The organism is Pseudomonas sp. LBUM1647 (assembly GCF_059716175.1).
The window spans coordinates 973265-1086176 of the sequence record NZ_CP166809.1; the positions used below are offsets into that span (position 1 = coordinate 973265).

Consider the following 112912-nt stretch of genomic DNA (forward strand, 5'->3'; position numbering starts at 1 on the left):
TAGCGATCCCTTTGAAGGACGATTTCAGGGTTGTTGGGGTACTATGTATAGAACGATCCAGTGATGGGATTTTTCAAGGGAGCAGATTTGATACGGCTAGCTCATTGTTATCGCCTCTATTGATTCCGTTAGGAGGGCTGTTGAGTCGTTATATGAAAAATTCAAGTATTAATGATTAGTCTGGTGGAATTAGTTGACGGCCAGAGTGTATTCCTCTAGGGTCAAAATGAAAGGCAAGGAGGCTAAATATGGCTATTAAAGACGCAGCACAATTAACGTCGGAAAATAAAGGCAGGAATACTCCCATGGATAAAGATCTTAGAGAGAGTCTCCAAGAAGCCGCTGACCTTTTGTCGGGGGAGTATGAGTTCTCCTGTGAGTCAAGGGTTCACAAACTTTACGGGTTTGATGCTATACCGGCTTTTAACCCATCCGAACACCTTGAGAAAGTAAATTGCCCCATTATTCTAAAATCAAACCCATATTCTAAAAAAGACCCAGCCCCTTAATAAGTTGGTTTGTTTGCGAGTCTACAGGGCATTTAGAGTGCGTACCAAATAACGCGCTGTAACATCATAGGGTGATGTCCTGCCCAAAGAATGATTTGTCTCGTAAACCGATCACTGCGCGAGAAATGACGCCTGATTTCATCCGGTGTCATGAGGTCATATAGCTCGATGGCTTCGGACCGGCCTGATAGACCTTTGTGCTGCTGATCCTGCGCGACCTCGCCCGTACGTGCGACTTCCACCTGCGTTTTACCAAGCAGCTTGGAAATATATTCGGTCGTCGCCAGATCGTTATTGCCAAAGAACTGCATGATCCCGGCATTGCCTGCAAAGGTTTCCCAGCGCTCGCCGTACAGCGCCTTACCCTGGCTCCAGTCCTGTAAAATCACCCAAAGCTTCACGCCGAACGACGCGATCAGGCCGGAAGCGGTTTCGAGTTGCTTCATGTAGCCAAGGACCGGGAACTCATCGAGGCAGGCCAGCACGGGGGCAGGCGGGATCGTTTTTTCCCGCTCCATCGTATCGAGAAGTTGATTGATAAAAATCCGCATCCATCGCTTGGCGATCTCAATACGCGTCGCGGGGAAGCATAAATAAATGCTGACACCTGACGGTTTGCTTTTCAGCTCCGACAGATCGAAATCATGCTCTTTCAAAACCTTGCGAAAGGCCGAGTAGTCGAGAAACTTTGTATGCCGGTTCACCGTTGAGTGAACACCGGAAAGCTCCGCTCCTTTCTTGCCGTAGAAATCGAGCGCCGCCGCCATGACGGCGCTGCCAATGTCTTCTGTTTCCGCGCGGTCTTGCAGCCGGTAGCCGTTGTCCATCATCTCCTCATAGAGGAGAGGCTTCGCCTTCTCTTCATCATCTCCAGGCTCAACCCATAGTGCCCGCTTGATCAGCTCCCTCACCATGATGAGGTGCCGTTCCTTGTCGTATCGAGAGTAGGTTGCGACGTGAATAATCACGCCCTCGATGAAGTTCTTGGCGGACTCATCCCAGTGCGGGTCTTTCTGATCTGCCGACTGCACGACAATCGACTCGGCAATCAGCGCGGCATCCTCAAGGAATGTTTCACTGCCTGTTTTCAGGAGACTCATGGGATTGTACGAGGCGCGGTATTTCGCGGCTGCTTTGCTGGAAACCCCGAAGGGGTCAACGACATAAATTTTCTGCCCCAGGGCTGCGCGTCTGTCTGCCGTTATATCAGCCAGTTCGCCTTTGGGATCGGTTGCCAGGATGCTGCCGGAATAGAACAGTAGATTGCTGATCAGGCCAACCGATTTACCAGTCCGGGAGCCCGCTACGGTAAGAATGTGACGGTCATCCTCGATGCCAATGAGCTGATCTCCCAGCGCACCGATCAGGACTTTTTTCCCCGGCTGGAGTGGGTCATACGATAGTGTGCGGCTCGCTGCGATGTCTTCGAGCTTCATCCACCGCGCCTGAGGAACTTTCTGCTCCCGTAAAGGGCGGGTAGAGTCGCCACGCGGTACGTCCCGCATAAACTCCTTGAAGAAATCACTCATGATTTTGGCCTCACCGTCGGTGTTGCCACGAGCATTGCATGTGCTTGTATGCAGCCTTCCCCCCAACATCCTCTCGCTCAATCAGCATGCGTATGCGGTATTCAGATACTCCATTTTCCGGGGCTGTCTTTATCCCAGCTATTAGCCTTTACCCTTTAGCCATCGTTCGCCGATGCCCTGGCGGCGTATCAATGGGCGGCCCGCGCCAAGCCTGCACCTGTTCGGGCTATCGCCCTGGTGCAGGCCCGTGTTGCCCATGACACGTCGTCGCTCGCTGGCTGCTGGGGGCTCGTCGCTGGAATAACCCAGCCTCAAGCGAAAAAGGAGACTAAACATGAACACCCAAACAACCGCCTCTGAATCCAGGAAACCCGGCTTCGTCGCGAAGGTGCGCAAAGGCTCAGGCGAAAATGCCGTGTACGAACGCATCGGCGTCGCCTGGAAAAATACTGATGGATCGTTCTACATAAAATTAGCCGGGACGCAGATCGTCTCTGACTTCATGCTTTACGAAATTGAAAGCACCGACCAGTCAGGCGAATAGCCATCGCTGATTGAAGAAAAGGCGGGCCGCAAGGTCCGCCTTTTTTTTCAATCCATATGAGTCCGTCATGATCCGCATAAATCTCCTGCATGCATTTTCGAGTGCCGCAATGCAGTCATGCGGGCTCCTCTGATTTTTATATTCACATCCACAAAAACAAATGCTATCAGGCAATGAAGAGCGCAAAAGAAATTTGGAAACTGCATCAGCAGTCGTCGTTTCTTTTAGAAAATCTTCATACCCCCAGCCTTAAACTGGACTCAAGGGCCAGTTGCGAACGAAGTGAGCACAAGGTGTGCGTGGTAGTACCACGCCCACCTTGCGAGGGGACTTCCAGTCCCCCGCGATCCCCCCTTGGAATCCCTAAGCGCAAATGTTCTAGGGAACATTTTTGCTAAGGGATTAGACGCAACGTTTCGCCGTTGCACACGATCAGGGAGACTTCGGCTCTCCCTGAACCCATCGAGCAAAGGGCTACTTCATCGCCCCTTGCAACCCACGACCAGGGACTTTCGCATCCCTGGACCCACGACCGGGTTTCGGCCCGGTGCCGACCAAAGAGAGATGTCAGCTCTCCCTTTGGAATTCCATCGACCACTGCGCGGTGCTAAAGACGAGAGGAAACCAGGAGGCGACGGCTTGTTAGGAGCAGCTATGTTGGCGGCATGACCAGATCAAAGAAAAAACGCGATGCGCCGATCTCTTACCGCCCACCCGAAAGGTTGCGCGATGAGTTTCACGCGCGGGTGCAGAACTCAGGTCAGTCCATTAACGGCTACATCACCGACGCCATTTTCGGCAGGACCGCTCCCCGGTCTAAACGCGTTTCGCCGCTGGATCAGAAGATGATTGCCATGCTGCTGTCGCAAGCAGCCCGCATTAACGACCGGCTGGAGCAAGCTGGCCGCTCGTCCACCGATAGCGGTCCCAGCCTAATTCTCCAGGAATGCCGAGATGAGCTCGCTGAAATCAGGAGCTACCTGATGCTGGCCTTGGGGAGGGACCCATGATCCCTTTCGCGTCGCAGCGGGGAAGCGGCCAAGACCTCGCCACTCACCTTCTGAATGCCTACGATAACGAGCTGGCCGAGGTGGCTGATCTGCGAGGAGCCATTGCCGGGGATCTGCACGGTGCATTCAAAGAGTGGCAGGTACAGGCCGATACGTTGACCCGGTGCGAGAAGTATCTCTACAGCCTGTCGATTAACCCTGATCCCGAGCAGGGACCGCTGACGCGCGATCAGTACCTGGACTATATCCGGCGCACCGAGGACGTCCTGGGGTTAGGCGATCAACCCCGCGCCGTGGTGTTCCATATCAAGGATGGTCGTGAGCATTGTCATGTGGTCTGGTCACGGATTGATGCTGATAATCAGAAAGCTGTCCATCTGGCTTTTGACCGGGACAAGCTGATGCGGGTGACGCGGGGCTTCGCCCGTGATCACGGTCTGACGCTTCCCGAAGGGTATGAAAAGTCCAGAAAGGTCGGGCAGATCTCCCTCTACGAGCAGGCGCAGCTACGGCAGACCGGGCTCTCCAAAGAAGACCATAAGCAGCAGGTTACGGAGGCCTGGCAACAGAGTGACGACGCCCGCTCGTTCGTGCATGCGCTCGCCGAGCGGGGCTACATGCTGGCCACCGGAAACCGTCCCTATGTTCTGGTCGATCTTTACGGCAACGTGAACGCGCTGCCAAAGCTCATCGATGATAAGTCCATCCGTACAAAGGACATCCGTGAGTTTCTTGAGAAAGAGTTCCCGTGTGAGTCACTGCCGACCGTCCAGGAGGCTGAGAAGCTTGTTGCGGCGCACCGCAAGCTGATCGAGCGAGCCGTTAAGGAAGATAACTACGCCGACCGGCTCGCCGAGCTGAAGCACGGCCAGATGGAGCGGCGTAGCGCGATAGAGCAGGAGCGAGAAGCACTCCAGCACCGACAGCATTGCCTGCGTCTTGCGCAGCAGGAAAAGCACCGGGCAGAGCGGGACAATGTGCGTACAGGCCACCTTGCCATGATGAAAGCCGTTCGCCGGGAGCGGTATCAAAACCGTCCCACGGGCTTGTCTGAGTTTTTGGGCCGGGTCAGCGGTGTCAATTTCTTACGCCAGAAATTGCACCACTATCAGGATGCCAAACGCGTTCGCGCTCATCTCGAACAGCAGGCTCAGCTAAAAGCACGTCAAACACAGGATGCCAAGATTCTGGATTTTCGCCTCAAGCTTCAGGCACTCGGCATTGATCGTAAGGCAGCATCCCTTGAAAAAGTGGATAGACGAGAGCTGGCCGCATTCATGCGGGATAACAAACGAGATCAATGTGTCAGGGCTCGCGGCGAGGATGGTGTTATGCCGTCACTGGTCGAGATCGTTGATTACGAGCATTCGCCGCCAGAGAGGGCTGCCCCCGATGTGCTGGCAGCTTTTGAGAGGGCAAAGCGTCAGCCGCCCAGAGAAACCCCCGATCTTATGGCTGCGTTTGAACGAGCAGCAGCGGCGTCTCGTAAAGGCAATAACGAGCAGAGAGGAGGCGAGGGATTAGGGCAAGCCCAACCGTCTATCTCGCCGTCTCAACGTGAAAACAAGGAAAATGATCGGGAGAGATGACTTCCGATCCTTTTTAAGCGGGCGAGGTGAACGGTTTTAGCTTGGTGTTAGGCATGCACTACCCATTGGTATTGCGTACTGTGAAGCAGGCGTTTAGTGGGTTTGTTTATTAGGCTGTTGCGCCAGCGCAGAATGAGATACTCCTCAATTTCTGCGCGACCTAATTCAACTTTGATGTGTGATAGGCAGTAGCGTTTCGATATTGTTTTTGCTAAATCAGCATAGGCTGTCTCATCAATACCGGACGACAGCGCTATTTTTCTGGTGAACGAGTGATTTATTGGTCTGGCAAGATCGGCCATGCGAAGGCGCAAGCTTGATGTTTCGCCAACATATACCGGAGTCTCAGACTCCCAGATCACATAGACACCTGCTTCTTTGGGGATCTGACCAGCCCAGCCAATGGAGGACAGTGGTGTGATTCTAGGCGCATTTTTTATAGCTTCTTCGTACTTCTCCAGTACTTCCTTTGCACTCACGACTTTCTCCGGTATTACCTAAAATGTGACTTCAGGAGAGACAAGCGTCTCTGCTTTAATTTGTCCATAAAATTGTCAGGTTCTTTTGTTGATCAGCCATTCAACCAAGCCAGCGTTCACGACAAGGCCTGAAATACGCTTTAGATCCCAAAGATGAATGTTTGGGTGGCGTACTTCCACATCAGATAGGTTTTCGCGGCATGTATGGTAGACGAAGTACATTTCGTCAAACTGATCATATTCATTGAAGGTGCCAACGTAGTGTTCAAATTCGGCTCTGGTGGTAGCCGATTTAATTTGTACGAACGCTCTTTTTTGTGTTGCAGGGGCGTAAACGTCAAGATCAATGTCTTTTTCAGTTTTTCCCAAAACAGAAAATCTTTGCCATCCTGACTTTGAAAAAATCAGGTCGATCAATAACTCGAAATCGTGCCACCACAAACCTTTGATCAGTTCTTCGGTGTCGGCTTTTAATCTGTTAAGGGAGGATCTTGCGCTTTCAACCTCTTCAATGGCATGTCCATTTATTTTCTTTACAAGGTAGTCCTGTTGTTCGATGGAACAGATTGTTCCACGAAAACCCTGAACTTTTGTTACGCGACCGTCTATGTTTTCAACCCTTAGAGGATTGCCATTAATATCCGTTGACGACCAGCTTCCGATGACATTCCTAATGCGGCTCTTGTCTTCAAGTTCTATGACTTCGCTGGCGGCATGACACCAATATAATTTTTTCTTGTAAAAAGTAATCCAGACGTCACTTTCTTCAAGCTCATAAAAATCTCGTATTTGGTTGATGTCTCGTGTTGCAGAGCCCTCTTTGCCTTTACGACGATTTAGCCAATATCGCCTAACGTTGTCCCATTTTCCGGCCAAGGAATCTTCGTGATGGGGGCTATGATAGCCGAGCCGAATTGCGTCTTGTTGAATGCAAGATTGCTCCCACTCACCGCCTTCACCGAGTTTGATAAAGCGGACTTTGCTTGGAGAAATAGGTGTCAATTTTTGAGTCCCGATTAAAGATATATCGATGAAGCTGAGGGCAAAGGTGCGATTTTTATTTTTAAGCTGGCGAGGTTGACGCCTTCGTATCCATCAGAAATCGGTAAGAAGATTAATTATTACATGCTTCTGAGTATAACCTTCGGTGCCGATTTTCAGCGTTGGAATGCCATCGTCGCCACGGCGCTTTTCCCCTTCAAGAACACTGATGCTTTCAATATCCATGAGTCGAAACAAATGCTGCGTAGGCAGAAGTCCTTCATCCTCCGTGTAGCAGAGCACTTCAAGCTCAGGGTCTTGCTTGCTAAGTTTGGCAATGAGTTCTTTAACCTTCATTTTCGCTCCTTGTGTTGAGGTCTGCTGTTAATGCCGGTGGCATAACTTACGGTCGTATAATGTTCCCTGTCGCCCTGCAAACCCTAAACGTCCGGCGAACTGGCTAATAATTTTTGCCAGTTGTTGGGTTGTAACTACGCTGACCGTATATGGGCTGCCAGTGATGATGCCAGTTCAATGTAGGATTTAGCATCGCTTTCGCTTAGGTTGAGTTCTTCTGCGTGTGCGGCTTTGTTGCGAAGATGCTTAAGTTTGTTAAACGTATCTAGCTGTTTTTTGTCAATTACTTTGCATTGAAGTAAATACTCACCAAGTCTGGGGAAGTATTTGAAGCTATCGCTTGGGGGTTCACTCCAGAAGGAGCTGGCTGTTGTAGTTGCTGCTGACTCAACCTCAATCCATGCTTCCATAATTGCAGCGCGAGTTGAGATTGGAACAAGACTTAATAAACGAGATTCGGTGATTTCTTGTGTGATTTTCTCTTGTGCTTTGGGTGGCTCCAATGCGGAAGTGTCAGCTTTTAACTCGGCTACTTCTTTAGAGAACTCTACCTCAAGCTCTTTGTACTTCAGCTTGCGTAGAAAGGGAATGAGTTCAACGACAGGCTTCCTAAGCATGAGTGCCAAAAAGACGATAGATATTGGCCAAGCTAAGGATTTTACAATATCTGATATGAAAGTAAGGATATCCATATTTTATTGGTACTCCGTTTACTACCTAGCCACTATTGGGTGATAGTCATCTCATATAACGATCCTTGTCGCTCGACAAGCCCTTGTCTGGCTTGGGGGCGCAGTAAGCGCGCCTAAGCGCTGAGGGAAGTGACGTGAGTGACGGGAATCTTATCTGCGACACAGACTCAACGCAGCATGCCGAAGCTACCGATTTGCCACCAACCTGTCCACCGGCTGCTTAGGTCGCATTCCATGGAGTTGGAGTTGGGGGAGGGCCTCTGGAGAACGGCTTGCTTTGGGGGGAGGCCTAATGATTCTGCGCTCATCGGTATGGAGGCCATCGTACCGGGCACTCCTGGCCGCCATTTGTTACAATGCGCGGTTCTCTGTGTTGGCCTTTGCAATCGGCCAAAGGTACTTTTTTAACTGTGTACATATCAGCGTACACAATCGAGATTTTAAGCGATGTCCGATAGTAAAATTGTCAATGAAGTCAACGCCAGACGCACGTTTGCCATCATTTCCCACCCCGATGCCGGTAAAACCACCATCACCGAGAAGCTCTTGCTGATGGGCAAGGCGATTGCGATTGCTGGCACGGTGAAATCTCGCAAATCCGACCGCCATGCCACCTCCGACTGGATGGAAATGGAAAAACAACGGGGTATTTCCATTACCACGTCGGTCATGCAGTTCCCGTATCGCGATCACATGATCAACCTGCTCGACACCCCGGGCCACGAAGACTTCTCCGAAGATACCTACCGCACCCTGACGGCGGTGGACTCGGCATTGATGGTTCTCGACGGCGGTAAGGGTGTAGAGCCTCGGACCATCGCGCTGATGGACGTCTGCCGTCTGCGTGACACGCCGATCGTCAGCTTCATCAACAAACTCGACCGTGACATCCGCGACCCGATCGAACTGCTCGACGAAATCGAAGCGGTCCTGAAGATCAAGGCAGCGCCGATCACCTGGCCGATCGGTTGCTACCGCGACTTCAAGGGCGTTTATCACCTCGCCGACGACTACATCATCGTGTACACCGCTGGCCACGGCCACGAGCGCACCGATGTGAAAATCATCGAGAAACTCGACTCCGATGAAGCTCGCGCGCATCTGGGCGACGAGTACGATCGCTTCGTCGATCAGCTGGAACTGGTGCAGGGCGCCTGTCACGAATTCAATCAACAGGAATTCCTCGACGGCCAACTGACCCCGGTGTTCTTCGGTACTGCACTGGGCAACTTCGGTGTCGATCACGTGCTCGACGCCGTGGTCAACTGGGCGCCGAAACCGCTGGCCCGTGTCGCCAACGAGCGCACCGTGGAGCCGGTTGAAGAGAAATTCGCCGGCTTCGTGTTCAAGATCCAGGCGAACATGGACCCGAAACACCGCGACCGTATCGCCTTCATGCGTATCTGCTCCGGCAAGTACGAAAAAGGCATGAAGATGCGCCACGTGCGCACCGGCAAGGACGTGCGGATCGGCGATGCGCTGACCTTCTTCTCCTCCGAGCGTGAGCAACTGGAAGAAGCGTTTGCCGGCGACATCATCGGTTTGCACAACCACGGCACCATCCAGATCGGCGACACCTTCACCGAAGGCGAAGTCCTGGGCTTCACCGGTATCCCGCACTTCGCCCCGGAACTGTTCCGTCGCGTGCGCCTGCGCGATCCGCTGAAATCCAAGCAACTGCGTCAGGGTCTGCAGCAACTGGCGGAAGAGGGCGCGACCCAGGTGTTCTTCCCTACGCGCAGCAACGACATCATCCTCGGCGCCGTCGGTGTGCTGCAGTTCGATGTGGTCGCCAGCCGTTTGAAAGAGGAATACAAGGTTGAGTGCTCTTATGAGCCGATTACCGTTTATTCCGCGCGCTGGATCGATTGCGACGATAAGAAAAAGCTTGAAGAGTTCAGCGTCAAGGCTGTGGAAAACCTCGCGATCGACGGCGGCGGTCACCTGACCTACCTGGCCCCGACGCGGGTCAACTTGGCACTGATGGAAGAGCGTTGGCCGGACGTGAAATTCCGCGCGACGCGTGAGCACCATTAAGCGTTGAGCTGAGAAACCGGAAACCCCGATGTGTGAGCCTCGGGGTTTTTTATTGGCTGGTGAATTGTCGCCCTCACCCTAGCCCTCTCCCGGGGGGAGAGGGGACTGACCGAGTTGTTCTTCAGAACTATATCGACCTGAAAGTCCGAGTCGAACTCAAGTTCCGAAAACACTGAAGATCGGCTCCCTTTCCCCCTCTCCCCCGTGGGGAGAGGGCTGGGGTGAGGGGTGGCTTTTGAGCTCTCCGAAAATTTCAGAAATAACCATTCGTCCTAACCCCTATTCAAAACCAATCTCCCCACAAACGGCATTCCGTCCATTCGTTAGCGTCCTATCTGGAGAACCTGGCTGATCGGAACTAAATTTCACTTGGCGCCAGTCAGGCACTGAAGTTTCACCTGCGAAAGGATGGAATCGGCTATGAACAGGTTGCTACGCGTTTTATTGATGTTGAAAGTATTGGTAATGCTGGCCCTTGGCAGTTCGGCGGTCTGGGCCGAGTGCGAGGATCACGATACTCAGGCTTCGAGCGGACAGGTCGGGCATGGTGAGTTAATGCTCGCCAAATCCGAATCGGAGCCGGGCGATCAGGGGCAGGGTGGCAGCGCGGACGATGATGATTCGACCACTGACGATCCGGACACCGACGAGGATGAAGGGGCTTAAGTGACAGACAAAAGAAAACCCCTCCTGCCCGACTGATGCACAGCCGAATAAGAAGGGGTTAGTGAAAAGGTCGTATATCCCTGTGGGAGCGACGGTGCGGCGATCCGACTTGCTCGCGAAGGCGTCATGCCAGTCAACATTACCGTCGACTGACACACCGCTTTCGCGAGCAAGCTCACTCCCACATTTTTATGCCGCGCCGTCGAGGAATTGCTCGGCGTAGTGGCAAGCCACCTGGCGGCTGTCGAGCAGGCGCAGGGCCGGCTCTTCGGTGCTGCAGCGCTCGGTCGCGTACGGGCAGCGCTTGTGGAACGCGCAGCCGGACGGCGGGTTCAGCGGGTTGGGCAATTCGCCGACGATCTTGATTTTCGGCTTGTTCGGGTCCGGGTGAATGGTCGGGGTGGCCGACAGCAGCGCCTGGGTGTATGGGTGCAGAGGACGCTCGTAGATGTCGTTTTTCGGACCCATTTCCACCGGGCGACCGAGGTACATCACCATCACGTCATCGGCGACGTGTTGCACCACCGCCAGGTTGTGGGATATGAACACGTAAGCGGTGTTGAACTCTTGCTGCAAGTCCATGAACAGGTTCAGCACTTGCGCCTGGATGGACACGTCCAGCGCCGAGGTCGGTTCATCCGCTACCAGCACTTTAGGCTGCAACATCATCGCGCGAGCCAGGGCGATCCGCTGGCGCTGACCGCCGGAGAACATGTGCGGATAACGCTGGTAATGCTCAGGACGCAAGCCCACCTGCTTCATCATCGCCTGAACTTTTTCACGACGTTCGGCCGCGCTCAGCTTGGTGTTGATCAGCAGCGGCTCGGCCAGTTGATCACCGACTTTCTGCCGGGGGTTCAACGACGCGTAAGGGCTCTGGAACACCATCTGCACGTCTTTGCGCAGTTGCTTGCGTTCAGCTTTGTTCGCCCCGGTGACTTCCTGCCCGGCGATTTTCAAGGAACCGGAGGACGGCTCCTCGATCAGCGTCAGGGCACGGGCCAGGGTGGATTTGCCGCAGCCCGATTCGCCGACGACAGCGAGGGTCTTGCCGGCTTCCAGTTCGAACGACACACCGTTCAGCGCGCGTACGGTCGCATGGCCCTTGAACAGGCCACGGGACACTTCGTAGTGACGGGTCAGGTCGCGGGCGGTAAGTACGACGGCCATTACGCCACCTCCTGGTTCAGCGGGTAGAAGCAGCGGGCGAGGCTGTTGCTTTTCGGGTCAAGGGTCGGGCGCTGCACGCGGCAGTTGTCTTGCACATACGGGCAACGTGGCGACAGCAGGCAACCCTGCGGACGGTCATAACGACCGGGAACAATGCCCGGCAGCGTGGCCAGGCGCGTGGCGCCCAGGCTGTGTTCCGGAATCGCCTTGAGCAGCGCTTCGCTGTATGGGTGCGCCGGAATGTCGAACAACTGTGGCACCTGACCCACTTCCACCGCTTGGCCGGCGTACATCACGCACACGCGCTGTGCGGTTTCGGCCACGACCGCGAGGTCGTGAGTGATCAGCACCAGGCCCATGTTCTGCTCTTTCTGCAGCGCCAACAGCAGGTCCATGATTTGCGCCTGAATCGTGACGTCCAGTGCGGTGGTCGGTTCGTCGGCGATCAGCAGTTTCGGTTCGCCGGCAATCGCCATGGCGATCGCAACACGCTGGCTCATGCCACCGGACAGTTGATGCGGGTAGGCGTCCATACGGCTGGCGGCGCCCGGGATTTCAACTTTTTCCAGCAGTTCGATGGCGCGTGCGCGGGCTTGCTTGCCGGACATCTTCAGGTGCAGGCGCAACACTTCTTCGATCTGGAAACCGACGGTGTAGCTCGGGTTCAGCGCGGTCATCGGGTCCTGGAAGACCATGGCCAGGTCTTTGCCGACGATTTTGCGGCGCTGACGGTTGCTGAGCTTGAGCATGTCCTTGCCGTCGAAATTCAGCGCGTCGGCAGTGACGATCCCCGGATGTTCGATCAGGCCCATCAGCGCCATCATGGTCACGGACTTGCCGGAACCCGATTCGCCAACGATGGCCAGTACTTCGCCCTTGTCCACGGTAATGTCGAGACCGTCGACCACCGGAACGGCGTTCTTGTCGCCGAAGCGAACGTTGAGATTCTTGATTTCTAACAGTGACATTTGAATCTCCTCAGGCGGCGTTCTTGAGTTTCGGGTCCAGCGCATCGCGCAGACCGTCGCCCATCAAGTTGATTGCCAGCACGCTGAGCAAAATGGTCAAACCAGGCAGACTGACGACCCACCAGGCGCGTTCGATGTAGTCGCGAGCCGAAGCCAGCATGGTGCCCCACTCAGGAGTTGGCGGTTGAACGCCAAGGCCGAGGAAGCCCAGTGCGGCGGCATCGAGAATCGCCGAGGAGAAGCTCAAGGTCGCCTGAACGATCAGCGGCGCCATGCAGTTAGGCAGCACGGTGATGAACATCAGGCGTGGCAGTGTGGCGCCGGCCAGGCGCGCAGCGGTTACGTAGTCGCGGTTCAGCTCGCCCATCACCGCAGCGCGGGTCAGACGAACATAGGACGGCAGGGACACCACGGCGATGGCAATAATGGTGTTGATCAGGCCAGGGCCGAGGATGGCGACAATCGCCACCGCCAGCAGCAGGGACGGCAGGGCCAGCATGATGTCCATCAGACGCATGATGGTCGGGCCCAGCAGGCGCGGGTAGAACCCGGCGAACAGACCCAACAGGATGCCCGGAATCAGCGACATCACCACCGACGACAAGCCGATCAGCAGGGACAGGCGCGAACCGTGGATCAGACGCGACAGCAGGTCGCGACCCAGTTCATCGGTGCCGAGCAGGAACTGGAGTTGCCCACCTTCCAGCCAGGACGGCGGGGTCAGCAGGAAGTCGCGGTACTGCTCGCTCGGGTTATGCGGTGCCACCCAAGGGGCGAACAGGGCGCAGAAAATCACCAGCAGCATGAACATCAGGCCGGCGACGGCGCCTTTGTTCCGGGAAAATGCATGCCAGAATTCTTTGTACGGGGACGGATACAGCAGGCTTTGATCGACTGCTACCGCTGGAATTGAAGTGGTCATGGTCATAATGATCTCAGCGCTGGTGACGAATGCGTGGGTTGGCAAAGCCGTAGAGGATGTCCACCACGAAGTTGACCAGAATCACCAGGCAGGCGATTAACAGGATGCCGTTTTGCACCACGGGATAGTCCCGTGCGCCAATGGCTTCGATCAGCCATTTGCCGATGCCGGGCCAGGAGAAGATGGTTTCGGTCAGGACCGCACCGGCCAGCAATGTGCCGACTTGCAGGCCGACCACGGTCAGTACCGGAATCAGCGCGTTACGCAGGCCGTGAACGAACACCACGCGCGATGGCGACAGGCCTTTGGCGCGGGCGGTACGGATGTAGTCTTCACGCAACACTTCGAGCATCGAAGAGCGGGTCATCCGCGCGATCACCGCCAGCGGAATGGTGCCGAGCACAATGGCCGGCAGGATCAGGTGATGCAGCGCATCGAAGAACGCACCGACGTCATCGGCCAGCAGCGTGTCGATAAGCATGAAGCCGGTACGCGGCTCGATGTCATAGAGCAGGTCTATCCGCCCGGACACCGGGGTCCAGCCCAGGGACACCGAGAAGAACATGATCAGGATCAGGCCCCACCAGAAGATCGGCATCGAGTATCCCGCCAGGGAGATGCCCATCACCCCATGGTCGAACAGGGATCCTCGCTTGAGTGCCGCGATCACCCCGGCCAACAGGCCCAGGATGCCGGCGAACAACAGGGCGGCCATGGACAGTTCCAGGGTCGCGGGGAATAGAGAAGTGAATTCGGTCCAGACGCTTTCACGGGTACGCAGGGATTCGCCGAGATCGCCGTGGGCCAGTTTGCCAACGTAATCCAGGTATTGGGCATACAGGGGTTTGTTCAAACCTAGGCGTTCCATTGCCTGAGCATGCATTTCGGGGTCGACGCGACGTTCGCCCATCATTACTTCCACGGGGTCGCCTGGAATCATGCGAATCAACGCGAAAGTCAGCAAGGTGATGCCGAAGAACGTGGGGATCAATAACCCCAATCGGCGGGCAATAAAACTAAACATCTTGTGGTGTACCTCATCAGCCGGTTAGGCGTGCCCGGCATTCCTGGGTCAGGAATGCCGGTAGTTTCTTATCTACTTCACCTGGGTGGTGGCGAAGTTATTAGTGGTGAGGGGGCTAATGTGATAGCCCTCTACGTTGTTGCGCATTGCGGTAAACATACGGGTGTGCGCCATGCTGATCCATGGCTGGTCCTGATTGAAAACCTCCTGGGCTTGCTCATAGAGCGCTGCGCGTTCCGCCGGGTCAACTTTAGCCCGTGCTTCATCGATTAGCGCCTGGAACTTCTCATTGCACCAACGTGCGTAGTTTTCGCCGTTTTTGGCGGCCTCGCAACTGAGCATAGGCGTCAGGAAGTTATCCGGGTCGCCGTTATCGCCCGCCCATCCGGCAGACACCATGTCGTGCTCGCCGTTTTTCGCGCGCTTGAGCATTTCGCCCCATTCCATGACGCGAATATCGATCTTGATCCCGACCTTGGCCAGGTCGGCCTGCATCATCTGTGCGCCGAGCATCGGGTTCGGGTTGGTTGGACCGCCGCCGTTACGGGTGAACAGAGTGAATGTGGTGCCTTCCGGTACGCCGGCTTCCTTGAGCAAGGCGCGAGCCTTGTCCAGATCACGTGGCGGATTCTTCAGGGCGTGGTTGTAGCCCAGCAAGGTGTCCGGGTACGGATTGACCGCCACGGTCGCATTGCCTTTGCCGAACAGCGCGTTGACGTACGCGGCCTTGTCGAAGGCGATGTCGATGGCTTTACGTACGCGCACATCACTCATGTACTTGTGCGAGGTGTTCATGGCGATGTACGAGACGGTCATCGCGTTCAGTTCATCGACACTCAGCTTGGCGTCTTTCTTGATGCTCGGAATGTCATCGGGCTTGGGATACAGCGCAATCTGGCACTCGTTGGCTTTCAGTTTTTGCAAGCGCACGTTGTTGTCGGTGGCGATGGCCAGGATCAGCGAATCAGCCGGTGGCTTGCCACGGAAGTAATCCGGGTTGGCCTTGAAGCGGACTTGAGCGTCCTTGTTGTAACGCTGGAAAACAAACGGGCCGGTGCCGACAGGCTTGTTGTTCAGGTCGCCGGTCTTGTTGGCCTTGAGCAACTGGTCGGCGTACTCGGCGGAGTAGATCGAGGAGAAGGCCATGGCGATGTCGGCCAGGAACGGCGCTTCGCGGCGGGTCAGGGTGAAGGTGACCGTGTTGTCGTCGATCTTCTCGACACTTTTGAGCAGTTCCTTGAAGCCCATGCTTTCAAAGTACGGGAAGCCCACGCTCGACAGTTTGTGCCACGGGTGGTTCGGGTCCAGCTGACGCTGGAAGCTCCAGACCACATCGTCGGCGTTCATGTCGCGGGTCGGCTTGAAGTATTCGGTGGTGTGGAACTTGACGCCTTTGCGCAGGTGGAACGTGTAGGTCAGACCGTCCTCGCTGATGTCCCAGGAATCGGCCAGTGCCGGAATCACTTCAGTGGTGCCGGGCTTGAAGTCCGCCAGACGATTGAAGATGGTTTCGGCCACCGCATCGGCGGTGACTGCAGTCGTGTACTGGACCATGTCGAAGCCTTCCGGGCTGGCTTCGGTGCAGACCACCAGGGGTTTGGCCGAGACGCCAACAGCGACACTCAGTAACGCGGCCGCGATGGCCGCACGTAGGGGAAGCATTTTCATCAAAGAACCCTCTGCAATCGGTTAGAAGGACAAAAGCCGAACGGCCGATTCGTCACTGAATCAGCCGTTCGACAGGTGCATTACAGGATGTTGAACGGGATGGTGGTCACGAGACGGAACTCGTTGATGTTGCCGTCAGCCTGGTTTTCGCTGGCACGGTGAGTGGTGTAGGTCGCGCGAATAGCGGTGGCCTTGAGTGGACCGCTCTGCACGGCGTACGAAGTACCGATGCCGTATTCATAGTGGTGTTCACCATCCTGCGAGGTCACGCTGTCGTAGGCGCCACCTTTGTAGTGAGTACCGTCGATACCCCAACCGCGAGCCTGGTAGATGTTGAATTTCAGGCCTGGTACGCCGTACTCCGCCATGTTGAGGCCGTAGGCGATCTGGAAGGATTTCTCGTTCGGGCCGTTGAAGTCCGACAGCAGGGAGTTGGCCAGGTAGATGCCGTTGGTTTCGTGCAGGTAGTCGAAGTACTCGTTACCGTTCACTTCCTGGTACGAGAACGTCAGGCTGTGGGCCTGGTGAGTCAGACCGAGCGACAGCGAGTAGGTGTCGTTGTCGATATCACCCATTACCGCTTTGCCTTCGTCGACGGTTTTGTAGTAATTCAGGCCGGTGGTCAGGCTGAGTATCGAGCTGTCACCCAGCACGTGGCTGGCGCCGAAGTAGTACTGGTTCCACATGTCTTCGGCCTGAGTGCCCCACACGCTGGTAGTCAGGCTGGCGAATGGCTGGTAAGTGATACCAGCGGTGTTCACGTGATCGATTTCAATGATTTCGTCAGCGTATTCGGAGCGAAATTTACGCTGGCTTTCTTCAGTCCGTGGAGAGTTGCGATCGAATGTGGCCAAGTCAAAAGTTAGGTTTTCCAGCTCTTCGCTGTGCAGGGACACACCCTGGAAGCTCGAAGGCAGAGGACGGTTACCGATGACGTCAACCTGCGGGCTGCTGAAGTTTTGACGACCGGCGGTCAGGGTGGTGTTGGAGAAACGGGCCTTGACGTTGGCCAGACCCAGTTTGCTCCACTGGCCTTGAGCGTCGCCGCCTTCTTTGGTCAGTGTACGGTTGTAGCCAGGCTTTGCACGATCACCCGGTGCACCACCGAAGCGAGAGGCCAGGTCTTCGCGATCACGATCCAGGGCAATGGCGTTGTAGGCCGCGACTTCAGTGCTGAAACCGACAGTACCTTGGGTAAAGCCTGAGTTGTATTTGACGATGGTGCCTTGAACCCAGTTGATACGACGATCAGTCGGGGTCAACACACCATTCTTGTTGTAAGAAAACTTGTCGCCACGTTTCAGTTGCTCGTTGGCATACCAGTTACGCGTGCTCCCGGTGATCGATTGGCCTTCGACAAAGCCAGTGGCTTCACTCTGAGCACTTTTCTCTTTCACGGTAACCGGGGTGTACGCCTGGCTTTGGGTTTCTGCGTACGCCGAGGCGGTTACGCTGCTGATGGCCAAGGCCAATAACGCGGTGCTACTCAGTTTCATGGGGTGAAGCTCCTTTCTTTCTTTCTTTTTTTTAATGCCGGTCTTTTTTGGTGATCCGGCTATTTGGTTTGGAACTCATTCAAGGCATCGCAAACGTTTGCTGTAAGCCGGATTGACGAATTACGGCAATACGCTTGCGTGAGGGCGGAATCCGCCCCCAGCGTTTCTGGCTAATCGGTTATTTTTCTATGCTGACGCCCGAGAACACGTTACGACCGAAAGGACTCACCTTGAATCCTTCGATTTTGGCGCTCAACGGCTGGTTAACCGTCGAGTGGGCGACTGGCGTAATCGGCACCTGCTGTTTGAGGTACTGTTGCGCCTGTTTGTAAAGCACGGTGCGCTGGTCGCGGTCGGTGACGACCTTGGCCTGCTTGATCAGCTTGTCGTAAGCCGGATCACACCACATGGAGTAGTTGTTGCCGCCAATGGCGTCGCAGCTGTAAAGCGTGCCGAGCCAGTTGTCCGGGTCCCCGTTGTCACCGGTCCAGCCAATCAGGCTGACGTCGTGCTCGCCATTCTTGGTGCGCTTGATGTACTCGCCCCATTCGTAGCTGACGATCTTCACTTTGAGGCCGATTTTTGCCCAGTCAGCCTGGAGCATTTCGGCCATCAAATTGGCGTTCGGGTTGTAAGGGCGCTGAACCGGCATCGCCCACAGCGTAATTTCAGTGCCTTCCTTCACGCCGGCAGCCTTGAGCAATTCCTTGGCTTTTTCCGGGTTGTAGGCGGCGTCTTTAATGGTCTCGTCGTAGGACCATTGGGTCGGTGGCATGGCGTTGACCGCCAGTTGACCGGCACCTTGATAGACGGCGTTGAGAATGCCTTGCTTGTTCACCGCCATGTCCAGCGCCTGGCGCACTTCGAGCTGGTCGAAAGGCTTGTGGCGCACGTTGTAGGCGATGTAACCGAGGTTGAAACCGGGCTTCTCGATGAGCTTGAGTGTCGGGTCGTTCTTCAGTGCGGTCACGTCGGCAGGGCGTGGGTGCAGGGTGATCTGGCACTCGTTGGCCTTGAGCTTCTGCACACGCACCGAGGCATCGGTGTTGATGGCGAAAATCAGGTTCTCTAGCTTGACCCGGCTCGGGTCCCAGTACTGCTTGTTGCCGGTGTAACGGATGTTCGAATCTTTCTGGTAGCTCTTGAACACGAACGGCCCGGTGCCGATCGGCTTCTGGTTGATGTCGCTCGGCTTGCCTTCGGCCAGCAGTTTGTCGGCGTATTCGGCGGACAGGATGGCGGCGAAGCTCATGGCGATGTTCTGGATGAACGCGGCGTCCACGCTGTTGAGCGTCATGACCACGGTCAGCGGCCCGGTCTTCTCGACCTTGGCGATGTTCTTGTTCAGGCTCATCCCGTTGAAGTACGGGAACTCGGTCGGATAAGCCTTACGGAAAGGTTGCTGTGGATCGAGCATGCGATTGAACGTGAACAGCACGTCATCGGCGTTGAAATCACGGGTCGGCGTGAAGTATTTGGTTGTATGAAATTTCACCCCTTCGCGTAGGTGAAAAGTGTACTTGAGGCCGTCCTCGGAAATATCCCAGCGAGTGGCCAGGCCTGGTACGACGTTGGTGGCGCCTTTTTCGAACTCTGCCAGTCGGTTGTACAACGGCTCGGCGGCGTCATTGTCGGTCGCGGTCGTGTACTGCGCGGTGTCGAAGCCAGCGGGGCTGCCTTCGGAGCAGAACACCAGGCTGTTATTGGCGGCCTGGCTGATGGAAGTGGCGGCCAACAGACCGGTGCCCAGCAATGCGGATAAAACCAAGGTATGGCGCATGACGCTCCCTTTTCTCGTTCTCTAAGTGTTTTTCAATGACTCGCCGCCTCGTCCGAGGACGTGGAGGCATCACTGATCTCAAGCCATGACAGGCAGCAATAACCGAGAGCCCACGCACGAACTGGTCAGATCCCGACGGTATGAGCCGTGGGTCTGGCAGTAAATGCGTAGAGTCCTAAAGACTCGTAGGAAATGGCAACGCGTCCGACGCCGCTGCTGTAGTGCTCAGCGGAATTGGATGTAGGTGGTTTCCTACTTTCTCGGCAGATAAAGCAACGGCGACGTCAAAAACGTCGCCGTTGCAAAACCTTATTTGCTGACGCTGACGCCGTAGAAGGAGTTCAAGCCAAACGGGCTGATCTTGAAGTCCTGCACGTTGTCGCGCATGGGTTGGAACACCGTCGAGTGAGCGATAGGTGTCATTGGAACGGCATCTTTGAGGACGTGTTGCGCCTGCTTGTACAGTTCGGTGCGCTTGGACTGATCGGTCGTGCGCTTGGCTTCTTTCACGATGCCGTCAAACTTCTTGTCGCACCACTTGGAGAAGTTGTTGCCTTGCAGAGAATCGCAGCCGAACAGCACGTTCAGCCAGTTGTCCGGGTCACCGTTGTCGCCGCTCCAGCCAATCAGCATCGCGCCGTTTTCACCGCCTTTGGAGCGCTTGATGTACTCGCCCCACTCGTAGGTCACGATCTTGGCTTTGATACCGATCTTGGCCCAGTCGGACTGCAGCATTTCAGCCATCAGCTTGGCGTTCGGGTTGTACGGACGCTGCACCGGCATCGCCCACAGGTTGATCTCGGTGCCTTCCTTGACGCCGGCTTCCTTGAGCAGCTCTTTGGCTTTCTCAGGGTTGTACGGCGCATCCTTGATGGTGGTGTCGTAAGACCACTGGGTTGGCGGCATGGCGTTGACGGCCAGTTGACCTGCACCCTGGTAAACGGAATCAATGATCTGCTGTTTGTTGACGGCCATGTCCAGTGCCTGACGCACTTTCAGTTGGGCCATCGGGTTCGGCTGATCGCTGCCTTTGATCTTGTCCATCACGTTGTAGGCGATGTAACCCAGGTTGAAGCCAGCCTGGTTAGGCACCTTCAAAGTCTTGTCTTCTTGCAGCGCCTTCAGGTCGGCCGGACGTGGGAACAGAGTGATCTGGCACTCGTTCTTCTTCAGCTTCTGGATACGTACCGACGGGTCGGTGGTGATGGCGAAGATCAGGTTGTCGATCTTGACGTCGTCAGGCTTCCAGTAGTCCTTGTTCCCGGTGTAGCGGATGTTGGAGTCTTTCTGGTAGCTCTTGAACACGAACGGACCAGTGCCGACCGGCTTCTGGTTGATGTCGGCGGCTTTGCCTTCTTTCAGCAGCTGGGCGGCGTACTCGGCGGACTGGACAGAAGCGAAACTCATGGCCATGTTCTGGATGAACGCGGCGTCGACTTCTTTCAGGGTGAACTTGACAGTCTTGTCGTCGACTTTATCGATCTTGGTGATGTTGGTGTCCATCCCCATGTCGGTGAAGTACGGGAATTCGGTTGGGTACGCCTTACGGAACGGATCATCCTTGTTAATCATGCGATTAAAGGTGAACAGCACGTCGTCGGCGTTGAACTCACGAGTCGGCTTGAAGTACGGGGTGGTATGGAACTTGACACCTTCACGCAGGTGGAAGGTGTAAGTCAGGCCATCATCGGAGATGTCCCATTTGGTCGCCAAACCAGGAATAACGGCGGTGCCGCCGCGCTCGAACTGAGTCAGACGGTTGAACATGGTTTCTGCAGAGGCGTCGAAGTCGGTTCCGGTGGTGTACTGACCAGGATCAAAACCGGCCGGGCTCCCTTCGGAGCAAAACACCAGGTTAGTCGCCGCTTGGGCGAAAGGTGCGCTAGCTAACAAGCCTGCGCCGACTAAAAACGGAATGACCGCGTGTTTAAGCATGGTGGCCTCATGATTTGTTGTCATTTTTGGAATTAGAGGACGACCTCGTGAGTCGTGCCTGCAGATACTTATGCAGGGGCCATACCCAATGCAAGATCCGGAGCGACCACAGGCGTTAAACAGTGGCACGAACGTACCTTAATGTCGCATTTGTATAAATTCAGGCGCATTTGACCGTTTGCGCAGGTTTTTTTCAGTGCAAATCGCGCACCTGCGCGGGGCGATCTGGACGTCTTGCGCACTCGATTGGAGCGCGGTGTTACTTATTCATACCCATCATTGAGGGGTGTGAATGGGGAGGGCGGGCGTGAATGAGATTGAGTTCTGGATTGATGGCTAGGTGTTTGTTGTTTAAAGGGTTGTTGTGTCTGTGGGGGCAGATTGTTCCGTTACTGTTTGTCAGTGGACATCTGTGGGTGATGCTTGGCTTGGGATTTGGTGGGGGCAGCGTGGGCGTGTTGGTAGTACCGGGGGTGCAACCTTTGCTGCTTGCGGTAGCGCTTGGCTTTTTCGCAAGTGTCGAGCGTCTGATAACGGAGGATTTTCTGACCCAATTGATCGTTCCCACCACTCTGCGTGGGAATGCGGCCTGGGACGCTCCGCGTTCCGCTTTTGGGTTTTGGTGTGGCAACAAAAAACGGCGATTACTTCGGTGATCGCCGTTTCTGTGTGCCGGTTACCGAATCAAGGCATCAACACTTCAATCGACCCATCCGCCGCCATGCTGACCTGACTCGTACCAGCCTCGACTTCCGGCGTAACCGGCGCACCGTCCATGCTCGCCGCTTTCATCATCATCGGCCCACGCATGTACGGTTGTGGATAACCGTTGCTGTTCAAATTCAGGTTAACGATTTTGTAACCCTTGCCACCCAACGCGTCGGTCGCCAATTGAGCACGGGCCTTGAAGGCTGTCACGGCTTCTTTAAGCAGCGCATCTTCGCTGGCCTTGCGGGTTGGTGTGGCGATGGCGAAGTCCATGCCACCCATTTTCAAGTCGGTGAGCAGTTCGCCGGTCAGTTTCGACAGTGCCGCAAAGTCGGAGCTTTCCAGGCGCAGTTCGGCACGTTCGCGCCAGCCGGTGATTTTCTGGCCCTTGGTATCGTAGATCGGGTAACTGTTGCGGCTGCCCTGGCGTAGGGTGACTTCCTTGACCTGTTTGGCCTGGGCCAGCGCTTTGTTCATGGTGGTGCTGACGTCGGCGGCAAGTTTGGCCGGGTCGGTGTTTTGTTCTTCTGTATAGAGGGTCACGATCATCAGGTCGCGGGCCACTTCCTGACTGACTTCGGCGCGCAGGGCGATCTGGTTGTAATGAAGTTCGTCGGCGGCCAGGGCCGGGAGGCTGGCGACGGTGCCAACGCTAAGGGCAAGAAGGGCGGCGCTGCGGCTGAAACTGTGCATGAAAACTCCTTGGACGTTGCGCAGGGGTTAAGGTCCGAGCCTGCGTGAAACCATCAGACTCTAGCTTTAATGATCCGGTTCGCACAGTTACAACTTCTATACAGATCGATTGCAGGTGGCCCTGTGGCGAGGGGATTTAGCGGAACGCCGCACCGCCCCGTTCGGCTGCGAAGCAGTCGTAAACCGCTCTCTGCAATAATCTGACAAATTTGTTTGCTGATTTGGGGCGGCTTCGCCACCCAACGGGGGATAAATCCCCTCGCCACAAAGACCTTCATGCCACTCACAAGTGTGGCCGTTTGCCGCACTTTTGCCTGCCAGCCCCCGTGCTTGGTTATACTCCGTGCGATCCGCCTGGAGCGCTCATCAGGAGAGCTCATGCTCGCCCCCGTTCAAATCACTTCCGCTACTCGTCAGAATCTCTGGCGGCTGACGTTCATCCGCACATTGGTGTTGGCCGCTCAGGCCGGTTCCGTGGGCCTGGCTTACTGGCTCGACTTACTGCCGCTGCCTTGGTTCCAACTGGCTGCGACCCTCGGTTGCTCGATGTTGCTGTGCGCGTTCACGGCCATTCGCCTGCGCACCTCATGGCCGGTTACCGAACTCGAATACGCCGTGCAACTGGCCTGCGACCTGTTTATCCACAGTGCCTTGCTGTATTTCTCCGGCGGCTCGACCAACCCCTTCGTCTCTTATTACCTGGTGCCGCTGACCATCGCCGCCGTGACGTTACCATGGCGGTATTCGGTGATTCTGTCCGGTATCGCGTTGACGATGTACACCCTGCTGCTGGCGCGCTTCTACCCGCTGCAAACCTTCCCGATCGCTCGGGAAAACCTGCAGGTTTACGGGATGTGGCTGAGCTTCGCCCTGGCCGCGGCGGTCATCACCTTCTTCGCCGCACGCATGGCCGAAGAACTGCGCCGTCAGGAAGAACTGCGCGCCATCCGTCGCGAAGAGGGCCTGCGTGATCAGCAACTGCTGGCCGTCGCTACCCAGGCCGCCGGTGCTGCCCATGAACTGGGCACGCCGCTGGCGACCATGAGCGTGTTGCTCAAGGAAATGCGTCAGGACCACCACGACCCGATGTTGCAGGACGACCTGAGCGTGCTGCAGGATCAGGTCAAACTCTGCAAAGAAACCTTGCAGCAACTGGTGCGCGCCGCCGAGGCCAATCGTCGATTGGCCGTGGAGATGCAGGACGTCACCGATTGGCTCGACGAAGCCCTGAACCGCTGGCACCTGATGCGCCCGGAAGCCAGTTACCGCTTCCAGCGCTTGGGCCAAGGCACCGTGCCGCGCATGGCGCCGCCGCCGGACCTGACCCAGGCGCTGCTGAATTTGCTCAACAATGCCGCCGACGCTTGCCCCGAAGGGTTGCAAGTGACGCTGGACTGGAATGCCGAGGACTTGACCATCAGCATCCGCGATCACGGCGCCGGTGTGCCGTTGGCCATCGCCGAGCAGATCGGCAAACCGTTTTTTACCACCAAGGGCAAAGGTTTCGGCCTGGGCCTGTTTTTGAGCAAGGCCAGCGTGACACGCGCCGGCGGCTCAGTGAAACTCTACAGTCATGAGGAAGGCGGCACGCTCACCGAGCTGCGCCTGCCCCGTGTCGCCCGAGGAGACGAACATGAGTGACGAGATCCAAGTCGAAGGCGAAGGCGAAGAACTGCCGCATTTGCTGCTGGTAGACGACGACGCAACTTTTACCCGGGTGATGGCCCGTGCCATGGCCCGCCGCGGCTTTCGCGTCAGCACCGCCGGTTCCGCCGAAGAAGGCCTGACCATCGCTCAGGCCGACCTGCCGGACTACGCCGCGCTGGACCTGAAAATGGACGGCGATTCCGGCCTGGTGCTGTTGCCCAAGCTACTTGAGCTGGACCCGGAAATGCGCGTGGTGATCCTCACCGGTTACTCGAGCATCGCCACCGCCGTCGAGGCGATCAAGCGCGGCGCCTGCAATTACCTGTGCAAACCGGCGGACGCCGATGACGTGTTGGCCGCGCTGCTCTCCGAGCATGCCGACCTCGACACGTTGGTGCCGGAAAACCCGATGTCGGTGGATCGCCTGCAGTGGGAACACATCCAGCGCGTGCTGACCGAGCACGAAGGCAACATCTCCGCCACTGCCCGCGCCCTGGGCATGCACCGCCGCACGCTACAGCGCAAACTGCAGAAGCGTCCCGTTCGTCGCTGAACCTGCGCTGAACGAATGCCGGCCGCTCCTCGCGAGGAACCGAACCGATCATCTATGATCGGTTTGTGTGTGTTCTTTTCTTTATCGAGCCTTATCCATGAATCAGAACGCTGAATATTCCGCGGTCAATGATGCTGTGCGCGGGCAGTTTTTTCGCAAAGTCTGGGCGATGACCACGCCTTACTGGCGCAGTGAAGAGAAGGGCAAGGCCTGGACGTTGCTGATCGCCGTGATCGCGCTGTCGCTGTTCAGCGTGGCGATTTCGGTATGGGTCAACAGTTGGTACAAGGATTTTTACAACGCCCTGCAAAAGAAGGACGAGGCAGCGTTCTGGCAGTTGATCCTGTATTTCTGCGGCATTGCGGCGGTGGCCATTCTCGGCGCGGTGTATCGGCTCTACCTGACCCAGATGCTGACGATTCGCTGGCGGGCCTGGCTCACCGAAAAGCACTTTGCCCGCTGGCTCGGCAACAAGAATTACTACCAGCTGGAGCAGGGCGGTTACACCGATAACCCGGACCAGCGGATTTCCGAAGACCTCAATAAATTCACCACCAACACGTTGGGCCTGGGGCTCGGGTTGATTCGCAACATCGTCAGCCTCGTCTCGTTCTCGATCATTCTGTGGGGCGTGTCGGGCAGTATCGAAGTGTTCGGCTTCACGATTCCCGGTTACATGTTCTGGTGCGCGCTGGTTTACGCCGCCGTCGCCAGTTGGCTGACGCATTTGATTGGCCGCCGCCTGATCGGCCTTAACAACAACCAACAACGCTTCGAAGCCGACCTGCGTTTCTCCATGGTGCGGGTTCGCGAGAATGCTGAAAGCATTGCGCTGTACAACGGCGAGCCGAATGAGAACCGCCGCTTGAGCAGCCGCTTCGGGATGGTCTGGCACAACTACTGGGACATCATGAAAGTGTCCAAGCGCCTGACCTTCTTTACGTCCGGTTATGAACAGATTGCAGTCATCTTTCCGTTCATGGTCGCCGCGCCGCGTTACTTCACCGGCAAGATCGAGCTGGGAGAGCTGATGCAAATCAACTCGGCGTTCGCTAACGTCCAGGACAACTTCAGTTGGTTCATCACGGCGTACCAGGACCTTGCCGAATGGCGCGCCACCTGTGATCGTCTGCTGAGTTTCCGCCAGGCCATGACTGACAACGAAGAGCGCACACCGGCCATCGATGTACAGAATTCGGGGGCGGTGTTGAAGGTGCATAACCTTGGCCTCGACCTCGCTGACGGTCGTCACCTGCTGACCAACGCCGACATGACCGTGGAGGAGGGTGAGCGCGTCATGCTCAGCGGTCGCTCCGGCAGCGGTAAATCCACTTTGTTTCGAGCGATGGGGCACCTTTGGCCGGCTGGCCACGGCAGTATTCGTCTGCCGACGGGGCGTTATCTGTTCCTGCCGCAAAAACCGTATCTGCCGATTGGCAGCCTGCGTGAAGCGCTGAGTTATCCACAGTCTGGCGATACGTATCCGCACGAGCGCTACGTTCACGTGCTGGAAGCCTGTCGTTTGCCGCACCTCGTTGCCCGTCTGGACGAAGCCAATCACTGGCAGCGCATGTTGTCGCCGGGTGAGCAGCAACGACTGGCCTTCGCTCGTGCGCTGCTTTACGCACCGCAATGGCTGTACATGGACGAAGCGACCTCGGCGATGGACGAAGAGGACGAAGCGTCGCTGTATCAGACCTTGATCGATGAGATTCCGGGATTGAGTATTGTCAGCGTCGGGCATCGCAGCAGCCTGAAGCGGTTCCATCCACGGCATGTTCGTATCGAGAATGGGCATCTGGTGGACCAGACCGTGACAGCCTGAACACCACAAACCCGTGGGAGCGGGCTTGCTCCGGGCGGCGTTCCGACGAACGCGGTCTGACATCTAGCATTGATGGTGTCTGACACTCCGCCTTCGCGAGCAAGCTCGCTCCCACAGGGGCCGGCGTTCGCCGACGGTGATCGTACAACCGCGTTGAGCTATGATGCGGTTTCAGCCGCAACTTTCGAGAAAGACGTTCACCATGGAAAACCCGATCGACGCACCACGCCTCCCTCGCAAGCGCCGCAGCCTCGCTCAGGAACTGGTGACGGTGCTGTCCGAGCAGATCCGCGACGGTCACCTCAAGCGTGGCGACAAGTTGCCCACCGAGTCGGCGATCATGGATACCCATGGCGTCAGCCGCACCGTGGTGCGCGAAGCGATTTCCCGTTTGCAGGCGGCAGGCCAGGTTGAAACCCGCCACGGCATCGGCACCTTCGTGCTCGACACCCCGAGCCCGAGCGGTTTCCGTATCGACCCGGCGACCGTGGTCACGTTGCGTGACGTGCTGGCGATTCTGGAACTGCGCATCAGCCTGGAAGTGGAGTCCGCCGGCCTCGCCGCGCAGCGCCGCAGCCCCGAGCAGCTAGCGTTGATGCGTGCTGCGCTGGATGCGTTGAATGAAAGTGTTTCCCATGCCAGCGATGCCGTGGCGTCCGACTTCCAGTTCCACCTGCAAATCGCCCTGGCGACGGGCAACCGCTATTTCACCGACATCATGACCCACCTGGGCACCAGCATCATTCCGCGTACACGCCTCAACTCCGCGCGCCTGGCCCATGACGACCAACAGCACTACATGAATCGTCTGAGCCGAGAGCACGAAGAAATTTACGATGCGATTGCCCGTCAGGATTCGGATGCGGCGCGGGCGGCGATGCGGTTGCATCTGACGAACAGCCGGGAGCGGCTGCGTCATGCGCATGAAGAGGCAGAAGCTCAGCGCGGGTAAGAAGTTATAGATCGTTCCCACGCAGAGCGTGGGAACGATCAGGTGCGGGGAATCAGCCGGTCCTGAGAATCGAACGATCCACCCTCACGGCCCACTCAGAAGCCTCAGCCTTGGCATCGAATGCCACATGCCCATGCTCATCAACCACCGCCCGAGCAATCGGCACGCCCTTGGCCAACAACTCCAACGGCGCACCCTTCAGCGATTGCCCCGAAGCCAATTCCAGTTTCAATTTGATAGTCATCATCGATCTCCTTATCAGGCAACGTTGCCAGTGGGTTTGTAATCCTTGAGCAGCAAATAAGTACTCCAGCCCCACCAGTCATCGACGGTGGCAGTGTCGTTCAGATTGTTGACGTCCTTGCGCCGCAGCACCTTGTTGCCCTCGACCTTGAACAACGGCGAGAAATTACCCGTCGGGTTCAGCACCGCTTGAAGATCAGGCAGTTTTTTCAACGCAGCAAAGCTGCCGGCCGACGGTGCGATTCCACTGAGATAAGCCGCAAACACTTCATCCGCCGACATCTGCACCGCCTGGTTCACCTGGGCGCGATTGGCGCTGTCGATGGCGTCGAAGTAGCGCTTGTCCCCATACGCATGCCATTGATCGCCGTTGCCATTGCGCACATTGAGGCCGAACTTGCTGTCTTCGTCGTGCATGAAACGCGTGATCAACGAACCCAGATCGCTGGGTGTAACCACCGCAGCCAATTGTTTGCGAGGCACTCGCAGGTGGCCGGCGGAAAACAGGTCGGTCAGGTAGTGATCGGCAAAAGCGTTCATCGCATAGGCCAGCTCCAACTGCTTCTCATCGCCGCTGGCGTGGGCCAGCACTGCTTGTTGCACAGCCGCGGTGTGCCCGGCGATATAGGCCAGCAGCGCCCATTCGGCGAAGTGATCGGCATTGTTGGCGGCCAGTTTCAGGTAACGGCCCAATGGAAACAGCGCCGAGACGACACTGCCGCCGCCGGTGATCTTGTTCCACTCTTCCGACAACGTATCACCGAGGGCGTCATAGGCTTCGTGAGGTTGTTTACCGTCCTTGATCGCTTGCTTGATCGCGGCGATTTCCTTTTGCATGACACCGAGGATCAGCTTGGCCTCAGCATTAGAAGCAGGCAGCACGGCCAGCGAGTTGAAGGCATTGGTAAAACGCTGGATTCGGTCGGCGCCTGTCGCACCTTCGCTGATCGGTTGATCGGGAATTCCATAGAAATCACCTCCCAGCGCAATGACTTGGCCGTAGGTCAGCGCCAGCCCATTGGGCAAATGCAGCTCCACCTGTGAAGCCGGGATAGCGGGCGCATCCTTGACGAAACGCAGCAGGGTGCTGTCGCCAATGGCGGTGTGTTCGCCACCCTCGAACCTCAGCTGTGGCTTGCCTTTCAGGGCTTTACCGGAGGCTGTGGGTAGCGACGCGGGAAGGGCAGATGCAGAGTTGTGATGATCAGCAATCTGCAAGACCACGTGTTGGTTTTCCCCGATCAGAGGGATGCCATGTTCGGTAAAAAGATCATCCAATTCGGCAATGACCTGTTTCGGTTTTTCCTTCGGTTGTGCGTATAGACCTGACATTTCTATCTCCTTGATATGTCGTCGGTACGATTCAAAAATAACTGTATGCATATACAGTCATCTGGATCATAGAGGAGAAATTTCCTACGTCAAGAAAATACTTTTCCGACTCAAATTCTGCGGTTGGCGATGAAATGCAGTTGACGGTTATTATTTAAGTTGTACGATGACCTACAACTTCGGCGCAGGCTGAACGGTTTTCTCACACACATACGTCGCTACCCAGGGTGTTCGAATAATGAATCCACAAGAACTGAAGTCCATCCTCTCTTCCGGTCTGCTGTCTTTCCCGGTTACCGATTTCAATGCTCAGGGCGATTTCCACCGCGCTGGCTACATCAAACGTCTCGAATGGCTGGCCCCATACGGCGCCTCGGCATTGTTCGCCGCGGGCGGCACCGGTGAGTTCTTCTCTCTGGCGGCCAGCGAATATTCGGAAATCATCAAGACTGCCGTCGACACCTGCGAAACCAGCGTGCCGATTCTGGCCGGCGTTGGCGGTTCGACTCGTCAAGCCATCGAATACGCACAGGAAGCCGAGCGTCTGGGCGCCAAAGGCTTGTTGCTGCTGCCGCACTACCTGACCGAAGCCAGCCAGGACGGCGTTGCCGCCCACGTTGAAGCCGTGTGCAAATCGGTGAAAATTGGCGTGGTGGTTTACAACCGCAACGTCTGCCGCCTGACCGCGCCGCTGCTGGAACGCCTGGCCGAGCGCTGCCCGAACCTGATCGGCTACAAGGATGGCCTGGGCGATATCGAGTTGATGGTGTCGATCCGTCGCCGCCTCGGTGATCGCTTCAGCTACCTGGGCGGTTTGCCGACCGCCGAAGTCTACGCCGCGGCCTACAAGGCATTGGGCGTGCCGGTTTACTCGTCGGCGGTGTTCAACTTCATCCCGAAAACCGCGATGGATTTCTACCACGCCATTGCCCGCGAAGATCACGCCACCGTCGGCAAGATCATCGACGACTTCTTCCTGCCGTACCTGGACATCCGTAACCGCAAAGCGGGCTACGCGGTGAGCATCGTCAAGGCCGGGGCAAAAATTGTCGGCTATGACGCAGGTCCTGTGCGTGCGCCGCTGACCGATCTGACCGGCGAAGAGTACGAAATGCTCGCCGCGCTGATCGACAAGCAAGGTGCGCAGTAACACACCCGATTAAACAAGGCCGCTGAGTGATCAGCGGCTTTTTGCGTGAGGAGATTCTCTGTGGCTGATTCAAAGCGTTTCGATAACTACATCAACGGTGAATGGGTTGCGGGTAGTGATTACTCCACCAACATCAACCCGTCCGAATTGACCGACACCATCGGCGAATACGCCAAGGCTGATCTGGCTCAGGTTCACGCCGCCATCGACGCTGCTCGTGCCGCGTTCCCGGCCTGGTCCACGTCGGGCATTCAGGCACGTCACGATTCCCTGGATAAAGTCGGCAGCGAAATCCTCGCCCGCCGCGAAGAACTCGGCACCTTGCTGGCTCGGGAAGAGGGCAAGACCCTGCCCGAAGCCATCGGCGAAGTGACTCGCGCCGGTAACATCTTCAAATTCTTCGCCGGTGAATGCCTGCGTCTGTCCGGCGACTACTTGCCGTCGGTGCGTCCGGGTGTGAACGTCGAAGTGACCCGCGAAGCGCTGGGCGTGGTCGGTCTGATCACACCATGGAACTTCCCGATCGCGATCCCCGCGTGGAAAATCGCCCCCGCCCTGGCCTACGGCAACTGCGTCGTGCTGAAACCGGCCGATCTGGTGCCGGGTTGCGCCTGGGCGCTGGCTGAAATCATCTCCCGCGCAGGCTTCCCGGCCGGCGTGTTCAATCTGGTGATGGGCAGCGGTCGTGTGGTGGGCGATGCGCTGGTACAGAGCCCGAAAGTCGACGGCATCAGCTTCACCGGTTCCGTGGGCGTCGGTCGTCAGATCGCGGTCAACTGCGTGTCGCGTCAGGCCAAGGTTCAGCTGGAAATGGGCGGTAAGAACCCGCAGATCATTCTCGACGACGCCGACCTCAAGCAAGCGGTCGAGCTGTCAGTACAGAGCGCGTTCTACTCCACCGGCCAGCGTTGCACCGCCTCGAGCCGTTTCATCGTCACCGCCGGGATTCACGACAAGTTCGTTGAAGCCGTGGCTGAGCGCATGAAGTCGATCAAGGTCGGTCACGCGCTGAAAGCCGGCACCGACATCGGTCCGGTCGTCTCGCAAGCGCAGCTTGAACAGGACATGAAGTACATCGACATCGGCCAGTCCGAAGGTGCACGTCTGGTCAGCGGCGGCGGTCTGGTGACCTGCGACACCGAAGGCTATTACCTCGCGCCAACCCTGTTTGCCGACAGCGAAGCCGCGATGCGCATTAGCCGCGAAGAGATCTTCGGCCCGGTCGCCAACGTGGTTCGCGTCGCGGATTACGAGGCCGCGCTGGCCATGGCCAACGACACCGAATTCGGTCTGTCGGCGGGCATTGCCACCACGTCGTTGAAGTACGCCAACCACTTCAAGCGCCACTCCCAGGCCGGGATGGTGATGGTCAACCTGCCGACGGCGGGCGTGGATTACCACGTTCCATTCGGTGGGCGTAAAGGATCATCCTATGGCTCCCGCGAGCAAGGTCGCTACGCGCAAGAGTTTTACACGGTCGTGAAAACTTCCTACATCGGCTCCTGATACATCGCAATACCCCTGTAGGAGCTGTCGAGTGAAACGAGGCTGCGATCTTTGCTTCTAAAGATCAAAAGATCGCAGCCTCGTTTCACTCGACAGCTCCTACAGGGAACACACCCGTTTCACCCGCGCATAAAAATAATCAGTGGGAGTACATCTACATGCAAGCGACCAAGCCGACCCACGTCCGCTATTTGATTTTGCTCATGCTTTTTCTGGTGACCACGATCAACTACGCCGACCGGGCTACCATCGCCATCGCGGGCTCCAGCCTGCAAAAAGACCTCGGCATCGACGCGGTCACCCTCGGTTATATCTTCTCCGCATTCGGTTGGGCCTACGTGGCCGGGCAAATTCCCGGTGGCTGGCTGCTGGACCGTTTTGGTTCGAAAAAAGTTTACGCTTTAAGCATTTTCACCTGGTCGCTGTTCACCGTGCTGCAGGGCTATGTCGGCGAGTTCGGCATGTCCACGGCGGTGGTTGCGCTGTTCATGCTGCGCTTCCTGGTGGGTCTGGCCGAAGCGCCATCCTTTCCCGGTAACGCACGCATCGTTGCGGCCTGGTTTCCGACCGCTGAACGCGGTACGGCGTCTGCGATTTTCAACTCGGCGCAATACTTCGCCACGGTGCTGTTTGCACCGCTGATGGGCTGGATCGTTTACAGCTTCGGCTGGCAGCACGTGTTCATCGTCATGGGCGTGATCGGCATCATCTTCTCGGGGATCTGGCTGAAGGTTATCCACAGCCCGCGCCAGCACCCGATGATCAATGACGCCGAGTTCAAGCACATCGCCGACAACGGCGGCATGGTCGACATGGATCAGGACAAGGGCAAAGGCAAAAAGGTCGACGGGCCGAAGTGGGACTACATCCGCCAGTTGCTGACCAACCGCATGATGCTCGGCGTGTACCTGGGCCAGTACTGCATCAACGGCATCACCTACTTCTTCCTGACCTGGTTCCCGGTGTACCTGGTGCAAGAACGCGGCATGACCATCCTCAAGGCGGGTTTCATTGCCTCGTTGCCGGCGATCTGCGGCTTTATCGGTGGTGTGCTCGGCGGGGTGATTTCCGACTACCTGCTGCGCAAGGGGCATTCCCTGACCTTCGCCCGCAAGGCGCCGATCATTGCTGGCTTACTGGTCTCCAGCAGCATCGTGGCCTGCAACTATGTCGATGTTGAATGGATGGTCGTCGGTTTCATGGCCCTGGCGTTCTTCGGTAAAGGCGTGGGCGCGCTGGGCTGGGCGGTGGTGTCTGACACCTCGCCGAAACAGATCGCCGGTTTGAGTGGCGGCCTGTTCAACATGTTCGGCAACATCGCCTCCATCACCACGCCAATCGTGATCGGTTACATCATCAGCTCCACCGGTTCGTTCAAATGGGCGCTGGTGTTTGTCGGTTGCAACGCACTGGTCGCAGTGTTCAGCTACCTGGTGATCGTCGGTCCGATCAAACGCGTGGTACTCAAGGAGCCGCCGGTCAGCGGTCCTGAAACCAATAACAAATTGTCTCAAGCGCATTCCTGAGGAGCGGCGTCATGCAGTTGATTGAACATTCCGACTCGCCGCGCTACATCCGCCTGCACGAGCGGGACAACGTCGTGATCGTGGTCAATGACCAAGGCGTGCCGGCCGGTACCGAGTTTCCGGACGGGCTGGTCACCGTGGATTTCGTGCCACAGAGCCACAAGGTCACCCTGGAAGACATTCCCGTGGGCGGCCAGGTGATTCGTTACGGGCAGACCATTGGTTACGCGTTGCAGCCGATTCCGCGCGGCAGCTGGGTCAAGGAAGATCAACTGCGCATGCCCACCGCGCCACCGCTGGACAGCTTGCCGCTGTCCACCGAAGTGCCGGCGGCGCAGGCACCGCTGGAAGGCTTCACGTTCGAGGGTTATCGCAACGCCGACGGCACCGTCGGCACGCGCAACATTCTCGGGATTACCACGACGGTTCAGTGCGTCACCGGCGTGCTGGACCATGCGGTCAAGCGCATCAAGGACGAGTTGCTGCCCAAGTATCCGCACGTCGATGATGTGGTGGCGCTGACCCACAGTTACGGCTGCGGCGTGGCGATTACCGCCACCGACGCGTACATCCCGATCCGCACCGTGCGCAACCTCGCGCGCAACCCGAACCTGGGTGGTGAAGCCTTGGTGATCAGCCTGGGCTGCGAGAAATTGCAGGCCGGGCAGGTGATGCACGAGAACGACAGCTCGGTGGATTTGAGCGATCCGTGGTTGTACCGCTTGCAGGATTCCAGTCACGGTTTCACTGAGATGATCGAGCAGATCATGGCGTTGGCCGAAACCCGTTTGAAGAAGCTCGATCGACGTCGCCGGGAAACCGTGCCGGCGTCCGAGCTGATTCTGGGCATGCAGTGCGGCGGCAGCGATGCGTTTTCCGGGATCACCGCCAACCCGGCGTTGGGTTATGCCTCGGACCTGTTATTGCGCGCGGGTGCGACGGTGATGTTTTCTGAAGTCACCGAAGTGCGCGACGCGATTTACCTCCTGACTTCACGTGCGGAAACAGAAGAAGTCGCTCAGGAACTGGTGCGCGAGATGGACTGGTACGACCGTTACCTGGCCAAGGGCGAAGCGGATCGCAGCGCCAACACCACGCCGGGCAACAAGAAGGGCGGGTTATCGAACATTGTCGAGAAGTCGCTGGGCTCGATCGTCAAATCCGGTAGCAGCGCGATCAACGGGGTGCTGGGTCCTGGTGAGCGCTTCAAGCGCAAAGGGCTGATCTTCTGTGCGACCCCGGCCAGTGATTTTGTCTGCGGGACGTTGCAATTGGCGGCGGGGATGAACCTGCATGTGTTCACTACCGGGCGTGGCACGCCTTACGGGTTGGCCATGGTGCCGGTGGTGAAGGTGTCGACCCGGACCGAGCTGGCGCAGCGCTGGCCGGATTTGATCGACATCGATGCCGGACGGATTGCGACTGGACGGGCGTCGATCGAAGACCTTGGCTGGGAGTTGTTCCACTACTACCTGGATGTGGCTAGCGGCAAGAAGCAGACGTGGGCTGAGAAGCACAAGCTGCACAACGACATTACCTTGTTCAACCCGGCGCCGATCACTTAAGACCGAGTCGCCTGCATCGCGAGCAAGCTCGCTCCCACATTTGAAATGCATTCCCTGTGGGAGCGAGCCTGCTCGCGATAGCGGTCTAACAGACGCCAGGGGACTTGGTGGCTTATCATTAGCCCCCTAACGACGCTCACCCAAGGTTACCCCCGGCATGCTGGCTATCTTCCTCGAAACCCTGAACATCACCGCGCCGGTGTTTGCCATGCTGTTTCTGGGTGTGCTGCTCAAGCGCATCGACTGGATCAACGACAACTTCATCCACACTGCGTCGGCCCTGGTGTTTAACGTCACCATGCCGGCGTTGTTGTTTCTGGGCATCCTGCATGCCGACCTGCACGCCGCGTTGCAACCGGCGCTGCTCATCTACTTCTCGCTTGCCACCCTGGCGAGTTTCGCCATCGCCTGGGGCTGGGCGATCTGGAAGTGCCCGCGGGAAGACCGGGGGATTTACACTCAAGGTGCCTTTCGCGGCAACAACGGGGTCATCGGGCTCGCGCTGGCGGCGAGCATGTACGGCGACTACGGGATTTCCCTCGGGGCGATTCTCGCGGCGTTGGTGATCCTGTTTTACAACACGCTCTCGACCATTGTGCTGGCGGTGTACAGCCCGGTGATCAAGTCCGACCCTTGGAGCATCTGCAAAAGCGTGATGGTCAATCCGCTGATCATCAGCGTGTTTGCGGCGGCACCGTTTGCCTACTTCAAGATCAGCTTGCCGGGATGGCTGGAGACGTCAGGTCAATACCTGGCGCAAACCACCTTGCCGTTGGCGCTGATCTGCATCGGCGGCACGCTGTCGCTGGGGGCACTGCGCAAAAGCGGCAACATGGCGCTCAGTTCAAGCCTGGTGAAGATGATTGGCCTGCCGATTCTGGCGACGCTGGGGGCGTGGCTCTGGGGCTTTCGTGGTGCGGAGTTGGGGATTCTGTTTCTGTATTTCGGCAGCCCGACCGCCGCGGCCAGTTTTGTCATGGCCCGTCAGGCCAATGGCAATCATGAACTGGCGGCAGCGATCATCGTGATCACCACGTTGATGGCGGCGATCACCACCAACATCGGGATCTTTTTGTTGCAGTGGGGCGGGTGGATGTAGGAGCTGCCGAAGGCTGCGATCTTTTGATCTTTACCCTCTTCAACCGCGCCGAAAATCAAGATCAAACGATCGCAGCCTTCGGCAGCTCCTACAGAGGCTGCGATCTTTCAATGCGACGAAATTATTCAGGCTTCTGGTAGCTATCAATCACTTCCTGCGCCGCCCGAAACGCATCGATCGCCGCCGGTACACCGGCATACACCGCGCAATGCAGCAGCGCTTCACGAATCTCTTCCACGGTGCAGCCATTGTTCAGTGCACCGCGCACGTGACCTTTCAATTCCTGCGGGCACTTCAACGCGGTCAGGGCTGCGAGGGTGATCAGGCTGCGGGTTTTCAATGGTAGGCCTTCGCGGTTCCAGACGCTGCCCCAGGCGTGCTCGTTGACGAAATCCTGCAGCGGTTGAGTGAACTCGGTGGCATTGCCCAGCGCGCGGTCGACGAAGGCGTCGCCCATCACTTGGCGGCGGACTTCAACCCCAGGCTTTTTATCATCGGTCATGGCAATTCCTTATTGTGGTGTTGGCGACGCCAGGCGCGCAGCGACGTGAACAGAAAAAACGCCACCAGCGCCGGCAGGACAAAAAACAGCATCAGGTGTTCGAGCTTGCCGGCCAGCGGCATGCCGGTGGTGAACGACACCACGTGCAGACCGTAAGCCAGATACAAACCCAAAAACAGCAGACCTTCGGCGCGGGTCACCCGGTAGCCGGAATAGAACGCCGGCAGACACAACGTCGCGACGCCGAGCATCACTGGCAAGTCGAAATCCAGGGCGTTGGGCGATACCGACAGCGGCGACGGCGCGATCAACGCAGTGAAGCCCAGCACGCCCAAGAGGTTGAACAGGTTGCTGCCGATCACGTTGCCCACGGCGATGTCGCGCTGACCGCGCAAGGCGGCGATCAACGAAGTGGCCAGTTCCGGCAGGGACGTGCTGACAGCGACGATGGTCAGGCCGATGATCCGTTCCGACAGCCCCAGATCGGTCGCGACCGAAACCGCCGCGCCCAACAGCAAGTGCCCGGCGTAGACCAGCATCGCCAATCCCGCGACGATCATCAGCAAGCTGCTGAACCACGGCGCTGGTGTTTCGTCATGGGATGGCGGACGGGCCGAGTGCCGCGACTGGCGCAGCAGCAGGCCCAGATACAGCGCCAGTGCGGCCAGCAGAATGATGCCGTCCACGCGGGTCAGTTCTTCGTTCCACGCCAATACGAACACCAGCAGGCTGGCGCCGATCATCAGCGGAATATCCAGGCGCACCAGTTGCCGTGAAACCCGCAGCGGGATGATCAGCGCCGAGAGCCCGAGGGTGACGAGGATGTTGAAGATGCTACTGCCGATCACGCTGCCGACGGCGATGTCGGCGTTCTGCGCCAGGGTCGCTTGCAGGCTGACCGCCATCTGCGGCGCGCTGCTGCCGAGGGCGACGATGGTCAGGCCGATAATCAGCGGTCGTACATGCAAGCGCGCGGCGAGGCGCACGGCGGCGCGCACCATCAGCTCGGCACCGGCGATCAGCAACAGCAGGCCGCTGAGCAATTCAATCACGCTGATCAGGGGTAAATCGGCAAGTCCGAAAATGGTCAGCGCTCCGTCTATCAGTCGTCGAGGGCTTGCACGCGAACCTTCGCGGTGCCGCTTCTGAGCATACCCAGTTGTTCGGCCGCTTCATGTGAAACATCGATCAGACGCCCACGGGTGTGCGGCCCGCGATCGTTGATGCGAACCACGCAGGACTTGTCGTTGTTCAGATTGGTGACCTTCACCCGCGTGCCAAAGGGCAACTGGCGATGGGCGGCGGTCAGGGAATTCTTGTTGAAACGCTCGCCGCTGGCGGTGCGTTTACCTTGGTGTTTAGCGCCGTAATAGGACGCCGTGCCGGTCTTGTCGTAGCCGTGTGGATCGATGATATCGGTGCTGGCGCAACCGGCCAGCAAAGAGAGCAGGGCGCAGGCACTGAGGAAGCGTTTCATTCGAAGGTTTCCACATACAAATGTGGGAGCGGGCTTTTGTGGCGAGGGGACTTGTCCCCGTTGGGTCGCGAAGCGGCCCCTATCTCTGAATTCGAGTTGTATCTGACACACCGAGAATTCAGATTTTGGGACTGCTGCGCAGTCCAACGGGGACAAGTCCCCTCGCCACAAAAGACCACTCCCACAGGGATTAGAGCCAGGCGTTAAATCTGGCTCCATTCTCATCAGCCTTCGAGCTTGCTTTTCAGCAGTTCGTTAACCTGTTGCGGGTTGGCCTTGCCTTTGGAGGCTTTCATGGCCTGGCCGACGAAGAAGCCGAACATCTTGCCGCGTTTGGCTTCGTCTGCCGCGCGGTACTGTTCAACCTGTTCGGCATTGGCCGCGAGCATTTCGTCCAACACTGCCGAGATCGCGCCCGTGTCGGTCACTTGCTTCAAGCCGCGCTTGTCGATGATCTCGTCCGCGCTGCCTTCGCCGTTGGCCATGGCTTCAAACACCACTTTGGCGATTTTGCCGGAGATGGTGTTGTCGGTGATGCGCAGCAGCATGCCGCCCAGTTGCTCGGCCGAGACCGGCGACTGATCGATGTCCAGGCCCTGTTTGTTCAACAGGCTGCCCAATTCAACCATCACCCAGTTGGCCGCCAGCTTGGCGTCGCCGCCGATGCTCACGACTTTCTCGAAGTAATCGGCTTGCTCGCGGCTGGTGGCCAGGACGCTGGCGTCGTATACCGACAGACCGAACTGCGCCTGGAAGCGCTCGCGTTTCTGCGGTGGCAATTCCGGCAGGGTGGCGCGCACGTCGTCGAGGAACGAGTTCTCGATGACCACCGGCAGCAGGTCCGGATCGGGGAAGTAACGGTAGTCGTTGGCTTCCTCTTTGCTGCGCATCGGACGGGTTTCGTCCTTGTTCGGATCGTACAGACGGGTCTGCTGGATCACCCTGCCGCCGTCCTCGATCAGTTCGATCTGACGCTGCACTTCGGTGTTGATCGCCTTCTCGATGAAACGGAACGAGTTGACGTTCTTGATCTCGCAGCGCGTGCCGAATTCAACCTGGCCTTTCGGACGGATCGACACGTTGCAGTCACAACGCAGCGAACCTTCGGCCATGTTGCCGTCGCAAATGCCCAGGTAACGTACCAGCGCGTGGACAGCCTTGACGTAAGCCACGGCTTCCTTGGCGCTGCGCATGTCCGGCTCGGACACGATTTCCAGCAGCGGCGTGCCGGCGCGGTTCAGGTCGATGCCGGTGGCGCCGCTGAATTCTTCGTGCAGGCTTTTACCGGCGTCTTCTTCCAGGTGCGCGCGGGTGATGCCGACGCGCTTGACCGTGCCGTCTTCCAGCGCGATGTCCAGGTGGCCTTTGCCAACGATCGGCAATTCCATCTGGCTGATCTGGTAGCCCTTCGGCAGGTCCGGGTAGAAATAGTTTTTACGGGCGAACACGTTGTGCTGGCCGATCTCGGCATCGATGGCCAGACCGAACATCACCGCCATGCGCACTGCTTCCTGGTTCAGCACCGGCAATACGCCAGGCATACCGAGGTCAACCAGGCTGGCTTGGGTGTTCGGCTCGGAACCGAAGGTGGTGGAGCTACCGGAAAAGATTTTCGACCGGGTGGTGAGCTGGGTATGAATCTCCAGCCCGATCACGACTTCCCATTGCATGTGTTTCTCCTCAGAAGCCGGTTGGGGTGCGGGTGTGCCAGTCAGTGTTGAGCTGATACTGGTGGGCAACGTTCAACAGGCGACCTTCCTGGAAATACGGGGCGAGCAATTGCACGCCGACCGGCAGGCCATCGACAAAACCGGCTGGCATCGACAAGCCCGGCAGACCGGCGAGGTTGGCGGTGATGGTGTAGACGTCTTCCAGGTACGCAGCAACCGGGTCGCTGCTCTTGGCGCCAAGCTTCCAGGCCGGGTTCGGCGTGGTTGGGCCGAGGATGATGTCGACCTCATTGAAGGCAGCCATGAAGTCGTTCTTCACCAAACGGCGAATCTTCTGCGCCTTCAGGTAGTAGGCGTCGTAGTAGCCGGCCGACAGCGCGTAGGCGCCGACCATGATCCGGCGCTGCACTTCCGGGCCGAAGCCTTCGCCACGGGAACGCTTGTACAAGTCTTCGAGGTTCTTTGGATCTGCGCAGCGATGGCCGAAGCGCACGCCGTCGAAACGCGACAGGTTGGACGAGGCTTCTGCCGGAGCGATCACGTAGTACGCAGGAATCGCGTGCTGCATGTTCGGCAGGCTGATTTCCTTGATCACGGCACCGAGCTTTTCCAGCTCCTTGATGCTGTTGTGGATCAGCTCGGCAATGCGCGGGTCGAGACCGGCGCTGAAATACTCTTTAGGAACGCCGATGCGCAGGCCTTGCAGCGAACCGTTGAGGCTGGCGCTGTAATCCGGCACGGGCTCGTCGATGCTGGTGGAGTCTTGCGGGTCGAAACCGGCCATGCCTTGCAGCAGGATTGCGCAGTCTTCGGCAGTGCGCGCCAATGGGCCGCCCTGATCGAGACTGGAGGCGTAGGCGATCATGCCCCAGCGCGAAACGCGACCGTACGTCGGTTTCAGGCCTGTCAGGTTGGTAAACGCGGCCGGCTGGCGGATCGAGCCGCCGGTGTCGGTCGCCGTGGCGGCCGGCAACAGACGAGCGGCAACGGCCGCGGCCGAACCACCGGACGAACCGCCGGGCACGTGTTCCAGGTTCCACGGGTTTTTCACTGCGCCGTAGTAGCTCGACTCGTTGGCCGAACCCATGGCGAATTCGTCCATGTTGGTCTTGCCCAGGGTCACGGCGCCGGCGGCGGCCAGCTTGGCGACCACGGTGGCGTCGTACGGTGCTTTAAAGTTATCGAGCATCTTCGAGCCGCAGCTGGTGCGGATGCCTTGGGTGCAGAACAGGTCTTTGTGGGCAATCGGCGCACCGAGCAGGGCACCGCTCTCACCATTGGCCCGGCGTGCGTCAGCGGCTTTCGCCTGCTGGAGCGCCAGGTCTTCGGTGAGGCTGATGAAACTGTTGAGCTGCGGATCGAGCTGGGCGATACGCGCCAGCAGGGTTTTGGTCAGCTCTTCGGAAGAAAACTTTTTATCGGCGAGACCGCGGGCGATCTCGGCCAGAGTCAATTGATGCATTGCAGGCTCTTTCCCTTTAGTCGATGACTTTCGGAACCAGGTACAGGCCGTTTTCGACCGCTGGTGCGATGGACTGATAGGCCTCGCGATGATTGGTCTCGGTCACGACGTCTGCACGCAGGCGCTGGCTGGCTTCCAGTGGATGGGCGAGCGGCTCGATACCGTCGGTATTGACCGCCTGCATTTCGTCGACCAGCCCCAGAATGCTGTTCAGGGCCGAAGTGATGTGTGGAAGATCGGCATCATTAAGGCCCAGACAGGCCAGATGAGCGATTTTTTCCACGTCGGAGCGTTCAAGCGTCATGGGATTCTCCAGTGGAAGGAAAACAGAACGGATGCTATCCGTGTGTTAGATTGTCGGAACACTACCGCATTTCTACGGTCATAAGGCCGCGATTGTGGGGGTTGGTGCACAGAAAAGCGGCCAATTTAACATATTGGCGCCTTGCCCAAAATCCCTGTCGTTGTTAGAGTTTGCCGCACTTTTTTACCCACGCGTTGCCTAGGGTCCCTTTCCCATGTTCAAGAAACTGCGTGGCATGTTTTCCAGCGATCTTTCCATTGACCTGGGCACTGCCAACACCCTTATTTACGTGCGCGAGCGCGGTATCGTCCTGAATGAGCCCTCGGTTGTGGCTATTCGGACACACGGTAACCAGAAAAGTGTCGTTGCTGTCGGCACCGAAGCCAAGCGCATGCTCGGCCGTACGCCGGGCAACATTGCTGCCATTCGTCCGATGAAGGATGGCGTGATCGCCGACTTCAGCGTTTGCGAAAAGATGCTGCAGTACTTTATCAACAAGGTTCACGAAAACAGCTTCCTGCAGCCTAGCCCTCGTGTGCTGATCTGCGTTCCGTGCAAATCCACCCAGGTTGAGCGTCGTGCCATCCGTGAATCGGCCCTCGGTGCCGGTGCCCGTGAAGTGTTCCTGATCGAAGAGCCAATGGCTGCTGCGATCGGTGCCGGCCTGCCGGTTGAAGAAGCTCGCGGCTCGATGGTTGTCGATATCGGTGGTGGTACCACTGAAATCGCGCTGATCTCCCTGAACGGTGTGGTTTACGCTGAATCCGTACGGGTTGGCGGCGACCGCTTCGACGAAGCGATCATCACTTACGTGCGTCGCAACTACGGCAGCCTGATCGGCGAATCCACTGCCGAGCGCATCAAACAGGAAATCGGTACGGCCTACCCGGGCGGCGAAGTTCGCGAAGTCGACGTTCGCGGCCGTAACCTGGCCGAAGGCGTTCCACGCGCATTCACCCTGAACTCCAATGAAGTGCTGGAAGCTCTGCAAGAGTCCCTGGCCACCATCGTTCAGGCTGTGAAGAGTGCACTGGAGCAATCGCCTCCGGAATTGGCTTCCGATATCGCCGAGCGTGGTCTGGTACTGACCGGTGGCGGCGCCTTGCTGCGTGACCTCGACAAGTTGCTGGCCCAGGAAACCGGTCTGCCGGTAATCGTTGCCGAAGACCCGCTGACCTGTGTTGCTCGCGGCGGTGGCCGTGCGTTGGAAATGATGGATAAACACACCATGGACCTGCTGTCGAGCGAGTGATCTCGCCCGACGCATCTATGCTGTTGAGCGCGCAGGCAGCACTTTGCAGTGCTGCCTGTTGGCGTTTATCTTCTGTCAGTCTGCATCCAGGCCGGTTTGATGCCGTATGAATAAAGAGAACATTTGCCTGGGAGGAGCGGCTTATTAAACCGCTTTTCACCAAAGGGCCTTCACTGGGCGTGCGCTTGTTGGTGCTGGTCGTGCTATCGGTCGCGCTGATGGTGGTCGATGCCCGCTTCACACTGCTCAAGCCAGTGCGTAGCCAAATGTCGCTGGTACTGATGCAGTCCTACTGGATCACCGACCTGCCACAGCGGCTATGGCAGGGTGTGGCCAGCCAATTTGGCAGCCGTACCGAGCTCGTCGCCGAAAACGAAAAACTCAAAACAGAAAACCTGTTGTTGCAGGGCCGCATGCAAAAGCTTGCCGCCCTCACCGAGCAGAACGTTCGGCTGCGCGAGTTGCTCAACTCCTCCGCGCTGGTCAACGAGAAGGTCGAAGTGGCCGAACTGATCGGCATGGACCCCAATCCCTTCACCCACCGCATCATCATCAATAAAGGTGAGCGCGACGGTGTGGTCCTCGGTCAGCCGGTGCTCGATGCCCGTGGCTTGATGGGCCAGGTGGTCGAGTTGATGCCGTACACCTCTCGTGTGCTGTTGTTGACCGACACCACTCACAGCATTCCGGTGCAGGTGAACCGCAACGGTCTGCGGGCAATCGCCAGTGGCACCGGTAACCCGGAACGCCTGGAGCTGCGTCACGTGGCCGATACCGCCGACATTAAAGAAGGCGATCTGCTGGTCAGCTCCGGTCTGGGGCAGCGGTTCCCGGCGGGTTACCCGGTGGCGACGGTCAAGGAAGTGATTCACGATTCCGGTCAACCGTTCGCTATTGTGCGCGCCGTGCCAACCGCCGCCTTGAACCGTAGCCGTTACCTGCTGCTGGTGTTCACCGACGGCCGCACAGCCGAAGAGCGCGCCAACGAAGCTGCCCAGGCTCAAGAGGCTCTGGACCAGCACGGTGGTGGACCAATCATTCCAGCGACAGTACCGAAACCTGCCATCGTCCCGGCTGCTGTTGCTGCGCCCGTGGTTCCGGTTGCGCCGACGACTGCCCCTGCTGCCACAACCCCGGCCAAACCTGTGGCAACTCATCCTGCTCTTGCGAAACCTGCCGCCAGCAAGCCGCCCGCGACGCAACCTGCGGCCGCTAAACCGCCGGCCACGCCACCCGCTGCCGTGAAGCCTGCAGCCAAACCGCCTGTCTCTGCGCCGGCTACCACTGGGGGACGAGAATAATGGTTGGTGCTACTGCCTCCCGAAACGACTGGATGGTCTGGCTGACATTCGCCATAGGCATGCTGCTCAGCGTTTCCCCGCTGCCACAATTCATGGAAATCCTCCGTCCACTGTGGCTGGCCTTGCTGCTGGCATTCTGGGCGTTAGCCATGCCGCAGAAAGTCGGGATGGCCACCGCGTGGTGCCTGGGCCTGGCCGAAGACGTGCTTTATGGCACGCTGCTGGGCCAGAACGCGTTGATCCTGACGCTGATCACGTACCTGGTGCTGGCGCTGCAACAACGCCTGCGCATGTTCCCGATGTGGCAACAGAGCCTGGTGATCCTGGTGATCTTCGGCCTCGCGCAGCTTGTTCAACTATGGCTCAGCGCCCTGACCGGCAATCGTCAGCCGACGCTGGCGCTGGTCTTGCCGGCACTGGTCAGCGCATTGCTCTGGCCGTGGATCAGCTACGGTTTGCGCGGTTTGCGTCGACGCTACAGAATCAATTAATTCGGTCAGGCATTTGCCCGCACCTCGACAAGGGAGATGTCTTGATGAAATTGTTGTACCTCGCCTCAGGCTCGCCGCGTCGGCGTGAACTGCTCACGCAGATCGGCGTGCCGTTCTCCGCCATCAGTGCGGACATCGATGAAACCCCTTTAGAAAATGAATCCCCGACGGCTTATGTCGAGCGCCTCGCGCGCGGCAAAGCCGAGGCCGGGCGTGGGACCGTCGTGTCCGACACAGATTTTTGCGTGCTGGGCGCCGACACCGCCGTGGTGCTGGACGGAAAAATTCTTGGCAAGCCGGTTGATGAAGCCGAGGCGTGCGCCATGCTTATGATGTTGTCCGGGTGTGAACATGAAGTCCTGACGGCGATTGCGGTGCGAGAGGGTGAGCGTTGCGAGTCTCGGGTCGTGCGCAGTCTGGTGCGTTTTCGCAACATCAGTCGCGATGAAGCGGTGGCCTACTGGGCCAGCGGCGAGCCGCAAGACAAGGCCGGCGGCTACGGTATTCAAGGGCTCGGCGCGGTGTTTGTCGCCGGGCTCAATGGCAGTTACTCGGCGGTGGTCGGACTACCGCTGTGCGAAACCGCTGAGCTGCTGGGCCATTTCGGCATACCCTGTTGGCAAACCCTTAACGCGCGTTGAGCGTCGTACTGACAAGATGCGGCCATTATCGTGAACATGCCTGAACGAGACCCTGCCATGAGTGAAGAGATCCTGATCAACATCACGCCGATGGAATCGCGCGTGGCGGTGGTTGAAAACGGTGTTCTGCAAGAGGTCCACGTCGAGCGCACGCAAAAGCGCGGGATCGTCGGCAACATCTACAAAGGCAAAGTCGTGCGGGTATTGCCCGGCATGCAGGCGGCATTCGTCGACATCGGACTGGACCGCGCCGCGTTCATTCACGCCTCGGAAATCTCCCTGCGCGAAGGCCCGGCGGTCGAGAGCATCAGCGCTCTGGTTCACGAGGGGCAGAGCCTGGTGGTGCAAGTGACCAAGGACCCGATCGGCTCCAAAGGCGCACGCCTGACGACTCAGTTGTCGATTCCGTCGCGTTATCTGGTGTACATGCCGCGCACTGCACACGTTGGCATTTCGTTGAAGATTGAAGACGAAGCCGAGCGTGAACGTCTCAAACAAGTGGTCACCGATTGCGTGGCCAAAGAAGGCATCCAAGAGGCAGGCGGCTTCATCCTGCGTACTGCCGCCGAAGGTGCCGGTGCCGATGAAATCCTCATGGACATTCGCTACCTGCGTCGTCTCTGGGATCAGATCAACGAGCAGATCAAAACCATCAGCGCGCCGAGTGTGATCTACGAAGACCTCGGCCTGGCGCTGCGCACCTTGCGTGACCTGGTGAGCCCGAAGATCGAGAAGATCCGCATCGACTCCCGGGAAACCTTCCAGAAAACCACGCAGTTCGTCGCCGAGCTGATGCCGGAAATCGCCGATCGTCTTGAGCATTACCCTGGCGAACGGCCGATTTTCGACCTGTACGGCGTCGAAGACGAAATCCAGAAAGCCCTGGAGCGCAAAGTCCCGCTGAAGTCCGGCGGTTACCTGGTGGTCGATCCGGCGGAAGCCATGAGCACCATCGACGTCAACACCGGGGCGTTCGTCGGTCATCGCAACCTCGAAGAAACCATTTTCAAGACCAACCTCGAAGCCGCGACCGCCATTGCTCGCCAGCTGCGCCTGCGCAACCTGGGCGGGATCATCATCATCGACTTCATCGACATGGAAGATGAAGAACATCAGCGTCAGGTGCTGCGCACACTCGAGAAGCAACTGGAACGCGATCACGCCAAGACCAACATCATCGGCATCACCGAGTTGGGCCTGGTGCAGATGACTCGCAAGCGCACCCGCGAAAGTCTTGAACAAGTACTGTGCGAGCCGTGCAGCAGCTGTCAGGGTCGCGGCAAGCTCAAGACGCCGGAAACCGTTTGCTACGAGATTTTCCGCGAAATCCTCCGAGAAGCTCGCGCCTATCAGGCGGAAGGCTATCGTGTATTGGCAAACCAGAAAGTGGTCGACCGTTTGCTCGATGAAGAATCGGGCAATGTCGCCGAGCTCGAAGGTTTTATTGGACGCACCATCCGGTTCCAGGTGGAAACCATGTATTCCCAGGAACAATACGACGTGGTGCTGCTCTGAATCCCTGTCTTTCAACCCTGCTAGAACGGCTGGCCTCAGCTTTTTGCAGTATTTTTGCCATGGGAGCCAACTGACATGGAACGTCTGACACGCATTTTGGCCGCACTGACCCGCTGGGGGCTGGGGCTGTGTGCGTTGGTGTTGGTGTTGTTGGCGTTATACGTCAGCCTCGGTCGAGAGCTGACCCCGCTGGTGGCCGAGTACCGTGCCGAAGTCGAAGCCAAAGCCAGCGCTGCCTTGGATATGCCGCTGAATATCGGCGAACTGGAAGGCAGCTGGAGCGGTTTTGCTCCGATCATGCTGGCTCACGACGTGATGGTCGGCGAGGGCGCCAATGCCCTGCGTCTGGATCAGGTGCGCGCGGTGCCGGATCTTTGGGCCAGTCTGATGGCTCGTGAAGTGCGCATCGCTCACCTGGAACTCAGCGGCCTGAAGATCAGCCTCAAAGAAGGCGAGGACGGCCATTGGGCGCTGGAAGGTTTGCCGGTGCAGCAGGATCAGCCGCTGGATCCTGAGCAATTGCTCAATCGCATGCAGATGGTTCAGCAACTGTCGGTGCTCGATAGCCAGGTCACTTTGCAGCCACTGCAAGAGCAGCCGCTGACCCTGACTTACGTCGGGCTGAATCTGAAAACCGGCGTTTCCCGCCAGCGACTCGACGCCCGTTTGACCCTGCCCGACGGACAACCGGTGGCCATCAGTCTGCGCACCCGTCTACGCGCCAGCGAATGGAAAGACGGCGAGGCCGAAGCTTATTTGAGCCTGCCGCAAAGCGACTGGTCGAAATGGTTGCCTGAGCGCCTGACCCAACAATGGAATTTTTCCGAGTTCAAGGCCGGCGGCGAGCTTTGGGTGAACTGGAACAAGGGCGCCCTGCAAAGTGCTGCGATTCGCTTGAACGCGCCGCAACTCAAGGGCGCGTACGCCGAGCGCAAACCGATCCAGATCAACAATCTGGCGCTCAATGGCTATTTTCAGCGCAGCTCCGAAGGCGTGCTGGTAACCCTGGATTCGCTGGCCATGAACCTTGGCGAGACCCGTTGGGAATCGCATCTGCAACTCAAACAAAACGCGGCGACCGACAAGACTGAAGAGCTTTGGCATCTGCAAGCCGACCGCCTCGATCTCACCCCGATCACCCCGATACTGAATGCCTTGGGGCCGCTGCCCGAAGGCATCGCCACCGCCGTCGAGCGACTCAAAGTGACCGGCGGCCTGCGCAACGTACTGATCGACTTCCGGCCCAATGCCACCGACGACACCAAGTTCAGCTTTGCCGCCAACCTGGATCGGGTCGGCTTCGATGCCTATCACGGCGCTCCGGCGGCGCGAAATGTCAGTGGCAGCATCAGCGGTGATCTGGGCGGTGGCGAGCTGCGCATGGACAGCAAGGATTTTTCCCTGCATCTGGACCCGATCTTCGCCAAGCCATGGCAGTACATTCAGGCCAATGCCCGACTGACCTGGAAACTCGATAAAGAAGCCTTCACCTTGATCGCGCCGTACCTGAAGGTGCTGGGCGAAGAAGGCAAGATTGCCGGCGACTTTCTGATCCGCCTGCACTTCGACCACACCCAGGAAGACTACATGGACCTGCGGGTCGGTCTGGTGGACGGCGACGGGCGCTACACCGCCAAGTACTTGCCGACAATGCTCAGCCCGGGGCTGGACGAATGGCTGCGTACGGCGATTCTCAAAGGTGCGGTGGACGAAGGCTTCTTCCAGTACCAGGGGTCGCTGAACCACGGGGCTGCCGAGACGGCCCGCAGCATCAGCCTGTTCTTCAAGGTTCACGATGCCGAACTGGCCTTCCAGCCAGGCTGGCCACATGTCAGCAAGGTCACGGGTGACGTGTTTGTTGAAGACAGCGGTGTGCGGATCCTGGCCAGCAAGGGGCAGTTGCTCAATACCCAGGTCAGCGACATTTACGTCAATATTCCTCATGTGCCAGAGGGGCAAAACGTCCATCTGTTCCTCGACGGTGGATTCGCTGGCGGGTTGGGTGATGGTCTGAAAATTCTTCAGGAAGCGCCGATCGGCACCGCAACTACCTTTGCCGGTTGGGAAGGTGAGGGCGATCTGCAGGGCAAACTGAAACTGGATATTCCGCTGGTCAAAGGCGAGCAGCCGAAGATCCTCGTCGACTTCAAGACCGCCAAGGCCCGTCTGAAACTGGCCGAGCCAACCCTGGAGCTGACTCAGCTCAAGGGCGATTTCCGTTTCGACAGCACCAAGGGTTTGAGCGGGCAAAACATCTCCGCGCGCGCCTTTGATAAACCGGTCACGGCACAGATTTTCGCCGATGGCGGCCCCGGCAACCTCAAGACTCGCGTCGCCGCCTCGGGCCAGGTCGAGGTCAAGAAACTGACTGACTGGCTGAGTGTGACTCAGCCGTTGCCAGTGTCCGGTGTGATCCCTTATCAACTGCAACTGAACCTTGATGGGGCCGACAGTCAATTGATGGTCAGCTCCAACCTCAAGGGCGTAGCAATCGATTTGCCGGCGCCGTTCGGCATGGCGCCAGACGTCGGCCGCGACACCACGTTCCGCATGACCCTTCAGGGCCCGGAGCGGCGCTACTGGGTCAACTACGGTGAGCTGGCGAACTTCACGTTTGCGGCGCCGGCCGGCAACTTTGCCGACGGGCGCGGTGAGTTGTTCCTGGGGGGCGGCAATGCCGTGCTACCTGGCGCCAAAGGCCTGCGGGTACGCGGTGTGCTGTCGGAACTGGACGTCGGTCCCTGGAAAGACCTGGTAGACAAGTACGCCGGCCAGGATCCGGGCGGCAACGCCAAACAGTTACTCAGTAGCGCGGACTTCAAGGTCGGCAAACTCAGCGGTGTCGGCACCACGCTCGATCAGGCGTCGGTGCAGCTGAACCGCAAACCCGCCGCGTGGGCCTTGCAACTCGACAGCCAACAGGTCAAAGGCAGCGCCAGCATCCCCGATGCGAAAGCCGCGCCGATTGCGATCAATCTGCAATACGTGCGTTTGCCGGCGCCAGACCCGACGGTCCTGGCCGACGAAAACTCGCCAGATCCGCTGGCCTCGGTGGATCCGACGAAGATCCCGGCACTGGATATCACCATCAATCAGCTGTTCCAGGGCAAGGACCTCGTCGGGGCCTGGTATCTGAAAATCCGTCCGACCGCCAAGGGCATTGCGCTTAATACGCTGGATCTGGGCCTCAAGGGCATTCTCCTGCAGGGCAGCGGCGGTTGGGAAGGCATGCCCGGTTCCAGCAGCAGCTGGTACAAGGGCCGGATCAGCGGCAAGAATCTCGCCGATGTACTGAAGGGCTGGGGCTTTGCGCCGAGTGTCACCAGTGAAGATTTTCATATGGATGTCGATGGTCGCTGGCCCGGTTCGCCGGCCTGGCTGGCCACCAAGCGCTTCTCTGGAACCCTCGATGCTTCGCTGAATAAAGGCCAGTTTGTTGAAGTTGAGGGCAGCGCCCAGGCGTTGCGAGTGTTTGGCTTGCTGAACTTCAACTCCATCGGCCGCCGGCTGCGTCTGGACTTCTCCGACCTGTTCGGCAAAGGTTTGAGTTATGACCGGGTCAAAGGCCTGCTGGTCGCGACCAACGGTGTATACGTGACGCGTGAGCCGATCCTGCTGACCGGTCCGTCGAGCAACATTGAACTCAACGGGACGCTGGACCTGGTGGGCGATAAGGTCGATGCCAAGTTGCTGGTGACGTTGCCTGTGACCAACAACCTGCCGATTGCCGCGCTGATCGTCGGTGCACCGGCTATCGGCGGCGCGCTGTTCCTGATCGATAAGCTGATCGGTGACCGTGTGGCGCGTTTCGCCAGCGTCCAATACACCGTCAAGGGGCCGTGGAAAGAGCCGAAAATCACCTTCGACAAGCCTTTTTGACAACGCCACGCCTCAGGCTGATGGAGTAGCATGGCCGTAAGTCCCCTGTAGGAGCTGACGAGTGAAACGAGGCTGCGATCTTTTGATTTTGCCTTTTAAGATCAAGATCAAAAGATCGCAACCTCGTTTCACTCGTCAGCTCCTACAGGTATGTGTTGATTCCAGATCAGGAAAAGGCCATGTCTTTTGCGGTGATTCAAATGGTCAGCCAGAGCGATGTATTGGCCAATCTGGCCCAGGCCCGTCGGCTGCTCGAGCAGGCGGCAGCCGGTGGCGCTGCGCTTGCCGTACTGCCGGAAAACTTCGCCGCCATGGGTCGTCGCGACACTGCCGACATCGGTCGCGCCGAGGCGTTGGGCGAAGGCCCGATCCTGCCATGGTTGAAACAGGCCGCCCGCGACCTCAAGTTATGGATAGTGGCCGGCACGTTGCCGTTGCCGCCGGTGGATCAACCGACGGCCAAAGTGCATGCCTGCTCGCTGCTGGTGGATGACCACGGCGAAACCGTTGCACGGTATGACAAGTTGCACCTCTTCGACGTCGATGTGGCGGACAATCGCGGGCGTTATCGCGAATCCGATGACTATGCTTATGGCAGTGGGGTTGTCGTGGCGGACACGCCCGTCGGTCGAGTCGGGCTGACAGTGTGTTACGACCTGCGCTTCCCGGAGTTGTACAGCGAATTACGCGCTGCCGGTGCGGAGTTGATTACCGCGCCGTCGGCCTTTACCGCGGTGACCGGCGCGGCGCATTGGGAGGTGTTGATTCGCGCGCGGGCCATCGAAACTCAATGTTATGTGCTCGCGGCTGCCCAGGGTGGGACGCATCCGGGGCCGCGAGAAACCTTTGGCCATGCCGCGATTATCGACCCGTGGGGACGTGTGCTGGCGCAACAGGATCAAGGCGAGGCCGTGCTGCTGGCCGAACGCGATAGCAGCGAACAGGCGTCCATCCGGGCGCGGATGCCGGTGTCCAGTCACCGGCGCTTTTTCTCGCAGGGCGCACAGCGACCTGCCTCAGAACGATGAATTTAAGGCGTAAAGCATATGAGCGAGTTGTTGTCCTCAGTCAGTGAACACCTCCTGGCGCCCGGTGGCGTAACGATCGAGAGCCTGCAAGGTGTGCTCGGCGATCTGGCCGGCCCGGGCATCGATGCCGCCGACCTGTATTTCCAGGGGCAGATTTCCGAGTCCTGGGCGCTGGAAGACGGGATCGTCAAGGAAGGCAGCTTCAACCTCGACCAAGGTGTCGGCGTGCGCGCGCAATCGGGTGAAAAAACCGGTTTTGCCTACAGCAATGCCATTACTCTCGAAGCCCTCGGCGCCGCGGCCCGTGCGGCGCGTTCGATCTCCCGCGCCGGTCAGAACGGCACGGTGCAAGCCTTCACGACCCAGGATGTCGCCCAGTTGTACGGGCCGGACAACCCGTTGGAAGTGATGACCCGTGCCGAGAAGGTCGAATTGCTCAAACGCATCGACGTCGCGACTCGCGCCCTCGACCCGCGTATCCAGCAAGTCACCGTGAGCATGGCCGGCGTCTGGGAACGAATCCTCGTGGCTTCCACGGACGGTGGACTGGCCGCCGATGTACGGCCGTTGGTGCGCTTTAATGTCAGCGTGATCGTCGAGCAGAACGGTCGCCGTGAGCGCGGCGGTCATGGCGGTGGCGGTCGTACCGATTACCGTTATTTCCTCAGCGATGACCGCGCCATGGGCTACGCCCGTGAAGCGCTGCGTCAGGCGTTGGTGAATCTGGAAGCCATTCCTGCGCCGGCCGGTACGTTGCCGGTGGTGCTGGGGTCGGGCTGGTCCGGCGTGTTGCTGCACGAAGCGGTCGGCCACGGTCTGGAAGGCGACTTCAACCGCAAGGGCAGTTCGGCCTATAGCGGGCGCATGGGCGAGATGGTTGCGTCCAAGCTTTGCACCATCGTCGATGATGGCACGCTGGCCGGTCGTCGCGGTTCCCTGAGTGTCGACGATGAAGGCACCCCGACCGAGTGCACGACACTGATCGAAAACGGCGTACTCAAAGGCTATATGCAGGACAAGCTCAACGCCCGTTTGATGGGCGTGGCCCGTACCGGTAACGGTCGCCGTGAATCCTACGCGCACCTGCCAATGCCGCGCATGACCAATACTTACATGCTGGCGGGCGAAAGCGACCCAGCAGAAATCATCGCCTCGGTGAAGCGTGGAATCTACTGCGCCAACCTCGGCGGCGGTCAGGTGGACATCACTAGCGGCAAATTCGTGTTCTCCACCAGCGAGGCGTACCTGATCGAAGACGGCAAGATTACTGCCCCGGTCAAAGGCGCGACGTTGATCGGCAACGGGCCGGAAGCCATGAGCAAGGTGTCGATGGTCGGTAACGATCTTGCGCTGGACAGCGGCGTGGGGACGTGTGGCAAGGATGGGCAGTCGGTGCCGGTGGGTGTCGGCCAGCCAACGCTGAAAATCGATGCGATCACTGTGGGTGGCACAGGCGCATGAAGAGAGGCGTATCCCGCGTAGGAGCTGCCGCAGGCTGCGATCTTTTGACTTTGTTTTTGAAGATCAAAAGATCGCAGCCTGCGGCAGCTCCTACAGGGATGCGGTTGGGCGTTAGTCAGCGCAGACCGCGTTGAGTCTCGTCCAGCTCACGGATGTACTTGAAGATTTTACGGCTCGATGCCGGTGGCTTGTTGGTCGCCAGTTCGTGCTGGGCCTGACGGATCAGGGAGCGCAACTGCTGGCGATCAGCCTCCGGGTAGTCGAGCACGAACTTCTCCAGGACCGCATCGTCGCCTGCGATCAAGCGATCGCGCCAGCGTTCCAGGCCATGGAAACGTTCGTTGTACTGCCGGGTGGAGGCATCGAGTTGATCGAGCAAGGTCAGAATGGCGTCAGTGTCCTGGTCGCGCATCAGTTTGCCGATGAACATGAGGTGCCGTTTACGCGCGATATTCGCGGTGTGCTTGGGCGCATCGGCCAGTGCCCGGCGCATAGCGTCGGTCAACGGCAGTTTTGCCAGTAAGTCAGGCTTGAGCGTTGTAAGGCGCTCGCCGAGGTCAACCAGAGCATGAAGCTCGCGTTTAACCTGGGATTTGCTTTTTTCTCCCGTATCGAGGGAGTCGTCGTAAGAATCAACCATGGTGGCCGTCCGCAAAGAAACGCCGCCATGATAACCAGTCGGGGGCCGCTTGTCCGGCCCGGTCGCTCGAAGGCCCCAGCCGAAAGCAGAATTTGAGTGGAGAACAGCATGAGTGCAGTTGAGAGCGTCGGCCCACAAGCGTTGCCGGCACTGCAAGAACAAGTCGAGCAGATCATCGCTGAAGCCAAGCGCCAAGGCGCCAGTGCCTGTGAAGTGGCGGTGTCCCTGGAGCAGGGCCTGTCGACCTCGGTGCGTCAGCGTGAAGTCGAAACCGTCGAATTCAACCGCGATCAGGGCTTCGGCATCACCTTGTACGTCGGCCAGCGCAAGGGCTCGGCCAGCACGTCCGCCAGCGGTCCGGAGGCGATTCGCGAAACTGTCGCCGCCGCCCTGGCCATCGCCAAGCACACGTCGGAAGACGAAGCTTCGGGCTTGGCAGATGCTGCGCTGATGGCCAAGGATCTGCAGGATTTCGACCTGTTCCACGAATGGGACATCACCCCGGAGCAAGCCATCGAGCAGGCCCTGGCCTGTGAAGCGGCGGCGTTTGCAACCGACAGCCGGATCAAGAACGCCGATGGCACCACCCTCAGCACCCATCAGGGCTGCCGTGTCTACGGCAACAGCCACGGTTTTATCGGCGGTTACGCGTCGACCCGGCACAGCCTGAGCTGCGTGATGATCGCCGAGGCCGACGGCCAGATGCAGCGCGATTACTGGTACGACGTGAACCGACAGGGCAACTTGCTGGCCGACCCGGTGAGCATCGGCCAGCGTGCCGCGCAACGGGCGGCGAGCCGCCTGGGCGCGCGTCCGGTGCCGACCTGCGAAGTGCCGGTGTTGTTTTCCGCGGAACTGGCTGGCGGTTTGTTCGGCAGTTTCCTCTCGGCGATTTCCGGCGGCAGTCTGTATCGCAAATCCTCGTTCCTTGAAGGTACGCTGGGGCAGAAACTGTTCCCGGAATGGCTGACCATCGATGAGCGTCCGCACCTGATGCGTGCAATGGGCAGTTCGGCGTTCGATGGTGATGGTCTGGCAACTTACGCCAAACCGTTCGTCGAAAAAGGCGAGTTGGTCTCGTACATTCTCGGCACGTACTCCGGCCGTAAGCTCGGGATGCCGAGCACCGCCAACGCTGGCGGTGTGCACAACCTGTTCGTCACCCATGGCGACGAAGACCAGGCAGCCTTGCTGCGCCGCATGGGGCGCGGCCTGCTGGTGACCGAGTTGATGGGGCAGGGCCTGAACATGGTGACCGGCGATTACTCCCGGGGCGCGGCGGGTTACTGGGTCGAGAATGGTGAAATCCAGTTTGCGGTCCAGGAAGTGACCATCGCCGGCAACATGCGTGACATGTTCAAACAGATCGTTGCCGTCGGTAATGACCTGGAGCTGCGCAGCAACATTCGCACAGGTTCGGTGCTGATCGAACGGATGACGGTAGCGGGTAGCTAAACCCTTACCGCTAAGCAAAAAAAGGCGCGCCACCCATCAGGTGGCGCGCCTTTTTTTATGCGCCATGCACCGCCCACTGTGGGAGCGAGCTTGCTCGCGATGGCGTCGTGTCAGTCGAAATCAATGTTGAATGTTAAACCGCCATCGCGAGCAAGCTCGCTCCCACAATGGACTTGGTGTGTGCTCCCGGGGTTGTTTTGCTTCTCATTATCATCTAATAATAAATCTCATTACCGAATGAGCCCGGATCATGAGTTCTGCCTTGCACGAGCAGCCTTACCTCGAAAGCTGGCGCTGGATGAGTCGCCAGATCCGTTGCGCGATGGACCCCGACGAGCCTCGCCTGATCGAACATTACCTGGCCGAAGGTCGTTATCTCGCCTGTTGCACGGCAACCTCTCCCTGGACCATCGCCGAAACTTCTTTCCGTCTGTTACTCGACACCGCCGCCGATGTCGCGCTGCCCTGGCACTGGCGGACCTACTGCCTGGATCAAGCCTGGCGCCCATTGCGCGACCTGGAACGCCTCTCTTTATGCAAATGCCGCCTCAAGCGCTGGCAGAGCTACACCTGGCAACTGGCGACCTGCGAGTTGCAGCCCTCGATTCCTCTCATAGAACTGGTGCAAGGATTTACAGATGACCAAGACTCGTATTGAGCGCGACAGCATGGGCGAGCTTCAAGTCCCGGTGGACGCCCTCTACGGCGCACAGACCCAACGTGCGGTGGATAACTTCCCCATCAGCGGCAAACCGATGCCGGTGCAGTTCATCCGCGCACTGATCCTGGCCAAGGCCGCCGCTGCCCGAGCCAACGTCGAGCTCGAACAAATCAGCGAATCCCAGGGCAAAGCCATCGTCGATGCGGCACTGGGTCTGCTCCAAAGCGACTTCATGCAGCATTTTCCGGTGGATATCTTCCAGACCGGTTCCGGCACGAGTTCGAACATGAACGCCAACGAAGTGATCGCCACCCTGGCCAGCCGTCTGCTCGGCGAGCCGGTGAATCCCAACGATCACGTCAATTGCGGCCAAAGCAGCAACGACATCATCCCGACCACCATCCACGTGAGTGCTGCATTGGCGTTGCACGAGCAATTGCTGCCGGCGCTGGTGCGTCTGGTTCAGGTGATTGAGCGCAAGGCTGAAGAGGTCCATCACCACGTCAAAACCGGTCGCACTCACTTGATGGACGCCATGCCGGTGCGCATGAGCCAGGTGCTCAACGGTTGGGCGCAGCAGCTCAAGGCCAACATCGGTCATCTGCAGGATCTGCTGCCGAGTCTGCAATCCCTGGCTCAGGGCGGCACGGCAGTGGGCACCGGCATCAATGCTCATCCGCAATTCGCGACGCGTTTCAGTGAGCAATTGAGCAAGCTGACCCAGGTGCAATTCCAACCGGGTGAGGATCTGTTTGCGCTGATCGGCTCTCAGGACACGGCGGTCAGTGTTTCCGGTCAGCTCAAGGCCACGGCCGTTTCCCTGATGAAAATCGCCAACGACCTGCGCTGGATGAACTCCGGCCCGCTGGCCGGTCTTGGTGAAATCGAGCTCGAAGCCTTGCAGCCGGGTTCTTCGATCATGCCTGGCAAGGTCAACCCGGTGATCCCGGAAGCGACCGCCATGGTCGCCGCTCAGGTCATCGGCAATGACACGGTTATCACCATCGCCGGTCAGTCGGGCAATTTCGAGCTGAATGTGATGCTGCCGATCATCGCCCAGAACCTGCTGAGCAGCATCGAGTTGCTGACCAACTCCAGCCATCTGCTGGGTGAAAAGGCCATCGCCAGCTTCAAGGTCAACGAATCCAGGCTGAAGGAAGCGCTTTCGCGTAACCCGATCCTGGTCACCGCACTCAACCCGATCATTGGTTACCAAAAAGCCGCGGAGATCGCCAAGAAGGCCTATCAACAGGGCCGGCCGGTGATCGATGTCGCTCTGGAACACACCGACCTGACACGCAGCCAGCTTGAGGTCTTGCTGGACCCGGAAAAACTCACCGCAGGCGGCGTGTAATCCCCGCAACCGCTTTGGAGGCTCACCATGGAGCACTGGAAACGCACGATCGAAAGGGCTAATCGCTGTTTCATGCTGGGCGAACTGGTCGATGCCCGCGAGGCTTACTTGCAGGCATTGGCTCTGGCCCAGGTGTTGTTCGAGCGCTGGGCAGATGCCGACGAAGCGGTGGCGGCCTGCGTGATTTCCCACCACAACCTGGCGGATCTGCATTTGCGTCTGAACCAGCCTGAGGAGAGCGCCGAGTACCTGTGCGCCATCCATCAGCGATTGTTGCAGACCATGCAGGACCCACGACTGGCGCCGGCCCTGCGTGAAGCAGCGTTGCGCCAGAGCAGCAAAACCTACGTCGAGCTGCTGAATTTCATCAGCGAACACGGCGAATATCCGCGTACGCATCGATTGCTGCACATCGATGCCGCCTCGCCTGCGCCCCTACATCATGGAGTTCATTGAAATGGCTTTTACCTTGCCTGCCTTGCCCTACGCCTACGATGCCCTGGAACCGCACATCGATGCGCAGACCATGGAAATCCACTACACCAAGCATCACCAGACCTACATCAACAACCTCAACGCGGCGGTCGAAGGCACCGAGTTTGCCGAGTGGCCGGTGGAGAAACTGGTGTCTGCTGTCCAGCAACTGCCGGAGAAGCTGCGCGCGGCGGTGATTAATCAGGGCGGCGGGCATGCCAACCATTCGCTGTTCTGGGAAGTGATGGCGCCCAACGGCGGCGGCAATCCTGAAGGCTCCTTGGCTGAGGCGATCGATGAGCAACTGGGCGGCCTGAGCAGTTTCAAGGAAGCCTTCACCAAAGCCGCGCTGACTCGTTTCGGCAGCGGCTGGGCATGGCTCAGTGTGACGCCGCAAAAGACACTGGTCGTTGAAAGCAGCGGCAATCAGGACAGTCCATTGATGAACGGCAATACGCCAATCCTCGGCCTGGATGTCTGGGAGCACGCTTATTACCTGCAGTACCAGAACCGTCGCCCGGAATACATCAACGCGTTCTACAACGTGATCAATTGGCCTGAAGTCGCTGCGCGCTATCAGGCTGCACTGGTTTAAGACTTCTGCAAAAACAATCCAAGGCTGGCTATGGGCACTGAAACACTGGCGATCGGAAGTGGACGAATGTTTCGTTACGCATTCGGATCGCTGTTACTGCTGGCAGGCATGACGTTATTGGTTGCCCAAGGCTTGGCGTGGCTGGACCTCGAGCCGAAACTGCTGCGCGCGCTGCAAGGCGGGGCGATCTGCGCTTTGGGCACTGCCTTGGGCGCGGTGCCCGTGCTGGTCATTCGACGGATGCCCCAGACGGTCAGCGATACGCTGCTGGGCTTCGGGGCCGGGGTAATGCTCGCGGCGACAGCGTTTTCGTTGATCGTTCCGGGGATCTCTGCCGCTGAAAGCCTGGGGCTGACGCCTTGGGCGGCCAGCGGGCTGATCAGTTTCGGCATCATGCTGGGTGCGTTTGGATTGTTCCTGGTTGATCGCAAGGTGTCAGGTGCGTCGCCGGAAATGCTCGTAGGCACGCTGGAGCGACCGGTCATCCCGCCGCGAATCTGGTTGTTTGTGTTTGCGATCATTGCCCACAACATCCCCGAAGGCATGGCGGTCGGTGTGTCGGCGGGGGGTGGCATGCCCGACGCCAATAGCCTGGCCATGGGCATCGCCTTGCAGGATGTGCCGGAAGGTCTGGTGATCGCGCTGGTTTTGGCCGGGGCAGGGATGTCGCGGGTCAAGGCGTTCCTGATTGGTGCTGCGTCAGGTCTGGTCGAGCCGGTCTTCGCGTTGTTGTGCGCCTGGCTAGTGAGCCTGGCCGAATTGTTGTTGCCCTTGGGGTTGGCACTGGCGGCCGGCGCAATGTTGCTGGTAGTCACCCATGAAGTCATTCCCGAGTCGCGCCGCAATGGTCACGACAAGCTTGCAAGTCTTGGGTTGCTTATCGGGTTTTGCTTGATGATGGTGATGGATACTGCGCTCGCCTAGGCGAGTGCTTAACCGCCTTCGCCGAAGTAGTCCTTGATCAAATCCACCAAAGCCTGCAAGGCTTCGTCAGCCTGCTCACCTTCGGTACTCAGGTGAATTATTGTTCCCTTGCCGGCAGCGAGCATCATCATGGCCATGATGCTTTTTCCGTCTACCATGGACTCGGGAGTACGTCCGACCCGGATTGTGCAATCCTTGAACTCACCGGCGACGCCGACGAACTTCGCAGAAGCGCGGGCATGCAGGCCCAGCTTGTTGATGATTTCAATTTCCAGAGCAGGCATCGCGGTGTGAATCCTTTAGCTGAGGTCGCGGTGGCGGACCTGGACGTTCTTCAGGGTTTTTTGCAGGGCGTGGCCCAGACGCTCGGTCAGGTAGACGGAGCGGTGATGGCCGCCGGTGCAGCCAATGGCAATGGTGACATAAGCGCGGTTGCTGGCGGCAAAGCGGGGCAGCCACTTGAACAAGTAGGTGGAGATGTCCTGGAACATCTCTTCGACGTCCGGCTGTGCCGCCAGGTACTCGGCAACTGGTTGGTCGAGCCCGGATTGATCGCGCAACTCTGGCTTCCAGTAAGGGTTCGGAAGGCAGCGCACGTCGAACACCAGATCAGCGTCCACCGGCATGCCACGCTTGAAGCCGAAAGACTCCACCAAGAACGCCGTACCGGGTTCCGGCTGGTTCAGCAGGCGCAGCTTGATGGTATCTCGCAGCTGATACAGGTTCAGGTTGGTGGTGTTTACTTTGAGATCGGCGAGGTCGGCAATCGGTCCGAGCAGGGCGGTCTCATCGTTGATGGCCTCGGCCAGCGAGCGATTGGCATTGCTCAGCGGGTGACGACGGCGGGTTTCCGAGAAACGTTTGAGCAAAGTTTCTTCGTCGGCGTCCAGATAAAGCACATCACACTGGATATGCCGGCTGCGCACTTCTTCCAGTAGTTCGGGAAACCGCGACAAGTGACTCGGCAAGTTACGCGCATCGATGGATACGGCAACCAGCGGTTGTGCCAGCTCGGTGTGAATCAACGCGCGTTCGGCCAGTTCCGGCAACAGACCGGCGGGCAGGTTGTCGATGCAGTAGTAGCCGTTGTCCTCGAGAACATCGAGTGCGGTACTTTTACCTGAGCCGGAGCGGCCACTGACGATGATCAAGCGCATGATTAATGACCGTTTTGCTCGTCCAGGACAACCTGATACAAGGCTTCATTGCTCGGGGCGCTGCGCAGTTTTTCGCGCACTTCCTTGCGGTCGAGCATGCTGGCGATCTGGCGCAGTAACTCCAGGTGCGCATCGGTAGCGGCTTCCGGGACCAGCAGAACGAACAGCAGGTCAACTGGGGCGCCGTCGATGGCGTCGAAATCGATGGGTGCATCAAGGTGCATCAGGGCACTGATGGGCGAGGTGCAGCCCTTCAAGCGGCAGTGTGGAATGGCGATGCCGTTGCCAAAACCGGTTGAGCCGAGTTTTTCACGGGCAATCAGAGCCTCGAAGACATCTTGCATCTCCAGATCCGGCACTTCTTTGTGGATAAGGTTGGCAATTTGTTCGAGGGCTTTCTTTTTACTGCCGCCCGGCACGTTCACGAGGGAACGGCCGGGGGTCAGGATGCTTTCAAGTCGGATCATGGGTTGGGAGTGTTAACGACCGGTCGCGCCCTGGAGGAGGCTTTGGGTCTTTTCCTTATGCTTTTTGAGTTGTTTATCCAGCTTGTCGGTCAGTGCGTCGATCGCCGCGTACATATCGGTATGCTCCGCGTTTGCGACCACTTCATTGCCGGGAATATGCAGCGTGGCTTCGATTTTCTGCTTGAGCTTTTCGACCGTCATCGTGACCTGCACGTTGGTGATCTTGTCGAAATGCCTCTCTAATCGTTCGAGTTTTTCGCCGATGTAGGTGCGAAGAGGTTCGGTCACTTCCAGTTGGTGTCCACTGATGTTGACTTGCATACAGCTTCTCCTTCGTTGCCAGTGCATAAAGCGGCAGGCAGAAATGCCTGCCACTGGAACGCTGTGGCGTGGCTCTACATCAACCGCTTGCGTTCGCTCGAAGGCGCGATCCCGAGGGATTCGCGGTACTTGGCGACGGTGCGGCGAGCCACCTGAATGCCTTGTGCCTCCAGTAAACCAGCGATCTTGCTGTCACTCAACGGCTTTTTCTGATTTTCCGCGGCAACCAGTTTTTTGATGATCGCGCGGATCGCCGTGGACGAGCATTCACCGCCCTCGGAGGTGCTGACGTGGCTGGAGAAAAAGTATTTCAGTTCATATATGCCCCGGGGGGTATGCATGAATTTCTGCGTGGTCACCCGTGAAATCGTCGACTCGTGCATGCCCACCGCTTCGGCGATGTCATGCAGGACCAGCGGTTTCATGGCTTCGTCGCCGTATTCAAGAAAGCCGCGCTGATGCTCGACGATCTGAGTAGCTACTTTCATCAGGGTTTCGTTGCGGCTTTGCAGGCTCTTGATGAACCAGCGGGCCTCTTGCAACTGATTGCGCATGAAGGTGTTGTCGGCGCTGGTGTCGGCGCGGCGCACGAAACCGGCGTATTGAGCGTTGACCCGCAGTCGTGGCACGGATTCCTGGTTCAGCTCCACCAGCCAGCGCTCGTTGTCCTTGCGTACGATCACGTCGGGAACGACGTATTCGGCTTCGCTGGACTCGATTTGCGAGCCTGGGCGCGGGTTGAGGCTCTGCACCAGTTCAATCACTTGGCGCAGTTCGTCTTCCTTGAGCTTCATGCGACGCATCAGCTGGCTGTAATCGCGGCTGCCGAGCAGGTCGATGTAATCGGTGACCAGGCGTTTGGCCTCGACCAGCCAAGGCGTCTTGGCGGGCAACTGGCGCAATTGCAGCAGCAGGCATTCGCCCAGGTTGCGGGCGCCGATGCCAGCGGGTTCGAATTGCTGGATGCGGTGCAGGACGGCTTCGATTTCGTCCAGTTCGATGTCCAGTTCCGGGTCGAAGGCTTCGAGAATCTCCTCGAGGGTTTCATCCAGGTAGCCCTGATTGTTGATACAGTCGATCAGGGTCACGGCGATCAGGCGATCGGTGTCGGACATCGGGGCCAGGTTCAGTTGCCACAGCAGGTGGCTTTGCAGGCTTTCGCCGGCCGATGTCCGGGTGGTGAAGTCCCACTCGTCGTCATCGTTGCTCGGCAGGCTGCTGGCGCTGGTCTGGTAGACGTCTTCCCACGCGGTATCGACGGGCAGTTCGTTGGGGATGCGCTCGTTCCAGTCGCCTTCCTCGAGGTTATCAACCGTCGGGGCGGTTTCCTGGTAGGAGGGCTCCTGAATGTCAGCGTTGGGTTGCTGTTCGGCTTTGTCGGCCAAGGGGTCGGCGTTATCGAAGTCGTCGCCTTCTTCCTGGCGTTCGAGCATCGGATTGGACTCCAGGGCCTCCTGGATTTCCTGTTGCAGGTCCAGGGTCGACAATTGGAGCAGGCGGATGGCCTGTTGCAGCTGCGGTGTCATCGTCAGCTGCTGGCCCATTCTCAAGACTAGCGATGGTTTCATGGCAGGGGCTTAACACCTTATTCGCCGGCGCACATGCGCCATCCACTACAGGGCGCCGGAGCGCCAAACATAAGCAAATTATATGCCCGAAACTGCAGCGTTTGCCTAGAGCGCTGTAACAATAAAAAAATGTTGATTTTTTATCGAGACAAGCGCCCGAGCAACCAGCCAGACACCTCAGTGCTTACAGGCGGAACTCATGGCCCAGATACACTTCCTTGACCAAGTCGTTGGCCAGGATGGTGGCAGAGTCACCTTCGGCGATCAGCTGGCCATCGTTGACGATGTAGGCGGTTTCGCAGATATCCAGGGTTTCACGGACGTTGTGGTCAGTGATCAGCACGCCAATGCCCTTGGCCTTGAGGTGATAGATGATCTGTTTGATGTCGCCCACCGAAATCGGGTCCACGCCGGCGAACGGTTCGTCGAGCAGGATGAATTTCGGGTTGGTAGCCAGTGCTCGAGCGATTTCCACACGGCGGCGTTCACCACCGGACAGGCTCATCCCGAGGTTGTCGCGGATGTGGCTGATGTGGAATTCCTGCAGCAGGCTTTCCAGCTCTTTGCGACGACCGGCCTTGTCGAGTTCCTTGCGGGTCTCGAGGATCGCCATGATGTTGTCGGCTACCGAGAGTTTGCGGAAGATCGATGCTTCTTGCGGAAGATAGCCGATACCGGCCTTCGCACGACCGTGCATAGGCTGGTGGCTGACATCCAGGTCATCAATCAGTACGCGGCCCTGATCGGCCTGTACCAGGCCAACAATCATGTAGAAACAGGTGGTCTTGCCGGCGCCGTTGGGACCCAGCAGGCCGACGATCTGACCGCTGTCGATCGACAGGCTGACGTCACGCACGACCTGGCGGCTCTTGTAGCTCTTGGCCAGATGCTGAGCTTTCAGAGTTGCCATTACTGGGCCTTTTTCGTGTCGTTTTTCGGCTTCGGCTGGATCACCATATCGATACGCGGACGCGCCTCGGTGACCTTGCTGCCCGTAGCGCGCCCGGCGCTCGCAAGCTTTTTCTCGGTGTCGTAGACGATTTTTTCGCCTTGGGTGACGTTGTTGTCCTTGTCGACAACTTTTGCCTTGTCGATCAGCACGACGCGGTTTTGCGAGGCGTGGTACTGAATAGTCACACCCCAGCCCTGAACAGGCTTAGTGTCGCCAGCCGTCTGCATCTGCTCGAAGTAGGCCAGATTGCCCACCGAAGTCACCACGTCGATGTCGCCGGCCGGGGTACGGGTGATGGTCACAGTATTGCCTTTAACAATCATCGAGCCCTGGGTAATGATCACGTCACCTTTATAGGTGGCAATACCATTCTTGTCGTCCAGTTGGGCATCGTCGGCCTGGATGCGGATAGGCTGCTCTTGATCGTTCGGCAGAGCCCAGGCGCTCACGCTTCCCAGTGCTGCGCTCAGACCGAGCAAAATAGGGAGGGTTTTAACGAGCCTCATACTGTCCTCTTACGTTCGATAGCAGGTGTATCCTGCTTTCTTTCAAATACGCTTTCATTCCCTTGCCAGTCGACACACCACCAGCGCCGTCGATTCTAACGGGTTGCTCGGTCTGCGCATATTGCTGCTGCGGGAACACTGTCATGCGGGTGGTGGTAATCAGGGTCTTGCGGTTTTTCTCGTCGAAGCGCGTGATGCGCACCGAGTCAATCAGTTCGACCTGAGTGCCGTCGGGATTCACTTCGCCGTGCTCGCTCTGGACATGCCACGGAAACTCGGTGCCGCGGAACATGTTCAGGTCGGGATTGGTCAGCAGCGTCACTTCGGTAGCTTTCAGGTGTTCAACCTTGTCGGACGTCATTTCGTATTGCAGTTTGCCGTCCGGCAGGTACTGCACGCTGTGGGCGTTGATCGCGTAATAGTCGATCGCGGTTTCATCGATCTTTGCCACCGGCTGATCGAGGAAGCGTTCCGGGCTGATGTTCCAGTAGCCGACCGCGGCGAATATCGCTGCGATGCAACCGAACACCAGGAATTTGCGAATCTTTTTGCTCAGCATAGTTGGCTCACAGGTACGCGGCGTTTGCCGCATCAAGGCGGCCCTGCGCGCGCAGGATCAATTCGCAGAATTCGCGAGCGGCACCCTCGCCACCGCGGGCCTGGGTGATGCCGTGGGCGTGTTCACGGACGAAACTGGCGGCGTTTGCCACCGCCATGCCCAGGCCGACGCGGCGAATCACCGGCAGGTCCGGCAGGTCGTCGCCGAGATAGGCGACTTGTTCATAGCTTAGGTTGAGTTGGGCAAGAAGCTCGTCGAGCACCACCAGTTTGTCTTCGCGCCCCTGGTACACGTGTGGAATACCGAGGTTCTTCGCTCGTCGCTCGACCACCGGGGTCTTGCGGCCGCTGATGATAGCGGTCTGCACGCCGGCTGCCATCAACATCTTGATGCCTTGGCCGTCGAGGGTGTTGAACGTCTTGAATTCGCTGCCGTCTTCGAGGAAGTACAGGCGTCCGTCAGTCAGTACGCCATCGACGTCAAAAACCGCCAGTTTGATGCTCTTGCCGCGTTGCAGCAGGTCGGTGCTCATCACATTACTCCTGCACGCAGCAGATCGGACAGGTTGAAGGCGCCGATCGGACGGTCCTCCTTGTCCACCACTACCAGCGCGTTGATTCGATGGTCTTCCATGATTTTCAGGGCTTCGGCTGCCAGCATATCGGCCCGGGCGGTCTTGCCGTGGACGGTCATGACCTCGTCGATGGTCGTATGGTGAATGTCGATGGTCCGGTCAAGGGTGCGGCGCAAGTCGCCGTCGGTGAAGATCCCGGCCAGTTTGCCATCGGCCTCCACAATCGCGGTCATGCCCAGGCCCTTGCGGGTCATTTCCATCAAGGCGTCCTTGAGTAGCGTGCCACGTTGCACCTGGGGCAGTTCTGCACCGGCGTGCATGACGGTTTCCACTTTCAGCAGCAGGCGTCGGCCAAGCGCGCCGCCGGGGTGGGAAAAGGCGAAATCTTCAGCGGTAAAACCGCGGGCTTCCAGCAGCGCAACGGCCAGGGCGTCGCCCATGACCAGCGCGGCGGTGGTCGACGAGGTCGGTGCCAGGTTGAGCGGACAGGCTTCGTGCTCGACGTGCACGTTGAGGTTGACCTCGGCAGCCTTCGCCAGCGGTGAATCAGGGTTGCCGGTCATGCTGATCAATTGAATGCCCAGGCGCTTGATCAGCGGCAGCAGGGTGACGATTTCATTGGTGGAGCCGGAGTTCGACAGCGCCAGGATGATGTCGTCGCGGGTGATCATGCCCATGTCGCCGTGGCTGGCTTCGGCCGGGTGCACGAAAAAAGCCGTGGTGCCGGTACTGGCCAGGGTGGCGGCGATCTTGTTGCCGATGTGCCCCGATTTGCCCATGCCGACCACGACCACGCGCCCTTTGCTGGCCAGAATCATCTCGCAAGCGCGTACGAAATCTGCGTCGATACGGGGCAACAAGCCTTGTACGGCTTCCAGTTCGAGGCGGATGGTGCGTTGTGCTGATTGAATCAGGTCGCTGGATTGGCTCATGTCAGAAATCGTATAGCCTGATGAAAAGGCGGCGATTATAACGGTAATGATCGAAACCCTCACGCAAGTTCGTCACGCTTTGTCATTCCTTGTTACCGAATCCCCCTGAATGGAAGCTTTTAGCCTGTCATGTTGCTCAACATGGCCCGGCTTGGGCCTTGGGCGCTTGGCCTTAGCAGTGATATAGTTCGCCGCCAGTTCGGCCTGCCCGGGAGGTATGTGCTTTCGCTAGAAAGTCAGGCGTCCGAGTGAGAGGCTGCATCGCAAGGAGTTTAGATGAGTGCCGATAAAGCCTACGCGGTCGAGCTGAAGGGACTGACCTTCAAGCGCGGAACGCGCAGCATTTTCAATAACGTCGATATACGTATCCCGCGCGGCAAGGTCACCGGCATCATGGGGCCTTCCGGGTGTGGCAAGACTACGCTGTTGCGGCTGATGGGCGCACAGTTGCGGCCCACCAAAGGCGAAGTCTGGGTCAATGGACAGAACCTGCCGAAACTGTCGCGCAGTGATCTGTTCGATGCGCGAAAGCACATGGGCGTGCTGTTTCAGAGTGGTGCGCTGTTCACCGATCTCGATGTGTTCGAGAACGTCGCCTTTCCGCTACGCGTTCATACCGAACTGCCGGAAGAAATGATCCGGGACATTGTCCTGCTCAAATTGCAGGCCGTGGGCTTGCGTGGCGCCATCGACCTGATGCCTGACGAGTTGTCCGGAGGCATGAAGCGTCGTGTCGCTCTGGCCCGGGCGATTGCCCTCGATCCGCAAATCCTCATGTATGACGAGCCCTTTGTCGGCCAGGACCCCATCGCCATGGGTGTGCTGGTGCGTCTGATCCGCCTGCTCAACGATGCGCTGGGCATCACCAGTATCGTGGTCTCCCACGACCTGGCCGAGACCGCGAGCATCGCCGATTACATCTATGTCGTCGGCGAAGGCCAGGTGTTGGGGCAGGGCACTCCCGAGGAGCTGATGAACTCGCAGGAGCCACGCATCCGTCAATTCATGACAGGCGAGCCTGACGGTCCGGTCGCCTATCACTTTCCAGCGACGGATTACCGCGCAGATCTTCTGGGGCAGCGTTGATGCGCAAGATTTCACTAATAGAACGGGTTCGCCGGTTCGGCCACTCTGGCATTGACGTGCTGGGGGTGTTCGGCCGTTCGGCGATATTCCTGTTTCATGCCTTGCTTGGCCGTGGCGGCATTGGCGGCGGTTTTGGCTTGCTGATCAAGCAACTGCATTCGGTGGGCGTAATGTCCCTGGTGATCATCGTGGTCTCCGGGGTATTCATTGGCATGGTGCTGGCGCTGCAAGGCTTCAACATTCTATCCAGCTACGGTTCGGAGCAGGCGGTCGGCCAGATGGTTGCGCTGACGCTGTTGCGTGAACTGGGCCCCGTGGTCACGGCATTGCTGTTCGCCGGGCGCGCCGGTTCGGCATTGACTGCCGAAATCGGCAACATGAAGTCCACCGAGCAGTTGTCCAGTCTGGAAATGATTGGTGTCGACCCGCTCAAGTACATCATTGCCCCGCGCCTGTGGGCCGGCTTCATTTCCCTGCCGGTGCTGGCGATGATCTTCAGCGTGGTGGGAATCTGGGGTGGTTCGTGGGTGGCCGTCGACTGGCTGGGTGTCTATGAAGGTTCCTACTGGTCCAACATGCAGAACAGCGTGACCTTTGCAGACGATGTGCTCAACGGCATCATCAAAAGCATCGTTTTCGCCTTTGTCGTGACCTGGATCGCCGTATTCCAAGGCTATGACTGCGAGCCCACTTCCGAGGGAATCAGTCGTGCCACTACCAAGACCGTGGTGTATGCCTCTTTGGCTGTACTCGGCCTGGACTTTATTCTGACCGCCTTGATGTTTGGAGATTTCTGATGCAAAACCGCACCCTGGAAATCGGTGTCGGCCTTTTCTTGCTGGCTGGCATCCTGGCTTTGCTGTTGCTGGCGTTGCGGGTGAGTGGCCTGTCCCCGAGCGCAACCACCGACACTTATAAACTTTATGCGTATTTCGACAATATCGCCGGTTTGACTGTCAGAGCTAAAGTGACCATGGCCGGTGTGACCATCGGCAAGGTCACGGCGATCGATCTGGACCGCGACAGTTTCACCGGTCGAGTGACCATGCAGCTGGAAAAACGCGTAGATAACCTGCCGACTGACTCCACTGCATCTATCCTGACCGCTGGTCTGTTGGGCGAGAAGTACATCGGTCTCAGCGTGGGCGGCGAAGAAGCCTTGCTCAAGGATGGCTCAACCATCCACGACACGCAGTCGTCGCTGGTGCTCGAGGACCTGATCGGTAAATTTCTGCTCAATACCGTTAGTAAAGACGCCAAATGAGGAGCTTTTGAATGATCTCTACCTTGCGACGTGGCCTGTTGGTATTACTCGCGGCCTTGCCGTTGATGGCTAACGCGGTGGCAGCGCCCTCAGCGCACGATATCGTGCAGGACACCACCAGTCGGTTACTTGCCGATCTGTCGGCCAATAAAGAGAAGTACAAGCAAGACCCGCAAGACTTCTATGCGGCGTTGAACACCATCGTCGGACCTGTTGTGGATGCCGAGGGTATTTCCAAGAGCATCATGACGGTCAAATATTCACGCAAAGCCACGCCTGCGCAAATGAAGACCTTTGAAGAAAACTTCAAAAAGGGTCTGTTCCAGTTCTATGGCAACGCTTTGCTCGAGTACAACAATCAGGGGATCGTCGTCGACCCTGCCAAGGATGAGTCGGGAGACCGTACAAGCGTTGCCATGACGGTCAAAGGCACCAACGGCGCGATCTATCCTGTGTCTTACACACTCGAAAAGATCAATGGCGAGTGGAAACTGCGCAACGTGATCATCAACGGCATTAACATCGGCAAGCTGTTCCGTGATCAATTCGCTGATGCGATGCAGCGCAATGGCAACGACCTGGACAAGACCATCAATGGTTGGGCCGGGGAAGTCGCCAAAGCCAAGGAAGCCAGTCAGAAGCAAACAACCGAGACGCAAGCTCAATGAGTGTGTCGGCCATTCGCATGAGCGAATCCGGCGAGCTGACGCTTAGCGGCATGCTGGATTACCGCACTGGCCCCGGTTTGCGCAAGCAAGGGCAGGCGCTGATCAAATCCAGCAAGGCCGCGGCACTGGTGGTCGATTGCTCGGCAGTGTTGAAGTCCAGCAGTGTCGGCTTGTCGCTGCTGCTGTGCTTCATGCGTGATGCAGAGGCGGCCGGCAAGGCGCTGAGCATCCGCGGGATGCCAGAAGACATGCGCGAAATCGCTCAGGTCAGTGAATTGACCGAGCTGTTGGCGCATCCCTAACCGCATCTATAAAGAAGCCCCCCGTCAGAGTCCTGCTTCGCGGGGTTCGCAGGCGCGGGGCTTTTTTGTATGATGTCCGACCCGCGCGCACAGGGCGCCGATTGAGGTTGAGCATGCAGGCCGTAGAAGTGAAGAGCTTCCTTGAAGGAAAGCTGCCAGGAACCCTAGTAGAAGTCGAGGGCGAAGGCTGCAACTTTCAGCTGAACGTGATTAGCGATGAACTGGCGGCGTTGAGCCCGGTGAAGCGTCAGCAGCAGATCTATGCCCATTTGAACCCATGGATCACCGATGGCAGCATCCATGCGGTCACTATGAAATTTTTCAGCAGCGCGGCCTGGGCCGAGCGCACCTGAGCCCAAGGGCGTCGAGATTCTTATGGATAAATTGATAATTACCGGTGGCGTTCGTCTTGATGGCGAAATCCGCATCTCCGGGGCAAAGAACTCTGCCCTGCCGATCCTGGCTGCAACCTTGCTGTGCGATGGCCCGGTGACTGTTGCCAACCTGCCGCACCTGCACGACATCACCACCATGATCGAGCTCTTCGGTCGTATGGGCATCGAGCCGGTGATCGACGAGAAACTCAGCGTCGAAATCGACCCGCGCACCATCAAGACCCTGATCGCTCCGTACGAACTGGTTAAAACCATGCGTGCGTCGATCCTGGTGCTGGGCCCGATGGTTGCCCGTTTCGGTGAAGCCGAAGTCGCACTGCCTGGCGGTTGCGCCATCGGTTCGCGTCCGGTTGACCTGCACATCCGTGGCCTCGAAGCCATGGGCGCGGTCATCGACGTCGAAGGCGGCTACATCAAGGCCAAGGCGCCTGAAGGTGGTCTGCGCGGTGCGCACTTCTTCTTCGACACCGTCAGTGTGACCGGTACCGAAAACATCATGATGGCGGCCGCTCTGGCCAAGGGCCGCAGCGTTCTGGCAAACGCGGCTCGCGAGCCTGAAGTCATCGACCTGGCGAACTTCCTGATCGCCATGGGCGCCAAGATCACTGGCGCCGGCACTGACACCATCACCATCGATGGCGTCGAGCGTCTGCACCCGACCACTTACAAAGTGATGCCTGACCGTATCGAGACCGGCACTTACCTGGTCGCAGCTGCTGTGACCGGCGGTCGTGTGAAGGTCAAGGACACCGATCCGACCATCCTCGAAGCCGTTCTTGAGAAACTCAAGGAATCGGGTGCCGAAATCACCTGCGGCGAAGACTGGGTCGAGCTGAACATGCACGGCAAGCGGCCAAAAGCCGTTAACGTGCGCACCGCTCCGTACCCGGCATTCCCGACCGACATGCAAGCGCAGTTCATCTCCCTCAACGCTATTGCCGAAGGCACTGGCGCTGTGATCGAGACGATCTTCGAAAACCGCTTCATGCACGTTTACGAACTGCACCGCATGGGCGCTCACATCCAGGTCGAAGGCAACACCGCCATCGTTACCGGCATCGAAAAGCTCAAGGGTGCGCCAGTCATGGCCACCGACCTGCGTGCTTCGGCCAGCCTGGTGATCTCGGCGTTGATCGCTGAAGGTGACACCTTGATCGACCGCATCTACCACATCGACCGTGGTTACGAGTGCATCGAAGAGAAACTGCAGATGCTCGGCGCCAAGATCCGCCGCGTACCGGGCTAGTTTCTGCTGCATGGGCGCAGGGACGCGCCCGTTGATTTCGTTTCAAGTCGAGCCTGTTTCAGGCTCGATGTGTGTCCGGCGCCATTTGCGACCGGGCATCAGTAGCCTGATAAGGACTGACGTTTCCCATGTTGACCATCGCACTGTCCAAGGGCCGCATCCTTGACGACACCCTGCCGCTTCTGGCTGAAGCGGGCATCGTGCCGACCGAGAATCCGGACAAGAGCCGCAAGCTGATCATCCCCACGACTCAGGCCGATGTACGTCTGCTGATCGTGCGCGCCACCGATGTGCCGACTTACGTCGAACATGGTGCCGCTGACCTGGGCGTCGCCGGTAAAGATGTGCTGATGGAATATGGCGGCCAGGGTTTGTACGAGCCGTTGGACCTGCGAATTGCCCTTTGCAAGCTGATGACCGCCGGCCGTGTCGGCGATGTCGAGCCCAAGGGCCGCCTGCGTGTGGCGACCAAATTTGTCAACGTTGCCAAGCGCTACTACGCCGAACAGGGCCGTCAGGTCGACATCATCAAGCTCTATGGCTCGATGGAACTGGCGCCGCTGATCGGTCTGGCAGACAAGATCATCGACGTGGTCGACACCGGCAACACCCTGCGCGCCAATGGTCTGGAACCCCAGGATTTCATTGCCGACATCAGCTCCCGGCTGATCGTGAACAAAGCTTCGATGAAAATGCAGCACGCCCGTATCCAGGCGTTGATCGATACCCTGCGCAAGGCAGTGGAGTCTCGACACCGCGGCTGACTCACCCGCGCGGCCATAAACCGCGCCCGTCTATCCGCCTCATAGCCAGAATTCTCAGGTGCCCAAGCGGAAACGACTGCTAAGTTAGGGCGCCTGAGTTTTTGCCAATTCTATGAGGCTCTCGCTATGACCGCACCGACTGCAATTCGCCGACTCAACGCTGCTGACCCGGATTTCGCACATCATCTGGATCATCTGCTGAGCTGGGAAAGTGTGTCTGACGACTCGGTCAATCAGCGGGTGCTGGACATCATCAAGGCCGTGCGCGAGCGTGGCGATGCGGCGCTGGTGGAATTCACCCAGAAGTTCGACGGCCTGCAGGTCGCGTCCATGGCGGACCTGATCCTGCCTCGTGAGCGCCTGGAACTGGCCCTGACCCGAATCACCGTGCCTCAGCGTGAAGCGCTGGAAAAAGCCGCGTCCCGAGTACGCAGCTACCACGAGAAACAGAAGCAGGATTCCTGGAGCTACACCGAAGCCGACGGCACCGTGCTGGGTCAGAAAGTTACACCGCTTGATCGCGCCGGCCTGTATGTACCGGGCGGCAAGGCGTCTTATCCGTCCTCGGTACTGATGAATGCGATTCCGGCCAAGGTGGCCGGTGTGACCGAAGTGGTCATGGTGGTGCCGACGCCTCGTGGCGAAATCAACGAGCTGGTGCTGGCCGCAGCCTGCATCGCCGGCGTCGACCGGGTGTTCACCATCGGCGGCGCTCAAGCGGTCGCCGCGCTGGCTTACGGCACCGAAAGTGTGCCGAAGGTCGACAAGGTGGTCGGTCCGGGCAACATCTATGTCGCCACCGCCAAGCGCCACGTGTTCGGCCAGGTCGGCATCGACATGATCGCCGGCCCATCCGAAATCCTCGTGGTCTGCGACGGCCAGACTGATCCGGACTGGATCGCCATGGACCTGTTCTCCCAAGCCGAGCACGACGAAGACGCCCAGGCGATTCTGGTCAGCCCGGACGCCGAGTTCCTCGACAAGGTCGCCGCCAGCATCGCCAAACTGCTGCCGACCATGGAACGCGCCGAGATCATCGAAACGTCGATCAATGGCCGTGGTGCGCTGATCAAGGTCCGCGACATGGACCAAGCCATCGAAGTGGCCAACCGCATCGCACCGGAACACCTTGAGTTGTCCGTTGCTGATCCGCAGGCCTGGCTGCCGAAGATTCGCCATGCTGGCGCGATCTTCATGGGCCGTCACACCTCCGAAGCTTTGGGCGACTACTGCGCCGGTCCGAACCACGTGTTGCCAACCTCCGGCACCGCGCGTTTCTCCTCGCCGCTGGGTGTGTACGACTTCCAGAAGCGTTCGTCGATCATCTTCTGCTCCGAGCAGGGCGCGTCCGAACTGGGCAAGACCGCTTCCGTGCTGGCCCGTGGCGAGTCGCTGACCGCTCACGCGCGGAGCGCCGAATACCGCATCCTTGACGAAGACTTTTCACAAGGGCAGGGGAACTGAACATGAGTAAATTCTGGAGCCCGTTCGTCAAGAATCTGGTGCCTTACGTGCCGGGTGAGCAGCCGAAACTGGCGAAGCTGGTGAAGCTCAACACCAACGAAAACCCGTACGGACCATCGCCAAAAGCCTTGGCGGCGATGCAGACCGAACTGAATGACAATTTGCGTCTGTACCCGGACCCGAACAGTGATGTGCTCAAGCAAGCAGTCGCCAAGTACTACGGCGTGCAGAGCAATCAGGTGTTTCTCGGCAACGGTTCCGATGAAGTCCTGGCGCACATCTTTCACGGTTTGCTGCAACACGATCAGCCGCTGCTGTTCCCGGACATCAGCTACAGCTTCTATCCGGTTTACTGCGGGTTGTACGGCATCGCCTTCGACGCGGTGCCGCTGGACGCGCAGTTCCAGATCAACCCGGCGGACTACACCAAGCCGAACGGCGGAATCATCTTCCCGAATCCGAACGCACCGACTGGCTGCCTGTTGGCGCTGGATGCCGTGGAGCAAATCCTCAAGGCCAGCCCGGATTCGGTGGTCGTGGTGGATGAGGCTTACATCGATTTCGGCGGTGAGACGGCGATCAGCCTGGTGGACCGTTATCCGAACCTGCTGGTGACCCAGACCCTGTCCAAGTCCCGTTCGCTGGCCGGCCTGCGGGTGGGGCTGGCGGTGGGGCATCCGGACCTGATCGAGGCGCTGGAGCGGATCAAGAACAGCTTCAACTCTTATCCGCTGGATCGTCTGGCGAATGTCGGTGCAGCCGCAGCGTTCGAAGATCGTGAGTACTTCGACAAGACCTGCCGGTTGGTCATCGAGAATCGTGAGTGGGTCGTTGCGCAATTGGAAGGGAAGGGCTTTGAAGTGCTGCCGTCGGCGGCAAACTTTATTTTCGCTCGTCATCCTAAACACGATGCGGCGGGGCTGGCGGCGAAGTTGCGCGAGCAAGGCGTGATCGTTCGGCACTTCAAACAGGAGCGGATTGCCCAGTTCCTGCGAATTTCGATTGGCACGCCGGAGCAGAATCAGGCGTTGATTGATGGCCTGGGTAATCTGTAGCCAGCTATTGTAAATTATCAAGGTTGTTATTATGCCCACAGGGTGTGGGCATAATAGAACTAATTGTGCTGGTGAATGTTAGTGTTTGGCTATGCAGTTCAGGACCAGTCAACTTTAAAGGTTCCAGTTACCCGGCGTACGGGAGGATTCTCAGCAGCATCATATGCAAAATCGCCTTCGGCTGATGTTAAGTTTTCATTGAGAGTGATAGTCAAAACTGATGTTTCGCCTCGCATTTCTGCTTCAAAGTCTTCTTCCCTTTCTTTCCAGCAACCCCAAACATTATAGGGGATGCCTATTTTGTCGAAGTCCTTTATATAAACTATATCGCGATGCGTTCCGTTTGTCAGATGGGCTGGAAAACTGATAACCGCCACGGTCGTGCCCTGGCTTGCAATTATATGGCCGCCCTGTTTTATGTCGTTATTAAAAAATTCTACGGAAACTTTGGTAGTGGAAAAATAAGACGTGACCATCCACGTTTAGTGTGAACTCGCCCTTGGCAGGCACTTTGTTTTTTGATTCGTTGATGTATACACGCTGTGTCATTTATTTGCTCCTTACTCTAGTTTGAATGCTGCGCAGCTGTAATAAAGTGCGTGATGGGAGGTTAAGTAGGAGTGGTTAGACGGTCTACTGTCATAAATGACAGTTTTTTATACTTTTTCGAAATGAATATTGGTTTTAATATGAGACAGGCATAGCCCTTCGTTCTCATTCGTGATCAAGCTCAAGAAAAGTTTCAGGTACTATTCGCGGGGTTGCCTGGCGGCGAAGTTGCGCGAGCGGAGTGTGATTGTTCGGCACTTCAAGCAAGAGCGGATTGCCCAGTTCCTGCGGATTTCGATTGGCACGCCGGCGCAGAATCAGGCGTTGATCGACGGCCTCGGCGACCTGTAAATCAACACTGACCCTGTGGGAGCGAGCCTGCTCGCGAAGGCGGTCTGACATTCAACATCGATATTGAATGTTATGGCCCCTTCGCGAGCAGGCTCGCTCCCACATTGGTTTGTGCTGGCTGCTTACTCTTCTTCTTTCTCTTTGACCGGCGCAGGTGGCGGACGCAAACCGATCTCGGCGGTGAGCTTGAGCTCTTTGCCGTTGCGCATCACCTGGATCGTGACCTTGTCGGTCGGTTTGATCCGCGCGACCTGGTTCATCGAACGACGACCATCGCCGGCCGGCTCGCCGTCGATGCTGAGGATCACGTCACCCAGTTGCAGGCCGGCCTTCTGCGCCGGACCGTCACGGAAAATACCCGCGACCACAATGCCCGGGCGCCCCGACAGGCCAAACGATTCCGCCAGTTCCTGGCTCAACGGCTGCACTTCGATACCGAGCCAGCCGCGAATCACCTGGCCGTGTTCGATGATCGACTTCATCACTTCCATCGCCAGTTTCACCGGGATTGCGAAACCGATGCCCTGCGAACCGCCGGACTTGGAGAAGATCGCCGTGTTGATGCCGGTCAGGTTGCCGTTTGCATCCACCAGCGCACCGCCGGAGTTGCCGGGGTTGATCGCAGCGTCGGTCTGAATGAAGTCTTCGTAGTTGTTCAAGCCCAGCTGATTACGCCCGGTGGCACTGATGATGCCCATGGTCACGGTCTGGCCGACACCGAACGGGTTGCCGATGGCGAGGGCTACATCGCCGATGCGGATGTTGTCGGAACGCCCGACAGTGATCGATGGCAAGTTCTTCAGATCGATTTTCAGTACTGCAAGGTCGGTTTCCGGGTCGCTGCCGATCACTCGGGCCAGGGTTTCACGACCGTCCTTGAGCGCCACCACGATCTGGTCGGCACCGGTGGTCACGTGGTTGTTGGTCAGCAGGTAACCTTCCGGGCTCATGATCACGCCGGAGCCGAGGCTCGACTCCATGCGCTTCTGTTTGGGCGAGTTGTCGCCGAAGAAGCGGCGGAACTGCGGATCCTCGAACAGCGGATGGTTCGGTTTGTTGATGACTTTGGTGGTGTACAGGTTGACCACCGACGGCGCGGCCGTGGTCACCGCGTCGGCATAGGACACCGGCCCCTGTTGCATGGTGGTGGTTTGCGGGGCTTGCTGCATGTTGACGTCGAGGCTCGGAAGCCCGACCCACTGCGGGTAGCGCTGGATTATCAATAGAGCGATAAGCACGCCGGCCAACAGCGGCCAGCCGGAAAAACGCAGCGCCTTGAGCATTAAGCACGTCCTGAGAGGTTGCAGGCGGTATGAGACCGCCCATAATGTCGCGCATTATACGAGGCGAAGCGTGCCTCTGAACGGGATATTTAGGAGTCTTTTATGGCCGTCGCCTTGAGCACCCTGGTCGAAGAAGCCGACCGTTACCTTAACAGTGCAAAGATTGCCGATTACTGCCCCAACGGGTTGCAGGTCGAAGGCCGGCCGCAGGTGATGCGCATCGTCAGTGGCGTCACCGCCAGCCAGGCGTTGCTCGACGCCGCTGTGGAAGCCAGCGCCGATCTGGTGCTGGTGCATCACGGCTATTTCTGGAAAGGCGAGAATCCGTGCATCACCGGCATGAAGCAGCGTCGGTTGAAAACCCTGCTCAAGCACGATATCAGCCTGTTGTCCTACCATCTGCCGCTGGATCTGCACCCGGAAGTCGGCAATAACGTTCAGCTGGCACGTCAGCTCGATATCACTGTGGAAGGCCCATTGGATCCGGACAATCTCAAAGTTGTCGGCCTGGTCGGTTCATTGAGCGAGCCGGTGACGGCCCGCGATTTTGCCCGTCGCGTACAAGAAGCCATGGGGCGCGAGCCGTTGCTGATCGAAGGCAGCGAGATGATCCGCCGTGTTGGCTGGTGCACCGGTGGCGGTCAGGGTTACATCGATCAGGCCGTGTTGGCTGGCGTCGACTTGTACCTCAGTGGTGAGGCGTCCGAGCAGACCTTCCACAGCGCCCGGGAAAACGACATCAGCTTCATCGCCGCCGGCCACCATGCTACCGAGCGCTATGGCGTGCAGGCACTCGGGGATTATCTGGCGCGGCGTTTTGCCCTTGAGCACATCTTCATCGATTGCCCGAATCCGATTTGATTTCAGATTGCAATGCGGTCACCTCTGTAGGAGCTGCCGAAGGCTGCGATCTTTTGATTTTAAAGATCAAGATCAAAAGATCGCAGCCTTCGGCAGCTCCTACACAGGGAGAGGTTTCCAATCTGCAGTGCCCAAACGCGGGGGTATATTCATATACCCTTTCGATCTAGTCGGCGTCCTGATTAGAAGAGGTCGCTGTGCTAGGATTCCCCGCTCGAACACGGCCCGCTGGCCGTCCATAAGATCGTTTTCGTGAGTAGCCATGGTCGACAAACTGACGCATCTGAAACAGCTGGAGGCCGAAAGCATCCACATCATCCGCGAGGTCGCCGCCGAGTTCGATAACCCGGTGATGCTGTACTCCGTCGGTAAAGACTCCGCCGTGATGCTGCACCTTGCGCGCAAAGCATTCTTCCCGGGCAAACTGCCGTTCCCGGTGATGCACGTCGACACCCGGTGGAAGTTCAAGGAAATGTACGCGTTCCGCGACCGCATGGTCGAAGAACTCGGCCTGGACCTGATCGTGCACGTGAACCCCGATGGCGTCGCGCAGGGCATCAACCCGCTGACCCACGGCAGCGCCAAGCACACCGATATCATGAAAACCGAAGGCCTCAAGCAGGCCCTCGACAAGTACGGTTTCGATGCCGCTTTTGGTGGTGCCCGTCGCGACGAAGAGAAATCCCGTGCCAAAGAGCGCGTGTATTCCTTCCGCGATACCAAGCACCGCTGGGACCCGAAAAACCAGCGTCCCGAGTTGTGGAACGTCTACAACGGCAAGGTCAACAAGGGCGAATCGATCCGTGTTTTCCCGTTGTCGAACTGGACCGAACTGGACATCTGGCAGTACATCTACCTCGAAGGCATCCCGATTGTGCCGCTGTATTTCGCCGCCGAGCGCGACGTTATCGAGATGAATGGCACCTGGATCATGATCGACGACGAACGCCTGCTCAATCACCTGAGCGACGAAGACAAGGCGCGCATCGTCAAGAAGAAGGTCCGCTTCCGTACACTCGGCGACTACCCGTTGACCGGTGCGGTCGAGTCCGAGGCCACCAGCCTGACCGACATCATTCAGGAAATGCTCCTGACGCGAACTTCCGAACGCCAGGGCCGGGTCATCGATCACGATGGCGCAGGCTCGATGGAAGAAAAGAAACGTCAGGGTTATTTCTAAGGGGTTGTCATGTCGCACGCATCTGATTTGATCAGCGAGGACATCCTCGCCTACCTGGGCCAGCACGAACGCAAGGAAATGCTGCGCTTTCTGACCTGTGGCAACGTCGACGACGGCAAGAGCACCCTGATCGGGCGCCTGCTGCACGACTCCAAAATGATCTACGAAGATCACCTGGAAGCCATTACCCGCGACTCGAAAAAAGTCGGCACCACCGGCGATGACATCGACCTGGCATTGCTGGTCGACGGCCTGCAGGCCGAGCGTGAGCAGGGCATCACCATCGATGTCGCTTACCGTTATTTCTCCACTGCCAAACGCAAATTCATCATCGCCGACACCCCTGGCCATGAGCAGTACACCCGCAACATGGCCACCGGTGCGTCCACCTGTGACCTGGCGATCATCCTGGTCGACGCCCGTTACGGCGTGCAGACCCAGACCCGTCGCCACAGCTTCATTGCCTCGTTGCTCGGCATCAAGCACATCGTTGTCGCCATCAACAAGATGGACCTCAACGGTTTCGACGAAACAGTCTTCGAGTCGATCAAGGCCGATTACCTGAAGTTCGCCGAAGGCATCGCGTTCAAGCCGACCACCATGGCCTTCGTGCCGATGTCGGCGCTCAAGGGCGACAACGTGGTGAACAAGTCCGAGCGCTCGCCGTGGTACACCGGCCAGTCGCTGATGGAAATTCTCGAGACCGTCGAGATCGCCAGCGACCGCAACTACACCGACCTGCGATTCCCGGTGCAGTACGTCAACCGCCCGAACCTGAACTTCCGTGGTTTCGCCGGCACCCTGGCCAGTGGCGTCGTGCACAAGGGCGACGAAGTCGTTGTGCTGCCGTCGGGCAAGAGCAGCCGTGTGAAATCCATTGTCACCTTCGAAGGTGAGCTGGAGCACGCCGGTCCTGGTCAAGCGGTGACGCTGACCATGGAAGACGAGATCGACATCTCCCGCGGCGACTTGCTGGTGCACGCCGACAACCAGCCGCAAGTGACTGACGCCTTCGACGCCATGCTGGTGTGGATGGCCGAAGAACCGATGCTGCCGGGCAAGAAATACGACATCAAGCGCGCCACGAGTTACGTGCCGGGTTCGATCACCAGCATCGTCAACCGCGTTGACGTGAACACCCTGGAAGAAGGGCCGGCCAGTTCGTTGAACCTCAACGAAATCGGTCGGGTCAAGATCAGCCTCGACGCGGCCATCGCGCTGGACGGTTACGCGAGCAACCGCACCACCGGGTCGTTCATCGTCATCGATCGTTTGACCAATGGCACCGTGGCGGCCGGCATGATCATCGCCCAGCCGTTGAGCCATGGCACCAGCACGCATCACGGCAAACTGGCGCACGTCGCCACCGAAGAACGCGCTCAGCGCTTCGGCCAGCAACCGGCCACCGTGTTGTTCAGCGGCTTGTCGGGCGCCGGCAAAAGCACCCTGGCTTACGCGGTTGAACGCAAACTGTTTGACATGGGCCGTGCGGTGTTTGTACTCGACGGTCAGAACCTGCGTCACGACCTGAACAAAGGTCTGCCACAGGATCGCGCCGGGCGTACCGAGAACTGGCGTCGTGCCGCGCACGTTGCGCGTCAGTTCAACGAAGCGGGTCTGCTGACCTTGGCTGCGTTTGTTGCGCCGAGTGCTGAAGGTCGTGAGCAAGCCCGGGAACTGATCGGCAAGGAGCGTCTGCTGACGGTCTACGTCCAGGCCTCGCCGACGGTCTGTGCCGAGCGTGACCCACAAGGCTTGTACGCGGCGGCCGGGGATAACATCCCGGGCGATTCCTTCCCGTACGACGTGCCGCTGGACGCCGACCTCGTGGTCGATACCCAGTCGCTGTCGCTGGAAGAAAGCGTCAAGCAAGTGCTGGATCTGCTGCGCAAGCGTGGCGCGATCTAAGCGTTAGCCGTTAATAAAAAACCCGCCGATGAGTGATCATCGGCGGGTTTTTTTGTGTCCTTTAGTCCGCCATCGCGAGCAAGCTCGCTCCCACAGGGATCTCTAGTGAACACAAAATTTTCATTCCACACAGAACCACTGTGGGAGCGAGCTTGCTCGCGATGAGGCCAGTACAGGCACCTCAAGACTTGGCTGGATACTCGCGGTGCATCTGGTCCAGCAACGCATCCTTGTCCTGCCACAACTGGTTGATCCAGCCCTGAAACTGCAATCGATACTCGCCGTCCTGGTCGTAGTTCTTGCCAACAAACTGCGGCGGAATCTTCAACTCCTGAAAGTGCACCACCACCTCCTTCACATTCCCACAGAGCAAATCCCAGTAACCGGGCCGGCCGGCCGGATAGTGAATCGTCACGTTGACGATGGCTTCCAGCTGCTCACCCATGGCATCCAGCACAAACGCAATGCCGCCAGCCTTGGGCTTGAGTAGATGCTTGAACGGCGATTTCTGCTGGGCATGCTTGCCTTCGGTGAAGCGCGTACCTTCGACGAAGTTGAAAATCCCCACCGGGTTATGGCGGAATTTGTCGCAGGTCTTGCGGGTGGTTTCCAGGTCTTTGCCTTTCTTCTCCGGGTGCTTTTCCAGGTAAGCCTTGGAGTAGCGCTTCATGAACGGAAAGCCGAGCGCCCACCACGCCAGGCCAATCACCGGCACCCAGATCAGTTCCTGTTTGAGGAAGAACTTCAGCGGGCGAATCTTCCGGTTCAGCACGTATTGCAACACCATGATGTCGACCCAGCTCTGGTGGTTGCTGGTGATCAAATACGAGTGCTGATAGTCCAGACCTTCCAGGCCGCTGAGTTTCCAGCGCGTGTGTCCGAGCAAGTCCATCCAGGCCTTGTTGTTGCTGATCCAGGCTTCGTGGATATGGCTCATCAGCCAATCGGTAAAACGCTGGGCGGCGGGGAAGGGCAATAGCAGTTTGAAAATCGCCACGATGAACAGCGGTGTGCAGCAGGCAATCGTGTTCAGCGCCAACAGCAGCGAGGCAATGACGCCTCGCAGCGGTGCAGGTAGGGAATCCAGCATTTAAAGATCCAAAGGTCGGTTGGCAGCTTGAATCGCGGTCAACGCGATGGTGTAGACGATGTCGTCGACTTGCGCGCCGCGCGGCAGGTCGTTCACCGGTTTGCGCAGGCCTTGCAGCATCGGCCCGAGGCTGACGCAGTCGGCGCTGCGCTGCACGGCTTTGTGGGTGGTGTTGCCGGTGTTCAGGTCGGGGAACACGAACACTGTGGCGCGACCGGCGACCTGGCTGTTCGGCGCCAGTTGCCGGGCAACGGTTTCGTTGGCGGCGGCGTCGTATTGCAATGGGCCGTCGATCAGTAGCGAGTTCTGTTGTTCATGGGCGAGCAACGTCGCTTCGCGAACCTTCTCGACTTCTTCGCCGCTGGCCGATTCACCGCTGGAGTAGCTGATCATCGCCACGCGCGGGGTGATGCCGAAGGCGGCTGCCGAGTCGGCGCTTTGCAGGGCGATCTCGGCCAGTTCGCTGGCGCTCGGGTGCGGGTTCATCACGCAGTCGCCGTAGACCAGCACTTCCTCGGGGAAGAGCATGAAGAACACCGACGATACCAACGTGCAACCCGGCGCCGTTTTAATAAGCTGCAGGGCCGGGCGGATGGTGTTGGCGGTGGAGTGAATGACCCCGGACACGAGGCCATCGACCTCATCCAGCGCCAGCATCATGGTGCCGATCACCACGGTGTCTTCCAGTTGCTGTTCAGCCATTGGCGCGTTGAGGCTTTTGGTTTTGCGCAGGGCGACCATCGGCTCGACGTAGCGCTCGCGAATCAGGTCCGGGTCGAGGATTTCCAGTCCCGGTGGCAGTTCGATGCCTTGGGCGCGAGCGACGGCTTCGACGTCTGCCGGTTTCGCCAGCAGCACGCAACGGGCAATGCCGCGCGCCTGACAGATCGCCGCGGCTTGCACGGTCAGCGGCTCGCTGCCTTCGGGCAGGACGATGCGCTTGTTGGCGGCCTGGGCGCGCTGGATCAATTGATAACGGAACACGGCGGGCGACAGGCGCATTTCCCGTGGCGTGCCGCAGCGCTGGTGCAACCACTTGGCGTCGAGGTGGCTGGCGACGAAATCGGTGATGATCTCCGCGCGCTCGCGGTCGTCGATCGGGATTTCCTTGTTCAAACCGTTCAACTGGTTGGCGGTCTCGTAGGAACCGGTGCTCACCGACAACACCGGCAGGCCCGCCTGCAAGGCGCCACGGCACAGGTCCATGATGCGCGGGTCGGGCAGGGTGTCGCTGGTCAGCAACAGGCCGGCCAGCGGCACGCCGTTCATGGCGGCAAGACTGACGGCGAGGATGATGTCGTCGCGATCACCGGGTGTTACCACCAACACGCCGGGCTTGAGCAGCTCCACGGTGTTGCGCATGGTTCGGGCGCAGATAATGATTTTGGTCATGCGCCGGGTCTCGTAATCACCGGCATTGAGAATTTGCGCGCCCATCAGATCGGCGACGTCGCGAGTGCGCGGTGCGTTCAGTTCGGGCTGGAACGGGATGCAGCCGAGCAAGCGGAAATCACCGCTGCGCAGCAAGGGCGAATGCTCTTTCAAGCGCGAGGCGAAGGCCTCCATGCTCTCGTCGGTTTTGACCTTGTTCAGGATCACGCCGAGGACTTTCGGATCTTTGGGGCCGCCGAACAATTGCGCCTGCAATTCCACCCGACCGGACAATTCGGTCAGCACTTCGTTTTCCGGTGCCGAGACCAGGATCACTTCGGCGTCGAGGCTTTTGGCCAAATGCAGATTGACCCGTGCGGCGTAACTGGCGCTGCGGGTCGGGACCATGCCTTCTACGATCAGCACATCCTTGCCGACTGCCGCCTGCTGATAAAGGGTGATGATTTCTTCGAGCAACTCATCCAGTTGACCGTCGCCGAGCATGCGCTCGACGTGCGCCAGACCGAGCGGCTGAGGCGGTTTCAAACCGTGAGTGCGCGCTACCAGTTCAGTGGACCGTTCAGGCCCGGTGTCACCCGGATGCGGCTGGGCAATCGGTTTGAAAAAGCCGACTTTGAGGCCGGCCCGCTCAAGGGTACGTACCAGCCCGAGGCTGATAGAGGTCAGACCCACACCAAAATCGGTGGGCGCGATAAAAAAAGTTTGCATGCGGATTCTCTAGAGGTGCATGGCAGTGGTGAACGCCTATGACTGGCCTTCTACCGAATTTCAGTCGCCAAGGTTATCGCTAACCGAGCCTTGTGCGCACCAACCGCAATCAAAGGGCTGGCCTATTTTTTCAATACGTTGCGCGGGGTCCATGACCCAGGCGCGCGATTGCCACGGTGGCTGGTGGCGCAGGTGCTGGGTGTGACCGCAGGAAAGCTCGGCCACCCAGTGCCCGTCCTCATCCTGATGGAAACCTGTGACCGTTGAGCCTTTCGCCGCCCCCCGTCTGTCCGGGTTGTGTTCGCTTTCGGGCGATTGCTTCGCTAAACTTGGCCATTCTTCATTCTTATGCAAAAGGTCTCGCCCCATGCTGATCGCCGCCAATAAGGCTGTCTCCATCGACTATACCCTGACCAACGACGCTGGTGAGGTCATCGACAGCTCCGCCGGCGGCGCGCCGCTGGTCTACCTGCAAGGCGCAGGTAACATCATTCCGGGCCTGGAAAAGGCTCTGGAAGGCAAAGCAGTCGGTGACGAACTGACGGTTGCCGTAGAACCTGAAGATGCCTACGGCGAATACGCTGCCGAACTGGTCAGCACGTTGAGCCGCAGCATGTTCGAAGGCGTCGACGAGCTGGAAGTGGGTATGCAGTTCCACGCATCCGCTCCGGACGGCCAGATGCAGATCGTCACCATTCGCGATCTGGACGGCGACGATGTCACCGTCGACGGCAACCACCCGTTGGCTGGTCAGCGCCTGAATTTCCAGGTCAAGATCATCGACATCCGTGATGCCAGCCAGGAAGAAATCGCTCATGGTCACGTCCATGGCGAAGGTGGTCATCACCACTGATTTTCTGCGCTAAGCTTTCGAGAACTGGAGAGGCGCCCGAGGGGCGCCTTTTTAGTCCGCGGCTGTCCCTGGTGACACCGCCAAGTGGCTGTTTCGAGAAGAACACGGGAATCTGGAGTTCGTCATGAGTGCTTTTCACGACCTTAAATTGACAGGCCTGAATGGTCAGGAGCTACCTCTGGCGCCCTTCAAGGGGCACGTCGTGCTGGTGGTCAACGTCGCCTCCAAATGCGGCTTGACCCCTCAGTACGCGGCGCTGGAAAACCTCTACCAGCAATACAAGGACAAAGGCTTCAGCGTACTGGGCCTGCCGTGCAACCAGTTTGCCGGGCAGGAACCGGGCTCCGAGCAAGAGATCCAGGAGTTTTGCACCCTCAACTATGGCGTGACCTTTCCGTTGTCCAGCAAGCTGGAAGTCAACGGACATGATCGTCATCAGTTGTACCGTCTGCTGGCGGGCGAGGGGGCTGAATTTCCCGGTGACATTACCTGGAACTTCGAAAAATTCCTGCTGGGCAAGGATGGTCGCGTGCTGGCGCGGTTCTCGCCGCGCACGGCGCCGGATGATCCGTCTGTCGTTCATGCGATTGAAAAAGCGCTGAGCTGAAAAGAGATCAAGATCAAAAGATCGCAGCCTTCGGCAGCTCCTACGGATGTAGACATTCCCCTGTAGGAGCTGCCGAAGGCTGCGATCTTTTTGCTTCTGTCTTTTGATCCTTAATCACCAAAATCAATAGTGCTGTTCAGCGCGACCGACTCTCCATATTATCGCCGTCATAAAGTCTATGTCCTGTGGAGCGTCCCATGCCCGTCAAAGCCCTGTTCAAACCGTTCCGCCTCGGCACCCTAGAACTGCCGACCCGCGTTGTCATGGCGCCGATGACCCGTTCGTTTTCGCCGGGTGGCGTTCCCAATTCCAAAGTGATCGAGTACTACCGCCGTCGCGCTGCTGCGGGCGTCGGCCTGATCATCACCGAAGGCACCACTGTCGGCCACAAGGCTTCCAACGGTTACCCGAACGTGCCGCATTTCTACGGTGAAGCAGCGCTGGCCGGCTGGAAAAAAGTCGTCGACGCGGTTCATGCTGAAGGCGGCAAGATCGTTCCGCAGCTGTGGCATGTCGGCAGCGTGCGCCGCATCGGCACCGAGCCGGACGCCAGCGTGCCGGGTTACGGTCCGTCGGAGAAATTGAAGGATGGTCAGGTCGTGGTTCACGGCATGACCCAGCAAGATATCCAGGACGTGATCGCCGCATTTGCCCAGGCCGCCAAAGATGCCCAGAGCATCGGCATGGACGGCGTGGAAATTCACGGTGCCCACGGCTACCTCGTGGACCAGTTCTTCTGGGAAGGCAGCAACCAGCGCACCGACGAATACGGCGGCAGCCTGGCCAACCGTTCACGTTTCGCCATTGAACTGATCCAGGCTGTGCGTGCTGCGGTCGGCGAAGGCTTCCCGATTATTTTCCGTTTCTCTCAATGGAAGCAGCAGGATTACACCGCGCGTCTGGTGCAAACACCCGAAGCGTTGGGCGAATTCCTCAAGCCGTTGTCCGACGCCGGTGTGGATATTTTCCACTGCTCGACGCGTCGTTTCTGGGAGCCGGAGTTCGACGGTTCCGAGCTGAACCTGGCCGGCTGGACTCGTAAGCTCACCGGCAAGCCGACCATCACCGTGGGCAGTGTCGGCCTGGACGGCGAGTTCCTGCAGTTCATGGTCAACACCGACAAGATCGCGCAGCCGGCAAGCCTGGAAAAACTGCTGGAGCGTTTGAACAATGATGAATTCGATCTGGTGGCGGTAGGTCGTGCGTTGCTGGTGGACCCGGACTGGGCGCAGAAAGTGCGTGACGGCCGTGAAGAAGACATCCTGCCGTTCAGCCGTGAGGCGTTGATGACCCTGGTTTAAGCCGAGGCTCGAGGCTTGAGGCAAGCGGGGTCTGACAAGCCCCGCGCAACTGCCCTTCAAACTGCTCGATAATCGCCGCCCAGCCCTGGCGACTCGCATGCTGACGCGCATTAAGCCGCACGCAGCGCAAGGTTTCGCGCTTCTCCAGCAGCCAGCACGCCGCGTCGCAGAACGCCTCTTCGTCCCCCGGCATCGCCAGCACACCGTTGTAGCCATGGCGGATGTGCTGAGCCGCCGCAGCCTGATCGTAAGCCACCACACCCAAACCCGAAGCCAGTGCCTCAAGCACCACGTTGCCGAACGTCTCGGTCAGGCTTGGAAACAGAAACACGTCCGCCGACGCGTAGTGACTGGCCAAGGCTTCGCCGCGTTGTGAACCACAGAAAATCGCCTCGGGCAGATCCTTTTCTAGCGCCGCTCGTTGCGGACCGTCGCCGACCACGATCAACTTTATTGTTCGCTGTGGATAAGTCGCTTTCAGCACGTCGAAACAGCGCTTGAGCAGGCCCAGATTTTTCTCCGGTGCCAGGCGTCCTACGTGGATGACAGCAATATCGTCGTTACCCACTCCCCAACTCTCACGCAGGGCGTTAATCCGCTTGGTCGGGTGAAACAATTGGCTGTCGACGCCACGGGACAGCAACGCCAGACGCTCGAAATGCCGGCGCTCCAGTTCCAGCCGCTGGCTGATGCTGGGCACCAGGGTCAGGGTCGAGCGATTGTGAAACCAGCGCAGGTAGTGAGTCAGCAAACGTGTCAGCAACCCGAGCCCATATTGGCTGGAGTACTGCTGGAAATTGGTGTGGAAGCCACTGACCACCGAAATCCCCAAGCGTCGTGCCGCGCGCAACGCCGACAATCCCAGCGGTCCTTCCGTGGCGATGTACAGCACGTCCGGCCGATGTCGCTTCCAGCGCCGCAGCAGCTTGTGCATCGACGACTGACCCCATTGCAAGCCGGGATAACCCGGTAGCGGCCAGCCCCGACATAGCAACAACGCATCGTCGCTGCCCCGCTGCTGATCGCAACCCTGACGCGGTCGCACCAATTCCACCTGATGCCCGCGCGCGCGCAAGCCGTCACACAAGCGGCCGAGGGTATTGGCCACTCCGTTGATTTCGGGAGGGAAGGTTTCGGTGATCAGAGTGATATGCAGAGCTGTCGTCATGACCTCAGTGTCGGCTGAGGCCATGTCGTCAGTGTGACGGTGGGATGATGAATTTGTGACCGAATCAGCGCTGGATTACCAGGTTTTCCGCGCCGCGTTCACGCACCCAGAACAAGGTCGCACCCGCCACGGCGGCCGGCATCATCAGGATATTGACCACCGGAATCAGCAGCACCAGATAAACACTCCCGCCAAAGCTCATGCTCTGCCAGCGCTTCTCACGCAGCCAGGCGAGCATCTCGTTCCAGCCCAGTTTGTGGTTATCCGCCGGGTAGTCGATGTACTGGATCGCCATCATCCACACCCCGAACAGCAGCCACAATGGTGCGGCAATGATGTTCACCACCGGGATGAACGAGAGAATGAACAGCCCGATGGCACGCGGCAGGAAGTAGCCGAGCTTGCGCATTTCCCGGGCCAGCGTTCGAGGGATCATGGCGATCAGTTCGCCCCAGCTGAAGGACGGGAAGTCGTCAGTGCCGCGCACCACGACTTCGACTTTTTCCGCGAGGAAGCCGTTGAATGGCGCGGCGATGACGTTCGCCAGCATGGTGAAGGTGAAGAACACCATCAACACCACCAGCACCACGAACAACGGCCAGAGCACATAACTGAGAAAACTCAGCCAGTCGGGCAGGGACGGCATCAACGTATCGACCCACAAGCTGAATTGATGGCTGGCCAGGTAGATCAATCCGACGAACAGCACCAGATTGATCACCAGGGGCAACAACACGAACAAGCGCAGGCTTGGGCTCAGGACCAGCTTGAGGCCTTCCCGCAGGTATTGCGGGCCGGACAGAACAGGGGCGGGCATAACGTGCTCCGAGCAAAGGGGAAACGCGCCGACCTTACCGGCTTTGCCTGACAGGCGAAAGCGCGGTAGCAGCATCGACATTAACTGTAACAAAGGCGCCTATGTATCCATCGTGATGGGATAGAGACCGCCTATGAGCTGGATTGTTAAACCGTATTTCCTTAATCTTCGCCCCCTCGATACGCTGCACCCCATACTTTTTACAGGACTGTCGAGCTCAAGCCTTCCCCAAGTGCTTTCAACGGTCCTTTTTTATTCCCGCCGGCAACCCGGCGTTCCGCGCCAGAAGTTTCGGGCCGGTCAACAGGAGCAGGTCATGTCTGAAGTCCGTCATTCGCGAGTGATTATTCTCGGTTCCGGCCCTGCCGGTTACAGCGCCGCGGTCTATGCCGCCCGTGCCAACCTCAAGCCACTGCTGATCACCGGCATGCAAGCCGGCGGTCAACTGACCACCACCACCGAAGTCGACAACTGGCCTGGCGACGTCCACGGCCTGACCGGCCCGGCGCTGATGGACCGCATGAAAGAGCACGCCGAGCGCTTTGAAACCGAAATCGTCTTCGATCACATCAATGCCGTGGACTTCGCTGCCAAGCCGTACACCCTGACCGGCGACAGCGCGACCTACACCTGCGACGCCCTGATCATCGCCACCGGCGCCAGCGCTCGTTACCTGGGCCTGCCGTCGGAAGAAGCGTTCATGGGCAAAGGCGTTTCGGCCTGCGCGACCTGCGATGGTTTCTTCTATCGCAACAAGCCAGTGGCTGTGGTCGGTGGCGGCAACACCGCTGTTGAAGAAGCCCTGTACCTGGCCAACATCGCCAGCAAGGTCACCCTGATCCACCGTCGCGAAACCTTCCGCGCCGAGAAGATCCTGATCGACAAGCTGAATGCCCGGGTTGCCGAAGGCAAGATCGTCCTGAAGCTGAACTCGACTCTGGACGAAGTCCTGGGTGACAACATGGGCGTGACCGGTGCCCGCCTGAAGAACAACGACGGCAGCTTCGACGAGCTGACAGTCGACGGCGTGTTCATCGCCATCGGCCACACCCCGAACACTTCGCTGTTCGAAGGTCAGCTGACGTTGAAAGACGGCTACCTGGTTGTGCAGGGCGGCCGTGACGGCAACGCCACTGCCACCAGTCTCGAAGGCATCTTTGCTGCCGGTGATGTGGCTGACCACGTTTACCGTCAGGCCATCACCTCGGCCGGCGCAGGCTGCATGGCGGCACTGGACGCCGAGCGTTACCTCGACGACCTGCAGAACGCTTCGTTCTGATAGCGCAGCAATGAAAAAACCGGCCTCGGCCGGTTTTTTTTGTGCTTAGCGAAATGCTGGTTTTCAGGACAGTTTCGCCAGGCACGCCTCAAGGATATCCAGCCCTTCCTCCAGCACTGCCGCCTCCGTGGTCAATGGCGCCAAAAGCCGAATAATGTGGCGCGATTTGCCGCTGGGCATCAACAGCAAACCTGCGTCTCGTGCCAACGCCAGCAGCTGCGTCAATTGCGCCGATGCCGGTGTGGCGTCGGCATTGATCAACTCGATGCCACGCATTGCGCCAACCCCGGTCAAGCGCCCCAGATAGGGCGACAGCTTACGGGTGCGCCAGGATTCGTAGCGGCTGACAATCGCTTCTTCCTGCTGTGCGCCCCAGCTTTGCAGATGGTTGTCAGTCATTTCGTCCAGCGTCGCCAACGCTGCGGCGCAGGCGATGGGATTGCCTGAATAGGTGCCGCCCAGCCCGCCCTTCGGCAAGGTGTCGAGCAGCGCCTTGCGCCCGACAACCGCCCCCAGCGGCACGCCGCCAGCAATGCTTTTGCCCAGCAGGATCAGGTCCGGCTCAATGCCCAGTCGCGAAAACGCAAAGCGCTGGCCGGTGCGACCGAAGCCGGACTGGATTTCGTCGGCAATCAGCACAATACCCTTCTCATCGCAGAAGCGTCGCAGCGCCTGGGCGAACTCCACGTCCATCGCCAGGAAGCCCGCTTCACCCTGCACCGGTTCGACGATAAAACAGGCGACGTCATCGACGTCGATCTCGACGCTGAACAGACGGTCCATGGCTTTTAGAGCCTCGGCGCAGGTCACGCCGTTGTCCTTGCTCGGGAAGGGCAGGTGAAAAACCGGACCCGGCAGCACGCCGACTTTCTGTTTGTAGGGAGCGACTTTGCCGTTGAGGTTGAGCGTGGCGAGGGTGCGGCCGTGGAAGGCGCCGTCGAAGGCGATGACGGCCGTGCGCCCGGTGGCGCCACGGACGATCTTCAGGGCGTTTTCCGCCGCTTCTGCGCCGCTGTTGGTGAGCATGCCGCTGACCGGGTAATCCACCGGAATAAACGCGGTGAGACGATCCATCAGTTCGATGTAGGGCACATGCGGGGCGGCGTTGAACGCGTAGTGGGTCAGCCGGGTGGCTTGTTCGCGAATGGCCTCGACGATGTGTGGATGGCAATGGCCGAGGTTCAGTACACCGATGCCGCCGACGAAGTCGATGTAGCGTTTACCATCGGTGTCCCAGACCTCGGCATTTTTGCCGTGGCTGAGCGTGACGGGATGAACGATGTTGATCGACTGGCTGATGGTTGCGCTGCTCATGGATGACCGACTCTGAAGAAGGGATGCTTCCTTTTATCTAAGCCGTGAGCAGCGGTGCCCGGCAAACGAAATAAAGTTGCCGGGTCAATCTTAAAAGTCGGGATGTGCCGCAGGAGCAGAAATACCGGTGGATCGAAAGATCAAAAGATCGCAGCCTGCGGCAGCTCCTACATGGGAATGGGTACACCCTGTAGGAGCTGCCGCAGGCTGCGATCTTTTGATTTTGATCTTTGTGACTCAGCGGCGATTCAGCGGCTGCTGGCTGAATTTAACACCGGCCAATCCATGAGCAATCAGCGCGCGGATATTGCCGTGATCGCTGCCCTCAGGCGTCGCCACCACCGAACGGTAATGCTCGCCAAACGCCAACAGCGCTTCTTCACCGCTCAGGCCTTCCAGCAACGCCAGACCCAGGGTCTTGCACGAGCCTTCATTCTGCCCGGCTGCGTTTTCCACGCCGCCATTGTTGAAAGCCTGTGGCTGATAGTCGTAGCCGGCGGCGATGAACGCCAGGGTGTCGGCAAAAACGTGTTCGCCACTCTTGAGGCTGGCGCGCAGGGTGTTCAAATCACTCATTGGGTTTTCCTTTGGCGAACGCCGCTTGTTGTTCGGCGTTGGCTTCTTGCTGGTATTGGGCTTTCCACTCGGCGTACGGCATGCCGTAAACCACTTCGCGGGCGTCATCGAGGCTGACCTCGATCTGGCGTTCATCGGCAGCGGCCTTGTACCACTTGGACAAGCAGTTACGGCAGAAACCGGAGAGGTTCATCAGGTCGATGTTCTGCACATCCTTGCGGCTGTCCAGGTGGGCAACCAGCCGGCGAAAGGCGGCGGCTTCGAGTTCCAGGCGTTGTTGATCGTTCATGGCGGGCTCTGTGCAATCAAATCGTGCGCGGATGATAAAAGTCTGACGAGCAATGTGCCAGACGGTCAGCGGCTCGCGGCCAGGGTAATAGACACCGACTCGGCGAATCGCAGGGCGTGGGGCTTGTCGACTTCGACCTCGGCGTACAACACCGACTCGTTGGCCATGACCAGATCGAGAATTTCCTGAGTCAGGCGCTCGAGCAGGGCGAAGCGATTGCCTTCCACGTGGGCGATGATCGCCTTGGTGATGGTGCGGTAGTTCAGCGCGTGATCGATGTCGTTGTCACGCACCGCTTCCTGAGCGGCATACAGGATGGTCAGGTTGATCAGCACATCCTGCTTGTTGAGGATTTCATCCTCGTTGATCCCGATGAAGGTCCGCAGGCACAGGTCCTTGACCCGGATGCGTGCCGTTCCTGGTTGAAGTTGTGGCATTGCTACTTGCTCCGTCCAATCAATTGCAGGAACTCCTGGCGGGTGTTGCTCGACTCGCGGAAGGCGCCGAGCATCACCGAGGTGTTCATGGTCGAATTCTGTTTCTCGACGCCGCGCATCATCATGCACATGTGTTTGGCTTCGATGACCACCGCGACGCCCGCCGCACCGGTCACTTGTTGCACCGCGTCGGCGATTTGCCGAGTGAGGTTTTCCTGGATTTGCAGGCGACGGGCGAACATGTCCACCAGTCGTGCAATCTTCGACAGGCCCAGCACTTTGCCCGTTGGAATATAAGCCACATGCGCCTTGCCGATGAAGGGCAGCATGTGATGTTCGCAGAGCGAGTACAGCTCGATGTTGTCGACGATGATCATTTCATCGTTGTCGGAAGCGAACAGCGCGCCGTTGACGATCTCTTCGACACTTTGCTCATAACCATGGCAGAGGTACTGCATGGCTTTTGCCGCGCGAACCGGGGTGTCTTGCAGACCCTCGCGGTCGGGGTTTTCACCGAGGCCGATGAGGATTTCGCGATAGCTCTGGGACAGGGATAACGTCATGGAACATCCTCGCGGGGGCGCTTATTTGATGTGCCGTCCGCCGTTGACGGTCAGGGTCGTGCCGGTGACATAAGGGTTGTCGAGCAAATAACGCAGGCTCTGGTAGATCACTTCGCAGCCGGGTTCGATACCCAGCGCGGACTTGGCCAGTGCCTTGGCGCGGTAGGCCGCATCGTCGTTGGGGTTGAACATTAGCAGGGCTGGCGCGATACCGTTGACCTTGATTGTCGGCGCGTATTTCGCGGCGAAGGACAGGGTGAGGCTGTCGAGCCCGGCTTTGCTGGCGCAGTAGCCAATGTGCTTGCTGCTGCCCTTGCGGGTCACATCGTCGCTGATGTGCACGATGTCCGCGGGGCTTGAGCGTTGCAGCAAGTCGGCACAATGCAGATTGATCAGGTAGGGCGCCAGCATGTGGACGTTGAACATGCGGGTGAAGGCTGCGGCGTCGGTGTCCGGGGTTTCGGCCAGCCATTCGGAGGCGTTATGGACAATCGCCCGCAGGCTGTCGGTGTGGTTTTTCAGTTCGCTGATGAACGCGAAGATCCCTGCTTCAGTGGAGAAGTCTGCAAACACCGCGATCGCCCCCATGTCGCGCAGGGTTTGCACGCCGGGACGTTCACTGCGGTAGCTGAAGATCACCGGCTGGCCATCCTCGAGCAAACGCTGCGCACAGTGCAGGCCAACACGTTGGCCGGCACCGGTGATGAGGATTGGAGCTACGAAAGAGGTCATGAACGGCTCGCGTCGCGGTAAGAGCAAAACTATACCAGCGACGAGAGGTGTCTTGCCCCTGAAAAGATCGCAGCCTGCGGCAGCTCCTACAGGGCGCGGTACGGTCACGCTTTTGTAGGAGCTGGCGAAGCCTGTGATCTTTTAGCTGTTTTGAGAGGCGGGTGCGGCGGGCAACGGCCGTGCCGGTGTGGTGTTCAGCCAGCTGGCCAGCAGGCGGGTCGACAGCGGAATGAAGAAGTAGACCATCAGCGGGGTCAGGCACAAGGTGCTGATGAACACCCGGCTCAGCAGACCCATGTCGCTCAGCAACGGCCCGAGGACAAAGTTGAACAGCAGGGAAACCGGAAAGAATGCCAGCCAGATCGCCACGGCCTGTTTCCAGCGTGGTGGGCGCTGGCCGGCTGCGCCGAACCAGCCTTCGATGCCGCTGACCCGATGTTCCGTTGGATGGGCAAACAAGTCGCTGCCGCGTGCCAGCCATGCGGTGCGCGATACAGAATGCTCCCAGGCGTGCAGCGTCTGCTCGTTGGCAAAGCGGAAAATAATCTGGAATTCGTCATCGTCGGGCGGCGGAGCAAGCACGCCAGAACCGAGATAGCCGGAAAAATCGGTGGCCAGTTGTTCGCCTTCGTGCAACCAGGCGATCAGGTCTTGATAACGCCCATCGGCGACGCGGCGCGCAACCATCAGCGTGACGGGTGAGGTCGACATTGTGTATCTCCGTATGACAATCGCGTCGCTCCGGATAGGAGTTTCGCCAGGCGCAGCGCCGGGGTGGTGGGCTGCGTCTTGGAACAAGCAAGGATTATTCCTGATTCTGCCTGGAACGTCAGTGACATTCGTCGCCATCAACGTCTTGAATGGTATGGGGGCAGGGGAGGTAGAATGGGATCCAATTTATACATGGACGTAGAATTATAAAATGCCTGTCCTGACTGACGTTGTCCCTGTAATGCAGCCCGAAATTCCTCTCGAACAGGAAGAACTGTTTCCGATACGCGAAGTGGCGCGCCTGACCGGGGTCAACCCGGTCACGCTACGCGCATGGGAGCGCCGCTACGGACTGATACAGCCGGCGCGCACCGAAAGTGGGCATCGTCTGTATTCGATGACCGATATCGAACGGATCCACAGCATCCTTGGCTGGATCGAACGCGGTGTTGCCGTCAGTAAGGTTGGCAAGATACTGACCAGGATTGCACCGCTTCAGACCCTGTCGCACATCATCCCGAATGAACTCGTGCACGCTGACTACACGCAATGGCAGCAGCAAGTTCAGGCGGCGGTGAGTGTCTTTGACGAGGTTCAACTGGAGCAGGTCTATGGACAGATCTTTTCCAGTAATCCCCTGACTGTCGTGTTTCAGGACATTCTGCTTCCACTCTGGAAGCAATTGCTGCAGCGCCATGAAGCGTTCGGTCAGGCCAGCGAATGGTTTTTCCTGGACGGTTTTCTGCGTTCTCGAGTGTTGCAACGCCTGCTGCTGGTGCGTGTCATGCAGCCGCGACGGGTGATTGTCTGCGCCTTGAACGATCAGTGTCATGAACTCGAAGTGCTGGTAGCGGCGCTGTTTCTGAGCAGTGTCGATTCGGCTATTCAAGTGTTGGCTATCGGTCAGCCATTCGACGAATTGACCCTGGTCTGCGAGCGGATCAAGGCCCAGGCGCTGGTGCTGTTTTCCAATCACGCGCCTGCGCCCGAGTTGCCACGGCGATTGAAGCGCCTGGCCTTGAGCCTGGATTGTCAGTTGATGCTGGCGGGGGATGCGTCCAATCTGGTGCAGGAGAACCTGGCTGGCTCGTCGATAGGATGTCTGGGTAACGAGGGAATGGTGATGCGTCAGCGTTTGAAACAGTTCCTGACAGACAACCTGGACACTTGAATCAGAGGTGCATGGCCGGATGCGTCAGTCGATGCTGCTGAAGGATGTACTGGCGCAGACGCTCGGTTTCGTCCTTGTCACCCTGATTCAACTGATAGGCAAAGAAGCCGTTCTCGGTTTCTTTCTCGAAGGAGCCGCGCAACGCGATGCGCTCATAGCCGGACGGGCTGAACCACAAGGCGAAATGTTTGGGCGGTTTGGTCTTGTTGCGAACTTCCAGCAAGACCCCTTTGAACGACACTTCGTGCACCCACATCGTACCGGGCTGGCCATTGGCATTCTCCAACGCTACCGGTTCTTCGAGTACCAGGCGCCATGGCCGGACCATCGGTCCGTCTTCATAGATGCTGGGGACGCCGAGGCGTAAATGCATTGCGTGAAATTCGTCTTCCACCAGGTGCAGCGGAAAGGTCATTTGCTGATTTTCGAAGTTGGCCTGGATGGTGACTTGCTCATGAGCGGCAAGGCGCGTGAGCAAGTCACGGATCTGTGAACCACCGTTGACGAGCAGGCTCGACGTCGCATCCCGCACATTGAGTTGCGGGTTGTGCTGCATGGTCTGGATAAAATCCAGCTCATCCTGAGTCAGGAGTGCGTCGCGTTGCATGATTTGCTCGACAGAAATAGTTACAAAGTCACTGGTGATTGTAGTTAATGACAATCAATTCTTCGTTTTGTTTTCGCCGTTCGTCGCTTTTAGTGCGGCAAGCTCGGCCTGGACCTCAGCCAATTGCGCCTCCAACTGCGTGACCCGCTGCTGTGCCTTGACCTGAAGGGTGACGTCTTTCTGCACACCGACGAAATAAGTCTGTCCGTCGTCCGGGTTTTTCACTGTTGAAAGGGACAGTTCGTTCCAGAACGGCGTGCCATCTTTGCGGTAGTTTCTGAGGATTTCCCGGCAGGAATCGCCACTGCTCAATGCCTCGCGAATCAACGGGAGAGCTTCCTGATCTCGGTCACCGGACTGAAGAAAACGGCAATCCTGGTAAAGGATTTCTTCGCTGGTGTAACCCGTCAGGCGTTCGAATGCCGGGTTGACGTAAATCAGGATGTTGTCCTGCTCGCCTTCCTTTTCGGCAATCACGATGCCGTCGTTGGAAGCGTTGATCACCATTTGCAGCAGTTGGGCCTTAATCATCGGAGAATCCTTTCCAATTTGATTGAGCGCTGCATTCTAGAAGAACACTGAGCACTGTCTACTGGCCATCAGCGTTAATTGAGAGTCAATCGCAGCTTTTTTGCCATGGCTGTTAATATCCCCCGTCTTTTTACTCAGCTTCAGGATCAGATTGATGAAAGTCGCCATCCTTTCCGGCTCGGTGTACGGCACGGCTGAAGAAGTCGCCCGCCACGCCGCAAATATTTTAAAAGCAGCGGGTTTCGAAGCCTGGCACAACCCGCGTGCAAGCCTCGCCGATGTTCAGGCCTTTGCTCCCGAAGCCTTCCTGGCGGTGACCTCGACCACCGGCATGGGCGAGTTGCCGGACAACCTGCAACCGTTGTATTTCGCCATTCGCGACCAGTTGCCGGCTGCCTGGCGTGGCTTGCCGGGCGCCGTGATTGGCCTGGGCGATGCGAGTTACGGCGACACGTTTTGTGGCGGCGGCGAGTTGATGCGCGAATTGTTCGGCGAACTGGGCATCCGCGAAGTCCTGCCAATGCTGCGTCTGGACGCCAGCGAAAGCGTGACGCCGGAAACCGACGCCGAGCCTTGGCTGGCGGAATTGGTCAGCGCTCTGCGGGGCTGACCGGTCGCTCGCGCAGCAGGGCGAGCCAGGCTTGCGCGGCTTTTGACAAGTACGCGCCCTGACGCCAGATGAAGGCGATATCCCAACGCAGATAGCTCGGTGCGTTCAAGGTCAGGCGCACCACGCCTGGCCGCACCAGCCCGCGAGCCACCACGCGCGGTAACAACACCACGCCTTGACCGGCGGCCACCAGCGCCGCGAGAAAATCCGCCTGGCCGCTGCGACCACCTTCCTTTGGCGTAAAACCCAGTTGCTGGCAGGCTTGCAGCAAGCGGTCGTTGAGTACGAAGCTGCGCTGATACAGCAGGAATGGCGTGTCGGCCAATTCCTCCAGCCCAATCACAGTCTTCGACGCCAGCGGATGATCAGCCGGCAGCAGGGCGTCCAGCGGTTCGTCGCAGAAAGGCTGGAAGGCGAACTGCGGATCCTTCGTCAACAGGCTGCCACCCAGTTCCAGCTCACCACTCAAAACTGCTTGTTCGATGTTCAGGCTGCCGCCCTCAAGCAGCTGAATGCTGATGTTGGGGTAGCGTCGCCGGTACTCGGCGAACAGTCCGGCGAACAGCGCGTCGCTGCCCAGTAGCGGCAAACCCAGACGCAATTCCCCGCGGGCCAGTTGGCTCAAGTCATCCAGCTCACTGAGCAGTTCGTTACGCAGCCGCAACATGCCTTCGGCCCGTAGAAGGACCACGCTGCCGGCGGCCGTCAGGCGCAGCTGCGAACCCTGCCGTTCGAGCAGCGCAGTGCCGAGGCTCTGTTCCAGCTGAGCGACCTGTTTGCTCACCGCCGATTGACTGATGTGCAAAGTCTTGGCGGCCTGAGTAAAGCCACCCTGATGCATGACCTCGACGAAGCTGCGGAGCTGTTTGAATTCCATCTGCCTGATTCCATTTTGGAATGGCTTCGAGTCTAACAATTCGCTTCGGGTATAGCAGCCCGCTCCGTAAAATGAGCGCCTGTGAGGACCGAAGACATGAACGCATCAACCTTAAAAAGCTTGGCTCGATTGGCGACTGAATTGGCCGTGCTGCTGGCCATCTATCTGCTCGGCTGCCAGATGGCCGTGTGGTTTGCCTGGCCGATTCCCGGTGGTGTCATCGGCATGGTGCTGTTGCTGCTGGCGTTCGCTTTGGGAGTGGTCAAACCGGCAGCGCTGCAAATGGGCGCCGGCCTGTTGATGGCCGAGATGCTGTTGTTCTTCATTCCGGCGCTCATGAGCCTGCTCGATTACGGCGGTCTGCTGCGCAGCGACGGTTGGCGAATTTTGCTGGTGATCGGCGTCAGCACGCTGATGGTGATGCTGGTGACTGCATTTACCGTGGAGCTGGTGGTGCGGTTGAGGAGGTCTCGTGAAGCTTGAGCTGATGCCGATGTTCTGGCTGGCCTTCACACTGCTGGCTTATTTATTCAGCCGCTGGATCTACCGTCGCACGGGGCGCTATGTGCTGTCGCCACTGATTCTGGTTCCAGCCTTGCTGCTGGCGCTCGCTGTGCCGCTGCACACCGCGTATGCCGAATATTCGAGCAACACCCATTGGCTGATGTTGGTGCTGGGGCCGGTTACCGTCGCTTTTGCAGTACCGATCTGGCAGCAGCGGCAGATGCTGATGCGGCATTGGTCGGCATTGTTGCTTGGGATGCTGGCGGGCAGCGCGGCGTCTATCGGCAGTTCGTTCGGGTTGGCCAAGGCGCTGGCGCTGGACAGTTCGGTGACGATGTCGCTGGTGCCGCGTTCGATCACCACGCCTTTTGCCATGCCGCTGGCCCATGACTTGGGCGGCGTACCGGAACTGACCGCGGTGTTTGTGATGTTCACCGGGGTGTTCGGGGCGATGCTCGGCGGCATTCTGCTCAAGTGGTTGCCTCTGCGCAGTGCCTTGGCCCGAGGGGCGCTGTTTGGTGTCGGTGCTCACGGTGCCGGGGTCAGTCGAGCTCATGAAGTGGGGGGTGAAGAGGGCTCGGTGGCGGGGTTAGTCATGGTTCTGACAGGGCTGCTGAATCTGTTCGCCGCACCCTTGTTGGCGGCAGTACTTTGACATGGATCCACGTTCGTTGACGTACTGACTCGCTAGGCCATCAAGCTGGCTGCCAATGCAACTACACGAAGCTCGGGGGCTGACTAGACTGGTTCACGTGAGCAAAATAATAAGAACAGGAGTTCCTTGTCGTGAGCGTAAACCCCGTCCAATCGCCACACAGTGTCAAAGACCAGGTCAGCGCCGCCGAGTGGCAGACCCGCGTCGATCTTGCCGCCTGCTATCGTCTGGTCGCCCTGCATGGCTGGGATGACCTGATTTTTACCCACATCTCGGCCAAGGTCCCCGGTACCGAAGACTTTCTGATAAACCCGTTCGGGCTGATGTTCCACGAGATTACCGCGTCCAGCCTGGTCAAGGTCGATCAGGCCGGCAACAAGCTGATGGACAGCCCTTACGAGATCAACCCGGCCGGTTACACCATCCACAGCGCGGTGCACGAGGTTCGTCACGATGTCGTCTGCGTGCTGCACACCCACACCGCTGCCGGTGTCGCCGTGTCGGCGCAGAAACTAGGCATTTTGCCGATCAGCCAACAATCGTTGTTTGTCCTGTCCAGCCTGGCTTATCACGCCTACGAAGGTGTTGCGCTTAACCATGAAGAGAAAGCGCGGCTGCAAGCCGACCTTGGCGAAAACAATTTCCTGATGCTGCACAACCACGGTCTGCTGACCTGCGGCGCTACCATCGCCGACACGTTCCTGATGATGTTTACCTTCCAGCGAGCCTGCGATATCCAGGTGCTGGCGCAGAACGGTGGCGCCGAGTTGATCGCCATCGAACCGCAGATTCTGGCGGGCGCCAAGGCGATGATCGCCGGCGTCACCAAAAGTGCTCAAGGGATGGGCGGCGCACTGGCCTGGCCAGCGCTGCTGCGCAAACTCGATAAACAAGACCCGGGTTATAAACTCTAATGCCTCTCGCCGAGATCCCCCTGTGTGTCTGGCGCAAACGCGGCCAGACGTTCGTATTCCGTGGCCAGACCATCCGTTACTGGACGGGGGGGCAGGGTGAGCCACTGTTGCTCATTCATGGCTTCCCGACCGCCAGTTGGGACTGGCATTTCCTGTGGCAGCCACTGACCCAGCGCTATCGGGTGATTGCCTGCGACATGCTCGGCTTTGGCGACTCAGCCAAACCGGCGAATCACGAATACAGCCTGCTGGAGCAGGCCGATCTGCAACAGGCTTTGCTGGCGCACGTGAAGGTCGAGCAGCCGGTGCACCTGTTGGCCCACGATTATGGCGACAGCGTTGCCCAGGAACTGTTGGCCAGGCATTACGAAGCGCGCATTCATATCGCCAGTTGTGTGTTCCTCAATGGCGGCCTGTTTCCCGAAACCCATCGCCCGATACTGATGCAAAAACTCCTGCTCAGCCCCTTGGGCTGGATGATCGGGCGAGCCTTTTCCCGTGACGGTCTGGTGAAGAGTTTCCGGCAGGTCTTCGGTCCGCATAGCCGCCCCACCGAGAGCGAGATGGACGATTTCTGGAGCCTGATCGAGAGCAATCACGGGCCAAGGATCATGCACAAATTGATCGCCTACATCCCTGAGCGGCGTGCCCAGCGCGAGCGTTGGGTCAGCGCGATGCAGCGTGGTGAAGTGCCGTTGCGGGTGATCGATGGTGAGGTCGATCCGATCTCCGGCGCGCACATGGTCGAGCGTTATCGGGAACTGATCCCGAACCCGGACACGGTCTTGTTGCCCGGTATTGGCCACTACCCTCAAACCGAGGCGCCGGGGCAGGTGCTCAAGCATTATCTGGAGTTTCGCGATCAGCTGGTTTCAACGCCGCGCAGGGTCGCCTGTTCCTGATTATCCCCCTGCCTTATCGCGCACCATTCAGCCTCACCCCAGTTCATTGTGACTCGCATTGCCGTGCCTGACACTCGAACTTATTGTCCCCTGGCCTGCTGGAGTCCCCCAATGAATGAGTCTGTGCGCTTCGAAGATAAAGTCGTGATCATCACGGGTGCAGGCGGCGGCCTGGGCCGGGCCCACGCGCTGCTGTTCGCCAAACAGGGCGCCAAAGTGCTGGTCAACGATCTCGGCGGCTCGGCCCAGGGCGAAGGCGCAAACGCTTCGGCGGCCGACCGGGTGGTGGCCGAAATTCGCGAGGCCGGTGGCATCGCCGAGGCCAACCATGACTCCGTCACCGACGGCGACAAAATCGTTCAGAACGCCTTGGACACCTTCGGTCGTGTCGATGTCGTGGTCAACAACGCCGGGATCCTGCGGGACAAAACCTTCCACAAAATGGAAGACGGCGACTGGGACTTGGTTTACCGCGTCCACGTCGAAGGCGCCTACAAAGTCACCCGCGCCGCCTGGCCGCACCTGCGCGAGCAAAACTACGGCCGCATCATCTTCACTGCTTCGACCTCGGGCATTTACGGCAACTTCGGTCAGTCCAACTACGGCATGGCCAAACTCGGCCTCTACGGCCTGACCCGCACACTGGCCATCGAAGGTCGCAAGAACAACATCCTGGTCAACGCCATCGCCCCCACCGGCGGCACCCGCATGACCGAAGGCCTGATCCCGCCGCAAGTCTTCGAACAGCTCAAACCGGAACTGGTCAGCCCGCTGGTGGTGTACCTCGCCAGCGAGAACTGCCAGGAAACCTCCGGGCTGTTTGAAGTCGGTGGCGGCTGGATGGGCAAGGTGCGCTGGGAACGAAGCCTCGGCGCGGGGTTTGATCCTCGGGTTGGTTTCTCCCCCGAAGATGTGGCGGCGCATTGGCAGCAGATCTGCGATTTCGAAGGCGCGGCGCATCCGCAGGACAATCTTGAAGCGCTGAAGGAAATGATGGCGAATTTGCAGAAGTATTCGATTTAATTAAGCCAGCAAGGTCATCGTTCTTGACCTTGCTGGTTCTTAATAGTCGGCCCCGACATCTGGTTTGCAGCGGTCTTCAAGAAAAATACTTGTGAACCAATGCCGCCAGATTCGCGGCCGTTTGCGCATCCATGATCCCGTCGTAGGTTTCCGGGCGAAAGTGCAGCTGAAAGGCCCGAACAAGGTGTGTGAAGCCTTGTTCGGTTGACGCACCGGAAACGTCAAACCCGTAAGTCTTGAACAGTTTGAGCAACTCGCTTCGGGCTGGAATGCCAGTCTCGCAATATTGCTGCAGATAGGTATCTCGGGTGGCATCGTCGAACCATGCACCGACGCCTTTCAAGTAAAGGGCATGCCAGGGGAATTTCGGCCCCGGGTCACTCTTGCGGCCGACCGCAATGTCAGAGTGTCCCAGAACCTGGGTCGGGCTGATGTCCGGGTAACGTTCAAGGATGTTCAGCGCCAGCTCTTCAATGGCGGCAATTTGTTCTGGCTGATACGGCGGAAAGTTGAAAACCCCTTGGCTAAACGTTGCAAGGTTAACGATTTCAACGCCGATAGACGTGTCGTTCAGATTGCTTCGATTGCCCCAGGTACTGACGCCCGCATGCCACGCGCGCTTGGTTTCGTCGACGAGATTGAAAACTTCCTGCCCGGTATAACCTGCTTTCAAGTAGCTCGGATCGGTGATGTCGGGAACCAGGTAGTGGGCGCTGACATTCGGGCCGGTGAGTGCATTGACCGAACTGGAGAAGTTGCCGGCTGTGTAGTGAAAAATCAGAAAGCGTACGCGGGTGTTGAAACTTTTGGTGGCGCGGTACTTGTTGTAATCAATAGGTTTCATGGAAAGAATGCTCGCAGTGAATTAGGTTGTAGTCAGCAGGGTTTTAAATGTGTGGCTGACTTGCGATTAACCTTAATCGCTGGGACGCTTCGCGTGATTACAGAACTATGTAGTCGCTTTCCGAGAAATGTGTAGGTGGTAGGAAGTCTCGCGAGTTTGCATAAGGGCTGGCTGTGAATGGCAGTATAAGAAGCAAGCACGAATGCTTGCTTCTTTGTTTGGATTACTTTATTTCAGTTTTGAATCCCGGTTTTCCGTTGATCGATCGCCATTGTTTTATTGTGTTTATTACTCCGTTGGGACTGTCTTCAATACCCTCTCTTGGGTCATATAAAACGCCTGTGCCGTCGGGGTGTTCTGACGTGAGTACAATGTTTTCTACAATTGCATCATGCTCTTGCTCGGATGAGTAAGTACCCTCGAATAGGCATTCGATGAGGTCTAAGTACTCGTCTTCTATATATTCTTGCAGCGTGTTACGAAGATTCATTTCATTCTCCTTTTGTATTGGAGTGAGTGCTGATATGCAGTTTCGGCGTCATCACCCGAAGGTTGTCCATGTCATAGACCTCACCGCCTGCTCCGATGGGATTGATATGGTGGATTTCATACTTTATTCGCCTACCCACCTGGTCCTGAGGAAGTGCGGCAGGAGCAAGTCGGTGTTTCATATCCATTTGTCTTAACTTTGTAAATTGGCCGCTCAATAATTCATCGTCGCCCATGGCCTTCCAAAATGCCCTACGAAACGCTTTAAAACTCGAAAACTCCCGCCCTCGAAATTTATCTGCAATCTGCATCGGAATCGGCGCTCCTTCTCCCGTCGAGGCTGCACCCAACCAGTTTCCGGAAACTGGTTGTCCGGCGCCACTGGCAATACCGGGATCCTGCCGCCGATCCCTGAACATCGTGAACGTCGGAGGGATCCCGGAGTCGATCGGGAAGACGGTGATGAAGCCACCAAATCCGTAGCGATCCAGCTCTGGAAACGGATCGATTCGTCCCGCGTCGGGGGTGACGGTAGCGCCTTCATAGATCGGCAGGTCAGTGTCGATCAGCGGAAATTCCGTTGAAGGATCCTGCGGTTCTATCAACGGTGTCCAGGTGATGACGGGACCGTTGGAGCCGGTGCTAGCAGAAACGTAAACATTCTTACGTGCGTCAAAGTGAGCAAACCTCACCGGCACACTCGCGGGTACTGTCACTCCGTCAGTGGCAACAACGACGATCTCTACGCTATTGCCTATCGTCCTCGAGCCGAGTCGCACTGGCAGGTCGATCTCCCCTCCGACGGCTGCCAGTTCATACAGGTTGGCCGTTGAATCAGGAGCGAGTTCTGACAGCGGAACACTTACAGAGAAAAGATCACCGTTACCCAGCCTGGAGGGAGCCAATAGGGCGGCGAACCCGACCAGTACCGGCGCTGCTACTGACGCGAGTGCTGCGATAGCCGCGGATACCGCTGCACGTAACGCGGTCCTGAGCGCCAAGGAGGTTGCTGGACTAACGCCGAAGGTCCCGGTTGTGCCGGTAAACGCCGGGCCGAATGCCGCCATTGAACCGACATTGGCAAACGTGGGGCTTTGCCACCGAGCCTCTGTTTCCTCTCGCCATTGCGCCAGGAGGCGTGCTTGCTCGAGTTGTCGTTGGGTCTCAACCTCTGCCGCCAGACGAGCCTGTTGCCGCTCGCGCTCTTGCGCCTGTTTTTCCTTTTGCTGCTGTATCTTCAGATTCGCCAGTTGAGCTTGGCGTTGAGCCACGGCGGCAGCTGTATCAATGACTTTCCTGCGAGTCTCCAGACTCTGTCTTTCTGTTTGTAGTTGCTTTTGTATCTGCTCGATTCGCTGTTCCATGTCAGCTTGGAGGCGAGCCTGCTCGGCTGCGAAATGCTGTGCGGCTGCTTCTGCCTTGGCTTCAGCCTCGGCCAGCGCTGTATTCAATGCTGCAATTCGTGCCCTTTTGTGAGCCTCAAACTGAACCAGATTCGCCTGAAGCTGTGCTTTAGCTTTAGCTTGAACCTGTCTAGTCCTGAAATAGGTTTACACCTGTTTCACCCCAACGCCCGATGCATCGCATCGGGCGTTTTGTATTTCAACGACAGGTGCGGACGCTCGCGGTTGTAGATCGATACCGACTCGCTCACCATTTTCTTCGCCTGCGTTAAATCCTGTGGTCGCTGGAGCAAAAGCTCCGTCTTCAATATCCCGTTTACCCGCTCTGCCAGCGCGTTTTGATAACAATCGTAGCCGTCCGTCATCGAACACCTGATGCCGTATTTTGCGTGCAGTTCCTGGTACATTCCCGAGCAATACTGGCTGCCTCTGTCCGAGTGATGAACCAGTGGCTGCTCCGTTCGACGGTGCTTCACCGCCCGGCGCAGCGCCTGTGCGACCGACTCGGTGTGCAGGCTTTCATGGACGTGATAGCCCACGATCTTTCGCGAAAAAGCATCCGTCACAAGGCTCAGATAGGCCACGCCTTCCTGAGTGGGCAGATAGGTGATGTCAGCCACCCAGACCTGTTCCGGGCCGCTGGGAACAACCTGTTCAGGCCCCGGTTTGAGCAGGTTCGGATGGCGTCGAAAGCGATGATGACTGTCGGTTGTCTTGTGATACGCCCGCTTACGGGCTACCAATAAACGCCGTTCGCGCAGAATCGAAAACAGGCGATCTCGCCCTACTTGCAGCTCAAGCAGTGGCTGACATTGCAGCAGGTAATGCAGCTTTCTAGTGCCCAGCCGCGGCTGCCGCAGGCGCTTTTGCTGAACGAAATCGGCAACTTTCTGATCCAGAATCAGACGAGCAGCATCGGCGCGATTGCGTTTGTAGTAAGCCTGTCGGCTTATCCCCATAAACTGGCAAGCCCTGCTGATGCTCAGGTTTTGGATTCGTTTTTGCGTGAGGACTTGCCGGGACGCTTTTTTACGACAGAGAGACCGTAGTCATTTTTCAAGACGTCCACGACCGCCTCGAAAAACTGCGCTTTCTGATTGGACAGCGCCAACTGCTCTTCAAGCTCTTTGATGCGCTGCTCTGGCGTTAATGGTCGGTTTTTGTCGGGCATAGACCCCATCCTCGGCGAGCCAATGTAGGTGCCGGGGCTCCAATCTTGACGACCGTGCTTGCGTAACCACGTCAGAACGGTCGTTTTGCCTTGAATCCCGTAGCGCTCCTGAGCCTCTTTATAACTCAGCTCGCCTTTTTCGACCTGGTCGACGACCGACAATTTAAAGGTCAGCGTGTAGTCTCGCTGACTACGCCTTTTTGCTGATTCCATTACACCCTCCTGAAAAACAGATCAGAAGGTGTAAACCTTATTCAGGACGGGACAACCTCAACAAAAAAGTCAGCTTTCGCCTGTATGCGTGCCTTTTCAGCGGCAACACGTCGTGCTTCTTGTTCCGCCGCCAATCGTGCCTGTTCAGCAGCAACACGTTGGGCTTCCGCCGCTGCCGCTTGCGCTTGATCATTGGCCTGCACGGCAGCCAGCGACTTGTGAACTTCGACTTGTTGCTGGTTGAGCATTTGGATTGATTGCGACAGCAAATTCGCTTCGTGGGCGGCTCTGTACGAGTTTGCCCAAGCCTGCATTGCAACCCCTCGCGCATTGACTGCCCTATCGATGCTCTGTGCTTTTCGAAAGTAGTCATGAAAGTCTTTATTAAGCGGGTCACCCCCAAAGAACTGATGGGCAAGTGCGGTCTTTTGATGAAGTTCAGCCGTCTTCCTGACAATCAGCGTGTGGCGTACTCCTAGCTCTCGAATTATTGCTTCTGCAGGAGGAAGTGGGTGAGTGGGGCCTTCTAATCGTGTTGCGACCAGATCTTGCTCGATAGATTGCGCCAGTTGTTCTGTACGCGTTTGAAACTCCCGCGCAGTTTTCATACTGTGGGTAGTAAATGCCCGCGAATTGACTACAACGTTCGTCGGAATGCCAAACATGCCGCTATGGGGGAGAGTTGGGGGTGTTCCGCGAATTATCGGGGTGTTCGGAGGCGCTATTCCTATTGTATGGACGGCTTCGGTTAATACCCATGGTGGGGGATTTTGCATATTCATATCCTTTTGAATGTGCTTGGTGTTTTAAAAAGAAAGACTTGCTGGTCAGCCATTACGAAGATGGATGCCAGCTATTGCTTCGTGCCATTTAAAGTTACAGCAGAAGTGGAAGCCGCGGATCTGAGAGGTGTGTAGGGCGTTACATATGAAGCTGAGGGAGGTTTCTATTGGGCAGGAGTAACGGCAGGATTATCTTTTGCGTAAAAAGATGTTTCTTATAGTGTTATCGGAAACATCCTGTAGGGCCGTCTTAAACAAAAGTTGCTCGTCACAAAACCACCGCCCATAAAAAAGGCCGCTGCATACGCAGCGGCCAAAGTAAGACGATTGATCAAGGAGCAATAAATCAACGTCAGTGAACACAGGGCGATGAACCGAAAATCTTCAATTCATCTGAAATCTGTCGCTAATGGCGTGGACGGGCCACCGCCATCGCTTCGTGCTTTCCGGCCGTTTGCCGTGAAAGCCCGGCAAGAATAAGCGCTTGAGCCAAAAGGAAAAATAGCAATTCACGACATGAACTGTTGCAGCATGAGTAACAGTCGCCCCAAGCCCCCGCCCACACGCCATGCGTTGCGTTGATAACCCCCCATCCAGCCCATCCATAACCCGCGCAAATCCCCGTCCCATGCGGGCATTCATCCTTTGGAGGTACATCGCGAATACCTCCTTGGTGCGCTTATCGCTCCCAACGTGCGGCAGTAGGGTGGGGCCTTCTGTCACTCACCGGGGAAGACGCATGACAAAAACAACAATGCGCGCCATCTTCACGCCGCAAGCGCTCGCCGCTGCGGTTGCCTTGGGTTGCTGCGCCCAGGCGCAGGCCGTTTCATTCAACATTGGGGAAATCGAGGGGACCTTTGACTCTTCGCTGTCCGTCGGCGCGAGCTGGGGCATGCGCGATGCCGACAAATCCCTGGTGGGCGTCGTCAATGGCGGGACCGGCCAGTCTTCGACCGGGGATGACGGGCGGCTGAACTTCAAGAAGGGCGAAACCTTCTCCAAGATCTTCAAGGGCATTCATGACCTCGAATTGAAGTACGGCGACACCGGGGTGTTTGTGCGTGGCAAGTACTGGTACGACTTCGAACTCAAGGACGAGGACCGCGAGTTCAAACCGATCAGTGACAGCGGTCGTAAAGAAGGCGCCAAGTCTTCCGGGGCGCAGTTGCTCGACGCCTTTGTCTATCACAACTATTCCATTGCCGATCTGCCGGGCACTGTGCGCGCCGGCAAGCAGGTGGTCAGTTGGGGCGAAAGCACCTTCATCGGCAACTCAATCAACAGCATCAACCCGGTCGACGTTTCAGCGTTTCGCCGTCCTGGCGCCGAAATCAAGGAAGGCCTGATTCCGGTGAACATGCTGTTCGCCTCCCAAAGCCTGACCAACCAACTCTCGGTGGAAGGTTTCTATCAACTGGAGTGGGATCAGACTGTCGTCGACAACTGCGGCACCTTCTTCGGTAACGACGTGGTGGCAGACGGTTGCAACAAGAATTACACGGTTGCCAGCCCGGCGATCGCACCGTTGCAACCGATCGCTGCAGCGTTTGGCCAAGGCTTCGAGGTCAGTCAGGAAGGTGTGATCGTCCCGCGTGGCGGTGACCGCGATGCCCGCGACTCCGGGCAGTGGGGGACGGCGCTGCGCTGGCTCGGCGACGACACTGAGTACGGCCTGTACTTCATGAACTATCACAGCCGCAGCCCGACGGTCGGCACCACCACTGCCGGCCTGACAACGCTGGCACGGATCCCGGCCATCGTCGCTGCCGCCAACAGAATCGCGCCCGGTACCGGGTCTGCACTGGCTCAGAGTGTGATGCTCGGACGCGGCCAGTATTACCTCGAATACCCGGAAGACATTCGTCTCTACGGCGCGAGCTTTTCCACCACCTTGCCTACCGGCACGGCGTGGACCGGCGAGATCAGCTATCGCCCCAACTTGCCGGTGCAGATCAACAGCACCGACCTGACCCTCGCCATGCTCAACCCGATTGCCGGCGGCGCGGCTTCACCGATTGCGACGAGGCCCGGCGCCGACAACAAAGGCTATCGCCGCAAGGAAGTGACGCAGGTCCAGAGCACCCTGACCCACTTCATCGATCAGGTCGCGGGGGTGGATCGTCTGACCCTGGTGGGTGAGGCCGCGGTGGTCCATGTCGGTGGTCTGGAGGCCCGCAGCAAATTGCGTTATGGCCGTGACTCGGTCTACGGCCAGTACGGTTTCGGCGGTGATACCGACGGTTTCGTCACCTCGACCTCCTGGGGCTACCGCGCCCGCGCGATCCTTGATTACAACAACGTCATCGCCGGGATCAATTTCAAACCCAACCTGTCGTGGTCCCACGATGTTGCTGGTTACGGCCCCAACGGTCTGTTCAACGAAGGCGCCAAGGCGATCAGCGTCGGCGTCGATGCCGACTACCGCAACACCTATACCGCGAGCCTCAGTTACACCGATTTCTTCGGTGGTGACTACAACACCCTGGAAGATCGCGACTTCCTGGCGTTGAGCTTTGGCTTGAACTTCTGATCTGGCTGAGAAGGATGATTTCCATGCGCAAGATGATTCTGCAATACGGCGTTCTGGCCCTGAGTCTGTTGGCCGCCGATGTGATGGCCGCGGTGTCGCCGGAAGAAGCGAACAAACTCGGCACCAGCCTGACGCCGTTGGGCGCCGAGAAGGCCGGCAATGCCGATGGCTCGATTCCGGCCTGGACCGGTGGCCTACCGAAAAACGCCGGTGCGGTGGACAGCAAAGGTTTCCTGGCCGACCCGTTCGCCAATGAAAAACCGCTGTTCACCATCACCGCGGCAACGGTCGATAAATACAAGGACAAGCTCTCCGATGGCCAGATAGCGATGTTCAAGCGTTATCCCGAGACCTACAAAATCCCGGTCTACCCGACACACCGGACCGTGGCCGTGCCGCCGGAAATCTACGAGTCGGCCAAGCGCAGCGCGCTCACCGTGACGCCGATCAACGACGGTAATGGCCTGGCCAATTTCACCGGCAATCGCTACTACGCCTTTCCGATTCCGAAGAACGGCGTCGAAGTGATCTGGAACCATGTCACCCGTTATCACGGCGGCAATCTGCGCCGCACCGTCACCCAGGCAATGCCGCAGTCCAACGGTGATTTCACCGTGATCCGCTTCAAGGATGAAGTCGCGGTGCCGTCGCTGCTGGGGGATCTGAAACCGGGTAGCGACGAAAACGTCCTCAACTATTTCAAGCAAGAGGTGACGGCGCCGGCACGGCTGGCGGGCAACGTGCTGCTGGTTCACGAGACCCTCGATCAGGTCAAGGAACCGCGCAAGGCGTGGATCTATAACTCCGGCCAACGCCGCGTACGGCGTGCGCCGCAAGTGGCTTATGACGGTGTGGGCACTTCCTCCGATGGACTGCGCACCACCGACAACTTCGACATGTTTTCCGGCGCACCGGATCGCTACGACTGGAAGCTGGTCGGCAAGAAAGAAATGTACATCCCTTACAACAGCTACAAGCTCGACTCGCCCAGCCTCAAGTACACCGATGTGATCAAGGCCGGGCATATCAATCAGGATCTGACCCGCTATGAGTTGCACCGGGTCTGGGAGATCGTGGCCACGGTCAAGCCGAACGAGCGGCACGTGTATGCCAAGCGTCACATGTACATCGACGAAGACAGCTGGCAGGTGGCGCTGGCCGATCACTACGACGGTCGCGGTCAGCTCTGGCGTGTGGCCGAAGGTCACGCTCAGTTCTACTACGACCACCAGGTGCCGGCCTATACGGTCGAGGCGCTGTATGACTTGATCGCCGGTCGTTACATTGCACTGGGGATGAAGAACGAGGAGAAACGCAGCTTCGAATTCAACATTGACGCAAAGGCGGGAGACTACACGCCGGCAGCCCTGCGGAGTACGGGGGTAAGGTAATCGTCCTACAGGCTCCTACACACAAAGGTGACCCTCCGGTCACCTTTTTTATAGGCACAAATCAGTACGCTGAATACTTCTTCAACAAGCTGCAAAGAGAGGGCTAGGGTGGCGCCACAATTATAAAAAGGCGCACCACTATGACCGCCATGACGCTGTGTCTGGACCGTCCTGGACACCTGCCCCGTCTGTCTCCCCACCACCTGTCTCGCGACCGGTTGATCGAACCGTTACTGGCATCGACGGCGCGGGTGAAATTGCTCTGTGCGCCTGCCGGTAGTGGCAAGAGTGCGCTGCTCGCCGAATGCCTGTTGCAGGCGCCCGCGCAGTGTCAGGTCTGTTGGTTGCCGTTGGTGGGAGAGCCGATCAATGTTGTCGATTTTCGGCGGCGGTTGGCTCAGGCGCTGGGGCTGACCTCGTCGGATGAGCCCACGTTGCTGGAGTATCTGACGCGATCACAGATGCCTACCTGGCTGTTTCTCGATGACTATTGCCGCGTCCCGAACCCCGAGTTGGACCTGCTGCTGGATCGCATGCTAACGGTCAGCAGCCCGATGGTGACCTGGTGGTTGGGCACCCGTCGTCGCCCACAATGCAACTGGCCGCGATTGCTGCTCGATGACGAGTTGTACGAGTGCGAGAGCGCTTCGTTGGCTTTTACTTCAGGAGAAGTCGAGCAACTGTTGCAGCCCTGGGTACCGGAGCAGGCCAGCAAGGTGGCCAGTCGGATCATCCAGCGCACCGGCGGCTGGTGTGCCGGTGTGCGGATTGCATTGCTGCAGAAGTGCGACTGGTCGCGTCAGGACAAACCCCTGGGACGGGCGGACACTTTGCTCGATTACCTGGAGCATGAGTTGTTCAGCTCGCTGACGCCTGAGTTGAGCGAGGCCTGGCGCGTGCTGGCCCACTTGCCCCGCTTCAATGCCCGGCTGTGCGATCACCTGTTCGGGGCCGGAGAGGGCGCTCAGTTCTTGCGGACCTTGCAAGCGCTGGGCTGTTTTATCGAACCTTGGGGGGACTCCACCGATTGGCTGCAGATATTCACCCCGTTCACGCAGTTGTTGCGCGATGAGCAATGGCCGGCGGGACGCTCCTGGCATCGGCGTGCCTGCCAATGGTTCTGTACCGAACAGGACTGGAAATCGGCCTTCGAACAGGCAATGCTCGCCGAGGAATACGAAGTGGCGGTCAGTCTGTTGCAGCACTTCAGTTTCGAGCATTTGTTCGAGGAGCAAACGGTGGTGCTGTTGTTGCGTTTGCATGAGCAGCAAGGCGAGGCACTGACGCTGGGCAGCCCGCAATTGGTCGGATTGATTACAGCTGCGCTGTTATTCGCCGGACGTTTCGAACAGGCGACTGCCTGTATCGCTCATTTGGCGCATTTCACGCCTCAACCCTCGGCGGTGCTTCAGCGTCAACTGATTGCACGTTGGCAGGCCCTGCAGGGTTGGTTGCTGCATTTACAGGGACGAATGGAGGCTTCGCGCGCGCACTTTCTTGACGCGTTGAGCGCGCTCGATCCCGAATGTTGGACGGCGCGCCTGATGTGTTTGTCCGGTTTGACGCAACAGGCATTGCTAAGGGGCGAACTCGACGTGGCGCAAGCCCACAACCGCGAGGCGCTGTGCCTGGCGCGGGCGCAAGGTTCGCTGGTGTTCGAGGGCCTGATGGAGCTCGATCATGCGCAATGGCTGGAGCAGCGTGGCGCCCCGGCTCGCGCCGAGAGTTTGTTGTTCAACATACATGAACTGCTCTGCCAGCAGGCCGGCCGGCCCGCGCCGTTGCTTGGGCGTATCGCTTTG

111 protein-coding genes and 2 pseudogenes (2 of these 113 cut by a window edge) are annotated in these 112912 nt (G+C 58.3%); 58 read left to right on the plus strand and 55 right to left on the minus strand.

Going from position 1 to position 112912, the window contains the following annotated elements; all coding sequences use genetic code 11:
- A protein-coding gene (locus tag ACA059_RS04270; protein ID WP_497632858.1) for a GAF domain-containing protein crosses the window boundary here: on the plus strand, positions 1 to 179 show its 3' end. It extends 991 nt beyond the left edge of the window; the window shows 179 of its 1170 coding nt (coding positions 992–1170); its start codon lies off the left edge, out of view; the stop codon is at positions 177 to 179.
- Between the two features lie 69 nt (positions 180 to 248).
- Positions 249 to 509, plus strand: a complete 261-nt coding sequence (locus tag ACA059_RS04275) for a hypothetical protein (RefSeq protein WP_497632859.1) — start codon at positions 249 to 251, stop codon at positions 507 to 509.
- A gap of 32 nt (positions 510 to 541) precedes the next feature.
- Here ACA059_RS04275 and ACA059_RS04280 read toward each other — a convergent pair whose 3' ends face one another.
- On the minus strand, positions 542 to 2038 hold the full coding sequence (locus ACA059_RS04280) for a type IV secretory system conjugative DNA transfer family protein (protein ID WP_497632860.1): 1497 nt from the start codon (positions 2036 to 2038) through the stop codon (positions 542 to 544).
- A gap of 334 nt (positions 2039 to 2372) precedes the next feature.
- Here ACA059_RS04280 and ACA059_RS04285 point away from each other — a divergent pair, with 334 nt between their 5' ends.
- From ACA059_RS04285 to ACA059_RS04295, 3 genes are all read left to right on the plus strand, one after another.
- Positions 2373 to 2582 carry a hypothetical protein gene (locus ACA059_RS04285; protein ID WP_497632861.1) on the plus strand — a complete coding sequence of 70 codons (210 nt, stop codon included), beginning with the start codon at positions 2373 to 2375 and terminating at the stop codon, positions 2580 to 2582.
- A 665-nt stretch (positions 2583 to 3247) separates the two neighbouring features.
- Positions 3248 to 3592 carry a DUF936 domain-containing protein gene (locus tag ACA059_RS04290; RefSeq protein ID WP_224788164.1) on the plus strand — a complete coding sequence of 115 codons (345 nt, stop codon included), beginning with the start codon at positions 3248 to 3250 and terminating at the stop codon, positions 3590 to 3592.
- Positions 3589 to 5181 (plus strand): relaxase/mobilization nuclease domain-containing protein, encoded by a 1593-nt coding sequence (locus tag ACA059_RS04295; RefSeq protein ID WP_497632862.1) that lies wholly within the window; start codon positions 3589 to 3591, stop codon positions 5179 to 5181. The genes ACA059_RS04290 and ACA059_RS04295 overlap by 4 nt, the downstream gene beginning before the upstream one ends.
- 47 nt (positions 5182 to 5228) lie before the next feature.
- Here the strand turns inward: ACA059_RS04295 and ACA059_RS04300 are convergent, their stop codons facing one another.
- The 4 genes from ACA059_RS04300 to ACA059_RS04315 all read right to left on the minus strand — a co-directional run bounded on the left by ACA059_RS04300 (position 5229) and on the right by ACA059_RS04315 (position 7690).
- Positions 5229 to 5660 (minus strand): hypothetical protein, encoded by a 432-nt coding sequence (locus ACA059_RS04300; protein WP_497632863.1) that lies wholly within the window; start codon positions 5658 to 5660, stop codon positions 5229 to 5231.
- 75 nt (positions 5661 to 5735) lie between these two features.
- On the minus strand, positions 5736 to 6662 hold the full coding sequence (locus tag ACA059_RS04305) for a restriction endonuclease (protein WP_497632864.1): 927 nt from the start codon (positions 6660 to 6662) through the stop codon (positions 5736 to 5738).
- Between the two features lie 93 nt (positions 6663 to 6755).
- Complete coding sequence (locus ACA059_RS04310) at positions 6756 to 6998, minus strand: hypothetical protein (RefSeq protein WP_497632865.1); 243 nt, start codon at positions 6996 to 6998, stop codon at positions 6756 to 6758.
- A 134-nt stretch (positions 6999 to 7132) separates the two neighbouring features.
- Positions 7133 to 7690, minus strand: coding sequence for a hypothetical protein (locus ACA059_RS04315; RefSeq protein ID WP_497632866.1), 558 nt, complete (start codon positions 7688 to 7690; stop codon positions 7133 to 7135).
- Between the two features lie 447 nt (positions 7691 to 8137).
- Here ACA059_RS04315 and ACA059_RS04320 point away from each other — a divergent pair, with 447 nt between their 5' ends.
- Complete coding sequence (locus ACA059_RS04320; RefSeq protein ID WP_478380394.1) at positions 8138 to 9727, plus strand: peptide chain release factor 3; 1590 nt, start codon at positions 8138 to 8140, stop codon at positions 9725 to 9727.
- A 420-nt stretch (positions 9728 to 10147) separates the two neighbouring features.
- Positions 10148 to 10393 (plus strand): hypothetical protein, encoded by a 246-nt coding sequence (locus ACA059_RS04325; protein WP_497632867.1) that lies wholly within the window; start codon positions 10148 to 10150, stop codon positions 10391 to 10393.
- 189 nt (positions 10394 to 10582) lie between these two features.
- On the opposite strand, the gene ACA059_RS04330 is transcribed toward ACA059_RS04325, so the two are convergent.
- The 9 genes from ACA059_RS04330 to ACA059_RS04370 form a co-directional block, all read right to left on the minus strand.
- Positions 10583 to 11563 (minus strand): peptide ABC transporter ATP-binding protein, encoded by a 981-nt coding sequence (locus tag ACA059_RS04330; protein WP_497632868.1) that lies wholly within the window; start codon positions 11561 to 11563, stop codon positions 10583 to 10585.
- Entirely contained in the window at positions 11563 to 12531 is a 969-nt protein-coding gene (locus ACA059_RS04335) for an ABC transporter ATP-binding protein (RefSeq protein ID WP_497632869.1), read from the minus strand. Before ACA059_RS04335 ends, ACA059_RS04330 begins: the two co-directional genes overlap by 1 nt.
- A 10-nt stretch (positions 12532 to 12541) precedes the next feature.
- Positions 12542 to 13453 (minus strand): ABC transporter permease subunit, encoded by a 912-nt coding sequence (locus ACA059_RS04340; RefSeq protein WP_497632870.1) that lies wholly within the window; start codon positions 13451 to 13453, stop codon positions 12542 to 12544.
- Between the two features lie 13 nt (positions 13454 to 13466).
- Positions 13467 to 14477 carry an ABC transporter permease subunit gene (locus ACA059_RS04345; RefSeq protein ID WP_282375033.1) on the minus strand — a complete coding sequence of 337 codons (1011 nt, stop codon included), beginning with the start codon at positions 14475 to 14477 and terminating at the stop codon, positions 13467 to 13469.
- A 72-nt stretch (positions 14478 to 14549) separates the two neighbouring features.
- Positions 14550 to 16145, minus strand: a complete 1596-nt coding sequence (locus ACA059_RS04350) for an ABC transporter substrate-binding protein (protein WP_497632871.1) — start codon at positions 16143 to 16145, stop codon at positions 14550 to 14552.
- Positions 16146 to 16225: 80 nt separating this feature from the next.
- Positions 16226 to 17641, minus strand: coding sequence for an OprD family porin (locus ACA059_RS04355; RefSeq protein ID WP_497632872.1), 1416 nt, complete (start codon positions 17639 to 17641; stop codon positions 16226 to 16228).
- A 178-nt stretch (positions 17642 to 17819) separates the two neighbouring features.
- On the minus strand, positions 17820 to 19421 hold the full coding sequence (locus ACA059_RS04360; protein WP_497632873.1) for an ABC transporter substrate-binding protein: 1602 nt from the start codon (positions 19419 to 19421) through the stop codon (positions 17820 to 17822).
- A gap of 309 nt (positions 19422 to 19730) precedes the next feature.
- The gene (locus ACA059_RS04365) at positions 19731 to 21356 is read right to left on the minus strand and encodes an ABC transporter substrate-binding protein (RefSeq protein WP_056742905.1); all 1626 of its coding nucleotides are present in this window, start codon (positions 21354 to 21356) and stop codon (positions 19731 to 19733) included.
- A 684-nt stretch (positions 21357 to 22040) separates the two neighbouring features.
- Positions 22041 to 22757, minus strand: coding sequence for an SIMPL domain-containing protein (locus ACA059_RS04370; RefSeq protein ID WP_497632874.1), 717 nt, complete (start codon positions 22755 to 22757; stop codon positions 22041 to 22043).
- Between the two features lie 378 nt (positions 22758 to 23135).
- Between ACA059_RS04370 and ACA059_RS04375 the strand changes: the two genes are divergently transcribed.
- The 4 genes from ACA059_RS04375 (at position 23136) to ACA059_RS04390 (ending at position 27734) form a co-directional block, all read left to right on the plus strand.
- A complete protein-coding gene (locus ACA059_RS04375; RefSeq protein WP_095129467.1) occupies positions 23136 to 24398 on the plus strand; it encodes an ATP-binding protein in 1263 nt (420 codons plus the stop codon).
- Positions 24391 to 24957, plus strand: a complete 567-nt coding sequence (locus tag ACA059_RS04380; protein ID WP_008148925.1) for a response regulator transcription factor — start codon at positions 24391 to 24393, stop codon at positions 24955 to 24957. Before ACA059_RS04375 ends, ACA059_RS04380 begins: the two co-directional genes overlap by 8 nt.
- Before the next feature lie 97 nt (positions 24958 to 25054).
- Positions 25055 to 26782, plus strand: a complete 1728-nt coding sequence (locus ACA059_RS04385) for an ABC transporter ATP-binding protein/permease (protein ID WP_497632875.1) — start codon at positions 25055 to 25057, stop codon at positions 26780 to 26782.
- 202 nt (positions 26783 to 26984) lie between these two features.
- A complete protein-coding gene (locus ACA059_RS04390) occupies positions 26985 to 27734 on the plus strand; it encodes a FadR/GntR family transcriptional regulator (RefSeq protein ID WP_497632876.1) in 750 nt (249 codons plus the stop codon).
- A gap of 52 nt (positions 27735 to 27786) precedes the next feature.
- On the opposite strand, the gene ACA059_RS04395 is transcribed toward ACA059_RS04390, so the two are convergent.
- Together ACA059_RS04395 and ACA059_RS04400 are read right to left on the minus strand one after the other, a co-directional pair.
- The gene (locus ACA059_RS04395; RefSeq protein ID WP_497632877.1) at positions 27787 to 27978 is read right to left on the minus strand and encodes a hypothetical protein; all 192 of its coding nucleotides are present in this window, start codon (positions 27976 to 27978) and stop codon (positions 27787 to 27789) included.
- A gap of 14 nt (positions 27979 to 27992) precedes the next feature.
- The gene (locus ACA059_RS04400) at positions 27993 to 29309 is read right to left on the minus strand and encodes a phospholipase (RefSeq protein WP_497632878.1); all 1317 of its coding nucleotides are present in this window, start codon (positions 29307 to 29309) and stop codon (positions 27993 to 27995) included.
- 238 nt (positions 29310 to 29547) lie between these two features.
- Between ACA059_RS04400 and kdgD the strand changes: the two genes are divergently transcribed.
- From kdgD to ACA059_RS04425, 5 genes are all read left to right on the plus strand, one after another.
- Positions 29548 to 30459, plus strand: a complete 912-nt coding sequence (gene kdgD, locus ACA059_RS04405) for a 5-dehydro-4-deoxyglucarate dehydratase (protein WP_046045831.1) — start codon at positions 29548 to 29550, stop codon at positions 30457 to 30459.
- Between the two features lie 60 nt (positions 30460 to 30519).
- A complete protein-coding gene (locus ACA059_RS04410; RefSeq protein ID WP_497632879.1) occupies positions 30520 to 31965 on the plus strand; it encodes an aldehyde dehydrogenase family protein in 1446 nt (481 codons plus the stop codon).
- A 158-nt stretch (positions 31966 to 32123) separates the two neighbouring features.
- Positions 32124 to 33491, plus strand: a complete 1368-nt coding sequence (locus ACA059_RS04415; protein WP_462003989.1) for an MFS transporter — start codon at positions 32124 to 32126, stop codon at positions 33489 to 33491.
- Between the two features lie 11 nt (positions 33492 to 33502).
- Positions 33503 to 35056, plus strand: a complete 1554-nt coding sequence (gene garD, locus ACA059_RS04420; protein WP_497632880.1) for a galactarate dehydratase — start codon at positions 33503 to 33505, stop codon at positions 35054 to 35056.
- 157 nt (positions 35057 to 35213) lie between these two features.
- Positions 35214 to 36155 (plus strand): AEC family transporter, encoded by a 942-nt coding sequence (locus ACA059_RS04425; protein ID WP_497632881.1) that lies wholly within the window; start codon positions 35214 to 35216, stop codon positions 36153 to 36155.
- Positions 36156 to 36276: 121 nt separating this feature from the next.
- Here ACA059_RS04425 and ACA059_RS04430 read toward each other — a convergent pair whose 3' ends face one another.
- The 6 genes from ACA059_RS04430 to gatC form a co-directional block, all read right to left on the minus strand.
- Positions 36277 to 36657, minus strand: coding sequence for a carboxymuconolactone decarboxylase family protein (locus ACA059_RS04430; protein ID WP_140681567.1), 381 nt, complete (start codon positions 36655 to 36657; stop codon positions 36277 to 36279).
- Positions 36654 to 37709, minus strand: coding sequence for a calcium/sodium antiporter (locus ACA059_RS04435; protein WP_497632882.1), 1056 nt, complete (start codon positions 37707 to 37709; stop codon positions 36654 to 36656). Before ACA059_RS04435 ends, ACA059_RS04430 begins: the two co-directional genes overlap by 4 nt.
- A gap of 50 nt (positions 37710 to 37759) precedes the next feature.
- Entirely contained in the window at positions 37760 to 38134 is a 375-nt protein-coding gene (locus ACA059_RS04440; protein ID WP_497632883.1) for a septal ring lytic transglycosylase RlpA family protein, read from the minus strand.
- 224 nt (positions 38135 to 38358) lie between these two features.
- Positions 38359 to 39804: an Asp-tRNA(Asn)/Glu-tRNA(Gln) amidotransferase subunit GatB gene (gatB, locus tag ACA059_RS04445; RefSeq protein ID WP_033058030.1), complete on the minus strand. Its 1446-nt coding sequence runs from the start codon at positions 39802 to 39804 to the stop codon at positions 38359 to 38361.
- 10 nt (positions 39805 to 39814) lie between these two features.
- On the minus strand, positions 39815 to 41266 hold the full coding sequence (gatA, locus tag ACA059_RS04450; protein ID WP_497632884.1) for an Asp-tRNA(Asn)/Glu-tRNA(Gln) amidotransferase subunit GatA: 1452 nt from the start codon (positions 41264 to 41266) through the stop codon (positions 39815 to 39817).
- A 16-nt stretch (positions 41267 to 41282) separates the two neighbouring features.
- The gene (gatC, locus tag ACA059_RS04455; protein WP_008026876.1) at positions 41283 to 41570 is read right to left on the minus strand and encodes an Asp-tRNA(Asn)/Glu-tRNA(Gln) amidotransferase subunit GatC; all 288 of its coding nucleotides are present in this window, start codon (positions 41568 to 41570) and stop codon (positions 41283 to 41285) included.
- Between the two features lie 214 nt (positions 41571 to 41784).
- Between gatC and mreB the strand changes: the two genes are divergently transcribed.
- The 8 genes from mreB (at position 41785) to tldD (ending at position 53138) form a co-directional block, all read left to right on the plus strand.
- A complete protein-coding gene (gene mreB, locus ACA059_RS04460; protein WP_002555108.1) occupies positions 41785 to 42822 on the plus strand; it encodes a rod shape-determining protein MreB in 1038 nt (345 codons plus the stop codon).
- A 143-nt stretch (positions 42823 to 42965) separates the two neighbouring features.
- A complete protein-coding gene (gene mreC, locus ACA059_RS04465; protein ID WP_497634625.1) occupies positions 42966 to 44123 on the plus strand; it encodes a rod shape-determining protein MreC in 1158 nt (385 codons plus the stop codon).
- Positions 44123 to 44614, plus strand: coding sequence for a rod shape-determining protein MreD (gene mreD, locus ACA059_RS04470; RefSeq protein WP_497632885.1), 492 nt, complete (start codon positions 44123 to 44125; stop codon positions 44612 to 44614). The genes mreC and mreD overlap by 1 nt, the downstream gene beginning before the upstream one ends.
- A 44-nt stretch (positions 44615 to 44658) precedes the next feature.
- Positions 44659 to 45255 carry a Maf family protein gene (locus ACA059_RS04475; protein WP_497632886.1) on the plus strand — a complete coding sequence of 199 codons (597 nt, stop codon included), beginning with the start codon at positions 44659 to 44661 and terminating at the stop codon, positions 45253 to 45255.
- A gap of 57 nt (positions 45256 to 45312) precedes the next feature.
- Positions 45313 to 46770, plus strand: a complete 1458-nt coding sequence (gene rng, locus ACA059_RS04480) for a ribonuclease G (protein WP_033058026.1) — start codon at positions 45313 to 45315, stop codon at positions 46768 to 46770.
- A gap of 75 nt (positions 46771 to 46845) precedes the next feature.
- Positions 46846 to 50649 carry a YhdP family protein gene (locus tag ACA059_RS04485; RefSeq protein ID WP_497632887.1) on the plus strand — a complete coding sequence of 1268 codons (3804 nt, stop codon included), beginning with the start codon at positions 46846 to 46848 and terminating at the stop codon, positions 50647 to 50649.
- 179 nt (positions 50650 to 50828) lie between these two features.
- The gene (locus ACA059_RS04490) at positions 50829 to 51677 is read left to right on the plus strand and encodes a carbon-nitrogen hydrolase family protein (protein WP_497632888.1); all 849 of its coding nucleotides are present in this window, start codon (positions 50829 to 50831) and stop codon (positions 51675 to 51677) included.
- 18 nt (positions 51678 to 51695) lie between these two features.
- Entirely contained in the window at positions 51696 to 53138 is a 1443-nt protein-coding gene (gene tldD / locus ACA059_RS04495; protein ID WP_403140062.1) for a metalloprotease TldD, read from the plus strand.
- Between the two features lie 115 nt (positions 53139 to 53253).
- Here tldD and yjgA read toward each other — a convergent pair whose 3' ends face one another.
- Complete coding sequence (yjgA, locus tag ACA059_RS04500; RefSeq protein ID WP_007901505.1) at positions 53254 to 53778, minus strand: ribosome biogenesis factor YjgA; 525 nt, start codon at positions 53776 to 53778, stop codon at positions 53254 to 53256.
- Positions 53779 to 53886: 108 nt separating this feature from the next.
- On the opposite strand from yjgA, the gene pmbA reads away from it, so the two are divergent.
- The 6 genes from pmbA (at position 53887) to ACA059_RS04530 (ending at position 59241) form a co-directional block, all read left to right on the plus strand.
- The gene (pmbA, locus tag ACA059_RS04505) at positions 53887 to 55233 is read left to right on the plus strand and encodes a metalloprotease PmbA (protein WP_134422008.1); all 1347 of its coding nucleotides are present in this window, start codon (positions 53887 to 53889) and stop codon (positions 55231 to 55233) included.
- Positions 55234 to 55483: 250 nt separating this feature from the next.
- Positions 55484 to 55891 carry a FagA protein gene (locus tag ACA059_RS04510; protein ID WP_074873786.1) on the plus strand — a complete coding sequence of 136 codons (408 nt, stop codon included), beginning with the start codon at positions 55484 to 55486 and terminating at the stop codon, positions 55889 to 55891.
- A complete protein-coding gene (locus ACA059_RS04515; protein WP_497632889.1) occupies positions 55872 to 57248 on the plus strand; it encodes a class II fumarate hydratase in 1377 nt (458 codons plus the stop codon). Before ACA059_RS04510 ends, ACA059_RS04515 begins: the two co-directional genes overlap by 20 nt.
- 27 nt (positions 57249 to 57275) lie before the next feature.
- On the plus strand, positions 57276 to 57704 hold the full coding sequence (locus tag ACA059_RS04520; protein WP_008148865.1) for a DUF2753 family protein: 429 nt from the start codon (positions 57276 to 57278) through the stop codon (positions 57702 to 57704).
- A 1-nt stretch (position 57705) separates the two neighbouring features.
- Positions 57706 to 58317 (plus strand): superoxide dismutase, encoded by a 612-nt coding sequence (locus ACA059_RS04525; RefSeq protein ID WP_415766520.1) that lies wholly within the window; start codon positions 57706 to 57708, stop codon positions 58315 to 58317.
- A 30-nt stretch (positions 58318 to 58347) separates the two neighbouring features.
- The gene (locus ACA059_RS04530) at positions 58348 to 59241 is read left to right on the plus strand and encodes a ZIP family metal transporter (protein ID WP_497632890.1); all 894 of its coding nucleotides are present in this window, start codon (positions 58348 to 58350) and stop codon (positions 59239 to 59241) included.
- A gap of 8 nt (positions 59242 to 59249) precedes the next feature.
- On the opposite strand, the gene ACA059_RS04535 is transcribed toward ACA059_RS04530, so the two are convergent.
- The 10 genes from ACA059_RS04535 to ACA059_RS04580 all read right to left on the minus strand — a co-directional run bounded on the left by ACA059_RS04535 (position 59250) and on the right by ACA059_RS04580 (position 66277).
- On the minus strand, positions 59250 to 59525 hold the full coding sequence (locus tag ACA059_RS04535) for an HPr family phosphocarrier protein (RefSeq protein WP_282375086.1): 276 nt from the start codon (positions 59523 to 59525) through the stop codon (positions 59250 to 59252).
- A 15-nt stretch (positions 59526 to 59540) separates the two neighbouring features.
- Positions 59541 to 60398 (minus strand): RNase adapter RapZ, encoded by an 858-nt coding sequence (rapZ, locus tag ACA059_RS04540; protein WP_497632891.1) that lies wholly within the window; start codon positions 60396 to 60398, stop codon positions 59541 to 59543.
- A gap of 2 nt (positions 60399 to 60400) precedes the next feature.
- The gene (gene ptsN / locus ACA059_RS04545) at positions 60401 to 60865 is read right to left on the minus strand and encodes a PTS IIA-like nitrogen regulatory protein PtsN (protein WP_056742951.1); all 465 of its coding nucleotides are present in this window, start codon (positions 60863 to 60865) and stop codon (positions 60401 to 60403) included.
- 12 nt (positions 60866 to 60877) lie between these two features.
- Positions 60878 to 61186, minus strand: coding sequence for a ribosome hibernation-promoting factor, HPF/YfiA family (gene hpf, locus ACA059_RS04550; RefSeq protein WP_007941242.1), 309 nt, complete (start codon positions 61184 to 61186; stop codon positions 60878 to 60880).
- 74 nt (positions 61187 to 61260) lie between these two features.
- Entirely contained in the window at positions 61261 to 62754 is a 1494-nt protein-coding gene (locus ACA059_RS04555) for an RNA polymerase factor sigma-54 (RefSeq protein WP_033053633.1), read from the minus strand.
- A gap of 184 nt (positions 62755 to 62938) precedes the next feature.
- Positions 62939 to 63664, minus strand: a complete 726-nt coding sequence (gene lptB / locus ACA059_RS04560; protein WP_027924532.1) for an LPS export ABC transporter ATP-binding protein — start codon at positions 63662 to 63664, stop codon at positions 62939 to 62941.
- The gene (gene lptA / locus ACA059_RS04565) at positions 63664 to 64212 is read right to left on the minus strand and encodes a lipopolysaccharide transport periplasmic protein LptA (RefSeq protein WP_497632892.1); all 549 of its coding nucleotides are present in this window, start codon (positions 64210 to 64212) and stop codon (positions 63664 to 63666) included. The genes lptB and lptA overlap by 1 nt, the downstream gene beginning before the upstream one ends.
- Positions 64199 to 64771, minus strand: coding sequence for an LPS export ABC transporter periplasmic protein LptC (gene lptC / locus ACA059_RS04570; protein WP_150658803.1), 573 nt, complete (start codon positions 64769 to 64771; stop codon positions 64199 to 64201). Before lptC ends, lptA begins: the two co-directional genes overlap by 14 nt.
- A 7-nt stretch (positions 64772 to 64778) precedes the next feature.
- A complete protein-coding gene (locus ACA059_RS04575) occupies positions 64779 to 65303 on the minus strand; it encodes a KdsC family phosphatase (protein ID WP_497632893.1) in 525 nt (174 codons plus the stop codon).
- Positions 65303 to 66277 carry a KpsF/GutQ family sugar-phosphate isomerase gene (locus ACA059_RS04580; RefSeq protein ID WP_008150750.1) on the minus strand — a complete coding sequence of 325 codons (975 nt, stop codon included), beginning with the start codon at positions 66275 to 66277 and terminating at the stop codon, positions 65303 to 65305. Before ACA059_RS04580 ends, ACA059_RS04575 begins: the two co-directional genes overlap by 1 nt.
- 276 nt (positions 66278 to 66553) lie before the next feature.
- Between ACA059_RS04580 and ACA059_RS04585 the strand changes: the two genes are divergently transcribed.
- From ACA059_RS04585 to hisC, 10 genes are all read left to right on the plus strand, one after another.
- On the plus strand, positions 66554 to 67363 hold the full coding sequence (locus ACA059_RS04585; RefSeq protein WP_008150748.1) for an ATP-binding cassette domain-containing protein: 810 nt from the start codon (positions 66554 to 66556) through the stop codon (positions 67361 to 67363).
- Complete coding sequence (gene mlaE / locus ACA059_RS04590; RefSeq protein WP_008150745.1) at positions 67363 to 68160, plus strand: lipid asymmetry maintenance ABC transporter permease subunit MlaE; 798 nt, start codon at positions 67363 to 67365, stop codon at positions 68158 to 68160. Before ACA059_RS04585 ends, mlaE begins: the two co-directional genes overlap by 1 nt.
- Positions 68160 to 68627: an outer membrane lipid asymmetry maintenance protein MlaD gene (mlaD, locus tag ACA059_RS04595; protein WP_123365278.1), complete on the plus strand. Its 468-nt coding sequence runs from the start codon at positions 68160 to 68162 to the stop codon at positions 68625 to 68627. Before mlaE ends, mlaD begins: the two co-directional genes overlap by 1 nt.
- Before the next feature lie 11 nt (positions 68628 to 68638).
- Positions 68639 to 69295 carry an MlaC/ttg2D family ABC transporter substrate-binding protein gene (locus tag ACA059_RS04600; protein WP_497632894.1) on the plus strand — a complete coding sequence of 219 codons (657 nt, stop codon included), beginning with the start codon at positions 68639 to 68641 and terminating at the stop codon, positions 69293 to 69295.
- Entirely contained in the window at positions 69292 to 69597 is a 306-nt protein-coding gene (locus ACA059_RS04605) for an STAS domain-containing protein (protein WP_008150739.1), read from the plus strand. Before ACA059_RS04600 ends, ACA059_RS04605 begins: the two co-directional genes overlap by 4 nt.
- Positions 69598 to 69710: 113 nt before the next feature.
- On the plus strand, positions 69711 to 69950 hold the full coding sequence (locus ACA059_RS04610) for a BolA family protein (protein ID WP_007912386.1): 240 nt from the start codon (positions 69711 to 69713) through the stop codon (positions 69948 to 69950).
- A gap of 22 nt (positions 69951 to 69972) precedes the next feature.
- Positions 69973 to 71238: a UDP-N-acetylglucosamine 1-carboxyvinyltransferase gene (gene murA, locus ACA059_RS04615; protein WP_497632895.1), complete on the plus strand. Its 1266-nt coding sequence runs from the start codon at positions 69973 to 69975 to the stop codon at positions 71236 to 71238.
- Positions 71239 to 71366: 128 nt separating this feature from the next.
- Positions 71367 to 72002, plus strand: coding sequence for an ATP phosphoribosyltransferase (gene hisG, locus ACA059_RS04620; RefSeq protein WP_007901570.1), 636 nt, complete (start codon positions 71367 to 71369; stop codon positions 72000 to 72002).
- A 126-nt stretch (positions 72003 to 72128) separates the two neighbouring features.
- Positions 72129 to 73466, plus strand: coding sequence for a histidinol dehydrogenase (gene hisD / locus ACA059_RS04625; RefSeq protein ID WP_497632896.1), 1338 nt, complete (start codon positions 72129 to 72131; stop codon positions 73464 to 73466).
- 2 nt (positions 73467 to 73468) lie between these two features.
- Complete coding sequence (gene hisC, locus ACA059_RS04630; protein WP_497632897.1) at positions 73469 to 74521, plus strand: histidinol-phosphate transaminase; 1053 nt, start codon at positions 73469 to 73471, stop codon at positions 74519 to 74521.
- Between the two features lie 98 nt (positions 74522 to 74619).
- On the opposite strand, the gene ACA059_RS04635 is transcribed toward hisC, so the two are convergent.
- A complete protein-coding gene (locus tag ACA059_RS04635; RefSeq protein WP_497632898.1) occupies positions 74620 to 74997 on the minus strand; it encodes a hypothetical protein in 378 nt (125 codons plus the stop codon).
- A gap of 289 nt (positions 74998 to 75286) precedes the next feature.
- Here ACA059_RS04635 and ACA059_RS04640 point away from each other — a divergent pair.
- A pseudogene (locus ACA059_RS04640) lies at positions 75287 to 75421 on the plus strand (histidinol-phosphate transaminase); the annotation flags it as partial.
- Positions 75422 to 75543: 122 nt separating this feature from the next.
- On the opposite strand, the gene algW reads toward ACA059_RS04640, so the two are convergent.
- Complete coding sequence (gene algW, locus ACA059_RS04645) at positions 75544 to 76704, minus strand: Do family serine endopeptidase AlgW (RefSeq protein WP_129438464.1); 1161 nt, start codon at positions 76702 to 76704, stop codon at positions 75544 to 75546.
- Positions 76705 to 76806: 102 nt separating this feature from the next.
- On the opposite strand from algW, the gene ACA059_RS04650 reads away from it, so the two are divergent.
- The 3 genes from ACA059_RS04650 (at position 76807) to cysN (ending at position 80653) form a co-directional block, all read left to right on the plus strand.
- Entirely contained in the window at positions 76807 to 77565 is a 759-nt protein-coding gene (locus ACA059_RS04650; RefSeq protein ID WP_497632899.1) for a Nif3-like dinuclear metal center hexameric protein, read from the plus strand.
- A gap of 262 nt (positions 77566 to 77827) precedes the next feature.
- Positions 77828 to 78745, plus strand: a complete 918-nt coding sequence (gene cysD / locus ACA059_RS04655) for a sulfate adenylyltransferase subunit CysD (protein WP_131061189.1) — start codon at positions 77828 to 77830, stop codon at positions 78743 to 78745.
- Positions 78746 to 78754: 9 nt separating this feature from the next.
- On the plus strand, positions 78755 to 80653 hold the full coding sequence (cysN, locus tag ACA059_RS04660) for a sulfate adenylyltransferase subunit CysN (protein ID WP_140681532.1): 1899 nt from the start codon (positions 78755 to 78757) through the stop codon (positions 80651 to 80653).
- A gap of 181 nt (positions 80654 to 80834) precedes the next feature.
- Here cysN and yihG read toward each other — a convergent pair whose 3' ends face one another.
- The 3 genes from yihG to ACA059_RS04675 are packed head-to-tail and all read right to left on the minus strand — an operon-like array spanning position 80835 to position 84242.
- Entirely contained in the window at positions 80835 to 81743 is a 909-nt protein-coding gene (gene yihG / locus ACA059_RS04665) for a 1-acylglycerol-3-phosphate O-acyltransferase, YihG family (protein WP_497632900.1), read from the minus strand.
- Positions 81744 to 83843, minus strand: a complete 2100-nt coding sequence (pta, locus tag ACA059_RS04670; RefSeq protein ID WP_282479960.1) for a phosphate acetyltransferase — start codon at positions 83841 to 83843, stop codon at positions 81744 to 81746.
- 60 nt (positions 83844 to 83903) lie between these two features.
- Positions 83904 to 84242, minus strand: a complete 339-nt coding sequence (locus ACA059_RS04675) for a DUF3565 domain-containing protein (RefSeq protein ID WP_497632901.1) — start codon at positions 84240 to 84242, stop codon at positions 83904 to 83906.
- On the opposite strand from ACA059_RS04675, the gene ACA059_RS04680 reads away from it, so the two are divergent.
- The 3 genes from ACA059_RS04680 to ACA059_RS04690 all read left to right on the plus strand — a co-directional run bounded on the left by ACA059_RS04680 (position 84211) and on the right by ACA059_RS04690 (position 86604).
- Positions 84211 to 84696: an FKBP-type peptidyl-prolyl cis-trans isomerase gene (locus ACA059_RS04680; protein ID WP_007901600.1), complete on the plus strand. Its 486-nt coding sequence runs from the start codon at positions 84211 to 84213 to the stop codon at positions 84694 to 84696. The two genes, ACA059_RS04675 and ACA059_RS04680, sit on opposite strands and share 32 nt — an antisense overlap.
- Before the next feature lie 124 nt (positions 84697 to 84820).
- Positions 84821 to 85303 (plus strand): glutathione peroxidase, encoded by a 483-nt coding sequence (locus ACA059_RS04685; RefSeq protein WP_497632902.1) that lies wholly within the window; start codon positions 84821 to 84823, stop codon positions 85301 to 85303.
- 197 nt (positions 85304 to 85500) lie between these two features.
- Positions 85501 to 86604, plus strand: a complete 1104-nt coding sequence (locus ACA059_RS04690; RefSeq protein WP_497632903.1) for an NADH:flavin oxidoreductase — start codon at positions 85501 to 85503, stop codon at positions 86602 to 86604.
- On the opposite strand, the gene ACA059_RS04695 is transcribed toward ACA059_RS04690, so the two are convergent.
- Both ACA059_RS04695 and cysZ read right to left on the minus strand, forming a co-directional pair.
- Positions 86573 to 87796, minus strand: a complete 1224-nt coding sequence (locus ACA059_RS04695) for a glycosyltransferase family 4 protein (RefSeq protein WP_497632904.1) — start codon at positions 87794 to 87796, stop codon at positions 86573 to 86575. The genes ACA059_RS04690 and ACA059_RS04695 overlap by 32 nt on opposite strands.
- A gap of 40 nt (positions 87797 to 87836) precedes the next feature.
- Positions 87837 to 88589, minus strand: a complete 753-nt coding sequence (gene cysZ / locus ACA059_RS04700; RefSeq protein ID WP_497632905.1) for a sulfate transporter CysZ — start codon at positions 88587 to 88589, stop codon at positions 87837 to 87839.
- A 316-nt stretch (positions 88590 to 88905) separates the two neighbouring features.
- Here cysZ and trxB point away from each other — a divergent pair, with 316 nt between their 5' ends.
- Entirely contained in the window at positions 88906 to 89868 is a 963-nt protein-coding gene (gene trxB / locus ACA059_RS04705) for a thioredoxin-disulfide reductase (RefSeq protein ID WP_123365291.1), read from the plus strand.
- A gap of 63 nt (positions 89869 to 89931) precedes the next feature.
- Here the strand turns inward: trxB and ACA059_RS04710 are convergent, their stop codons facing one another.
- The 7 genes from ACA059_RS04710 to ACA059_RS04740 form a co-directional block, all read right to left on the minus strand.
- A complete protein-coding gene (locus ACA059_RS04710; protein ID WP_497632906.1) occupies positions 89932 to 91182 on the minus strand; it encodes a 2-aminoadipate transaminase in 1251 nt (416 codons plus the stop codon).
- A gap of 237 nt (positions 91183 to 91419) precedes the next feature.
- Positions 91420 to 91758 (minus strand): HopJ type III effector protein, encoded by a 339-nt coding sequence (locus tag ACA059_RS04715; protein ID WP_497632907.1) that lies wholly within the window; start codon positions 91756 to 91758, stop codon positions 91420 to 91422.
- Positions 91751 to 92047 carry a DUF1244 domain-containing protein gene (locus ACA059_RS04720; RefSeq protein ID WP_095129425.1) on the minus strand — a complete coding sequence of 99 codons (297 nt, stop codon included), beginning with the start codon at positions 92045 to 92047 and terminating at the stop codon, positions 91751 to 91753. The genes ACA059_RS04715 and ACA059_RS04720 overlap by 8 nt, the downstream gene beginning before the upstream one ends.
- Positions 92048 to 92112: 65 nt before the next feature.
- Entirely contained in the window at positions 92113 to 92484 is a 372-nt protein-coding gene (gene folX / locus ACA059_RS04725) for a dihydroneopterin triphosphate 2'-epimerase (protein WP_129438421.1), read from the minus strand.
- A 2-nt stretch (positions 92485 to 92486) separates the two neighbouring features.
- Positions 92487 to 93047, minus strand: a complete 561-nt coding sequence (folE, locus tag ACA059_RS04730) for a GTP cyclohydrolase I FolE (protein WP_497632908.1) — start codon at positions 93045 to 93047, stop codon at positions 92487 to 92489.
- A 21-nt stretch (positions 93048 to 93068) separates the two neighbouring features.
- A complete protein-coding gene (gene folM / locus ACA059_RS04735; RefSeq protein ID WP_497632909.1) occupies positions 93069 to 93779 on the minus strand; it encodes a dihydromonapterin reductase in 711 nt (236 codons plus the stop codon).
- A gap of 141 nt (positions 93780 to 93920) precedes the next feature.
- The gene (locus tag ACA059_RS04740) at positions 93921 to 94490 is read right to left on the minus strand and encodes an antibiotic biosynthesis monooxygenase (protein ID WP_497632910.1); all 570 of its coding nucleotides are present in this window, start codon (positions 94488 to 94490) and stop codon (positions 93921 to 93923) included.
- A 211-nt stretch (positions 94491 to 94701) separates the two neighbouring features.
- Between ACA059_RS04740 and ACA059_RS04745 the strand changes: the two genes are divergently transcribed.
- Entirely contained in the window at positions 94702 to 95661 is a 960-nt protein-coding gene (locus tag ACA059_RS04745) for a MerR family transcriptional regulator (RefSeq protein WP_497632911.1), read from the plus strand.
- Between the two features lies 1 nt (position 95662).
- On the opposite strand, the gene ACA059_RS04750 is transcribed toward ACA059_RS04745, so the two are convergent.
- Positions 95663 to 96268 (minus strand): hypothetical protein, encoded by a 606-nt coding sequence (locus tag ACA059_RS04750; RefSeq protein WP_497632912.1) that lies wholly within the window; start codon positions 96266 to 96268, stop codon positions 95663 to 95665.
- 54 nt (positions 96269 to 96322) lie between these two features.
- Positions 96323 to 96799 carry a PAS domain-containing protein gene (locus ACA059_RS04755; RefSeq protein ID WP_497632913.1) on the minus strand — a complete coding sequence of 159 codons (477 nt, stop codon included), beginning with the start codon at positions 96797 to 96799 and terminating at the stop codon, positions 96323 to 96325.
- Positions 96800 to 96953: 154 nt separating this feature from the next.
- On the opposite strand from ACA059_RS04755, the gene ACA059_RS04760 reads away from it, so the two are divergent.
- Complete coding sequence (locus ACA059_RS04760) at positions 96954 to 97409, plus strand: flavodoxin (RefSeq protein WP_497632914.1); 456 nt, start codon at positions 96954 to 96956, stop codon at positions 97407 to 97409.
- Here ACA059_RS04760 and ACA059_RS04765 read toward each other — a convergent pair.
- Positions 97390 to 98286 (minus strand): LysR family transcriptional regulator, encoded by an 897-nt coding sequence (locus tag ACA059_RS04765; RefSeq protein ID WP_046052913.1) that lies wholly within the window; start codon positions 98284 to 98286, stop codon positions 97390 to 97392. The genes ACA059_RS04760 and ACA059_RS04765 overlap by 20 nt on opposite strands.
- Before the next feature lie 96 nt (positions 98287 to 98382).
- Between ACA059_RS04765 and ACA059_RS04770 the strand changes: the two genes are divergently transcribed.
- The 5 genes from ACA059_RS04770 to ACA059_RS04790 all read left to right on the plus strand — a co-directional run bounded on the left by ACA059_RS04770 (position 98383) and on the right by ACA059_RS04790 (position 102284).
- On the plus strand, positions 98383 to 98769 hold the full coding sequence (locus ACA059_RS04770; protein ID WP_033057893.1) for a CidA/LrgA family protein: 387 nt from the start codon (positions 98383 to 98385) through the stop codon (positions 98767 to 98769).
- Positions 98759 to 99445 (plus strand): LrgB family protein, encoded by a 687-nt coding sequence (locus ACA059_RS04775; protein ID WP_033057889.1) that lies wholly within the window; start codon positions 98759 to 98761, stop codon positions 99443 to 99445. Before ACA059_RS04770 ends, ACA059_RS04775 begins: the two co-directional genes overlap by 11 nt.
- A gap of 131 nt (positions 99446 to 99576) precedes the next feature.
- Positions 99577 to 100359, plus strand: coding sequence for a class II aldolase/adducin family protein (locus tag ACA059_RS04780; RefSeq protein ID WP_497632915.1), 783 nt, complete (start codon positions 99577 to 99579; stop codon positions 100357 to 100359).
- A complete protein-coding gene (locus ACA059_RS04785; protein WP_497632916.1) occupies positions 100359 to 101261 on the plus strand; it encodes an alpha/beta fold hydrolase in 903 nt (300 codons plus the stop codon). Before ACA059_RS04780 ends, ACA059_RS04785 begins: the two co-directional genes overlap by 1 nt.
- A gap of 111 nt (positions 101262 to 101372) precedes the next feature.
- Positions 101373 to 102284, plus strand: coding sequence for an SDR family oxidoreductase (locus ACA059_RS04790; protein ID WP_046045899.1), 912 nt, complete (start codon positions 101373 to 101375; stop codon positions 102282 to 102284).
- A gap of 76 nt (positions 102285 to 102360) precedes the next feature.
- Here the strand turns inward: ACA059_RS04790 and ACA059_RS04795 are convergent, their stop codons facing one another.
- The 5 genes and pseudogenes from ACA059_RS04795 to ACA059_RS04815 all read right to left on the minus strand — a co-directional run bounded on the left by ACA059_RS04795 (position 102361) and on the right by ACA059_RS04815 (position 107180).
- Positions 102361 to 103128, minus strand: coding sequence for an N-acetylmuramoyl-L-alanine amidase (locus ACA059_RS04795; RefSeq protein ID WP_497632917.1), 768 nt, complete (start codon positions 103126 to 103128; stop codon positions 102361 to 102363).
- A gap of 223 nt (positions 103129 to 103351) precedes the next feature.
- Positions 103352 to 103618, minus strand: coding sequence for a bacteriocin immunity protein (locus ACA059_RS04800; RefSeq protein WP_497632918.1), 267 nt, complete (start codon positions 103616 to 103618; stop codon positions 103352 to 103354).
- 1 nt (position 103619) lies between these two features.
- Positions 103620 to 105068 (minus strand): pyocin-S2/colicin E7-DNase domain-containing protein, encoded by a 1449-nt coding sequence (locus ACA059_RS04805; protein ID WP_497632919.1) that lies wholly within the window; start codon positions 105066 to 105068, stop codon positions 103620 to 103622.
- 82 nt (positions 105069 to 105150) lie between these two features.
- Positions 105151 to 106404, minus strand: a pseudogene (locus ACA059_RS04810) (IS3 family transposase).
- A gap of 41 nt (positions 106405 to 106445) precedes the next feature.
- Positions 106446 to 107180: a hypothetical protein gene (locus ACA059_RS04815; RefSeq protein WP_497632920.1), complete on the minus strand. Its 735-nt coding sequence runs from the start codon at positions 107178 to 107180 to the stop codon at positions 106446 to 106448.
- Between the two features lie 745 nt (positions 107181 to 107925).
- On the opposite strand from ACA059_RS04815, the gene ACA059_RS04820 reads away from it, so the two are divergent.
- From ACA059_RS04820 to ACA059_RS04830, 3 genes are all read left to right on the plus strand, one after another.
- Positions 107926 to 109719 carry a DUF1302 domain-containing protein gene (locus ACA059_RS04820; protein ID WP_497632921.1) on the plus strand — a complete coding sequence of 598 codons (1794 nt, stop codon included), beginning with the start codon at positions 107926 to 107928 and terminating at the stop codon, positions 109717 to 109719.
- A 23-nt stretch (positions 109720 to 109742) separates the two neighbouring features.
- Complete coding sequence (locus ACA059_RS04825; RefSeq protein ID WP_497632922.1) at positions 109743 to 111110, plus strand: DUF1329 domain-containing protein; 1368 nt, start codon at positions 109743 to 109745, stop codon at positions 111108 to 111110.
- A 140-nt stretch (positions 111111 to 111250) separates the two neighbouring features.
- Positions 111251 to 112912 carry the 5' portion of a LuxR C-terminal-related transcriptional regulator gene (locus tag ACA059_RS04830; RefSeq protein ID WP_497632923.1) on the plus strand. Its footprint extends 903 nt past the window's final position, so only the first 1662 of its 2565 coding nucleotides appear in the window; its start codon is at positions 111251 to 111253; its stop codon lies off the right edge, out of view.

Bases quoted from the DNA above. Each gene is read 5' to 3' on its own strand.
- ACA059_RS04275 (WP_497632859.1), top strand. From the start codon at position 249: ATGGCTATTAAAGACGCAGCACAATTAACGTCGGAAAATAAAGGCAGG.
- ACA059_RS04280 (WP_497632860.1), bottom strand. From the start codon at position 2,038: ATGAGTGATTTCTTCAAGGAGTTTATGCGGGACGTACCGCGTGGCGAC.
- ACA059_RS04285 (WP_497632861.1), top strand. From the start codon at position 2,373: ATGAACACCCAAACAACCGCCTCTGAATCCAGGAAACCCGGCTTCGTC.
- ACA059_RS04290 (WP_224788164.1), top strand. From the start codon at position 3,248: ATGACCAGATCAAAGAAAAAACGCGATGCGCCGATCTCTTACCGCCCA.
- ACA059_RS04295 (WP_497632862.1), top strand. From the start codon at position 3,589: ATGATCCCTTTCGCGTCGCAGCGGGGAAGCGGCCAAGACCTCGCCACT.
- ACA059_RS04310 (WP_497632865.1), bottom strand. From the start codon at position 6,998: ATGAAGGTTAAAGAACTCATTGCCAAACTTAGCAAGCAAGACCCTGAG.
- ACA059_RS04315 (WP_497632866.1), bottom strand. From the start codon at position 7,690: ATGGATATCCTTACTTTCATATCAGATATTGTAAAATCCTTAGCTTGG.
- ACA059_RS04320 (WP_478380394.1), top strand. From the start codon at position 8,138: ATGTCCGATAGTAAAATTGTCAATGAAGTCAACGCCAGACGCACGTTT.
- ACA059_RS04325 (WP_497632867.1), top strand. From the start codon at position 10,148: ATGAACAGGTTGCTACGCGTTTTATTGATGTTGAAAGTATTGGTAATG.
- ACA059_RS04330 (WP_497632868.1), bottom strand. From the start codon at position 11,563: ATGGCCGTCGTACTTACCGCCCGCGACCTGACCCGTCACTACGAAGTG.
- ACA059_RS04335 (WP_497632869.1), bottom strand. From the start codon at position 12,531: ATGTCACTGTTAGAAATCAAGAATCTCAACGTTCGCTTCGGCGACAAG.
- ACA059_RS04340 (WP_497632870.1), bottom strand. From the start codon at position 13,453: ATGACCACTTCAATTCCAGCGGTAGCAGTCGATCAAAGCCTGCTGTAT.
- ACA059_RS04345 (WP_282375033.1), bottom strand. From the start codon at position 14,477: ATGTTTAGTTTTATTGCCCGCCGATTGGGGTTATTGATCCCCACGTTC.
- ACA059_RS04350 (WP_497632871.1), bottom strand. From the start codon at position 16,145: ATGAAAATGCTTCCCCTACGTGCGGCCATCGCGGCCGCGTTACTGAGT.
- ACA059_RS04355 (WP_497632872.1), bottom strand. From the start codon at position 17,641: ATGAAACTGAGTAGCACCGCGTTATTGGCCTTGGCCATCAGCAGCGTA.
- ACA059_RS04360 (WP_497632873.1), bottom strand. From the start codon at position 19,421: ATGCGCCATACCTTGGTTTTATCCGCATTGCTGGGCACCGGTCTGTTG.
- ACA059_RS04365 (WP_056742905.1), bottom strand. From the start codon at position 21,356: ATGCTTAAACACGCGGTCATTCCGTTTTTAGTCGGCGCAGGCTTGTTA.
- ACA059_RS04370 (WP_497632874.1), bottom strand. From the start codon at position 22,757: ATGCACAGTTTCAGCCGCAGCGCCGCCCTTCTTGCCCTTAGCGTTGGC.
- ACA059_RS04375 (WP_095129467.1), top strand. From the start codon at position 23,136: ATGCTCGCCCCCGTTCAAATCACTTCCGCTACTCGTCAGAATCTCTGG.
- ACA059_RS04380 (WP_008148925.1), top strand. From the start codon at position 24,391: ATGAGTGACGAGATCCAAGTCGAAGGCGAAGGCGAAGAACTGCCGCAT.
- ACA059_RS04385 (WP_497632875.1), top strand. From the start codon at position 25,055: ATGAATCAGAACGCTGAATATTCCGCGGTCAATGATGCTGTGCGCGGG.
- ACA059_RS04390 (WP_497632876.1), top strand. From the start codon at position 26,985: ATGGAAAACCCGATCGACGCACCACGCCTCCCTCGCAAGCGCCGCAGC.
- ACA059_RS04395 (WP_497632877.1), bottom strand. From the start codon at position 27,978: ATGACTATCAAATTGAAACTGGAATTGGCTTCGGGGCAATCGCTGAAG.
- ACA059_RS04400 (WP_497632878.1), bottom strand. From the start codon at position 29,309: ATGTCAGGTCTATACGCACAACCGAAGGAAAAACCGAAACAGGTCATT.
- kdgD (WP_046045831.1), top strand. From the start codon at position 29,548: ATGAATCCACAAGAACTGAAGTCCATCCTCTCTTCCGGTCTGCTGTCT.
- ACA059_RS04415 (WP_462003989.1), top strand. From the start codon at position 32,124: ATGCAAGCGACCAAGCCGACCCACGTCCGCTATTTGATTTTGCTCATG.
- garD (WP_497632880.1), top strand. From the start codon at position 33,503: ATGCAGTTGATTGAACATTCCGACTCGCCGCGCTACATCCGCCTGCAC.
- ACA059_RS04425 (WP_497632881.1), top strand. From the start codon at position 35,214: ATGCTGGCTATCTTCCTCGAAACCCTGAACATCACCGCGCCGGTGTTT.
- ACA059_RS04430 (WP_140681567.1), bottom strand. From the start codon at position 36,657: ATGACCGATGATAAAAAGCCTGGGGTTGAAGTCCGCCGCCAAGTGATG.
- ACA059_RS04440 (WP_497632883.1), bottom strand. From the start codon at position 38,134: ATGAAACGCTTCCTCAGTGCCTGCGCCCTGCTCTCTTTGCTGGCCGGT.
- gatB (WP_033058030.1), bottom strand. From the start codon at position 39,804: ATGCAATGGGAAGTCGTGATCGGGCTGGAGATTCATACCCAGCTCACC.
- gatA (WP_497632884.1), bottom strand. From the start codon at position 41,266: ATGCATCAATTGACTCTGGCCGAGATCGCCCGCGGTCTCGCCGATAAA.
- gatC (WP_008026876.1), bottom strand. From the start codon at position 41,570: ATGACGCTTGAACGCTCCGACGTGGAAAAAATCGCTCATCTGGCCTGT.
- mreB (WP_002555108.1), top strand. From the start codon at position 41,785: ATGTTCAAGAAACTGCGTGGCATGTTTTCCAGCGATCTTTCCATTGAC.
- mreD (WP_497632885.1), top strand. From the start codon at position 44,123: ATGGTTGGTGCTACTGCCTCCCGAAACGACTGGATGGTCTGGCTGACA.
- ACA059_RS04475 (WP_497632886.1), top strand. From the start codon at position 44,659: ATGAAATTGTTGTACCTCGCCTCAGGCTCGCCGCGTCGGCGTGAACTG.
- rng (WP_033058026.1), top strand. From the start codon at position 45,313: ATGAGTGAAGAGATCCTGATCAACATCACGCCGATGGAATCGCGCGTG.
- ACA059_RS04485 (WP_497632887.1), top strand. From the start codon at position 46,846: ATGGAACGTCTGACACGCATTTTGGCCGCACTGACCCGCTGGGGGCTG.
- ACA059_RS04490 (WP_497632888.1), top strand. From the start codon at position 50,829: ATGTCTTTTGCGGTGATTCAAATGGTCAGCCAGAGCGATGTATTGGCC.
- tldD (WP_403140062.1), top strand. From the start codon at position 51,696: ATGAGCGAGTTGTTGTCCTCAGTCAGTGAACACCTCCTGGCGCCCGGT.
- yjgA (WP_007901505.1), bottom strand. From the start codon at position 53,778: ATGGTTGATTCTTACGACGACTCCCTCGATACGGGAGAAAAAAGCAAA.
- pmbA (WP_134422008.1), top strand. From the start codon at position 53,887: ATGAGTGCAGTTGAGAGCGTCGGCCCACAAGCGTTGCCGGCACTGCAA.
- ACA059_RS04510 (WP_074873786.1), top strand. From the start codon at position 55,484: ATGAGTTCTGCCTTGCACGAGCAGCCTTACCTCGAAAGCTGGCGCTGG.
- ACA059_RS04515 (WP_497632889.1), top strand. From the start codon at position 55,872: ATGACCAAGACTCGTATTGAGCGCGACAGCATGGGCGAGCTTCAAGTC.
- ACA059_RS04520 (WP_008148865.1), top strand. From the start codon at position 57,276: ATGGAGCACTGGAAACGCACGATCGAAAGGGCTAATCGCTGTTTCATG.
- ACA059_RS04525 (WP_415766520.1), top strand. From the start codon at position 57,706: ATGGCTTTTACCTTGCCTGCCTTGCCCTACGCCTACGATGCCCTGGAA.
- ACA059_RS04530 (WP_497632890.1), top strand. From the start codon at position 58,348: ATGGGCACTGAAACACTGGCGATCGGAAGTGGACGAATGTTTCGTTAC.
- ACA059_RS04535 (WP_282375086.1), bottom strand. From the start codon at position 59,525: ATGCCTGCTCTGGAAATTGAAATCATCAACAAGCTGGGCCTGCATGCC.
- rapZ (WP_497632891.1), bottom strand. From the start codon at position 60,398: ATGCGCTTGATCATCGTCAGTGGCCGCTCCGGCTCAGGTAAAAGTACC.
- ptsN (WP_056742951.1), bottom strand. From the start codon at position 60,865: ATGATCCGACTTGAAAGCATCCTGACCCCCGGCCGTTCCCTCGTGAAC.
- hpf (WP_007941242.1), bottom strand. From the start codon at position 61,186: ATGCAAGTCAACATCAGTGGACACCAACTGGAAGTGACCGAACCTCTT.
- ACA059_RS04555 (WP_033053633.1), bottom strand. From the start codon at position 62,754: ATGAAACCATCGCTAGTCTTGAGAATGGGCCAGCAGCTGACGATGACA.
- lptB (WP_027924532.1), bottom strand. From the start codon at position 63,664: ATGGCAACTCTGAAAGCTCAGCATCTGGCCAAGAGCTACAAGAGCCGC.
- lptA (WP_497632892.1), bottom strand. From the start codon at position 64,212: ATGAGGCTCGTTAAAACCCTCCCTATTTTGCTCGGTCTGAGCGCAGCA.
- lptC (WP_150658803.1), bottom strand. From the start codon at position 64,771: ATGCTGAGCAAAAAGATTCGCAAATTCCTGGTGTTCGGTTGCATCGCA.
- ACA059_RS04575 (WP_497632893.1), bottom strand. From the start codon at position 65,303: ATGAGCACCGACCTGCTGCAACGCGGCAAGAGCATCAAACTGGCGGTT.
- ACA059_RS04580 (WP_008150750.1), bottom strand. From the start codon at position 66,277: ATGAGCCAATCCAGCGACCTGATTCAATCAGCACAACGCACCATCCGC.
- ACA059_RS04585 (WP_008150748.1), top strand. From the start codon at position 66,554: ATGAGTGCCGATAAAGCCTACGCGGTCGAGCTGAAGGGACTGACCTTC.
- mlaE (WP_008150745.1), top strand. From the start codon at position 67,363: ATGCGCAAGATTTCACTAATAGAACGGGTTCGCCGGTTCGGCCACTCT.
- mlaD (WP_123365278.1), top strand. From the start codon at position 68,160: ATGCAAAACCGCACCCTGGAAATCGGTGTCGGCCTTTTCTTGCTGGCT.
- ACA059_RS04600 (WP_497632894.1), top strand. From the start codon at position 68,639: ATGATCTCTACCTTGCGACGTGGCCTGTTGGTATTACTCGCGGCCTTG.
- ACA059_RS04605 (WP_008150739.1), top strand. From the start codon at position 69,292: ATGAGTGTGTCGGCCATTCGCATGAGCGAATCCGGCGAGCTGACGCTT.
- ACA059_RS04610 (WP_007912386.1), top strand. From the start codon at position 69,711: ATGCAGGCCGTAGAAGTGAAGAGCTTCCTTGAAGGAAAGCTGCCAGGA.
- murA (WP_497632895.1), top strand. From the start codon at position 69,973: ATGGATAAATTGATAATTACCGGTGGCGTTCGTCTTGATGGCGAAATC.
- hisG (WP_007901570.1), top strand. From the start codon at position 71,367: ATGTTGACCATCGCACTGTCCAAGGGCCGCATCCTTGACGACACCCTG.
- hisD (WP_497632896.1), top strand. From the start codon at position 72,129: ATGACCGCACCGACTGCAATTCGCCGACTCAACGCTGCTGACCCGGAT.
- hisC (WP_497632897.1), top strand. From the start codon at position 73,469: ATGAGTAAATTCTGGAGCCCGTTCGTCAAGAATCTGGTGCCTTACGTG.
- ACA059_RS04635 (WP_497632898.1), bottom strand. From the start codon at position 74,997: ATGGTCACGTCTTATTTTTCCACTACCAAAGTTTCCGTAGAATTTTTT.
- algW (WP_129438464.1), bottom strand. From the start codon at position 76,704: ATGCTCAAGGCGCTGCGTTTTTCCGGCTGGCCGCTGTTGGCCGGCGTG.
- ACA059_RS04650 (WP_497632899.1), top strand. From the start codon at position 76,807: ATGGCCGTCGCCTTGAGCACCCTGGTCGAAGAAGCCGACCGTTACCTT.
- cysD (WP_131061189.1), top strand. From the start codon at position 77,828: ATGGTCGACAAACTGACGCATCTGAAACAGCTGGAGGCCGAAAGCATC.
- cysN (WP_140681532.1), top strand. From the start codon at position 78,755: ATGTCGCACGCATCTGATTTGATCAGCGAGGACATCCTCGCCTACCTG.
- yihG (WP_497632900.1), bottom strand. From the start codon at position 81,743: ATGCTGGATTCCCTACCTGCACCGCTGCGAGGCGTCATTGCCTCGCTG.
- pta (WP_282479960.1), bottom strand. From the start codon at position 83,843: ATGCAAACTTTTTTTATCGCGCCCACCGATTTTGGTGTGGGTCTGACC.
- ACA059_RS04680 (WP_007901600.1), top strand. From the start codon at position 84,211: ATGCTGATCGCCGCCAATAAGGCTGTCTCCATCGACTATACCCTGACC.
- ACA059_RS04675 (WP_497632901.1), bottom strand. From the start codon at position 84,242: ATGGAGACAGCCTTATTGGCGGCGATCAGCATGGGGCGAGACCTTTTG.
- ACA059_RS04685 (WP_497632902.1), top strand. From the start codon at position 84,821: ATGAGTGCTTTTCACGACCTTAAATTGACAGGCCTGAATGGTCAGGAG.
- ACA059_RS04690 (WP_497632903.1), top strand. From the start codon at position 85,501: ATGCCCGTCAAAGCCCTGTTCAAACCGTTCCGCCTCGGCACCCTAGAA.
- ACA059_RS04695 (WP_497632904.1), bottom strand. From the start codon at position 87,796: ATGGCCTCAGCCGACACTGAGGTCATGACGACAGCTCTGCATATCACT.
- cysZ (WP_497632905.1), bottom strand. From the start codon at position 88,589: ATGCCCGCCCCTGTTCTGTCCGGCCCGCAATACCTGCGGGAAGGCCTC.
- trxB (WP_123365291.1), top strand. From the start codon at position 88,906: ATGTCTGAAGTCCGTCATTCGCGAGTGATTATTCTCGGTTCCGGCCCT.
- ACA059_RS04710 (WP_497632906.1), bottom strand. From the start codon at position 91,182: ATGAGCAGCGCAACCATCAGCCAGTCGATCAACATCGTTCATCCCGTC.
- ACA059_RS04715 (WP_497632907.1), bottom strand. From the start codon at position 91,758: ATGAGTGATTTGAACACCCTGCGCGCCAGCCTCAAGAGTGGCGAACAC.
- ACA059_RS04720 (WP_095129425.1), bottom strand. From the start codon at position 92,047: ATGAACGATCAACAACGCCTGGAACTCGAAGCCGCCGCCTTTCGCCGG.
- folX (WP_129438421.1), bottom strand. From the start codon at position 92,484: ATGCCACAACTTCAACCAGGAACGGCACGCATCCGGGTCAAGGACCTG.
- folE (WP_497632908.1), bottom strand. From the start codon at position 93,047: ATGACGTTATCCCTGTCCCAGAGCTATCGCGAAATCCTCATCGGCCTC.
- folM (WP_497632909.1), bottom strand. From the start codon at position 93,779: ATGACCTCTTTCGTAGCTCCAATCCTCATCACCGGTGCCGGCCAACGT.
- ACA059_RS04740 (WP_497632910.1), bottom strand. From the start codon at position 94,490: ATGTCGACCTCACCCGTCACGCTGATGGTTGCGCGCCGCGTCGCCGAT.
- ACA059_RS04745 (WP_497632911.1), top strand. From the start codon at position 94,702: ATGCCTGTCCTGACTGACGTTGTCCCTGTAATGCAGCCCGAAATTCCT.
- ACA059_RS04750 (WP_497632912.1), bottom strand. From the start codon at position 96,268: ATGCAACGCGACGCACTCCTGACTCAGGATGAGCTGGATTTTATCCAG.
- ACA059_RS04755 (WP_497632913.1), bottom strand. From the start codon at position 96,799: ATGATTAAGGCCCAACTGCTGCAAATGGTGATCAACGCTTCCAACGAC.
- ACA059_RS04760 (WP_497632914.1), top strand. From the start codon at position 96,954: ATGAAAGTCGCCATCCTTTCCGGCTCGGTGTACGGCACGGCTGAAGAA.
- ACA059_RS04765 (WP_046052913.1), bottom strand. From the start codon at position 98,286: ATGGAATTCAAACAGCTCCGCAGCTTCGTCGAGGTCATGCATCAGGGT.
- ACA059_RS04770 (WP_033057893.1), top strand. From the start codon at position 98,383: ATGAACGCATCAACCTTAAAAAGCTTGGCTCGATTGGCGACTGAATTG.
- ACA059_RS04785 (WP_497632916.1), top strand. From the start codon at position 100,359: ATGCCTCTCGCCGAGATCCCCCTGTGTGTCTGGCGCAAACGCGGCCAG.
- ACA059_RS04790 (WP_046045899.1), top strand. From the start codon at position 101,373: ATGAATGAGTCTGTGCGCTTCGAAGATAAAGTCGTGATCATCACGGGT.
- ACA059_RS04795 (WP_497632917.1), bottom strand. From the start codon at position 103,128: ATGAAACCTATTGATTACAACAAGTACCGCGCCACCAAAAGTTTCAAC.
- ACA059_RS04800 (WP_497632918.1), bottom strand. From the start codon at position 103,618: ATGAATCTTCGTAACACGCTGCAAGAATATATAGAAGACGAGTACTTA.
- ACA059_RS04815 (WP_497632920.1), bottom strand. From the start codon at position 107,180: ATGCAAAATCCCCCACCATGGGTATTAACCGAAGCCGTCCATACAATA.
- ACA059_RS04820 (WP_497632921.1), top strand. From the start codon at position 107,926: ATGACAAAAACAACAATGCGCGCCATCTTCACGCCGCAAGCGCTCGCC.
- ACA059_RS04825 (WP_497632922.1), top strand. From the start codon at position 109,743: ATGCGCAAGATGATTCTGCAATACGGCGTTCTGGCCCTGAGTCTGTTG.